At 64.4% G+C, this 114,486-nt stretch carries 101 protein-coding genes (2 of these 101 cut by a window edge); 57 read left to right on the forward strand and 44 right to left on the reverse strand.

Going from position 1 to position 114,486, the window contains the following annotated elements; genetic code table 11:
• On the forward strand, positions 1–528 hold the 3' portion of the coding sequence (locus AC1Q6X_RS12185) for an nSTAND1 domain-containing NTPase (protein WP_492497228.1). It extends 3,090 nt beyond the left edge of the window; 528 of the gene's 3,618 nt are visible here — the last part of the coding sequence; its start codon lies beyond the left edge, outside the window; it ends in the stop codon at positions 526–528.
• Between the two features lie 96 nt (positions 529–624).
• Here the strand turns inward: AC1Q6X_RS12185 and AC1Q6X_RS12190 are convergent, their stop codons facing one another.
• Positions 625–1,548, reverse strand: a complete 924-nt coding sequence (locus AC1Q6X_RS12190) for a LysR family transcriptional regulator (RefSeq protein WP_492497230.1) — start codon at positions 1,546–1,548, stop codon at positions 625–627.
• A gap of 120 nt (positions 1,549–1,668) precedes the next feature.
• On the opposite strand from AC1Q6X_RS12190, the gene AC1Q6X_RS12195 reads away from it, so the two are divergent.
• Positions 1,669–2,883 (forward strand): MFS transporter, encoded by a 1,215-nt coding sequence (locus AC1Q6X_RS12195; protein ID WP_492497232.1) that lies wholly within the window; start codon positions 1,669–1,671, stop codon positions 2,881–2,883.
• A gap of 159 nt (positions 2,884–3,042) precedes the next feature.
• On the opposite strand, the gene AC1Q6X_RS12200 is transcribed toward AC1Q6X_RS12195, so the two are convergent.
• Positions 3,043–3,999 (reverse strand): hypothetical protein, encoded by a 957-nt coding sequence (locus AC1Q6X_RS12200; RefSeq protein WP_492497234.1) that lies wholly within the window; start codon positions 3,997–3,999, stop codon positions 3,043–3,045.
• 334 nt (positions 4,000–4,333) lie between these two features.
• Entirely contained in the window at positions 4,334–5,017 is a 684-nt protein-coding gene (locus AC1Q6X_RS12205) for a pentapeptide repeat-containing protein (RefSeq protein WP_492497236.1), read from the reverse strand.
• Between the two features lie 308 nt (positions 5,018–5,325).
• On the opposite strand from AC1Q6X_RS12205, the gene alaC reads away from it, so the two are divergent.
• The 10 genes from alaC to AC1Q6X_RS12255 all read left to right on the forward strand — a co-directional run bounded on the left by alaC (position 5,326) and on the right by AC1Q6X_RS12255 (position 16,554).
• Positions 5,326–6,543, forward strand: a complete 1,218-nt coding sequence (gene alaC, locus AC1Q6X_RS12210) for an alanine transaminase (RefSeq protein ID WP_083287373.1) — start codon at positions 5,326–5,328, stop codon at positions 6,541–6,543.
• A 363-nt stretch (positions 6,544–6,906) separates the two neighbouring features.
• Complete coding sequence (gene metE / locus AC1Q6X_RS12215; RefSeq protein ID WP_492497238.1) at positions 6,907–9,195, forward strand: 5-methyltetrahydropteroyltriglutamate--homocysteine S-methyltransferase; 2,289 nt, start codon at positions 6,907–6,909, stop codon at positions 9,193–9,195.
• A 238-nt stretch (positions 9,196–9,433) separates the two neighbouring features.
• The gene (locus tag AC1Q6X_RS12220) at positions 9,434–9,928 is read left to right on the forward strand and encodes a hypothetical protein (RefSeq protein WP_230504964.1); all 495 of its coding nucleotides are present in this window, start codon (positions 9,434–9,436) and stop codon (positions 9,926–9,928) included.
• 243 nt (positions 9,929–10,171) lie between these two features.
• On the forward strand, positions 10,172–11,761 hold the full coding sequence (locus tag AC1Q6X_RS12225) for an aspartate:alanine exchanger family transporter (RefSeq protein WP_492497240.1): 1,590 nt from the start codon (positions 10,172–10,174) through the stop codon (positions 11,759–11,761).
• A 650-nt stretch (positions 11,762–12,411) separates the two neighbouring features.
• Positions 12,412–12,624, forward strand: coding sequence for a hypothetical protein (locus AC1Q6X_RS12230; protein ID WP_230504833.1), 213 nt, complete (start codon positions 12,412–12,414; stop codon positions 12,622–12,624).
• Between the two features lie 110 nt (positions 12,625–12,734).
• Positions 12,735–13,085, forward strand: a complete 351-nt coding sequence (locus AC1Q6X_RS12235) for a VOC family protein (protein ID WP_070222911.1) — start codon at positions 12,735–12,737, stop codon at positions 13,083–13,085.
• 183 nt (positions 13,086–13,268) lie between these two features.
• Positions 13,269–14,459, forward strand: coding sequence for an acyl-CoA dehydrogenase family protein (locus tag AC1Q6X_RS12240; RefSeq protein ID WP_492497243.1), 1,191 nt, complete (start codon positions 13,269–13,271; stop codon positions 14,457–14,459).
• 16 nt (positions 14,460–14,475) lie between these two features.
• Positions 14,476–15,621: an acyl-CoA dehydrogenase family protein gene (locus tag AC1Q6X_RS12245; RefSeq protein ID WP_492497245.1), complete on the forward strand. Its 1,146-nt coding sequence runs from the start codon at positions 14,476–14,478 to the stop codon at positions 15,619–15,621.
• Positions 15,618–16,106 carry a MaoC family dehydratase gene (locus AC1Q6X_RS12250; protein WP_492497247.1) on the forward strand — a complete coding sequence of 163 codons (489 nt, stop codon included), beginning with the start codon at positions 15,618–15,620 and terminating at the stop codon, positions 16,104–16,106. Before AC1Q6X_RS12245 ends, AC1Q6X_RS12250 begins: the two co-directional genes overlap by 4 nt.
• Positions 16,099–16,554 carry a MaoC family dehydratase gene (locus tag AC1Q6X_RS12255; protein ID WP_492497249.1) on the forward strand — a complete coding sequence of 152 codons (456 nt, stop codon included), beginning with the start codon at positions 16,099–16,101 and terminating at the stop codon, positions 16,552–16,554. The genes AC1Q6X_RS12250 and AC1Q6X_RS12255 overlap by 8 nt, the downstream gene beginning before the upstream one ends.
• A gap of 360 nt (positions 16,555–16,914) precedes the next feature.
• Here AC1Q6X_RS12255 and AC1Q6X_RS12260 read toward each other — a convergent pair whose 3' ends face one another.
• From AC1Q6X_RS12260 to AC1Q6X_RS12340, 17 genes are all read right to left on the reverse strand, one after another.
• The gene (locus AC1Q6X_RS12260) at positions 16,915–17,838 is read right to left on the reverse strand and encodes a diguanylate cyclase domain-containing protein (protein WP_230504841.1); all 924 of its coding nucleotides are present in this window, start codon (positions 17,836–17,838) and stop codon (positions 16,915–16,917) included.
• On the reverse strand, positions 17,835–22,319 hold the full coding sequence (locus AC1Q6X_RS12265; RefSeq protein WP_492497251.1) for a PAS domain-containing protein: 4,485 nt from the start codon (positions 22,317–22,319) through the stop codon (positions 17,835–17,837). Before AC1Q6X_RS12265 ends, AC1Q6X_RS12260 begins: the two co-directional genes overlap by 4 nt.
• A gap of 233 nt (positions 22,320–22,552) precedes the next feature.
• Positions 22,553–22,915, reverse strand: coding sequence for a YgiW/YdeI family stress tolerance OB fold protein (locus tag AC1Q6X_RS12270; RefSeq protein WP_492497253.1), 363 nt, complete (start codon positions 22,913–22,915; stop codon positions 22,553–22,555).
• 27 nt (positions 22,916–22,942) lie between these two features.
• On the reverse strand, positions 22,943–23,515 hold the full coding sequence (locus tag AC1Q6X_RS12275; protein ID WP_070291219.1) for a prepilin-type N-terminal cleavage/methylation domain-containing protein: 573 nt from the start codon (positions 23,513–23,515) through the stop codon (positions 22,943–22,945).
• Positions 23,516–23,603: 88 nt separating this feature from the next.
• Complete coding sequence (locus AC1Q6X_RS12280) at positions 23,604–24,323, reverse strand: hypothetical protein (protein WP_492497255.1); 720 nt, start codon at positions 24,321–24,323, stop codon at positions 23,604–23,606.
• Positions 24,323–25,102 carry an ABC transporter permease subunit gene (locus tag AC1Q6X_RS12285; RefSeq protein ID WP_492497257.1) on the reverse strand — a complete coding sequence of 260 codons (780 nt, stop codon included), beginning with the start codon at positions 25,100–25,102 and terminating at the stop codon, positions 24,323–24,325. Before AC1Q6X_RS12285 ends, AC1Q6X_RS12280 begins: the two co-directional genes overlap by 1 nt.
• A complete protein-coding gene (locus AC1Q6X_RS12290) occupies positions 25,102–25,812 on the reverse strand; it encodes a type II secretion system protein (RefSeq protein ID WP_121669847.1) in 711 nt (236 codons plus the stop codon). Before AC1Q6X_RS12290 ends, AC1Q6X_RS12285 begins: the two co-directional genes overlap by 1 nt.
• A complete protein-coding gene (locus AC1Q6X_RS12295; RefSeq protein WP_492497259.1) occupies positions 25,809–26,543 on the reverse strand; it encodes a hypothetical protein in 735 nt (244 codons plus the stop codon). The genes AC1Q6X_RS12290 and AC1Q6X_RS12295 overlap by 4 nt, the downstream gene beginning before the upstream one ends.
• Positions 26,540–27,001, reverse strand: a complete 462-nt coding sequence (locus AC1Q6X_RS12300) for a hypothetical protein (RefSeq protein ID WP_492497261.1) — start codon at positions 26,999–27,001, stop codon at positions 26,540–26,542. The genes AC1Q6X_RS12295 and AC1Q6X_RS12300 overlap by 4 nt, the downstream gene beginning before the upstream one ends.
• Positions 26,998–27,681 carry a hypothetical protein gene (locus AC1Q6X_RS12305; RefSeq protein WP_492497263.1) on the reverse strand — a complete coding sequence of 228 codons (684 nt, stop codon included), beginning with the start codon at positions 27,679–27,681 and terminating at the stop codon, positions 26,998–27,000. Before AC1Q6X_RS12305 ends, AC1Q6X_RS12300 begins: the two co-directional genes overlap by 4 nt.
• Entirely contained in the window at positions 27,678–29,243 is a 1,566-nt protein-coding gene (locus tag AC1Q6X_RS12310) for a hypothetical protein (RefSeq protein ID WP_492497265.1), read from the reverse strand. The genes AC1Q6X_RS12305 and AC1Q6X_RS12310 overlap by 4 nt, the downstream gene beginning before the upstream one ends.
• 21 nt (positions 29,244–29,264) lie before the next feature.
• The gene (locus AC1Q6X_RS12315) at positions 29,265–30,470 is read right to left on the reverse strand and encodes a type II secretion system F family protein (protein WP_070224564.1); all 1,206 of its coding nucleotides are present in this window, start codon (positions 30,468–30,470) and stop codon (positions 29,265–29,267) included.
• Positions 30,470–32,173, reverse strand: coding sequence for a GspE/PulE family protein (locus tag AC1Q6X_RS12320; protein WP_070224563.1), 1,704 nt, complete (start codon positions 32,171–32,173; stop codon positions 30,470–30,472). Before AC1Q6X_RS12320 ends, AC1Q6X_RS12315 begins: the two co-directional genes overlap by 1 nt.
• A 7-nt stretch (positions 32,174–32,180) precedes the next feature.
• Complete coding sequence (locus AC1Q6X_RS12325) at positions 32,181–33,599, reverse strand: tetratricopeptide repeat protein (RefSeq protein WP_492497268.1); 1,419 nt, start codon at positions 33,597–33,599, stop codon at positions 32,181–32,183.
• A complete protein-coding gene (locus AC1Q6X_RS12330; protein WP_492497270.1) occupies positions 33,596–35,548 on the reverse strand; it encodes a secretin GspD/PilQ domain-containing protein in 1,953 nt (650 codons plus the stop codon). Before AC1Q6X_RS12330 ends, AC1Q6X_RS12325 begins: the two co-directional genes overlap by 4 nt.
• 107 nt (positions 35,549–35,655) lie before the next feature.
• The gene (locus AC1Q6X_RS12335; RefSeq protein ID WP_492497273.1) at positions 35,656–37,041 is read right to left on the reverse strand and encodes an ExeA family protein; all 1,386 of its coding nucleotides are present in this window, start codon (positions 37,039–37,041) and stop codon (positions 35,656–35,658) included.
• Complete coding sequence (locus AC1Q6X_RS12340) at positions 37,038–37,766, reverse strand: ABC transporter ATP-binding protein (protein WP_492497275.1); 729 nt, start codon at positions 37,764–37,766, stop codon at positions 37,038–37,040. Before AC1Q6X_RS12340 ends, AC1Q6X_RS12335 begins: the two co-directional genes overlap by 4 nt.
• A 213-nt stretch (positions 37,767–37,979) precedes the next feature.
• Here AC1Q6X_RS12340 and AC1Q6X_RS12345 point away from each other — a divergent pair, with 213 nt between their 5' ends.
• The 19 genes from AC1Q6X_RS12345 (at position 37,980) to AC1Q6X_RS12435 (ending at position 54,712) form a co-directional block, all read left to right on the forward strand.
• A complete protein-coding gene (locus AC1Q6X_RS12345; RefSeq protein ID WP_070291524.1) occupies positions 37,980–39,683 on the forward strand; it encodes a GspE/PulE family protein in 1,704 nt (567 codons plus the stop codon).
• A gap of 1 nt (position 39,684) precedes the next feature.
• The gene (locus AC1Q6X_RS12350; protein WP_070291525.1) at positions 39,685–40,920 is read left to right on the forward strand and encodes a type II secretion system F family protein; all 1,236 of its coding nucleotides are present in this window, start codon (positions 39,685–39,687) and stop codon (positions 40,918–40,920) included.
• Positions 40,920–41,405 carry a type II secretion system protein gene (locus AC1Q6X_RS12355; RefSeq protein WP_492497278.1) on the forward strand — a complete coding sequence of 162 codons (486 nt, stop codon included), beginning with the start codon at positions 40,920–40,922 and terminating at the stop codon, positions 41,403–41,405. The genes AC1Q6X_RS12350 and AC1Q6X_RS12355 overlap by 1 nt, the downstream gene beginning before the upstream one ends.
• An 85-nt stretch (positions 41,406–41,490) precedes the next feature.
• Positions 41,491–41,994, forward strand: coding sequence for a type II secretion system protein (locus AC1Q6X_RS12360; protein ID WP_492402790.1), 504 nt, complete (start codon positions 41,491–41,493; stop codon positions 41,992–41,994).
• 138 nt (positions 41,995–42,132) lie between these two features.
• Positions 42,133–42,669 (forward strand): pilus assembly FimT family protein, encoded by a 537-nt coding sequence (locus AC1Q6X_RS12365; protein ID WP_070220266.1) that lies wholly within the window; start codon positions 42,133–42,135, stop codon positions 42,667–42,669.
• Entirely contained in the window at positions 42,656–43,222 is a 567-nt protein-coding gene (locus AC1Q6X_RS12370) for a type IV pilus modification PilV family protein (protein WP_121669838.1), read from the forward strand. Before AC1Q6X_RS12365 ends, AC1Q6X_RS12370 begins: the two co-directional genes overlap by 14 nt.
• The gene (locus AC1Q6X_RS12375; RefSeq protein ID WP_492497281.1) at positions 43,219–44,139 is read left to right on the forward strand and encodes a prepilin-type N-terminal cleavage/methylation domain-containing protein; all 921 of its coding nucleotides are present in this window, start codon (positions 43,219–43,221) and stop codon (positions 44,137–44,139) included. Before AC1Q6X_RS12370 ends, AC1Q6X_RS12375 begins: the two co-directional genes overlap by 4 nt.
• 5 nt (positions 44,140–44,144) lie before the next feature.
• Positions 44,145–44,579, forward strand: coding sequence for an agglutinin biogenesis protein MshP (locus AC1Q6X_RS12380; RefSeq protein ID WP_492497283.1), 435 nt, complete (start codon positions 44,145–44,147; stop codon positions 44,577–44,579).
• A gap of 130 nt (positions 44,580–44,709) precedes the next feature.
• Entirely contained in the window at positions 44,710–45,669 is a 960-nt protein-coding gene (locus AC1Q6X_RS12385; RefSeq protein ID WP_492497285.1) for an agglutinin biogenesis protein MshI, read from the forward strand.
• On the forward strand, positions 45,666–46,325 hold the full coding sequence (locus AC1Q6X_RS12390; RefSeq protein ID WP_492497287.1) for an MSHA biogenesis protein MshA: 660 nt from the start codon (positions 45,666–45,668) through the stop codon (positions 46,323–46,325). Before AC1Q6X_RS12385 ends, AC1Q6X_RS12390 begins: the two co-directional genes overlap by 4 nt.
• Positions 46,325–47,008: a hypothetical protein gene (locus tag AC1Q6X_RS12395; RefSeq protein ID WP_492497289.1), complete on the forward strand. Its 684-nt coding sequence runs from the start codon at positions 46,325–46,327 to the stop codon at positions 47,006–47,008. The genes AC1Q6X_RS12390 and AC1Q6X_RS12395 overlap by 1 nt, the downstream gene beginning before the upstream one ends.
• On the forward strand, positions 46,993–47,388 hold the full coding sequence (locus AC1Q6X_RS12400) for an MSHA biogenesis protein MshK (RefSeq protein ID WP_121669835.1): 396 nt from the start codon (positions 46,993–46,995) through the stop codon (positions 47,386–47,388). The genes AC1Q6X_RS12395 and AC1Q6X_RS12400 overlap by 16 nt, the downstream gene beginning before the upstream one ends.
• 38 nt (positions 47,389–47,426) lie before the next feature.
• A complete protein-coding gene (gene mshL / locus AC1Q6X_RS12405) occupies positions 47,427–49,205 on the forward strand; it encodes a pilus (MSHA type) biogenesis protein MshL (protein WP_492497455.1) in 1,779 nt (592 codons plus the stop codon).
• Positions 49,206–50,108: an ExeA family protein gene (locus AC1Q6X_RS12410; RefSeq protein ID WP_070291534.1), complete on the forward strand. Its 903-nt coding sequence runs from the start codon at positions 49,206–49,208 to the stop codon at positions 50,106–50,108. It begins immediately after the preceding gene.
• Between the two features lie 17 nt (positions 50,109–50,125).
• A complete protein-coding gene (locus tag AC1Q6X_RS12415) occupies positions 50,126–51,196 on the forward strand; it encodes a tetratricopeptide repeat protein (RefSeq protein ID WP_070291535.1) in 1,071 nt (356 codons plus the stop codon).
• 644 nt (positions 51,197–51,840) lie between these two features.
• Complete coding sequence (locus AC1Q6X_RS12420) at positions 51,841–52,257, forward strand: hypothetical protein (RefSeq protein ID WP_492497292.1); 417 nt, start codon at positions 51,841–51,843, stop codon at positions 52,255–52,257.
• 103 nt (positions 52,258–52,360) lie between these two features.
• Entirely contained in the window at positions 52,361–53,263 is a 903-nt protein-coding gene (locus AC1Q6X_RS12425; protein WP_070220242.1) for an alpha/beta hydrolase, read from the forward strand.
• A gap of 88 nt (positions 53,264–53,351) precedes the next feature.
• Entirely contained in the window at positions 53,352–54,011 is a 660-nt protein-coding gene (locus tag AC1Q6X_RS12430; RefSeq protein WP_492497294.1) for a DUF2625 family protein, read from the forward strand.
• A gap of 236 nt (positions 54,012–54,247) precedes the next feature.
• A complete protein-coding gene (locus tag AC1Q6X_RS12435; protein WP_492497296.1) occupies positions 54,248–54,712 on the forward strand; it encodes a nuclear transport factor 2 family protein in 465 nt (154 codons plus the stop codon).
• A gap of 38 nt (positions 54,713–54,750) precedes the next feature.
• Here AC1Q6X_RS12435 and AC1Q6X_RS12440 read toward each other — a convergent pair whose 3' ends face one another.
• The 3 genes from AC1Q6X_RS12440 to AC1Q6X_RS12450 form a co-directional block, all read right to left on the reverse strand.
• Entirely contained in the window at positions 54,751–55,854 is a 1,104-nt protein-coding gene (locus AC1Q6X_RS12440) for an HD-GYP domain-containing protein (RefSeq protein ID WP_492497298.1), read from the reverse strand.
• A 41-nt stretch (positions 55,855–55,895) separates the two neighbouring features.
• Complete coding sequence (locus tag AC1Q6X_RS12445) at positions 55,896–57,074, reverse strand: pyridoxal phosphate-dependent aminotransferase (RefSeq protein WP_492497300.1); 1,179 nt, start codon at positions 57,072–57,074, stop codon at positions 55,896–55,898.
• An 83-nt stretch (positions 57,075–57,157) separates the two neighbouring features.
• On the reverse strand, positions 57,158–57,592 hold the full coding sequence (locus AC1Q6X_RS12450; protein ID WP_034755336.1) for a putative toxin-antitoxin system toxin component, PIN family: 435 nt from the start codon (positions 57,590–57,592) through the stop codon (positions 57,158–57,160).
• Positions 57,593–57,622: 30 nt separating this feature from the next.
• On the opposite strand from AC1Q6X_RS12450, the gene yaaA reads away from it, so the two are divergent.
• Positions 57,623–58,393 carry a peroxide stress protein YaaA gene (yaaA, locus tag AC1Q6X_RS12455; RefSeq protein WP_070220229.1) on the forward strand — a complete coding sequence of 257 codons (771 nt, stop codon included), beginning with the start codon at positions 57,623–57,625 and terminating at the stop codon, positions 58,391–58,393.
• A gap of 35 nt (positions 58,394–58,428) precedes the next feature.
• Here the strand turns inward: yaaA and AC1Q6X_RS12460 are convergent, their stop codons facing one another.
• Positions 58,429–59,232: an outer membrane protein assembly factor BamD gene (locus AC1Q6X_RS12460; RefSeq protein ID WP_070220227.1), complete on the reverse strand. Its 804-nt coding sequence runs from the start codon at positions 59,230–59,232 to the stop codon at positions 58,429–58,431.
• An 89-nt stretch (positions 59,233–59,321) separates the two neighbouring features.
• Between AC1Q6X_RS12460 and AC1Q6X_RS12465 the strand changes: the two genes are divergently transcribed.
• Together AC1Q6X_RS12465 and pgeF are read left to right on the forward strand one after the other, a co-directional pair.
• A complete protein-coding gene (locus AC1Q6X_RS12465; RefSeq protein ID WP_070220225.1) occupies positions 59,322–60,347 on the forward strand; it encodes an RluA family pseudouridine synthase in 1,026 nt (341 codons plus the stop codon).
• Positions 60,347–61,129 (forward strand): peptidoglycan editing factor PgeF, encoded by a 783-nt coding sequence (gene pgeF / locus AC1Q6X_RS12470; RefSeq protein ID WP_492497303.1) that lies wholly within the window; start codon positions 60,347–60,349, stop codon positions 61,127–61,129. Before AC1Q6X_RS12465 ends, pgeF begins: the two co-directional genes overlap by 1 nt.
• A gap of 16 nt (positions 61,130–61,145) precedes the next feature.
• Here the strand turns inward: pgeF and AC1Q6X_RS12475 are convergent, their stop codons facing one another.
• The gene (locus tag AC1Q6X_RS12475) at positions 61,146–61,379 is read right to left on the reverse strand and encodes a hypothetical protein (RefSeq protein ID WP_227741988.1); all 234 of its coding nucleotides are present in this window, start codon (positions 61,377–61,379) and stop codon (positions 61,146–61,148) included.
• Positions 61,380–61,596: 217 nt separating this feature from the next.
• Here AC1Q6X_RS12475 and phaC point away from each other — a divergent pair, with 217 nt between their 5' ends.
• Entirely contained in the window at positions 61,597–63,342 is a 1,746-nt protein-coding gene (gene phaC, locus AC1Q6X_RS12480) for a class I poly(R)-hydroxyalkanoic acid synthase (RefSeq protein ID WP_070291543.1), read from the forward strand.
• A 224-nt stretch (positions 63,343–63,566) separates the two neighbouring features.
• Positions 63,567–64,130 (forward strand): polyhydroxyalkanoate synthesis repressor PhaR, encoded by a 564-nt coding sequence (phaR, locus tag AC1Q6X_RS12485; RefSeq protein ID WP_010399000.1) that lies wholly within the window; start codon positions 63,567–63,569, stop codon positions 64,128–64,130.
• A 91-nt stretch (positions 64,131–64,221) separates the two neighbouring features.
• Here phaR and AC1Q6X_RS12490 read toward each other — a convergent pair whose 3' ends face one another.
• On the reverse strand, positions 64,222–65,817 hold the full coding sequence (locus AC1Q6X_RS12490) for a hypothetical protein (RefSeq protein WP_492497306.1): 1,596 nt from the start codon (positions 65,815–65,817) through the stop codon (positions 64,222–64,224).
• 307 nt (positions 65,818–66,124) lie between these two features.
• On the opposite strand from AC1Q6X_RS12490, the gene rimO reads away from it, so the two are divergent.
• Positions 66,125–67,480 (forward strand): 30S ribosomal protein S12 methylthiotransferase RimO, encoded by a 1,356-nt coding sequence (gene rimO, locus AC1Q6X_RS12495; RefSeq protein WP_170846336.1) that lies wholly within the window; start codon positions 66,125–66,127, stop codon positions 67,478–67,480.
• 188 nt (positions 67,481–67,668) lie between these two features.
• On the forward strand, positions 67,669–68,835 hold the full coding sequence (locus tag AC1Q6X_RS12500; protein ID WP_492497308.1) for a cystathionine beta-lyase: 1,167 nt from the start codon (positions 67,669–67,671) through the stop codon (positions 68,833–68,835).
• A 37-nt stretch (positions 68,836–68,872) separates the two neighbouring features.
• Here the strand turns inward: AC1Q6X_RS12500 and AC1Q6X_RS12505 are convergent, their stop codons facing one another.
• The gene (locus AC1Q6X_RS12505) at positions 68,873–69,235 is read right to left on the reverse strand and encodes a DUF4870 family protein (RefSeq protein ID WP_070220215.1); all 363 of its coding nucleotides are present in this window, start codon (positions 69,233–69,235) and stop codon (positions 68,873–68,875) included.
• A gap of 86 nt (positions 69,236–69,321) precedes the next feature.
• Between AC1Q6X_RS12505 and AC1Q6X_RS12510 the strand changes: the two genes are divergently transcribed.
• Positions 69,322–71,187: a serine hydrolase domain-containing protein gene (locus AC1Q6X_RS12510; protein ID WP_492497311.1), complete on the forward strand. Its 1,866-nt coding sequence runs from the start codon at positions 69,322–69,324 to the stop codon at positions 71,185–71,187.
• A gap of 4 nt (positions 71,188–71,191) precedes the next feature.
• On the opposite strand, the gene AC1Q6X_RS12515 is transcribed toward AC1Q6X_RS12510, so the two are convergent.
• From AC1Q6X_RS12515 to AC1Q6X_RS12545, 7 genes are all read right to left on the reverse strand, one after another.
• Entirely contained in the window at positions 71,192–71,449 is a 258-nt protein-coding gene (locus AC1Q6X_RS12515) for a hypothetical protein (RefSeq protein WP_492497313.1), read from the reverse strand.
• Entirely contained in the window at positions 71,446–72,300 is an 855-nt protein-coding gene (locus AC1Q6X_RS12520) for an MbnB/TglH/ChrH family RiPP precursor modification enzyme (protein ID WP_492497315.1), read from the reverse strand. The genes AC1Q6X_RS12515 and AC1Q6X_RS12520 overlap by 4 nt, the downstream gene beginning before the upstream one ends.
• Positions 72,290–73,216, reverse strand: coding sequence for a TIGR04222 domain-containing membrane protein (locus AC1Q6X_RS12525; RefSeq protein ID WP_070291551.1), 927 nt, complete (start codon positions 73,214–73,216; stop codon positions 72,290–72,292). Before AC1Q6X_RS12525 ends, AC1Q6X_RS12520 begins: the two co-directional genes overlap by 11 nt.
• Positions 73,213–73,941: a hypothetical protein gene (locus tag AC1Q6X_RS12530; protein WP_492497317.1), complete on the reverse strand. Its 729-nt coding sequence runs from the start codon at positions 73,939–73,941 to the stop codon at positions 73,213–73,215. Before AC1Q6X_RS12530 ends, AC1Q6X_RS12525 begins: the two co-directional genes overlap by 4 nt.
• A 105-nt stretch (positions 73,942–74,046) precedes the next feature.
• Positions 74,047–74,889: a phosphoserine phosphatase SerB gene (gene serB, locus AC1Q6X_RS12535; protein ID WP_492497457.1), complete on the reverse strand. Its 843-nt coding sequence runs from the start codon at positions 74,887–74,889 to the stop codon at positions 74,047–74,049.
• 55 nt (positions 74,890–74,944) lie between these two features.
• Positions 74,945–78,388, reverse strand: coding sequence for a transcription-repair coupling factor (mfd, locus tag AC1Q6X_RS12540; protein ID WP_121669820.1), 3,444 nt, complete (start codon positions 78,386–78,388; stop codon positions 74,945–74,947).
• 218 nt (positions 78,389–78,606) lie between these two features.
• The gene (locus tag AC1Q6X_RS12545; protein WP_121669819.1) at positions 78,607–79,542 is read right to left on the reverse strand and encodes a 5'-nucleotidase; all 936 of its coding nucleotides are present in this window, start codon (positions 79,540–79,542) and stop codon (positions 78,607–78,609) included.
• Between the two features lie 340 nt (positions 79,543–79,882).
• Here AC1Q6X_RS12545 and AC1Q6X_RS12550 point away from each other — a divergent pair, with 340 nt between their 5' ends.
• The 4 genes from AC1Q6X_RS12550 (at position 79,883) to AC1Q6X_RS12565 (ending at position 87,499) form a co-directional block, all read left to right on the forward strand.
• Positions 79,883–81,658 (forward strand): methyl-accepting chemotaxis protein, encoded by a 1,776-nt coding sequence (locus AC1Q6X_RS12550; protein ID WP_492497320.1) that lies wholly within the window; start codon positions 79,883–79,885, stop codon positions 81,656–81,658.
• Positions 81,659–82,011: 353 nt separating this feature from the next.
• Complete coding sequence (locus tag AC1Q6X_RS12555; RefSeq protein ID WP_492497322.1) at positions 82,012–83,613, forward strand: methyl-accepting chemotaxis protein; 1,602 nt, start codon at positions 82,012–82,014, stop codon at positions 83,611–83,613.
• Positions 83,613–84,659: a putative bifunctional diguanylate cyclase/phosphodiesterase gene (locus AC1Q6X_RS12560; RefSeq protein WP_070219917.1), complete on the forward strand. Its 1,047-nt coding sequence runs from the start codon at positions 83,613–83,615 to the stop codon at positions 84,657–84,659. The genes AC1Q6X_RS12555 and AC1Q6X_RS12560 overlap by 1 nt, the downstream gene beginning before the upstream one ends.
• A gap of 98 nt (positions 84,660–84,757) precedes the next feature.
• Complete coding sequence (locus AC1Q6X_RS12565) at positions 84,758–87,499, forward strand: ATP-binding protein (RefSeq protein ID WP_492497325.1); 2,742 nt, start codon at positions 84,758–84,760, stop codon at positions 87,497–87,499.
• Between the two features lie 3 nt (positions 87,500–87,502).
• On the opposite strand, the gene AC1Q6X_RS12570 is transcribed toward AC1Q6X_RS12565, so the two are convergent.
• On the reverse strand, positions 87,503–88,429 hold the full coding sequence (locus tag AC1Q6X_RS12570) for a lipase secretion chaperone (RefSeq protein WP_492497327.1): 927 nt from the start codon (positions 88,427–88,429) through the stop codon (positions 87,503–87,505).
• A 10-nt stretch (positions 88,430–88,439) separates the two neighbouring features.
• Complete coding sequence (locus AC1Q6X_RS12575) at positions 88,440–89,354, reverse strand: lipase family alpha/beta hydrolase (protein WP_070312038.1); 915 nt, start codon at positions 89,352–89,354, stop codon at positions 88,440–88,442.
• Between the two features lie 357 nt (positions 89,355–89,711).
• On the opposite strand from AC1Q6X_RS12575, the gene AC1Q6X_RS12580 reads away from it, so the two are divergent.
• Positions 89,712–90,365: a TetR/AcrR family transcriptional regulator gene (locus tag AC1Q6X_RS12580; protein ID WP_070291641.1), complete on the forward strand. Its 654-nt coding sequence runs from the start codon at positions 89,712–89,714 to the stop codon at positions 90,363–90,365.
• Positions 90,366–90,538: 173 nt separating this feature from the next.
• Here the strand turns inward: AC1Q6X_RS12580 and AC1Q6X_RS12585 are convergent, their stop codons facing one another.
• On the reverse strand, positions 90,539–92,866 hold the full coding sequence (locus AC1Q6X_RS12585; protein WP_492497329.1) for a penicillin-binding protein 1A: 2,328 nt from the start codon (positions 92,864–92,866) through the stop codon (positions 90,539–90,541).
• A gap of 199 nt (positions 92,867–93,065) precedes the next feature.
• Between AC1Q6X_RS12585 and AC1Q6X_RS12590 the strand changes: the two genes are divergently transcribed.
• Positions 93,066–95,333, forward strand: coding sequence for an OPT family oligopeptide transporter (locus AC1Q6X_RS12590; RefSeq protein WP_492497331.1), 2,268 nt, complete (start codon positions 93,066–93,068; stop codon positions 95,331–95,333).
• 55 nt (positions 95,334–95,388) lie between these two features.
• Here the strand turns inward: AC1Q6X_RS12590 and AC1Q6X_RS12595 are convergent, their stop codons facing one another.
• Positions 95,389–96,318: an AAC(3) family N-acetyltransferase gene (locus tag AC1Q6X_RS12595; RefSeq protein ID WP_492497333.1), complete on the reverse strand. Its 930-nt coding sequence runs from the start codon at positions 96,316–96,318 to the stop codon at positions 95,389–95,391.
• Positions 96,311–97,504 carry a prenyltransferase/squalene oxidase repeat-containing protein gene (locus AC1Q6X_RS12600; RefSeq protein WP_492497335.1) on the reverse strand — a complete coding sequence of 398 codons (1,194 nt, stop codon included), beginning with the start codon at positions 97,502–97,504 and terminating at the stop codon, positions 96,311–96,313. Before AC1Q6X_RS12600 ends, AC1Q6X_RS12595 begins: the two co-directional genes overlap by 8 nt.
• 144 nt (positions 97,505–97,648) lie before the next feature.
• On the opposite strand from AC1Q6X_RS12600, the gene AC1Q6X_RS12605 reads away from it, so the two are divergent.
• Positions 97,649–97,876, forward strand: a complete 228-nt coding sequence (locus AC1Q6X_RS12605; protein ID WP_070291560.1) for a hypothetical protein — start codon at positions 97,649–97,651, stop codon at positions 97,874–97,876.
• A gap of 9 nt (positions 97,877–97,885) precedes the next feature.
• On the opposite strand, the gene AC1Q6X_RS12610 is transcribed toward AC1Q6X_RS12605, so the two are convergent.
• The 4 genes from AC1Q6X_RS12610 to AC1Q6X_RS12625 all read right to left on the reverse strand — a co-directional run bounded on the left by AC1Q6X_RS12610 (position 97,886) and on the right by AC1Q6X_RS12625 (position 102,310).
• Entirely contained in the window at positions 97,886–98,266 is a 381-nt protein-coding gene (locus tag AC1Q6X_RS12610; protein WP_492497338.1) for a hypothetical protein, read from the reverse strand.
• Between the two features lie 13 nt (positions 98,267–98,279).
• Positions 98,280–99,983 carry a hypothetical protein gene (locus AC1Q6X_RS12615; protein ID WP_492497340.1) on the reverse strand — a complete coding sequence of 568 codons (1,704 nt, stop codon included), beginning with the start codon at positions 99,981–99,983 and terminating at the stop codon, positions 98,280–98,282.
• Positions 99,984–99,995: 12 nt separating this feature from the next.
• Positions 99,996–100,673 (reverse strand): UPF0149 family protein, encoded by a 678-nt coding sequence (locus tag AC1Q6X_RS12620; protein WP_492497342.1) that lies wholly within the window; start codon positions 100,671–100,673, stop codon positions 99,996–99,998.
• Positions 100,674–100,804: 131 nt separating this feature from the next.
• Positions 100,805–102,310 (reverse strand): peptide MFS transporter, encoded by a 1,506-nt coding sequence (locus AC1Q6X_RS12625; RefSeq protein WP_070219941.1) that lies wholly within the window; start codon positions 102,308–102,310, stop codon positions 100,805–100,807.
• Between the two features lie 310 nt (positions 102,311–102,620).
• Between AC1Q6X_RS12625 and ppnN the strand changes: the two genes are divergently transcribed.
• From ppnN to AC1Q6X_RS12680, 11 genes are all read left to right on the forward strand, one after another.
• Positions 102,621–103,991, forward strand: coding sequence for a nucleotide 5'-monophosphate nucleosidase PpnN (gene ppnN, locus AC1Q6X_RS12630; protein ID WP_070219944.1), 1,371 nt, complete (start codon positions 102,621–102,623; stop codon positions 103,989–103,991).
• A 204-nt stretch (positions 103,992–104,195) separates the two neighbouring features.
• The gene (locus tag AC1Q6X_RS12635; RefSeq protein ID WP_492497345.1) at positions 104,196–105,266 is read left to right on the forward strand and encodes a LacI family DNA-binding transcriptional regulator; all 1,071 of its coding nucleotides are present in this window, start codon (positions 104,196–104,198) and stop codon (positions 105,264–105,266) included.
• Between the two features lie 215 nt (positions 105,267–105,481).
• Entirely contained in the window at positions 105,482–106,288 is an 807-nt protein-coding gene (locus AC1Q6X_RS12640) for a transporter substrate-binding domain-containing protein (protein WP_070219948.1), read from the forward strand.
• Positions 106,289–106,378: 90 nt separating this feature from the next.
• The gene (locus AC1Q6X_RS12645) at positions 106,379–107,071 is read left to right on the forward strand and encodes an amino acid ABC transporter permease (protein WP_492497347.1); all 693 of its coding nucleotides are present in this window, start codon (positions 106,379–106,381) and stop codon (positions 107,069–107,071) included.
• A gap of 1 nt (position 107,072) precedes the next feature.
• A complete protein-coding gene (locus AC1Q6X_RS12650) occupies positions 107,073–107,723 on the forward strand; it encodes an amino acid ABC transporter permease (RefSeq protein ID WP_070219952.1) in 651 nt (216 codons plus the stop codon).
• Complete coding sequence (locus tag AC1Q6X_RS12655; RefSeq protein WP_034755389.1) at positions 107,710–108,444, forward strand: amino acid ABC transporter ATP-binding protein; 735 nt, start codon at positions 107,710–107,712, stop codon at positions 108,442–108,444. Before AC1Q6X_RS12650 ends, AC1Q6X_RS12655 begins: the two co-directional genes overlap by 14 nt.
• Entirely contained in the window at positions 108,441–109,187 is a 747-nt protein-coding gene (locus AC1Q6X_RS12660) for a sugar phosphate isomerase/epimerase family protein (RefSeq protein WP_070219954.1), read from the forward strand. Before AC1Q6X_RS12655 ends, AC1Q6X_RS12660 begins: the two co-directional genes overlap by 4 nt.
• Complete coding sequence (locus AC1Q6X_RS12665) at positions 109,184–110,158, forward strand: sugar kinase (RefSeq protein ID WP_230504936.1); 975 nt, start codon at positions 109,184–109,186, stop codon at positions 110,156–110,158. Before AC1Q6X_RS12660 ends, AC1Q6X_RS12665 begins: the two co-directional genes overlap by 4 nt.
• A 19-nt stretch (positions 110,159–110,177) precedes the next feature.
• Complete coding sequence (locus AC1Q6X_RS12670; protein ID WP_492497351.1) at positions 110,178–111,137, forward strand: 2-hydroxyacid dehydrogenase; 960 nt, start codon at positions 110,178–110,180, stop codon at positions 111,135–111,137.
• A gap of 35 nt (positions 111,138–111,172) precedes the next feature.
• Complete coding sequence (locus tag AC1Q6X_RS12675) at positions 111,173–112,195, forward strand: porin (RefSeq protein WP_492497353.1); 1,023 nt, start codon at positions 111,173–111,175, stop codon at positions 112,193–112,195.
• Positions 112,196–112,207: 12 nt separating this feature from the next.
• Positions 112,208–113,209 carry a Gfo/Idh/MocA family protein gene (locus AC1Q6X_RS12680; RefSeq protein WP_492497355.1) on the forward strand — a complete coding sequence of 334 codons (1,002 nt, stop codon included), beginning with the start codon at positions 112,208–112,210 and terminating at the stop codon, positions 113,207–113,209.
• 192 nt (positions 113,210–113,401) lie between these two features.
• On the opposite strand, the gene lysS is transcribed toward AC1Q6X_RS12680, so the two are convergent.
• Positions 113,402–114,486 carry the 3' portion of a lysine--tRNA ligase gene (lysS, locus tag AC1Q6X_RS12685; protein ID WP_492497459.1) on the reverse strand. It continues 445 nt past the right edge of the window, so only the last 1,085 of its 1,530 coding nucleotides appear in the window; its start codon lies off the right edge, out of view — the gene reads right to left on this strand; it ends in the stop codon at positions 113,402–113,404.

Consider the following 114,486-nt stretch of genomic DNA (forward strand, 5'->3'; position numbering starts at 1 on the left):
AGCGGAAGGCAATCTGCAGCGGCGCAGATATTGATCGCTATCGCCAGGACGCATCCCCAGGAGGTGCTGAGTCGGCAATCTACAGTTGACAAAGCAGTACTCGAGCAAAAGTTCGACCGTTCGGTTCGTCTTCAGGTTCTTGCTGCCTTCGGCCGGGCAGATGCCGCCACCGGTAGCAATGCAGAGCGCTTGGAGCGATGCAAGGCCCAGCTCGTATCGGGGGATAAGGCGGATGTTTGGCGAAGAGGCGCCTTTTGCGCGTTCTTCATTGCCCTCGATCATCCGACGGTGCGCACACAATTGAATACTTATCTTGTGGGTATGTCCAAAGGCGGTGTCGGCGAACGCATGGCGGCGCGGATGGCGCTGGAGATGCTGGCCACTGCGCAGCGCGTCACAGAGGCAAAGAACAATCCAGCCCTTTTGCCTATGACGCGGGCAAGGCTACGATACGACCTGGACGATCAGGAGGCGCATGTGGCAATCGCGGCGCGGTCAGGCTTGATTGCGCTCGATGGCACTCTTTAGGTACCTGTTCATCATTGGTGATCATTTTGAGATCAGCACACAGGCGAAATGCCGTCGTTTTGCCCTCGATTCGGCTGGCATGTATCGAGCAGGCTTTTATACCCGGCCTGCCGCTTGCACATCCGTATTTTCCGCCAGCAGGGCCGTGATCCAGCCAGCAAATGCCTGCAGCTTGGGCGTGGCCAGGCGGCCTTGCGGCGTCAGCAGCGACATCGGCATGGGCGTGGGCGGATGATCGGCCAGCACGGCCACCAGGGCGCCGCTGTCGAGATGCTGGCGTACCTGGTACACGGCCGCCTGCGCCAGTCCCAGGCCTTGCAGCGCGCAATCGACGCTGGCGTCCGCATCGTTGACGGCGATGGGGCCGGCCATCTGTACGCGCAGCACTTCCTTGCCTTGCTGGAAATCCCAGTCGAAGGCGCGGCCCGTGCGGCCTGAGTAATGCATGATGCCCTGGTGCGTGGCCAGGTCGGCCAGGGTCTGCGGCGTGCCGTGCCGCGCCAGGTAGCCGGGCGCGGCGCACGTGACGAAGCGCATCAGGCCGACCTGCTTGCCGATGAAGGCGGAATCCTGCAAGGTGCCCACGCGCAAGGCGCAATCGATGCCTTCCTGCGTCAGGTCGACCAGGCGATCCGTCAGGCTCAGCTGCAATTGCACATCCGGCCAGGCGGCGTGGAAGTGCGCGATATGCGGCACGACCAACCTGCGGCCCACCGTATTGGGCAGGTTGATGCGCAGCAAGCCGCGCGGTTTTTTCGCGTCGGGACCGCGAAATGCCAGTTCCGCCGTGTCGACGGCTTTCAAAATATCAATGCAATGGCGAAAGTACTCAGCCCCTTCCGGCGTCAGCGACAAGCGGCGCGTGGTTCGCTGCAGCAATTGCGTGCCCAGGTAGGCTTCCAGCTTTTGCAGGGTGGCCGTCAGCGCGGCACGGGGCAAATTCAGGGTTTCGGCCGCCTTGGAAAAGCTGTTGGCTTCGACGATGCGCACGAAGGTCTGCATGGCCTTGATTTTGTCCATTGGATAGCTTCCATTCTCATTGTTCATTTTATGTGAAAAGTATAAGTGGATTATGCCCTGATTATCTTTGCCATAGTTTTCCCTAGAATGGCGACATCCCTATCGAACCGAGGAAACAACATGAACAAGGCCTCATCTTCCACTCCCCACGACATTGCACCGGCCATGGTGCTGTTGCTGGCCATCGCTTCCGGCCTCATCGTCGCCAATCTGTATTACGCGCAAACCCTCGTCGGCCCCATCAGCGCCTCGACGGGCCTGTCGGCCAAGGCGGCCGGGCTGATCGTCACGCTGACCCAAGTGGGCTATACCCTGGGCCTGCTGTTTGTCGTGCCCCTGGGCGACTTGCTGGAAAACCGCCGCCTGATCGTCACGGCCTTGCTGGTGACGGCCACGGCCCTCGTGGTGGCGGCCCTCTCCACGGGCGCCATCGTCTTCCTCGCCGCCGCCCTGGCCATCGGCCTCGGTTCCGTGGCGGCGCAAGTGATCGTGCCGTTTGCCGCCCACCTGTCGCAGGAAGCGACGCGGGGGCAAACCGTGGGCAAGGTGGTCAGCGGCTTGTTGCTGGGCATCATGCTGGCCCGCCCCGTGGCGTCATTGGTGGCCGCGCACGCCAGCTGGCACGTGGTGTTCGGCGGCGCCGCCGTGCTGATGGTATTGCTGGCGCTGGTGCTGCGCCGTGCCTTGCCCGTGCGTCAGCCCGTGTCGAGCATGAAATATCCAGCCCTGATGGCCTCGCTGTGGCATTTGCTGCTGGGTACACCCGTGCTGCGCCGCCGCGCCGCCTATCACGCGGGTTTGTTTGGCGCCTTCAGCCTGTTCTGGACCGTCACGCCGCTGGTGCTGGCCAGCCCCGCGTTCGGCCTGTCGCAAACGGGCATCGCCATCTTTGCCCTCGTGGGCATGGCGGGCGCCGTCGCCTCGCCCATCGCCGGCCGCCTGGCCGATGCTGGCCACACTTTGCCGGCCACGGCCGCCGCGCTGGCGCTGGGCATCGCCGCGTTTGCCTTGCCCATGTTCGCCCCGGAATCGACACATGTGGCGCTGGGCTTGCTGGTGGTGGCATCCATCGTGCTCGACATGGGCGTGGCGGCGAACCTGGTATTGGGCCAGCGCGCCATCTTCAGCCTGGGCGCGGAAGTGCGGGGCCGTTTGAACGGCCTGTATTTCGCGCTGTTCTTCGCCGGCGGCGCGGCCGGCTCGGCCGTCGGCGCCTGGGTGTATGCCAGCTACGGCTGGCAGGCAACCTTGCTGACCGGCATGGCGTTTCCGGGCCTGGCCCTGCTGGTGTGGCTGGCAGAATTTTTACCCTTGGGCACGCGTCGCACGGCTTGAAACCCTGATGGCATCTCATTATCACTGATGGATATTTCTATCATCATGAATATAAAGTGGCGTGATATGCCGCGATGCCGCAAGATGCACTTGTCTCCTCTATCTCCTCCAAGGAAATAGATTCAGCCCGCTTCCATAGCGGGCTTTTTTTTTGCCTCTTTATTTGCGCTGTTTGCCATCGGCATCACAATAGCCATAACGTTGGGGACTGCCGCACCAGCCAGCTTCCTTTTGTGCTTCGGCTAGCTGGTTGCAATGCACGGTGCGGAAATGTGTCGGCAGATAGCTTTTTAATGTGGCATCAGAGATATTTCGAGGGGAAATTTTTTCGCCTTGCGGGGGCGGCGGGAAAGTCGCTGCAATCGCGCGATCCGCTACATTGTCAATGAAGAGGACAGTTTCGCCCTCCTGCACCTGGCACATATGATTGGTAGTGAAGTCATACCGTTCAGCGGCCTTGATCATGAACAGTGGCCCCTTGTTTGAGATGCCCTGGATCATGGCCTGGGCCGCCGAATAACTTCCGATAAAGCCAGCAATGGAGATTGCAAAGAGGAAGTAAGTGGTTTTTTTATTGGTCTTGAAATCGAAAATAAACAAGAACAACAGGAAAATGACCTCAAAAATGATTGCCAGCACAGCATAGGCAAAGGCGCTGAACGAGAAGGCAAATATCAGGGTGGCGAGGCCAAACGAAAAGGGCAGGTAGGACGGCGGAAAAGGAAAATTGGCCGCAAAAAAATCGACAGCGCTCAGGCGCGAAAAAATCACGCAGGCAGACACCGCCAGGGAAACCCCCACTTTTGCCAGCAGGCTTGCAAAAACGGAATTCAGCGAAAAGAGTACCCATGCAATGCCTGACACCCCAACGACGAGAATGCCTGTCAGCGCCACCTGTTCGAGGATGTAATTTACATAATCCTCTGTTTCCTGGATATGCAGGTGCGAGATCAGGAGGATCAGGCCGCCTATCGTGGCAATGGAAAAAATAACAAGTGAAAGAATGGTCTTGGGATCGTTATATCTTTCGATCAGCGCAGGGATGATTTTTTCGGTGTCGGGAGATATCTTGACGATGAATCTTCTGATGCTCTCCTTGTTTTCACGCAGCGCCATGAAACTAAAGATTATTCCGGCTGGCGGAATAGTGATGGATGTCAGGATGCACAGCAGTATGAATAAGATTATTTTTATTATCTTCATCATTGTTATTGGGCAGTATCGTCGGCGGATGTTTAAATGGAAACCTGCGTGCGGAATATAGCACGCATTATTTGGCATGGACTGCGGTGAATCGCGTGGCGTGAGAAATTGTGTGGGCCTGAAAAACCACTGGCGAGCGACGCAGCGTGGGCGATGGACATGGAAAATGCCACCAGCCCTGAACCCTTGGTTGCGGCAACCCGCTTTTACCGCAAGCTTGCTGTCAATAACGGCTGTGGGGCAAGGCTTACATCACCACCAGGTCCAGCGCCCGCATGAAGTTGGCCGCCTGCGCATGCGTGATGACAGCGCCTTTCAGCAGCGCAGCTTCGCTCAACTTGAAACCGTCGATATCGGCGCCGCGCAAGTCCGCGCCCTGGAACTTCGCCAGTTTGATGGTGGCGTTGCGCAAGCTGCCCCCTTCGAAAACGGCATCGCGGAAGTCGCAGCCGGCCAGGTAGGCGTCGGAAAAATCGAGCTGTTTGAGTATTGCCTTGCGGAACGAAAAGCCGCGCAGGTCGGCGCCCACCAGCAGGCTGTCTTCGAAGGTCAAGCCCAGGTGGGCCGCTTCCTCGAACGAGGCGCCCGTCAGCTTGCAGCCGCGGTAGGTGACCGAGGCCAGTTTGGCGCGCCGCCATTTCGTGTTGTTCAGGTCGCTGCCTTCGAAATTCGCGTCGACGGCGTCGACGGATTCGAAATCGGCGCTGCCGGCGCGGCAGCGGCGCCAGGTGCTGCGCGCGAGCTTGCTGGCGAACAAGCTGGTGTCGGCAAAGGTGCAGCGTTCAAACGTACAGCCCTGCAAGTCGAGGCGCGACAGGTCTTCGCCATCGAAGGCGCAATCGATGAAGTGGCGCACCGGCAGGGCCAGTTGCTGCTCGATGCCGGCGCGGTCCAGGGTCATGCCAGTTACTGCGGTGTCGTGTGTTGCCATCCGTTTTATATTCCTAATCAAAGCAGGGGAGGGATGGCGCGGCGGGAAAATGCACGAACCAGAACACCTCCCCGGCTGGTGTAACAGCCAAGGGTCAGCGCCGTGGGTCCGCGTGGGCGGGAGCATGCCGGACTGTGCCGGGCACTTACCGGGTTACCAACCGGTGCGCTCATTTTCGATCAGCCTGCATTGTAACGACTCTGCAGCACCCTTGCCAGTGCTGGATAAACCGGGTTAGTATCGTTGCAGGCGCACTCATTGCGCCAACGTCGCTCGGACGGATCCGGGCGCTTACGTATAGAGATACCATGACAGACAGCCAAGCTCCGCGCAGCTTTTCGCGCATCAATCGTCTTCCCCCCTACGTTTTCAACATCACCGCCGAACTCAAGATGGCCGCGCGCCGCCGTGGCGAGGACATCATCGACATGTCGATGGGTAATCCCGATGGCGCCACGCCGGCCCACATCGTGGACAAGCTGGTCGAAACGGTGAAACGCCCCGACACGCATGGCTATTCCGCGTCCAAGGGCATTCCGCGGCTGCGCCGCGCGATTGCACACTGGTACAAGAAGCGCTACGAGGTCGACATCGACCCGGACAGCGAAGCCATCGTCACCATCGGCTCGAAAGAGGGCCTGGCCCATTTGATGCTGGCGACCCTGGACCGGGGCGACACGGTGCTGGTGCCGAACCCCAGCTACCCGATCCACATCTGGGGCGCCGTCATCGCGGGCGCCGATATCCGCTCCGTGCGCATGGGGCCGGGCGTGGATTTCTTTGCCGAACTGGAACGCGCGATCCGCGAAAGCTACCCGAAGCCTAAGATGATGGTGCTGGGTTTCCCGTCCAACCCCACGGCGCAATGCGTGGAACTGGAGTTTTTCGAGCGCGTCGTCGCGCTGGCGAAGCAGCACAATATCCTGGTGGTGCACGACCTGGCGTATGCCGACATCACCTTCGATGGCTGGAAGGCGCCGTCCATCATGCAGGTACCCGGTGCGCGCGACGTGGCCGTCGAGTTCTTCACCATGTCGAAAAGCTACAACATGGCGGGCTGGCGCATCGGCTTCATGGTGGGCAATGCGGAACTGGTGGCGGCCCTGGCGCGCATCAAGAGTTACCACGACTATGGCAGTTTTACGCCCGTGCAAGTGGCGGCCATTGCCGCGCTGGAAGGCGATCAAAGCTGCGTGACGGAAATCTGCGCGCAGTACCAGCGCCGCCGCGACGTGCTGGTGAAAGGTTTGCATGAAGCAGGCTGGATGGTGGAAAAGCCGAAGGCGTCGATGTATATCTGGGCGCATATCCCGGAAGCCTACCGTCACCTGGGCTCGCTGGAATTTGCCAAGCTGCTGTTGCAAAAGGCCAAGGTGAGCGTGTCGCCCGGCATCGGCTTCGGCGAGTACGGCGATGAATACGTGCGCTTTGCCCTGATCGAAAACGAGGCCCGCGTGCGGCAAGCCTTGCGCGGCATCAAGAATATGTTGCGTTCCGGCGACGGAAAGACGGAAGCGGCAGCATAAAAGTTGCCCTGTGGAATTGTCTGTTGCCCCTAATATCACTGCTGCGTATTTCTGACATCACGAATATAAAGTGGTTTTATATGCTGCAACGCGGCATCATTCATCTGTCTCCTCTATCTTCCTCCAAGGAAATAGATTCAGCCCGCTCCCGCAGCGGGCTTTTTTTTTGCCTGTCGTTTTGGTCCTGGGCACAGGCCGGCACGCGCGGCGAACGAGGCGCCCGCCCCCGCGCGGCGCGGTCTCGTGAATACGTTCAGCCTGCTCATACATGAATATTAATAATGGATGTATGAAGTTTTACCATTATTTTTCATGGATGAAAGCCTCTATGATGACCCCACACTTCACTGGGAGGCAACCGCCATGACCGTCACGACACACAATTTGGGCTACCCGCGCATCGGCGCCAAACGCGAACTGAAATTCGCCCTGGAAGACTACTGGAAGGGCCACAGCAGCCTGGACGCGCTGGAAGGTCAGGGCGCCGAGTTGCGCCAGCGTCACTGGCAAGACCAGCGCGCGCTGGACTTCGTGCCCGTGGGCGACTTTTCCTTCTATGACCAGGTGCTGGACCTGAGTTTTACGCTGGGCAACCTGCCGCAGCGCGTGCGCGGCCTGGAAGGCGCCGCGCTCGACAACTATTTCCGCGTGGCCCGAGGCCGCTCGGCCAGCGACAGCGATTGCAGCTGCGTCCACGCTGGTGAAATGACGAAATGGTTCGACACCAACTATCACTACATCGTGCCGGAATTTTCGGCCGAGACGCAATTCAAGCTCGACAGCAGCCGTCTGTTGCGGCAACTGGCGCAAGCGCGCCAGCTCGGCGTGAAAGCCAAGCCCGTGCTGATCGGCCCCGTCACCTATTTGTGGCTGGGCAAGGCCAAGGATGATTCCGACAAGCTGGCGCTGCTGCAAGGCTTGCTGCCCGTCTACGTGCAATTGCTACAGGAACTGGCCGCGCAAGGCGTGGAATGGGTGCAGATCGATGAGCCGATACTCGTCACGGAACTCGACGGCGCGTGGCAGCAGGCCCTCGTGACGGCCTATGATGCCTTGAGCAAGGTCAAGCACGTCAAACTGTTGCTGGCCACGTATTTCGGCAAGCTGCAAGACAATTTGCCGCTGGCGTGCAAGCTGCCCGTGCAAGGCTTGCACCTCGATGCCGTCAACGCCCGCGATGAAGTGGAGCAAGTGATCGCCCAATTGCCCGCCACCAGCGTGCTGTCGCTGGGCGTGGTGAATGGCCGCAATATCTGGAAGACGGATTTGACGCAAGTGCTGGCGTGGCTGGAACCCGTGCACGCCAGCCTGCAATCGCGCCTGTGGATAGCCCCGTCGTGCTCGCTGCTGCACGTGCCTGTCGACCTGGACAGCGAGCAAAAGCTCGATGACGATATCCGGTCCTGGCTGGCCTTTGCCCGCCAGAAGCTCGATGAAGTGCACACCATCGCCGGCGCCCTGAACCAGGGCCGCGCCTCCGTGCAGGCGGCACTCGATGCCAATCTTGCGGCCGTGCAAGCGCGCCGCCAGTCGACCCGCGTGCACAATCCGCACGTGAAAGCGGCCCTGGCGCGCATCGATGCGACGTTGGGCCAGCGACTGAGCGGCTATGCCGAGCGTGCCGTCAAGCAAGCTGCGCTGCTGCAACTGCCGCTGTATCCGACGACGACCATCGGCTCCTTCCCGCAGACGGCGGAAATCCGCCAGGCGCGCAGCCAGTTCCGCAACGGCCAGCTGGACGAAGCCAGCTACAAAAAGCTGATGCAGGGGGAAATCGCCCGTTGCGTCAGGGAACAGGAAACCCTGGGCCTGGACGTGTTCGTGCACGGCGAAGCGGAACGCAATGACATGGTGGAATACTTTGGCGAACAGCTCGACGGCTATGCCTTCAGCCAGTTCGGCTGGGTGCAATCGTATGGTTCGCGCTGCGTCAAACCGCCCATCTTGTTTGGCGACATCAGCCGCCCCCGCGCCATGACGGTCGAGTGGAGCACCTACGCCCAGTCGCTGACGGACAAGCCGATGAAAGGCATGCTGACGGGGCCCGTCACCATCCTGAACTGGTCCTTCGTGCGCGACGACCAGCCCCGTTCCGTCTCGTGCCACCAGCTGGCGCTGGCCATGCGTGCCGAAGTGCAGGACCTGGAGCGGGCCGGCATCCGCGTGATCCAGATCGACGAGGCGGCCTTGCGCGAAGGTTTGCCACTGCGCAAGTCGCACTGGGCCGAGTATCTACGCTGGGCCGTGGAATCGTTCCGCATCACGGCCAATGGCGTGACCGATGAAACGCAGATCCACACGCATATGTGCTATTCGGAATTCAACGACATCATCGCGCAGATCGCCGACATGGATGCAGACGTCATCACGATCGAAACTTCGCGCTCCGACATGGAATTGCTCGACGCCTTCGACGAGTTCAATTATCCGAACGACATCGGCCCCGGCGTCTACGACATCCACTCGCCCAATATTCCGAGTCAGGAACAGATGGTGAATCTGATGCGCAAGGCGGCCGAGCGCATTCCCGCGCAGCGCCTGTGGGTCAACCCCGATTGCGGCCTCAAAACGCGCGGCTGGAAAGAGGTGATTCCCGCGCTGGCCAACATGGTGGCGGCCGCGAAAACCTTGCGTGCCGATAACGTCGCCTGAGGACGGCAGGGGAGAGGGCAGATATAGGGAATAGCTATTTCTGTCATCACAACATGCAATTGGATTTATATGTTGCGACGCGGCATCATGCACCTGTCTCCTCTACTTCCTCACAGGAATTAGATTCAGCCCGCTCCCGCAGCGGGCTTTTTTTTTGCCGTTGCACCTTATCGCGCGGGTCGCCACGGCTGCATCGCTTAAGATACCCTTGCTAAACCATGCACAAGGAGACAAGTTGATGACACCTTTGTTTTACGCAGCCGGCATGCTGGCGCTGATGGCGCTCGGCGCATGCTCGGAGGAGCGGCATCCGCTTGATCGCCACTTGGGCCAGTTGCGTCCGGAGACGGTCGCCGCGCTGCCCGATATGGGGTGGCCGCCCGGCACGCTGCTGTGCCCGCTGACCATGTATCAGAGCGAGCTGCCCGGTTCGGCGCCTCCTGCGGACAGGGTCAACGCCTTCCTGAAACAAAAGCAATTCCTGGGGGATGAAGGCCTTTGGTCGCTCATCGTTGTCAAACCGATGCCCGAAGGGGACGCCGGCATCGAACAGTTGCTTTTCAAGCGCGCGGACTATGACGTGTTCAATGAGCCGGAAATGCTCAAGCGCGATGGAGGGACATTGCCGACGGGGTTTGTGCCGCAGACTTGCGTATCGGTGGAACGCGCCCGCGTGCTGGTCACTCGCCCGCAAAGATCGGATCGAACGCTGATCGTTTTTGGCACGGCCTGAACGAGATATTGATAAAGCATATTTCTATCATCACAACATGCAATTGGATTTATATGTTGCGACGCGGCATCATTGCACCTGTCTCCTCTACTTCCTCACAGGAATTAGATTCAGCCCGCTTCCGCAGCGGGCTTTTTTTTGCCCGTTTTTAAGGCGTAAACCTGCGCACGCTTGCTTGTCATCATCGCCATCGTGTTGCTTTTGTGCATGCTAAACTGGGCCTTCCCCAGACCAAGGTTCCTGATGCTTCAATTATTTCGCCACACGCTGGAGTCCACGCCCATCCTCGCCCTGTTTCTCGTCATCGGCGCCGGTTATGCGCTGGGGCGCATCAGCGTGTTCGGCTTTTCGCTGGGCGTGGGCGGCGTGCTGTTCGCGGGGCTGGCGCTGGGCGCATTTGCTCCCGGTTCCGTGCCGCCGCCCATGGTCGGCTCGATCGGCCTGCTGCTGTTTCTGTATGGCATAGGCGTGCAGTACGGCGTGCAGTTTTTCGCCGGCTTGCGCGGGGCGGGGCAAAAACACAATCTGATCGCTTTTTCCGCCGTCATGGGCGGCCTGGCCGTGTCCGTCTGGGGCGGGCAGTGGATCGATATCTCGCTGCGCATGGCCAGCGGCGTATTTGCCGGCGCCATGACCAGCACGGCCGCCTTGCAGGCGGCGCTCGAAGCGTCGCACGGCAATGGCGACGCGGCCGTCGGCTATGCGGTCGCGTATCCGTTCGGCGTCGTCGGCCCCATGCTGGGCCTGTACCTGGCCGGGCGCATATTAAAACCCGTGCTGACGCCGCCGCCGGCGCCCATCGTCGTGTCCGAAATTACCATCGACGAAGCGAAACTGGCGGGCGCAGCCCTGTCCGAACTGGCCGACGGTCCGCTGGCTGGCGTGCAAGTGATCGGCGTGCGCCAGGGTCACCAGAACCGCTTGCCCGATCCCTCGCTGGTGCTCGGCGTGGGCGACGCGCTGATGGTGTCGGGCACGGTGGCGGGCGTGGAAGCGGCGCGCACGGCGCTGGGCCACCTGGACCCGGGCCGTCTGATGAAGGACCGCAGCGCGTTCGACGGCACGGAAGTGTTCGTGTCGGACGCGGAAATCGTCGGCGTGCCCTTGGGCGAGCTGAACCTGGCAAAAGACTTCCCGCTGCAGATCGCCTTCATCCGGCGTGGCGACGCCATGATTTTGCCCCATCCCTTCCTGACCCTGGAATTTGGCGACAGGGTGATGGCCATTGCGCCGGCCAAACATGCGGCCGACGTGCGCAAGCTGTTCGGCAATTCCATCACGGCCACGGCCGAGTTCAGCTATGTCTCGTTGGGCATGGGCATGGTGCTGGGTGTGCTGCTGGGTCTGGTGCCCATCCCGTTGCCGTGGATAGGCTCGTTCAGCCTGGGCCTGGCGGGCGGTCCGCTGGTGATGGCGCTGATCCTGGGACGTCTGGGCAGGGTGGGCAAGATCAGCTGGCGCTTGCCGCTGTCGGCCAACTTGGTCATGCGCAACTATGGCTTGACGATTTTCCTCGCCTCCGTCGGCATGGCCTCCGGCTTGCCGTTCGTGCAGCAGGTGGGCGCCGACGGCTTGCCCATGCTGGCGCTCGGTGCCGTGACGGTGCTGGTGGTGGTGGCCCTCGTGGTGATTTTGGGCAAGGTCTTCCTGCGCCTGCCGTTTCCCGAGTTGCTCGGTATCGCGGCCGGCGCCACGGGCAACCCGGCCGTGCTGGTGTTCGCCAACCGCCTCGCCAAGTCGGACCGCCCGAACCTCGGCTACGCGATGATTTTCCCCAGCATGACCATCGTCAAGATCGTTGCCGTGCAGGTGCTGCTGCATTTGTACGGCTGATGGCGGCCATCGGTTGACATTTGCGTCAATGTGACAATGTGAGGGTCTTTCTTCCTGGTAATTCGTTAAGCTTTGGGGCCGCATTCTGCGGGAACCGCTCAAGCAGCTGGACGGGCTGCTGGTGTCACTGATAGAGGAAAGAAATTGATGAGGAATAATGTATGCCTGGCAACCGCAGTTTTAGTATCGTTTATTTCAGGCTGCACTGAATCCTCGCCTGGGAAGACCCCGGAAGAAATTGAAAAAATTGCGTTTGATTGCGGCGCGACCAAGGCTCAAACTGAGACATGGTTTGCAACGCATAAAACCGGTTGGGCGGAGCACGTCGCCGAGGGCGTCAAGTGCATTCAGGAGCACCCGTAGGCAGCGCGATCAACTTCCCAGCGCACTCATGCTGGCCATGATTTTTTCGCTCATCGTTGAACAATCAAGCCAGGTAACGGCAAAGAAATACTGAGACAGCAGGAGTTATGTGCCAATCAAGGCGAGTCCCTTTGGCTTCCAGGAGCAATTCGACTGGGGTGCAGACATACATTCCGTAGCCTACGATGGCAGCTTGTTAATACGCGCCCTTCGAAACCGCAACAAAAACAGCGGGATCGAGGTTACATTTTCTCAAGTTGACGGTTTCAGGCTTTCTGGACGAAGTCTTGCTGGCGCACTACTGGGCCGCCGAAGACTTTCCTTCGGGTTATCCGGTCCTTGAGGTCTTCGATGGCGGCTGGGCGAAGGAAGAAGACGAGCGTCTAGGCTATACCCGGCAGCAGCGGGAGTGGATCATTGTGACGGCTGCTACCTGCGTCAGTGTTTTCTCGACGCACGAACCAGAGATTCGTGATGCCGTCTGGCCTGCCAAGGCTTAGCCATTGAGTGAAACTGAACGAATTGAGCCGCCAAGGATTCGGTCATCGCGTCCTACATCCGCTGTGCAGGCGAATCCTGTCTGCGACTATCTTGGGTATTGAGGAAAAATATGCAAGTCAAGCGTATCGTTGCCAATGTCCCCGTGTCGGATCCGGGCCTGGCGCGGAGGTTTTACGAGGAGGTGCTGGGCCTGAGCCTGCTGATGGACCACGGCTGGATCATGACGTATGGTGCGCAAACCGAGATGAGTGTTCAAGTGAGCTTCGCCACGCAAGGCGGCTCGAATACGGCCGTGCCAGACCTGTCGATTGAAGTCGATGACGTCGATACCGCATTTGCACGCATGGTTGCCGCAGGGTTTGCCATCGAGTATGGGCTGAGCGATGAGCCCTGGGGCGTCAGGCGCTTTTTCGTGCGCGACCCTTTTGGCAAGCTCATCAATATTCTGTCGCACACATAGACGCGATGCCAACGGCGGCTGCGGGCCGCCAGCCGGCCAATGCCACCCGGCGCCGGCCTGTGTAAAAGCCCTGGCGCCGCTCCCAATCTGTTGTACAATCCTTGAGAACGGTCGTGCTTTTTTGTGCGCTGAGCTTCCTTGCGTGCAGGCATCACGGCAACTCATAAGAACAAGGAGACAGACATGGACCTGCATTACACGGCCGGGGAGACGGCGTTCCGCGACACGGTGCGCGCCTTCCTCGACACCCATCTGCCGGCGGACTTGCAGCGCAAGGTGCGCCAGCATCTGCGTCTGGCCAAGGACGACTATGTGCGCTGGCACAAGATTGTCGCGCAACAAGGCTGGGCCGCGCCGGCCTGGCCCGTCGAATACGGCGGCACGGGCTGGACGTCCGTGCAGCGCCATATCTGGGAAGACGAGTGCGCGCGCGCCGCCACGCCGCCGATTTTGCCCTTCGGCGTCAATATGGTGGCGCCCGTCATCATGGCCTTCGCCAACGCCGAACAAAAGGCATATTACTTACCGCGTATCCTCAACTGCGACGACTGGTGGTGCCAGGGCTATTCTGAGCCGGGCGCAGGTTCCGACCTGGCCTCGCTGAAAACCACGGCCCAGCGCGACGGTGACCATTACATCGTCAACGGCCAGAAAACCTGGACCACCCTGGGCCAGCACGCGGACATGATCTTTTGCCTGGTGCGCACGGACAGCACGGTGCGCAAGCAGGAAGGCATCAGTTTCTTGCTGATCGACATGAAAACGCCGGGCATCACCGTGCGCCCCATCATCATGCTCGACGAAGAACACGAAGTGAACGAAGTCTTTTTTGACAATGTGCGCGTGCCCGTCAGCAATCTGGTCGGCCAGGAAAACAAGGGCTGGACCTACGCCAAGTACCTGCTGGGCCACGAGCGCACGGGCATCGCCGCCGTGGGCCGCTCGAAGCGCGAATTGACTTTCCTCAAGCAGCTGGCCATGCAGCAGACCAAGCGCGGCGCGCCGCTGCTGCACGACCCCGCGTTTGCCGCCAAGGTGGCCCACCTGGAAATCGAATTGATGGCGCTGGAAATGACGGTCTTGCGCGTCATCAGCGACGAGGGCAAGGGGCCGGGGCCGCAGGCGTCCATGCTGAAGGTGCGCGGCTCGGAACTGCAGCAGCAACTGACGGAACTGATGGTGGAAGCCATCGGCCCGCAAGCCTTGCCATTCGACCCGGCATTTCTTGACGGCAGCGCGCCGCACAGCAGCGCTGGCGACGACCTGGCCGCGCCGCTGGCCGCGTACTACTTCAATTACCGCAAGACATCGATCTATGGCGGCTCGAATGAAATCCAGAAAAACATCATCACGCAGATGATCCTGGGCCTGTAAGCCAGAAGGAGACGACATGGACTTCCATTTTAATCAGGAACAGCAGCAATTCGCCGACGCGCTCCGGCGCTGGGTCGACAAGGATTACCCGTTTGAGACGCGGCAAACCATCATCCATTCCGCCACGGGTACGTCCGATGCCGCCTGGGCCACCCTGGCCGAGCTGGGCATGACGGCCTTGCCGCTGCCGGCCGCCGCGGGCGGTTTCGACGGCACGGCCGTCGACATGCTGCTGGTGATGCAGGAACTGGGGCGTGGCCTCGTGGTCGAACCGTATTTCGCCACCGTGCTCGGCGCGCGCTTCTTGACCCTGGCGGGCGGCCATGATGCGGTGCTGGAACAGGTGGCCAGCGGCAGCCTGAAACTGGCTTGCGCGCTCGGCGAGCGGCAGTCGCGCCACGACCTGCACGATATCGCCACGACGGCCACGGCCAGCGGCGACGGTTTCGTGCTCGACGGCGAGAAAACCGTCGTCATTCATGGCGCCCAGGCGGATTCTCTGATTGTGTCGGCGCGCAGCGGCGGCGGCCAGGATGAGACGGAGGGCATTTCGCTATTCCTCGTGCCCGTCGACGCGCCCGGTGTTTCCGTGCGCGACTACCGCACCATCGACGGCCAGCGCGCCGCCACCGTGACCCTCGTGCAAGTGGTGCTGGGGCATGAGGCACTGGTCGGACAAAAGGGGCAGGGCTGGCCTGTGCTCGATGCCGCACTCGACTATGGCGCCGCCCTGCTGTGCGCGGAAGCCGTGGGCGCCATGGACGCCATCTTTGCCGCCACGCTCGACTACTTGAAGACGCGCCAGCAGTTCGGCGCGCCGATCGGCAAGTTCCAGGCCCTGCAGCACCGCATGGCCGACATGTTCATCCACCTGGAGCAAGCCCGTTCGATGGCCATGCTGGCCGCCGCCAAGGCCGATAGCGACGACGCGTTTGATCGCCGCCGTACCGTGTCCGCCGCCAAGGCGCGGGTGGGCCTGGCCGCCACCTTTGTCGGCCAGCAAGCCGTGCAATTGCATGGCGGTATGGGCGTGACGGACGAATTGCCCGCCGCCCATCATTTCAAGCGCCTCTCCATGATCGCCCTGACCCTGGGCGACGTGGACCATCACATCGAGCGCTTTATCGCCCAGCCGGGCTTCTTGCCGACGGAGACCGCATGACCGCATCGACCGCTATCGCCCCGAAACACTGGTATTTCGAAGACTTTACGCTAGGCCTGGAAATCGACCTGGGCCAGCGCCACGTGACAGAAAAGGAAATCATCGCCTTCGCCACGGATTTCGACCCGCAGCCGTTTCACGTCGACCATGCTGCGGCGGAAAAAACCATCTTCAAGGGCGTCATCGCCAGCGGCTGGCATACCTGCGGCATGATGATGCGCCTGGTGGTCGATAACCTGCTCAAGCATTCGTCCAGCATGGGTTCGCCCGGCCTGGACAGCATCCGCTGGCTCAAACCCGTGCGCGCAGGCGACACCCTGCAGCTGACCTACCAGGTCAAGGAAGTGCGCCCGTCGACGTCGAAGCCGGACCGCGGCTTCGTCATTTCCGTGTGGAGCGTGCGCAACCAGCATGGCGAAGTGGTGACCACCGTCGAAGGCATGGGCATGTTCGGCCGCCGCCCGGCCGGAGAGCACCATGCGTGATATCGCCGGCATCGCCGGTTTCCAGGCCTTGTCGGGACAGCACGTGGCCGTCTCCGACTGGCTCACCATCACGCAGCAGCGCATCGATACCTTTGCCGACGCCACGGACGACCATCAGTGGATCCATGTGGACGCCGAGCGCTGCGCGCGCGAGTCGCCGTACGGCTGCACCGTGGCGCACGGTTTCCTGACCTTGTCCCTGTTGCCGGCCATGCTACAGGGTGCGCTGCACATGGCCGGCATCCGCATGGCCATCAACTATGGCCTGAACAAAGTGCGCTTCCCCGCGCCCGTGCCCGTCGGCAGCCGCCTGCGCGCGCGGCTCGACATCCTCTCCGTCGAGGACGTGCCGGAAGGGGCGCAAGTGAACTGGGCCGTCACGATGGAGAGGGAAGGCGACGCGAAACCCGTGTGCGTGGCGGAATTTTTGATGCGCTGCTATCCCTGAGCGGCAAGCTGAGCCCACATCGCAGGTCGGCGTAGGTCGGCGTAGGTCGGCTTAGCCCGCAGGGCGTAAGCCGACATGTGGCGGCATCGTGCGGCAGTCCGACAGGCAGCCGTGCGCTCCTGCGCGTGCGCCGGATGTACGCTGGTGGCGCGCCGGCGCTTTCCGGCGAAGGAGTGAATGATGTCTAACAATGCAAGCAGCGGAAACAGCGGCGCTGGCAAGGGCGCCGCCAAGGGTAGCAGCGCTACGGGCAGAGGTCGCGGTCCCGGCAATGCGGGTGGCTGGCCCAGCACGACGGGACGGCCATCCGGCGGCAAGCGGTCCAACGGCCCGCCCGCAAAGGGCCGATAGTCTGCCTGATTACTCCCCCTCCGACGCGCAATACCTGTCCCGCCCCGTCTGCTTGGCGCGGTACAGCAGGGCGTCGGCGGCGCGGATCAGGGCGCTGGGGTCCATGCCTTCCGTGGGCATGACGCTGGCCATGCCCAGGCTGACGGTGACGTGCGGGCCGGCGCTCGATCTGGCGTGGGCAATTTGCAGCGCGCGCACTTCGTCGAGGATGCGCTGGGCCACCACTTCGGCGCCGTCGCGCGTTTCCTGCGGCAGCAGGATGATGAATTCCTCGCCGCCGTAGCGCGCCAGCAGGTCGGGCGGGCGCACGGCGCAGCGGCGCAGGGCGTCGCTCACCTGCTGCAGGCACAGGTCGCCCGCCTGGTGGCCATACGTGTCGTTGTAATCCTTGAAGTGGTCGATATCAGCCATGATGAGGGCCATCGGCACGCCGTCGCGCGCGCAGCGCCGCCATTCGCTGTCCATCGTGTCATTGAAGCTGCGCCGGTTGGCCACGCCCGTCAGCGTATCCGTCAGCGACAGCTCGCGCATGGCGTCGGCCTGCCGCTTGATGGTCAGCTGGCTGCGCACGCGGGCCCGCACGACGGCTGCGTTGAACGGTTTCGTGATGAAATCGACGGCGCCCGCTTCCAGCGCCCGCGTCTCGTCCTCGGGCTGGTTCAGGGCCGTGACGAAAATGACGGGAATGGCGCTCAGGATGGCCGATTCGCGCAGCGCATTGCAGACGGCGTAGCCATCCATGCCGGGCATGACGGCGTCGAGCAGGATCAGGTCCGGCAGTTGATTATGCGCAATCTCCAGCGCCTTCTCTCCGCTCAGGGCGAACAGCACCTCGTGTTCCTCGCGCAGCAACTGGTGCAGGATCTGGATGTTTTCCATGGCGTCATCGACGATGAGGATGCGCCCGTTCATGGCAAGGTTGGTCCAGCTCACTTGTTTTCCTCTCGTTTCAGCTGATCGAGCACGAGTTTTTCCGCTTCGGAAAAATTCAGGGTTTCGATCGCGTTGGCCAGCGCCAGGGCCGCTTCCCGGTCTGATTGTTGCAGGGCGGGGTGCAGCGCGTGGAATTGGGCCAGCGCCTTCAGGTTATTGTTGCGGATCAGGACAAGCAAGTCGGCCAGGCCGGCGCGCAGGTCGGGCGGCGCGCTGCCGGGTGCGGCGGGTGCACCCTGCCCGCGCCGCAGGGGCGAGGGCAGGGTGCGCGCCGCCTCGATGACTTCGGCCATCGCCAGTTCCAGCTGCCCCAGCAAGGCGGGTGTCGCGTGCGATTGCGCCGTTTTCAGCGTTTTTTCCGCCTCGCCTGCCAGGCTGGCGACGTGGGCGGCGCCCAGGTTGGCCGCCACGCCGCACACGCGGTGCAGCAGCTGCGCCGCCTGCCGCGTCTGGCCGGCGGCCAGCAGGCGCCGCGTGTCCTCGACGGCGTCGCCTTGCGAATTTTCAAAGCGCTTGAGCAGGGCCAGGAAGGCGCCGTAGTCGCCGCCGAAGCAGTGCAGGGCAGCCGCCAGGTCGATGCCGGGCACCGTGGCCGGCACATCGGCCATCCACGCGACGGCATTCGCGGCCGGCATGGCGCTGCCGCCAGTGCCCGCACCCGGCGGCGCCGGCACCAGCCGGGTCAGGGTCTCGATCATGTCGTCGACATCGATGGGCTTGGCCACATGCGCATTCATGCCGCTGGCGATGGCGCGCAGACGGTCCTCGTCCATGGCATTGGCCGTCATGGCGACGATGGGCAGGTCCGGCAAGCCCAGCGCGCGGATGGCCAGGGTGGCGTCGTAGCCGTTCATGACGGGCATCTGCAAATCCATCAGCACCACGTCCCAGGCGTCCGGTGTGCTCGTGAGCAAGTCGACGGCCAGCCGGCCGTTGGCGGCCACGGCCACGCGCGCGCCCGAGTGCAGCAGGATGTACTGCGCCACTTCCTGGTTGATTTCATTGTCTTCCACCAGCAGGACGCGCATGCCTTCCAGCAAGCCCGACAGGGGCGTGGACACGGGCAGCGCGGAAGGCGCGCTGCGGCCTTCGCGCACGGCCGTCACGGCCGCCAGCAGGCGTGCCGGGGTGGCCGGTTTCGAGACGATGCCGGCCAGCATCAGGCTGTCGGCCAGGCGTTCGAGATTTTCGCTGTCCTGGTCGGCCACCAGCATGATCACGGGCGGCAGCGCCAAGAGCGCATCGGCGCGCGCCTCGGTGAGCATGGAAATGCCATCCATGCCTGGCATGGCCGCGTCGAGCAGCACCAGGTCTGCCGGCGGCAAGCCGTCCGGGCCACCGGCCTGGCGCAGCAAGGCCAGGCCGGCCGCGCCGCTGTCGGCGCTGCGGCTGTGCCAGCCCTGCGCCGCGCACCAGTCTTCCAGCATGGCGCGCACGCTGGCGTTGTCGTCGATGATCAGCAACGACAGATCCCTGGGCGCGCCCTTGCGGCGCGGCTCGGGCGGCGCCGCCGCCTTGCCGAAGCGGCAGCGGAAGCGGAAGTCGGAACCCTGGCCCAGCGCGCTTTTCACGCTGAGGGTGCCGCCCATCAATTCCACCATGCGCCGGCAGATGGCCAGCCCCAATCCCGTGCCGCCGTATTTGCGGCTGGTGCCGCTGTCGCCCTGGGAAAACGCGTCGAAGATGCGTTCCTGCTCGGCCGAGCCGATGCCGATGCCCGTGTCGCGCACGGAAAACTCCAGGGTCACGCTGGCCGCATCCTCGGCCGCCATGCCGATGGCCAGCACCACTTCGCCATGCGAAGTGAATTTGACGGCGTTGCCCACCAGGTTGATCAGGATCTGTTCCACGCGCAGGGCGTCGCCGATCAGTTCATCGGGCACGCCGGGGGCCAGCACGAACACGGGCTCCACGCCGCGCGCCCAGGCGCTGCTGGCCAGCAGCACGCCGACGCTGTCGAGCATGCGTTCGAGCTGGAAGCGGCGCTGTTCCAGCACCATCTGTCCTGCCTCGATCTTGGAAAAATCGAGCACGTCGTTGACGATATGGAGCAGCGACTGCGTGGCCATCTGGATCTTGCCGACGTAGCTGCGCTCGCGCCGTTCCAGCGGCGACTCTTCCAGGAGGCGCGCCAGGCCGATGATGGCGTTCATCGGCGTGCGGATTTCATGGCTCATGTTGGCGACGAATTCGCTCTTCGCCGTGCTGGCCGCCTCGGCCTTGTCGCGCGCGCGCACCATCTGCTCGTTGAGTTCGTGCAGGCGCAATTCCGTGCGCTTGAGTTCAGAGACGTCCGAGGCCAGCACGAAGAAGCCGCGCACGCCGCCGCTGTCGTCGACGTCGGGGATGTAATTGGTCCACGTATGGCATACCTGTCCCGTGGGGTCGAGCAGGTCGCGCTCGAAGCTTTGCGGCCGGCCCGCCAGCACGCCCTCGACGTGGGGCGCATACACGTCGAACAGTTCCTGCCCCAGCAATTCGCTCATGTGGATGCCGGCCAGCTCGGCGCTGCTGCGGCCAAACCATTCGTTATAGAAATTATTTGCGAAGCGGCAACGCAGATCGGCGCCCCAGTACGACACCATGCCGGGCAGGTTGTCGGTGACGGTGCGGATGAAGCGCTCGCTCTGTTCCAGGCGCAAGGTGGTGGCGTGCAGCACCTCGGTGGCGCGCTTGCGCTCCGTGATGTCGATCGATACCCCCAGCACGTGGCTGGCGCGCCCCGCGTCGTCGCGCAGCACCACCTTGCGCGTGGTGAAGTGGCGCGTGGTGCCGTCGGCCGTGTTGATCGGCTCCTGTTCGATTTCCACCATCTGCCCCGTGGCCAGCAGCTTGCGGTCGGCGCTGACGAAGGCGGCCGCCTGCTGCGGCGGGAAGAAGTCGTGGTCGGTCTTGCCCAGCAATTGCTCGCGCGAGCGTCCCAGGGTCAGTTCCGCGTGGCGGTTGACCATTTCAAAGCTCAGCTTGTCGGCACGCTTGACGAAGACCATGGCCGGGATGTTTTCGATGATGGTGCCGAACAGGTGCTTCGAGCGGCGAAATTCCGCTTCGCTGCGCTTGCGCTCGCTAATGTCGAGCCACAGGCCCGACACGCCCAGCAACTGCTGCTCTGGGCCGAAAATCGGGTGATACGAGACGATCCAGTGACTGAGCTGCTCGCGCTGCCGCCCGCCATGGCCCTGCAATTCGAGGTCGACGATGGGCGATCCCGTCTCGAGCACCTGGCGCACGCAGCGTTCCACCTCCATGCGCACGGCGTCGTCGAACAGCATGGCGCCCACGGGACGGCCCAGATGCTGCGCCACGCTGGCCCCGTGGATGGCGGCCAGGTACTGGTTGATCATGACGACGCGCAAGTCCAGTCCCACGAACAGCATGCCGATGGGCGCCGTCGCGTAGACGGTTTCGAGCAGGCGCGTGGATTTTTCCAGGGCCAGGGTGCGCTCGCTCACCAGGCTTTCGAGCTGTGTGCGGTGGCGCCGCAAGTCGCGTTCCAGCGCGCCCAGCGCGGCTGCCATGTCGGCCGATTCGCGGTCCGTGTGCCGGTGCGAGAGCAGGGGCTTGCCTTGCGCCAGCGCATGGATTTGCACGGTCAGTTCCTGCAGGGTGCTGGCCAGGCGGCCGCCCACACGCCAGGCCAGGGCAAAGCCGGCGCCCAGCAGCAGGGCCAGGATGAGGGAGCCGGTGACGACGGAGCGCAGCAGGGCTTCGGCCACCGTGCTGGTGCGGATGGTGACGGCCACCGTCCAGGCGTCGTCCGGCGCGCGGCGAAAGCCCGTATACACGTCGATGCCTTCCAGGGTGGCGTGGCGCAGCACGCCTTCGCGCTGCTGGCGTATCTGCTCCAGCAAGGGGGCCGGGCTGCGCTGGCCCACATAGCGCTGGGGCGCCAGGGTGCGCGCCACGTTGATGCCGTCGGCGTTGACGATGGCCGCGCCCAGGTAGGCCGGCAGGTGCAGCTCGCGCAGCAGCAAGGGCAGGTAGTCGGGCGGGTACAGCGCCGTCAGCACATAGGCGGGCCCCTTGTTACGCGGCAAACGTTGGTTCAGGGCCAGCCGCGGCACCTCGTCCGGCGACGTCAGCAAACTGGTCAGCCGTGGCTTGCCGTAGTCGCGCGCGCGGTCCATGCTGGCGGCCCATTTTTGCGGCAAAGGGGGCGGTGTCTGGCCGGCGGGCAGCGATGTATTGATGAGCTGGCGTCCCTTGGCGTCGGAGACGATGAAGGCGCTGACGGCCAGGCCCGGCTGCAGCAGGCTGCCGGCCAGGGCGCGCAGGGCGTCGATATCGTCGTCTTGCAGGGCGGGCGAGTCGGCCAGGAGGCGCGCGGCCATCTGGGCGCCGCTCAAGTCGCGTTCGATGGCGGCGGAGACGGCGCGCGCCGCCTGCGCCGTTTCGCTGACGACATGGTCGCGTTCGCGCGTGTAGCTTTGCGCCACGAGCAGGAGAAACACGAGGGCCGTCGGAATGACCCAGGCGAACACCAGCCATGAAATTCTTGAGCGTATCGAAGGCAAATCTTGCACCCGGAAAGCTCCCAGAATGGATGAGTCGACAGGCAGGCTCACGCTGGCGCTGGCTGACCTTGAATGAAAAGATGCTAGACGAAATTGATTGTTCTGACAAGCCTAGTTTCTTGGATGGAAAAAAGGTTGCGCAAGGCATACAGAAGGGAGGTGACGCCCCTCCCGCCGTGGCGGCGGGAGGGCAGGGAAACTTAGGGGACCACGGTCAGCACGTCGACATCGATTTCCGGGCTTTCCATGAAATCCTTTTCCACTTCGCCGCGGATTTCCACGCGGGTCCTGGCGTCGATCTGGCGGTTCATGAAGACCTTGTCGTCGATGTCCACGCGGATTTCCGCCGTGCCGTCGGAAAACGTGTATTTCTCGTTGCCCACTTTGCGCAGCAGGTGGCCGCGCAGCACGACGGCCTGGTCGTCGACGGGATTTTTCAGGATGGCGGCCACATTGCCGGGCGCGGCGGGGCCGGTCGTCGGCCCCACGTATTGGGCGTGCGCGCCGCCGGCCAGCAAGGCGCAGGCGGCCAGGGAGACGATGAGTGTGCGGTGCAGGGACATGGTATTCCTTCGATAGTGAGTGGCGGCTCAGAAAAAGACGGCGGTGCGGGGGATGATAGCACCGGTATTGCCATAGGGCATGTTCGCCCGGACGCTGCCCGTGCTGGCCACGCCATCGTCGAGTTTGCTGTCGATCTGCTCGGCGTAGCCTTCGGGCAGGTTGTCGAAACGAATGCCGTTGCCGGCCCGACCGCCCACTTCATCGTTGTACAGGTAGACGGCGCCGCCCTGGGCGCTGGTCATGAATTGCGAGGTGCCGTTGAACGAGCCGGTAATGAAGCCGCCCAGTGCCAGGTGCTGCGGCGCCAGCGTGAATTCGCGCGGCTGGCCGTCGCCGATCTGGCCGTCGCCATTGCCGTTGCCGGCCGAATTGGGCACGTGCACGGTGCCCTGGATATCGTCGCCGGGCAGGGCGCGGAATTTGTCCTGGTAGGCGTTGACGGCGGCCGTCAGCGCATTCGACTGCTGGATGATGTTCTTCACCTTGGCGCTGTCGATCAAGCCTTGTCCCTTGAGCACGCCGCCGAGCAGCAAGCCGATGATGACCAGGACGATGGCGATTTCTACGAGCGTAAAGCCGTGCTGGCGGCGTGGGAGCATGGGGATTTCCTTGGAAAAAAGTGCTGGGGACTGATATGGCAGTTTACTGCAATTGGCGCCGCGCGCGCACGGCATGTCGGACGGTGGCTCATGGCGCCGCCTTTTTCTTGTCGGCCAGTGCATCGAGCTTTCGCGCGAGGAAAGCGAGTTCGTGCGGGTCGCTGATCTGGCCGCTGGCGATCAGGCCGCCGATCACCAGGCGTGCGCTGTCGAGCTGGTCCATGTCTTCCAGGATGAACGCTTCCATCTCGCGCACCCAGGCTGGCACTTGCGGCCCCGTCGCCAGCCGGCGCAGGTCGCGTGCATAGGCGAGCGCCAGCGGCAGGTCGTGCAACTGGTGTTTGGCCACCAGCGCCGCCTGCGCCATGGCGGGCCAGCGGTGCTGCGGGTCGGCGGCGAAGCTGGCGGCGACGAAGGCCAGCATGCGCCGCGCGCGCTGCGGATCGGCCACGCCCGCGTACACTTCGCTGGCGGCCACCAGCGCGTAGCGGCTGCGTGGGTCGAGCGTTTGCGCCGTCTCCAGCCAGCCGGCCAGGCGGTCATAGTCGAGCTTGCGCCACGGCAGGCTGACGCCGGGCTGGTCTTCGAACGATTGCAGGTACAGCAGCATGGCCTTGGCCATGGCCAGCGGCTCGCCCAGGCTGGCCAGGCGCGCCACGGCTGCCGGCGGCGCGGCGGGCAGGGGCCGCGCCTGCGCCGGTGCGTGCTGCTGCGCCAGGCGCCAGCCCAGCTGCAGCAGCAGGCAGGCCGCCAGCAGCCAGCACAGGGGGCGCGGCACGCTCGACCAGGGACGCTGGGCGGCGGCCATCAGATGTTCCTGCGGTAAAAGTCGCACAGCGCGCAGCTGGCCAGCAAGGCCACATAGATGGCCGTTTGCGCCGCGACGCCGGCCAGGGCTTGCCAGTCGCCGGTCGCGTACAGCAGCCACTCCGTGCGCGCAAAGGCGTCGAGGCGGGGCAAGAGCAGGGCCAGCACGTCGATGGCGCCTGCCGTGGCCCGTTGCACCAGGGAGTCGCCCGCCTGCGGGCCGTGCGCAAGTAGCTGCAGGCTGCCCAGCATGCGCGCCAGCACATAAAAGCCGCTAGTGGCGGCCAGCGCGGGCAAGGCCTGCTGCAGGCTGGCCGCGCACAGCAGGCTGAAGGCGGCGACGATCCACAATTCTCCCAGCAAGGACAGCGCCCACAGCGCGCTTTGCGCGGGCGCGGCGAACAGCGCCATCAGCAGGCCGAACAGCACGGCGGGCACGGCCGCCAACGCCCCGTAGCCCAGCAATTTGCCCAGCAGGTAGGCTGCGCGCGGCATGGGCAAGGCCAGCAGCAGCTCGAGGCCCCGGTCGGCCGCTTCGCGCGCCATGCTGGTGATGATGAACGTGGCCAGCAGGAAGACGCCGGCCAGGCGCAAGGCGGCCGCCAGCAGCGCCGCCTGCACGGCGCCGCTTTCCGTCAGCGCCAGTTGCTGCAGGAAGCCGGCCAGGCCGGCGGCGGCGCAGGCGGCCAGCACGAACAGCCACGGCAGGCGGCTGCGCAGCGCTTCGAGCAGCGTGTAGCGGGCGATGGTGAGGGCGGGCCGGAGCATGGATGCGTGCATCAGCGGGGCAGCCTTTGCGCCGCCACCATGCGGTTGAACAGGATGTTCGGCGACAGCCAGACGACGATATCGTCGAACTCGCCGCCGGGCTGCTGCGGGCCGCTGGCGGCGCGGCTGATGACAGTGGTGGCGTTCGATGCATTGTTGCGCTCGTCGACATTGTTGCCGAAAGGCACAGCCTGGCGCTGGCCCTGCACGCCTGTGGCGCCAAAGCCGTTCTTGCCATGGGACATGATCATGGCGGGGATGTCCCTTAACGCCGTCGCCTGCAACAGTGCGCCGCCATTGCGCGTGACGATGCTGATGTCGCGCGGCGTGCCCAGGTTGAATTGCTGCTCGCTGTCGCTGAAGGCGGGCGTCACGCTGTAGCGGAACAGATTGTTCCAGCTGTCGCCCTGGCGCAGCCCCAGGGTGGCCCAGGGCAGGAAGCCCGCACGTTTTTCGCCCGTGCAGCGGGCGCCGCGCCGGTCTTCCAGGCCATTGCCGGCGGAGATGGCGGGGCACGGCAGGTAGCCGTAGCGCAGCGCAAAGCCCGTCAGCGCTTCCTTCGCTTCATTGAGCGCCTGTTGCGTCTCGGCCACCTTGCGCTGTTCCAGCTGCACCGTCAACGGCGTGACCAGGCCGCCGATCATCAGGCCCACGATGACGAGCACGATGGCGATCTCGATCAGGGAAAAGCCGCCCTGGCGGCGCGCATGGAGGGCGCTCATGGCAGGTTGCGCGCGGCGCGCATGCGTTGATACAGGGTGGGCAAGGTAATCCAGGTGAGCATGTCGTCAAAGGTGCCACCGGGCGGCGTGGCAAGCTCGGTGGCGGGGCGGTTAATGAAGCGGCGGCTGGCGCTGTCGTTGGCGGCTTCGTCGATATTGCCGCGCGCCGTGTTGATCTGCGCCACGCCGCTGGCGGCCGTGCCGTAGTGATCCTTGCCTTGCGAGAACAGCACGGCGGGCAGGCATTGGGCGCTGACGTCGCACTGGTCCTGTCCCGCCACGTAGGCGAGTTCACCGCGGCCGTCGCGCGTGAGCACGACTCTGTTGGCGACAGCGGAAAACGAGACGATGGGCGCGCGCGCCATTTCCGGCGTGACGCTGTAGCGCAGCAGCTTGCCCCAGGCGTCGACGCCGTCCACGCCCAGCGCCACCCACGGCAAGAAGCCGCTGCACTCGGCGTCGCCGGCGCAGTCGGCGGGACGTTCGCGCCCGTCGAGGGCGGACGCGGCCGGACGGGGCAGGCGGCCATTGGTCGCCGCAAAGCCCAGCAAGGCGTCGCGCGCCTGCGCCAGGGTGGCCAGGGTGCGCTGCTGGCGTTCGGCTTCGCCGGTGTTGCGCCCGAAGGCGCCGATCAGCAGGCTGGCCGTGCCCAGGCCCAGCACGGCCACCAGCAGCAACAGGGCGGCGCCGCGCTGGCAACGGGGTTGGCGATGCGCCTGGCGCGGCGTCATGGCGGCGCCTCGGTGACCGTGCCGCTGGCCGGGTCGTAGCGCTGGCCGGGCTTCAGGAGCACCACCTGGCCGTTCGACAGGCGCAAGGTCAGGGCGCCGGGCGTGCCGGACTTGTCGCGCGCAAGGCGGTTGTGCGGTTCGTTTTGCGTTTCCTGGTTCAGCCAGACGGTAGAGCGGCCGCTGCTGCGCTGCACCACGCCATTCAGTTCCACGGGCGGGGCAGGCGGCGGTGGCGGCGGCGGGGCCGGGGGCGCCGCCAGGGCAGGATCGGGCGCCGGCGGGCCGTAGCGCTGCGCGTCGAGCTGGGCGCGCTGGTCGGGCGACAGGAACAAACGGCCCAGTTGCGGCGACTGTGCCTGGGCCGTGAGCGCGGCGCTGGCCAGCAGCACGCCCAGGACGAGAGGGCGCAGGACGGGGAGGCGCAGGAGGGGGAGGCGAAGGACGGGGGTGCCGCTCATGGCCGCCCCGGCACGGGCGCGCTGCCCAGGGTCAGCCACAGCAGCTCGCATTCGGCACCCACGGTGGGCGCAGCTCCGCTGCCTGGACCGGCCCCGGCCGCAGCGTGGCGCTTGAGCGTGCAATCCTGCACGGCGAAATAGCCGGCCTGGCGCAAATCGTCCAGCAGGTTCAGCAAATCCATCTCGTGCAGCAAATCCATCTGCAGGCGCATGCGGCTGCCGCGCAGCTGATATTGTCCCATCACCATGGGCAACGGTACTTGCAGCCCTTGCTGCGGGCTGATGTCATAGCTGATCGGCAGCAGTTTGCGCTGTTCCTGGCTGCGGCGGATGGCGTCGATCCAGGCCAGGCGGTTTTCCTCGCCGATCAGGCCGCGCTGGCGCAGGGCCAGGAATTGCGGTTCGTAGGCGCGGATTTCCTGCTTTTCCGCCTCCGCATGGTTGAACAGGAGGGCGGCCGCCGAACGCGTGCGCTGGGCCAGGTCCAGCTGCTGTGCTTGACGCGCCCGGTAGGCGGCACTCAGGCTCAGCAGCACCACGCTGGCCAGCAAGGTCAGCGCGAAGCATAGCAGGGCGCGGCGTATCAGATGCAGTTCGCCCAGCCAGGCCGGCAGCGCGCGCGCGGGCGTGCCGCTCCGTTGCATGCCGGGCAGGGGCGGCTGTTTGACGGGGCCGCTCATGGCTGCCACGCGAGCAAGAGGGTGAAGCGGGCCTGGCTGGCCGGCGCCGGCACGGCGCTCTTGCCGGACAGGGCCGCGCTGGGGCGCAGGTCGAGCGGCGTTTCCTCGATCGTCACCTGCATGCCCGGCTGGCGCGCCAGGGTTTGCGCGAAGGCCGTGATGGCCGCCAGGGCCGCACGGTAATCGTTGTTCGGCATGGCCACGTCCGCTTCCAGGCGCAAGGCCTGCGGCGGCGCGACGGGAATGCCGGCCAGGGCGCTGCCGGCCGGTGCGCCCGTACTTTGCTGCTGTGGTGGCGTCTGATTGCTCGCCACGCGCGCGGTCGCCTGGCCCGCATGCCAGTGCAGCTGGCCGAGCGCGACTTGCGGCGCCTGGTCCAGTGCGGCGCTCAGCATGCCCAGCAGCCGGCCCGGCTCCGGCGCCTGGCTGGCGATCATGTGGCCCAGGGTCACGGCCACTTTCATGTTCTGCGTCTTGGCCGGCGCCGGCGGCTGGGTCGACATGACGCTGCGGTAGCGCTCCTGATAGGACGCCGTTTCCTGCGCCAGGCGTTCGATGGCGGCCCCGTCGGCTATGCCGCCGAGCAAGTTAATCGCGCACCACAGGGCCGCCGATGCGCCGATCAGCGTGCTGGCGCCATACAGCGTCTTGCGCGCGCGCTGGAAATGGTAGTAGCGGGCCAGCGCGCCGGGCGGATAGTGGCTGGACGGCGGATGCTTGCCCAACAAAGTCAGCAGCAATTCGTCGGCCAGCGCCGGCGTGCGGCGCAAGCCCACCCGTTCGCCCGCCAGCTGCAGGTCGATGAAGTGGTAAGCTACTTCGACGCCGTTGTCGCACAGCAGTTCGAGCTTGGCGATTTGCGCGGCCGGCGCCAGGATGACGGTATTCAAGACGTCGCCGCGCGCCAGCATGCGCGTGCTGGTGAGAAATTGCCGCGTTTTTTCCGTTTCCAGCGCAATATTCACGGCCACGCCGTCGAGCGCGATGGTGGCCGTCTGGCGCGAAAAGCGCAGCTGGCCCTTTTCATAGTAGCTTTGCCGCAAGCCGCCCGACTGCTGCGTCACCAGCAGCAAGTGTTCGTGCGCGATCGACAGCTTTTTGACCAGCGCGATACTGAGCAGGCTGGTCGAATAAATGCCGGCCACGGGCACGCGCAGGTGCTCGAGCGCCTCCGTCCATGGCTGCAGCAAGGACGGGTTGGTCAGCGCAAAGAACAGCACCTGGTCGTCGTGGCGGCCCGTGCTTTCGCGGCCCAGCAGGGTGCTGCCCCGGTAGGGCGTGTCGCGGTGTAATTGCTGCTTGCGCCGCTCCAGCAGGGCCCGGCCGGCCTTGCCGCGCACGTGGGGCAGCAGCTGGCGCTGGAAATCTTCCTCGATCAAGTCCGTCAGCAGGTAGGCGGGCACGTCCAGCCGTTGCCCCTGCGGATCTTCCAGCCACGCGGCGAAACCGTCCAGCCCGGCCGCGCTGGCGGGGAAGGCCTGGCCCTGGCCCAGCACGCCGTGGTCCCAGTCGTAGGCGCACAGGGCGTCGCTGGTGATGTAGAGTAATTGTTTGCGGAACACGGCGGTCTCAGGTCTCGGGTCTCAAGTTTTCATCGTGCTGATGGTGTCGTAGATCGGCCCCAGCACTGACAGCATGATCCAGCCCAGCAGCAGGCCCAGGATGACCGTCATGGCCGGCTCGATCATGGCTTGCACTTTTTCAATCAATTCCTTCACTTCGCGGTTGTAAAAGTAACTGACATTGCGCAAGGCCGTGTCCAGCGAGCCCGTGGCCTCGCCCACCTTGAGCATGCGGATCACCAGCGGCGGGAAGATGCCCGTATGCTGGAAGGCGGCGGTCACGCCATGGCCTTCGCTGATCAGCTGGGCGGCGCGGCGCAGGCCGGCCGCCACCACCTGGTTGCCGGCGATGCCTTCGGACAGGCGGATGCATTCGAGTATCGTGATGCCGGAAGCATACATCAGGGCAAAAAACGTGGCGAAGCGGGCCAGGATGATCTTGTGCAGTACGGGGCCGACCAGCCACAGCCGCAGCTTCAAGCCATCCCACGCGTAGCGGGCCGCCTCGCTGCGGCGGATCAGCGCGCGCAGGCCGAAAAACAGCAGCACGGGCAAGGCCAGCAGCACATACCAGTAATCGATGAACACATTCGATACAAAGATCAACACGCGCGTGTGCAGCGGCAGCTCGCCGCCCATGTTGCGGATGAAGGCCGTCAGCTGGGGTACCAGATAAATCATCAGGAAAAACGTCACGCCCGCCACCACCAGCGCGACGATGACCGGGTACATGACGATCTTGCGCGTTTGCGAGGCCAGCTCGTCCTGCCACTTCAGGCTTTCCGACAGATTCTTGAACACTTCGGCGATCTTGCCGCTCTGTTCGCCCGCCAGGATCAGGCTGGTAAACGTGGCGTCGAAGATGTCGCCATGCTGGGCCAGCGCGCCCGACAGCGGCAAGCCGCCTTCGATGCTTTCGATCAGATCCGTGACGACTTCGCGCAGGCGCGGGTGGTCCGTGCTTTCGCGCAAGTCGTTCAAGCCTTCCAGGATGGGCACGCCCGCACCCGTCAATTGTTCCATGTGGAAGCAGAAGTTGATCAGGTCGCGGCGGTGGATGACCCGCTTGCCCAGCAGCACAAGATACTGGCCCGTGATCTTGCAGTCGATCAAGTCCAGCTGCATGCGGTGCAGGCGCGCTTCCAGGTCCGGCACGTTGGCCGCCTCCATGCTGCCGGGAATCAATGCGCCGGCGGCATCCATGGCGCGGTAGACATATTGCGCCATCAGGCCAGCCTTTCCGTCAAGTCGACCACGCGGCCCACTTCTTCCAGCGTGGTCACGCCTTCGAGCACGCGGCGCACGCCGTCGTCGACGATGCCCTTGAAGCCGGCCGCGCGCGCCGCGTTCTTCAATTCGCGCGAACTGGCGCGGCGCGCCGTCAATTCATCGAGTTCAGCCGTCATCTTGAGGATTTCCATGATGGCCAGGCGGCCCTTGTAGCCCTGGTGCGCGCAGCGCTCGCAGCCGACGGCGCGGCAGATGGAGGCGGGCGCATCGCTTGTTGCCAGGCCCAGCAGGCGGCGCTCGACGTCGTCGGCGATCACGGTTTCCTTGCAATGCGGACACAAGCGGCGCACCAGGCGCTGCGCCACGATGCCGATGATGTTGCCGGCCATGATGTCGGGCAGGATGCCGATGTCGAGCAGGCGCGCCACGGAACCGATGGCCGAGCTCGTATGCAAAGTGGAATACACCTGGTGGCCCGTCATGGCGGCGGCAAAGGCCATTTCCGCCGTTTCGCGGTCGCGGATCTCGCCCACGAGGATGATGTCCGGGTCTTGCCGCATCATCGAGCGGATGCCGTCGGCAAAGCCCAGCTTGACCGATTCGTTGACGGAGGTCTGGCGTATCATGTTCATCGGATACTCGACCGGGTCCTCCAGGGTCATGATGTTGACGCTTTCCGTATTGATATGGTTGAGTATCGAATACAGGGTGGTGGTCTTGCCGCTGCCCGTCGGGCCCGTCACGAGGATCACGCCGTCGGGACGGGCGATCATCAGTTTGAGCAAGTTCAGTTCCGCTTCGGCCAGGCCCAGCCCGTCCAGCGGGACGATGCCCTTTTGCCGGTCCAGCACGCGCAGCACGACGTTTTCGCCATGCGTGGTGGGTTGCGCGGACGCGCGGAAGTCGATTTGCCGACCGGAAAACTTGATGCTGATGCGCCCATCCTGCGGCGCGCGCGCTTCGGCGATATTCATGTTCGACATCACCTTCAGGCGCACGGCCATGGCCGGCCAGTACGATTTGTGCAGGCTGCGGATTTGCCGCAGGATGCCGTCGATGCGGTAGCGGATGCGCAGGAACGACTGTTCCGGCTCGAAATGGATGTCCGAGGCGCCGTTCTGCACGGCGTCGGCCAGCAGCGCGTCGATCAGGCGCACCATGGGCTGGCTGTACTCGTCCGACGGCGACGCCATGCTTTGATAGCTGACTTCGCCCGTTTCGATTTCGTGCAGGATGCCGTCGATCGACAATTCAAAACCATAGTACTGGTCGATGGCGCGCGAAATGTCCGATTCGTTGACGAGCACGGTGGAAATCGTGATGCCCTTGACCAGCATGGCGCTGATCTGGTCGAGCGCGACGATGTTGCTGGTGTCGGCCATGGCCAGGATCAGATTGTCCGCCTGCCGCTCGTAGACGATGGGAAAGACACGGTAGCGCTTGGCCACGTCCTTCGGAATCAGCTTCAGGGCGATGGCGTCGACAACCAGGCTCGACAGGTCCGCGCTGACCTGTTTCAGGTTTTCGCTGAGGGCCTCGCGCACAGTGGCTTCCGTGACGAAGCCCAGGGTGATCAGCAGCTTGCCCAGCGGTTCGCTGCTGCGCCGCTGCTCGATCAGGGCGATGCGCAACTGGTCTTCGCTGATCACCCCTTTCTGGATCAGCAATTTGCCCAGCGGAAGTTTTGCCTGTTCTGCCATGTAGTGCTTATTCCTGACGGGGTGTGATGGTGGCCGGCTCGGCAGGGGCCGGTGCTGCCGGTGCGGGGGCCGCCAGTTCGCGCAAACGCGTTTGCACGACGGCCTGGTCGAAGGCGGCGGGCGTCGTTTGCGCCAGGGTCAAGGCGCGCTGGTAATACGTGGCGGCCAGCTTGGGCTGGTTCAACCGGTCCAGGCCCACGGCCAGGTTGAAGGCATAGTCGGGATTGCCGGGCGCGGCGCCGTAGGCGCGGAAAAACTGCTGCTGCGCTTCGTTCCAGCGGCGCTGCTTGGCATACACATTACCCAGGGCAAACAGCACGGGGCCGCTGTCGGGGGTACGGGCCAGGAGTGCTTTCAGCCTGGCTTCGCTCTGCACGACGTCGCCCTGGCGCAGGCCGATCAGGCCGGCCAGTGCGACGCCATCGTCCGGGTTTATCTCGAGCAAGCGCACGTACAGCGACGCCGCCTGCGCGCCCTGGTTCTCGCGCAGGGCCACGGCCGCCAGGCCCAGCAGCGCGTCGCGGTTGTTGGCATCCTGCCGCAGCACGCTTTCATATTGCTGGCGAGCAAGGCCCAGCTGGCCCCCGTTGAAGGCTTGGTAGGCTTGCTGCACGCCTGGGTTGATTTGCGGCGCCGTATCGTTGCGCAGCACCTGGATCTGGCTATTGTCGGGCGCGGCCACCGGTGGCAGGCTGGGCTGCGCAGGCGGCGGCAGTTGCGCCAGCTGGGCGGCCACGGCCGCTTGCGCGGCGGCCTGGATCATCGCCTGCTGTTCCGCCGCGCCGGCTGGCGGGCGCTGTTCGCGCGGCGCGTCTTGCGGCAGCGGGGCGGGCGCCGGGGCGTCCGGCAGAACGCCGCCGGCCCCGGGCAGCACCACGATGGGGCCGGCAACGCCGGCCGTGCCCGGGGCGTCCGTCAGCGGCATGGGTACGCCGGGCAGGTTGGCGCCCGCGCCGGGGCTGCTGCTGGCGCGCCAGTACCAGTACGCCATCGATCCCGCCACCAGCAGCAGGATCGCCAGCAGCACGGCCAGGCGCACGGTGGCCGGGTCGACGCTGATGGGGCCGGTGGGGCCTTTCGGCGGCGGATTGCTGCGGCTGGCGCGTGGCTTGGCGGGCGGCGGTTCCGGACGGGCGCGCGGCGGCTCGGGGGGCGGGCCAGGTTGCGTGCCTTGCTGTGAACCGGGCTGCGCGCCGCTGGACTCGGGCTGCGGCGCGGGAGCGTCCTGCAGCGGTTCCAGGCGCAAGCTGCTTGCCGGCTGCGCGGGCGGTGGCGCGGCAGGCGCTGGGCGGGGCGGCAGGGCGTCGGCCGGCGCCAGTTCCAGCACCTGGTCGTAGGCTTCGGACGGCTTTTCCAGTTCTTCGTCGGAAAGGCTGTTCTGCTTGGCGCGCTCGGCTTTCTTGAGCGCCTGCATCAACAAGCTCATGGGACGTCTCCCTGCAGGCGTGCCTGCGGCTGGACGGCTGGCGCCGGCGGGCCATCCGTGTACGGCTGGCTGTTGAGCGGCGCCTGGCCGGGCAGCAGGTAACGGTAGTCGCGGTAATCGCCTTCGATGCTGGCATCCTTGACCACGACGGGGCGCATGAAGATCACCAGCTCCGTCTTGCTGCTTGCCTCATTACGATAGGTAAACAAATTGCCCACGACGGGCAGGCTGGACAGGCCGGGCACGCCATCCTTGGCATTGTCGATGGAATCCTGCATCAGGCCGCCCATCACGGCGATCTGGCCATTGCCCACTTTCATGATCGATTCCAGCTCGCGCGCCTGGATCACGGGCACGCGGCTGATCACGCTGGCCGTGGCCAGGGCCGGATTCGGGTCTTGCACATAACCCACGATGCGCGTAATGGTGGGGCGCACATTGAGCGTCACTTCGTCGCTGTCGGAAATCTGCGGCGTGACGCTCATGACGAAGCCGACGGGCACCGTTTCCAGTTTCGACTCATAGGTGGCGGGCGTGGTGATGGTGCCCGTCGAACTGATCACGGCGGGCGTCACCTTGATGGTAAAGAAGACATTGTTGTCGACCACCTTCAGCATGGCCGTTTGATTGTTGAGCACGCTGATCTTCGGGCTGGACAGCACTTTCACCTTGCCGAACGATTCGAGCAGCTGGATGGTGGTCCTGAAACTATCCTTCATGTAGTTGAGCACGAAGATGCCGGGCGACGTACCCGGCAGCACGCCGCTGGGCAGGGGCAGGGTGCCGACACGGCCCTGGTTCAGGCTCAGGCTGCCCGTCAGGCGCGACCAGTTGATGCCTTGCTGATATTCATTGCTCAGGCGCACCTCGATGATGGTCGCCTCGATCAGCACTTGCCGCTTGGCGCTGTGCAACACGGCGTCGAGGAATTCGGCGATCTTTTCGTGCTGGCGACCCGTGGCGCGCACGGCGATCAAGCCGCCTTCCACGTTGACGACGACGGACGAGGGGCTGCCCTTGTTGGCCAGTTTTAATAGAGGCAGGCCGTTCGCGTCGAGCTGCTGGCCAGGATTCGCATTCTGGTTGGGTGCCTGCTGGCCTGGCGCATACTGGCCGCCAGTCTGCATCGGCGCCTGGCTGCCGTATTGGTTGCCGCCCTGATTCTGCTGCTGGCCCGGTTGGCCTGGCTGACCCGCTTGTCCCTGCTGGCCTGGCGTATTGCCCTGTGCGGCCGTCAATTGCTGGTTCAGCTGCGCCAGCGGGTCGACCTGCACGTCGTTCAGCGTGGTGTCGCGCAGCAGGTCGCGGATATTTTTTTCCAGGCTGTACCAGAAGTTATTTTCCGAACGATTCACGACCAGGGTGGTCGAATTGTTATTGCCGTTGCCGCCGCTGCCTTGCGTGCTGCCAACGGGATTGCTGGCGTTGTTCGACCCGCCGCCCGCCGTGGAAATTTGCGTAGCGATATTCACGCTGCTGTTGGTGCTGCGCGCGATGTTGACGTAATCGATCTTGTAATTGCGCCATACGGGGGCGTCGGGCAGCACCGTCAGGTTCTTGCCATCGATTTCGTAGCGCATATCGACTTGCTTGCCGATACGTGCCAGCAATTGCTGCAGGGTCTGGTTCAGCGCATTCAGGGTGACGCTGCCTTCGATCTGCGGGTGGATGTCGATATTCATGCCCGCGTCGCGCGCCAGCGCAAACAGCAGCGATTGCACGGGCACCTTGTGCACGGTGACGCTGTAGGTTTCCACTTTGGGCGCGGGCAAGGGCGCGGCCAGCGCGCTGCTTTGCTGCACCGGTTCGGGAATGGCGCCGCCGGCGACGGGCGCGGTATTGAGGTGGGCAGGCGACAGCGGCATTTGATGCGTGGCGCAGCCGGACAGCACGGTGCCGCAGGCGAGGGCGACCCAGGAGGCCAGCACAGGAATAGGGTGTTGATTCATGAAAAGTTCGCCCTTGGAGTCGTGTTGTGCCTTTGCAATTTTACCCAGCATGATCGCCTAAAATCAATCGGCTGTGCGGGCTCCGGAGGCAATATACCGAAATAAAGTCAGGGGCTACCACGCGTCGCTGGTGCCGGTGTCGCGGCTTTCATTTCCGTACGGATACTATCTATGTCGTTCAGCAATATTTTCTGTGGCGACGAGGGGGCCAGCCTCGCCCAAACGGCTTCGGCGCTGGCCCGGTCGGCGAAGCTGCCGTAGACGATGTCCAGGCGCGCGATGGCGTTTGCGGGCGCTGCGCCAGGCAGGCGAAACACGTGAAGATCGCGCAGGCCGATCGCTTGCTGCGCCTGCTGCAGGAAAGTTTCCGCCGCGGCCGTTTCGGTGGCGGGCAGGCTGGCGATTTGCAGCACCAGTTGCTGCGGCCTTTGCCGTGTCAGCCAGTCGCGCGATTCGGCCAGCTTGCTGTCGAGCAGCGTCGACGGCGCCGGCAGCGGTGCGCGTGGGACGGCAGCCGGGGCCGAGATAGCCGCTGTTTGGCCCGGCACCAGCCATTGCCACAGCAGGGCCGCGGCCAGCAACAGCATCAGCGCGCTCAAGACGCCCGCCAGCAGCTTGCCCGCATGCCAGGGCGGGCGGTGGAAGGGGCTGTCGGCAATGGCCAGGCGCACGTGGCGCGCGCTGATTTCCTGCGCATCGTCCGCAAACGCGGCCAGCAAGGCCTTGTCGGCCAGGATATTGACCCTGCGTACGATGCCCTGCGCCGCGCGCGCCAGCCGGCGCAACGCGGCAGGCGTAAAAACGAGCGGCGCCATGCGGCCGGCGGCGGCCAGGCGGCACGCCAGATAATCGTTCAGCAAGGCTTGCGGCAGGCGCGGCACGGTGAAACTGTGGGTGATGCGTTCCTTCAATTGGCGGAACTGGGGCAAGTCCAGGGTGTGCTGCAATTCCGGCTGGCCGAACAGCACGATTTGCAGCAGCTTGTGGCTGGCCGTTTCCAGGTTCGTCAGCAGGCGCAGCGCTTCCAGGGTGGCGCCCGGCATGGCTTGCGCCTCTTCGGCCAGCAGCACCACCTGGCGCCCGGCCGCATGCCTGGCGATCAGCTCGCCGTGCAGGGCGCGCAGCGCGGCATCGGCGCGGCATCCGTCCAGTTCCAGGCCCAGTTCGGCAGCGATGGCGTGCAGGACTTCGTCCGGCTCCAGGCAGGGATTGAGCAGGTACAGCACGTCGACCTGGGGCGGCAGGCGTTCGGCCAGCATGCGGCACAGCATGGTCTTGCCGCTGCCCACTTCTCCCGTCAGCTTGATGATGCCTTCGCCTTGCGTGACGGCATACAGCAGCGCATCGAGCAGTTCGCCCCGCGTATTGCCGGGATAGAAAAAGGCGGGGTCCGGCGTGATACCGAACGGCGCCGTGCGCAAGCCGAAATGGCGCAGATACATGCCGTGCGGCGAGGGCGCGTAGTGGCTGGAAACCTGCGTGTTGGTGTTCATGCCGCGATGCAATTGAGAAAAGCCTGCTCCAGGCTGGCGTCTTCCGTGCCGCCATGGCGGGCGCGGCATTCGGCGGGCGTGCCCGTAAATACGATGCGGCCCGCATGCAGGATGGCCATGCGGTCGCACAATTCTTCCACATCGGCCAGCGCATGCGAGGTGAGCAGGGCGCCGCGGCCCTGCGCATGCGCTTGCCGCAGCACCTGCTTGAATTGCGCGCGCGCCTTCGGGTCGAGTCCGCTCATCGGTTCATCCAGCACCAGTTGCGGCTTGCCCGACAGCAGGCAGGCGACCAGCCCCAGTTTCTGCATCATGCCTTTCGAATAGGCGCGCGCGGGACGCAGCAAGGCGTCCGGCGCCAGGTCCAGCGCGTCCAGGGCTTGCTGCACGGCGTGCGCATCGGGCCGCACATCGTGCAGGCGCGACAGGTAGCGCAGGAAGTCGCCGCCCGTCAGGTAATAAGGCGCCTGGAAACGTTCCGGCAGAAACGACAGGGGCTGGCGCGCCGCGCCATGCCGGTGCGGCCGGCCGAAAATGGCGATCTCGCCCCGCTCGGGCGTGCAAAAGTCGAGCAGGCATTTCAGCAGGGAAGTCTTGCCCGCGCCATTTACGCCGACCAGGCCGAACAGTTCACCCGCGCGCACCTGCAGGTCGACGCCGCGCAGCACGGCGCTGCCTGCCAGCTGCAGATGTACGTTGTGGAACTCGATGGCGCAGGCGTTCATAGGGGCAATGGTCGGCAGGGAAGACGGTGAACGACCGCCATTATTGCCATGGGCGCAGGCGGGCGGCAAGTGTTTCCTTGCATCGTGTTCAAATTCGCAAAAATCAAATGATGGAATGTATTTTCTTTAAGAAACAACAGGTTCTGGAATAAAATGCCTGTGCGCGCCGCAGGCGTGTATCTTCTGTGAAATTTGTTTGTCGAGGAGTAAGCAATGGCAAGGCCAGAGAAAGTCCGGCTCGGTGAAATTTTGGTGCAGCAGAAGTTGCTGACGGAAGAACAGTTGGGCCAGGCCTTGACGGAACAGAAGCGTTCGGGACGCAAGCTGGGCCGCGTTTTTGTCGAGCACGGCTTCGTCACGGAAGAGCAGATTTCGGGCGCGCTGGCGCGCCAGCTCGACATTCCCTACATCAATCTGAAGTTTTTCAACATCAATCCCGAACTGGTGCGGCTGCTGCCGGAAACCCAGGCGCGCCGCTTCCGCGCGCTGGTGCTGGAAGACCGCCGCGAGGGCTTGCTGGTCGGCATGTCCGATCCCACCGACCTGTTCGCGTACGATGAAATCTCGCGCCTGGTCAAGCGCCAGATCGAGCTGGCCGTGGTCAATGAAACGGAAGTGCTGGCCGCCATCGACCGCATCTACCGCCGCACGGAAGACATCTCGACCCTGACGCGCGAGCTGGAGCAGGATCTGGGCGACGTGTCCGTCGACTTCGGCGCGCTGGCCGCCAACCCGGGCCTGGAAGAGGCGCCCATCGTCAAGCTGCTGCAATCGGTGTTCGAGGATGCCACGCAGGTGCGCGCCTCCGACATCCACATCGAGCCGCAGGAAGGCCGGCTGCAGATCCGCTTCCGCATTGACGGCGTGCTGCACCTGCAGACGGAAGCGGACAGCAAGATCGCCAGTTCGCTGGCGCTGCGCCTGAAACTGATGTCGGACCTCGATATTTCCGAGAAGCGCCTGCCGCAGGACGGCCGTTTCGCCATCCGCGTGAAAAACCAGCGCATCGATGTGCGTATTTCCACCATGCCGACGCAGTACGGCGAATCGGTGGTGATGCGTCTGCTGAACCAGGGCGGCACGACCTTGCGCCTGGACGCGATCGGCATGCCGCCCAAGCTGGTGCAGCAGTTCCGCGCCATCGTCAGCCGCCCGAACGGCCTCGTGCTGGTGACGGGGCCGACCGGCAGCGGCAAGACGACGACCCTGTACTGCGCCTTGTCCGAACTCAATTCCGTGGAAAAAAAGCTCATCACGGTGGAGGACCCCGTCGAGTACCGTTTGCCCGGCATTAACCAGGTGCAAGTGAACGACAAGATCGAACTGAACTTTGCCAGAGTGCTGCGTTCGGCCCTGCGGCAAGATCCCGACATCGTGCTCGTCGGCGAGATGCGCGACCAGGAAACGGCGCAAATCGGCTTGCGCGCCGCCATGACGGGTCACCTGGTGCTGTCGACCCTGCATACGAACGACGCCATCAGCACGCCGCTGCGCCTGATGGACATGGGCGTGCCCCGCTACATGGTGGGCAGCTCGCTGCAAGCCGTGCTGGCGCAGCGTCTGGTGCGCGTGATCTGCGAAAGCTGCAGCACGCCGTACCAGCCCACGCCGAACGAATACGAATGGCTGCGCCTGGAATTGGGCGAGCTGGTCGAGCGCAACCAGTATTTCCACGGCAAAGGCTGTTCGCATTGCAATGGCATGGGTTACCGGGGCCGCACGGGCGTGTACGAATTGCTGGAAATTACGCGCGCCGTGGCCGATGCCGCCAACCATGCCGATCCATCGCACTTCATGAAGGTGGCGACGGCGCAGATGGCCGGCGACACCTTGCGCCGCCACGCCGTGCAGCTGGTGGTGCAAGGCCGCACGACGGTGATGGAAGCGATGCGCATCAGCAACCAGAGCGAGGATTGACGTGGCGTTTTTTGCTTACAAGGCGCGCAATGCCAACGGCGAACTGCTGACGGGCGTGATGGAGGGCGCCGACAGCGGCGCCGTGGCCGATCAGTTGATGGCGGGCGGCAGCACGCCCGTCGACATCAGCGCCACCAAACAGACGGTGGCGGGCGCCGGCGCCAGCAAATTGGGCTGGTGGGACAAGCTGACCGAGAAAAAAGTCACGCCCATGGACGTGCAGCTGTTCAGCCGCCAGCTGTACACCCTGCTCAAGGCGGGCGTGCCCATCATGCGGGGACTGGCCGGCCTGCAGGAATCCGCCATCAGCCCGGCGTTCGGGCGCATCATCAAGGACGTGCGCGAGTCGCTGGATGCGGGGCGCGAGTTGTCGGCCGCCATGGCGCGCCATCCCGCCATCTTCACGCCGTTTTATCTGTCGATGGTGCGCGTGGGCGAAATGACGGGGCGCCTCGACGAAGTGTTCCTGCGCCTGTTCGATCACCTGGAATTCGACCGCGACATGCGCGCGCGCGTCAAGTCGGCCACGCGCTACCCGAGCTTCGTCGTCTTCGCCATGGTCGCCGCGATGATCGTGGTGAATATCTTCGTCATTCCCCAGTTCGAAAAAGTGTTCGCCAGCTTCCACGCGGAACTGCCCCTGATGACGCGCTTCCTGATCGGCACCTCGCGCTTCACGGTGACCTACTGGCCCATCCTGCTGATGCTGGGCGTGGGCGGCTTTTTCGGCTGGCGCGCCTGGCTGCGCACGAAAGAAGGCCTGTATAAATGGGACCGCGCCAAGCTGCGCCTGCCGATTGCCGGCAAGATCATCCTGAAGGGCACGATGGCCCGCTTCGCCCGCAGCTTCGCCCTGTCGAGCACCAGCGGCGTGCCCATCGTGCAGGCGCTGACGGTGGTGGCGCAAACGGTGGACAACACCTACCTGAGCGCGCGCGTGGAGCAGATGCGCGACGGCGTGGAGCGGGGCGAAAGCATTCTGCGCACCTCGGTGGCGGCCGGCGTGTTTACGCCCGTGGTGCTGCAGATGATCGCCGTGGGCGAGGAGTCCGGTTCGCTCGACGACCTGATGGACGAGATCGCGGACATGTACGAGCGCGAAGTCGATTACGAGCTGAAAACCCTGTCGGCGCAGATCGAGCCGATCCTGATCGTCTTCCTCGGCGCCATGGTGCTGGTGCTGGCGCTGGGCATCTTCCTGCCGATCTGGGACCTGGGCCGCGCGGCCCTGCACTGATGGCGCTGCCTGCCCGCCAGCGCGGTTTCACGCTGTTCGAACTGGCCGTCGTGGCAAGCGTGTTCGCCATCCTGGTGGGCGTGTTCCTGAACCGGGCCGGCTACTACCAGCAGCAGGCGCAGCAGCTGGCTATGGCGCAGACGCTGGGGGCCTTGCGCACCGGCTTGCGGGTGCAGGTGCTGCAGCTGTACCTGGCGGACGGGCGCGCGCGCATACCGGCGCTGGCGCGGCAAAACCCGTTCGACTGGCTGGCCGACAAGCCGGCCAACTACCTGGGCGAATTCGATGCTCCCGTGTTCGATGAATTACCCGGCGGGAATTGGTTGTACGACAGAAAAGAACAAAAAATCATCTATTTGTTTAGTAATGGCAATATTTTTCCCGGTTCAGAGCTTGATGCAGTGAAATTTAAGGTAATCTTGCCAGGTGCAGACGCCGATATTGACAAGCTCGTCCAGGAACCCGATATTGTGGTGTGGAAATAGCCTGACGCGCTGCAACGGAGTGCCGTGCAGCGCACGTTTCATGGCGTTGGTTTTGATGTTTTTATTTGATTTTGGAGAAGCTGGTATGAAGAAATCCTTACGTAGTATGAAAAGCGGCGCCCAGGCGGGTTTTACCCTGATTGAACTGGTCGTCGTCATCGTGATCCTGGGTATCCTGGCAGCGACGGCCATTCCTAAATTCGTCGACATGTCGACCGATGCGCGCATCGCCAAGATGCAGGCGGCAGCGGGCGCCTTGAAATCCGGCTCGGCCCTGTTCCACGCACAATGGCTGGTCAAGGGTTCGCCTGCCGACGCCGTTGCCGTCAACATGGAAGGCACGGACATCAAGGGCATCAGCGGCTACCCCGGCATCGCATCGCCTGGCATCGCCTCGGCGGCAGGCGGTCTGGTTGACTACGATACGACCACCGTTGCGGCGACGGGAACCGTGCTGACGGTGTTGCCTGATAACAAGCATACAAGTTGCAAGGTGACCTATACGACTGCCGTGGCTGCGTCAGGCACCACGCCAGTCCTGCCGGCGGTGGTTGACGCGACGGCCCTGACCTCGGCCAACTGCAGCTAATCCGGGCGTGCAGCTGCCATGCCGGCAAGCCGGCATGGCCACGCCATGTTTTCCGCCCGCCCAACGCCAGGCCATGCCGGTTGGGCTTTTTTACGGGTATTGCCATTGTCCCTGCCATCGACCACCTTGCCGCAACGTATGACGCTCTCGCGGCCCAGGCTGCGGCGCCGCGCGCGCGGCTTCACGCTGATCGAACTGGTCGCGGTGCTGGTGATCGCCGGCCTGCTGGCCACGTTTGCCGTTTCGCGGTTTTTCCAGCGCGATGCCTTTGATGCGCGCAGTACCAGCGATCAGGTGGCGAGTATCGTGCGCTATGGACAAAAGCTTGCGGTGGCGCAAAACCGTCCCGTGTTTGTGCGCATCGACGGCAAAAGCGTGGCGCTGTGCTTCGATGCCGCTTGCAGCGATGAGCAGAAGGTGGTGCCACCCGCCGGCACGAACAGCGGCAGCAAGGAAACACTGCTCGCTTGCAGCGACAGGAGCAACTGGCTGTGCGAAGGATGGCCTGCGGCCGTTACGCTGACGGGCGGCGCGGGGTTTTACTTTGACCCGCTGGGGCGCCCGTATTACGCGGCGTACGGCGATTTTTCCACTATCCTGGTGCTGACCGTGGTTGCGGGCGGGCAGCAATACCAGGTCAACGTCGCACCGGAGACCGGCTATGTGTACCGCTAGGCGCCGTGCCGCCAGGCGCGGCCAGGCCGGCGTGACCCTGATCGAACTGGTGCTCTTCATCGTCATCGTGGGCGTGGCGGTGACGGCCATCCTTGGCGTGATGAGCTTGACGACGCGCAATAGCGTCGACCCGCAGCTGCGCAAGCAGGCGCTGGCCATTGCGCAAGGCATGCTCGACGAAATCGAGGGCGCGCGCTTCACTTATTGCGCAGTGGACGACCCGGCAGCCGAGACGGCGACCGGCGAGGCCGGTTGCGCCACGAAGGAAGCGTTTGGCATACAGGGCGCCACCACGCAGCGGCCTTACGACAACGTCAATGATTACGTGGCCAGCGACGGCGGAACCTCGACATACACCACGGATGTGGCCGGCAACCCGTTCTCAGCGCTTGCCGGCCAGTATGCGGCGACGGTGAGCATCAATACCGTTGCGCTGAACGGCATCGCGGCGCCCAAGGTGCTGCATATCCAGGTCAGCGTCGCCTATGGCGACAAGCAGCAGGTCGTGCTCGACGGCTATCGCACGCGCTACGCGCCGAACAGCATCCCATGAATACCTCTTCTTTCCGGCGCCGCGCGCGCGGCTTTACCCTGGTGGAGATGATCATCGTGATCGTCATCACGGGCATCATCGGCGGCATGGTGGCCATGTTCATCCGCCTGCCCGTGCAAGGTTATATCGATGCCAATGCCCGCGCCGATCTGGCCGACCTGGCCGATACCGCCACGCGGCGCATCGCGCGCGACGTGCGTCTTGCCCTGCCGAACAGCGTGCGCGTCAGCGCGGACGGGAAATACCTGGAGTTGCTGTTGACGAAATCGGGCGGCCGCTACCTGTCCGAGGACGATGCACCGGGTCTCGGAGCCGTGCTGGCCTTCAATCCCGTCGCCGCCGGCGCGAACGCCAATCAATTTACCGTCGTCGGGAGCGCGCCGGAGATCGCGCCCGGCGACTTTATCGCCGTCTACAATATGGGCGACAACCTGCCGGATGCCTACGGCTGTGCGGTCAACGCCGGCATTTGCAATCTGGCGCAGGTCGATGCCGTCAGCGGCACGCTGGTGACCCTGAAGAGCAATCCCTTCCTCGCGCAGGCGCCGCTGAAGTTCCCCTCGCCATCGCACCGTTTTCAGGTGGTGACGACGCCTGTCAGCTATGTTTGCGATCCGCAGGCCGGTACCCTGATGCGTTATTCCGGCTATGTCATCCAGGCGGCGCAGCCGCTCGATGCGGCGGCGGCGCCTTTGTCAACGGCCCCCGTGCGCGCACTGCTGGCGCAAAAAATCCTGAAAAACACGGTGACGCAGTCTGGTCAAACAGAGGCTCCCCCCGAAGGCTGTTTTACCTATGGGGTGTTGAAGAACGGGCCGCGCGGCCTGCTCAGCATCGTCCTGAGCCTCGGCGCGGAAAACAGCAATACCGGCACGCTGCGCCTGGTGCAGCAGGTACAGGTCAGTAACACACCATGAGCGCCATGAGAATATTTCCCTCCCGCCGCATGCGCGGCTTCAGCCTGGTGACGGCCATCTTCCTGCTGGTGGTGCTGGCGGGGCTGGGCGCCGTGATGGTGAACGTGTTTACCCTGCAGCAAGTTGAATCGGCGATGGACGTGCAGGGCGTGCGCGCCGAGCAGGCCGCGCGCGCCGGCATCGAGTGGGGCGTGTACAGCCAGCTGATCGATGGAAACTGCGCTCCTTCCGTGTCGTTTGCCTTGCCGGCAGGCACATCGCTGTCCTCCTTTTCTGTCAGCGTACAGTGCGTCAAGGCCACGGGTCCGGGCGCACTGAGCAGCTGGACCATCACGGCCACGTCCTGCAACCAGCCGGCCGCGGCCGAGCCGTTATGTCCGCACGCAGGCAACAACCCCGATTACGTCCAGCGCCGCCTGCAGGCCGTGCTGTCGCAGTAAGGTCAACTGCTTGAAAAAAAGATCGCTAATTTATTGTTTTTACACAACAAAATTGGTTTCATGAATTAGAATTGGCTTGATGCATTATCTGCGCGACAAGTCGGGCAGGCACTTACACTGGATAGTTCGCATGGGTTTATTCGCAAGAGCAAGAAAATACGATGGCTGGCTGGCGACGGCGTTTGGCCGCGAAGGTGTCAGCGCCGTCGTTGTCGAGCGTCCCGCCGACGGCCTGCCGCGCGTGCTGTGCGCCAGTTACCAGGCGGCGGAACGGCCCGCGTCGGCCGAAGTGCTGGAAAAGCTGGGCAAGGAAGTGCAGGCCGCGGCGCGCCACTGCAGTACCGTGCTGGCCGGCGGCGAGTACCAGCTGCTGTCGCTGGAAGCGCCGGCTGTGCCGCGCGAGGAATTGAAGACGGCCGTGGGCTGGCGCCTGAAGGACATGCTGGACTTTCCCCTGGCCGAGGCCACCATCGACGTGTTCGACATCCCCGGCGACCCGAACGGCACCCAGCGCGGCAGCAGCGTGTTTGCCGTCGCCGCGCGCAACAGCGCCGTGTCGCGGCGCCAGGGACTATATGGCGTATGCAAGATCGGCCTGTCCGTGATCGATATCCCGGAAATGGCGCAGCGCAATATCGCCACCCTGCTGGAAACGCCGGGGCGCGGCATCGCCGTGCTGTCCTTCGATGGCGACGGCGGCTTGCTGACCATGAGTTTCAATGGCGAGCTGTACCAGGCGCGCCGCATCGATGTGACCTTGCCGCAATTGCACTCGCCCGACGCCAGCCAGTATTACGATCGTGTCACCCTGGAGCTGCAGCGCTCGTTCGACCACTTCGACCGCCAGTTCCACTTCATTTCGCTCTCGCGCCTGATGCTGATGACGGGCGCCAGCGATGGCTTGCACGGCTATCTGGCCGATAATCTGTACATGCCGGTCGAACGGCTGGACCTGAATCAGGTGTTCGACTTTTCCCGGGTTGCCGCCTTGCGCGAGCCGGACATGCAGGCGCGCTACTTCCTGGCGCTGGGCGCGGCCTTGCGCGAGGGGGGCATGCTCCCGGGCAAGAGCGAAGGGAAGGGCGCATGAGCCAGCAGATCAATCTGTTCAACCCCCAGTTCGAACAGACGACCCACCAGATGTCGGCGCGCACCGCCGGCGCCTGCCTCGGTGCGCTGGCGCTGGGCTTGCTGCTGCTGTGCGTGCTGGGCCAGCGCTCGCTGACGGAACTGCAGCGCCAGGACGCGGATGTCCAGGCGGCGCTGGCAAAAGAAGAGGCCAGGCGCGACCAGGCCTTGCGTGATTTTCCGCCACGCAAGAAAGATCCGGCGCTGGCGCAGGAAGTCGCGGCAGCCGAGGCGCAGCGCCAGTTGCTGCTGGATGCGTCGGCCGTGCTGGCCAGTGGCGAACTGGGCAATACCCAGGGCTTTGCCGGCTATTTCCGCGCGCTGGCGCAGGCCAAGGTGGAAGGCGTATGGTTGACGAACATCAATATCGCCGGTGCCGGCAGTGAACTCGGCTTGCAGGGCCGCGCCTTGCGCGCGTCGCTGCTGCCCGCGTATATCACGCGTTTGGGCCAGCAGGATATGCTGGCAGGCAAGAGCTTCGCCAGCCTCGACATCGGCCAGCCGCCGGTGCCGGCGGTCACCGAAGGCAAGGCACCGGCGGTGCCGTATGTGACTTTCAGCTTGCAATCATCAAGCCAGCTTGCGGCGTCCGCCGCGGCAGCGGGAGGAAAACACTGATGCAGCCCTTGCTGAAAAAATGGGCCGCTGCCTTCGACGCCCTCAGCCGGCGCGAGCGGCTGATGCTGTTCGGCGCGGGCGTGGCCGCGCTCCTGTTCGTCTTCTATTTTTTGTTCTTTAATCCGCTGTTCGCGAAACGGGCGGCGCTGCATGCGAGCATTGCGCAAAAGCAAAACCAGAAGGCAGCGATCGCCAAGGAAATCGAACTGACCATGCTGGCGCACGCAGTGGACCCGGACCAGAATGCGCGCGCGCGTCTGGCGGCCCTGCTGGCGGAAGGGGCGAGAATGAAAGAGCAGCTGCGCCAGAAGCAGCACGGCCTGGTGGCGCCCGAACGCATGGTCGCGCTGCTGGAACAGTTGCTGCGCCGGCATGCCGGCCTGCGCGTGGTCGCGCTGAAAACCTTGTCTGGAGGTGGCGTGGGCGCTTCCCCGGCAGCCGCAGCGTCCAGCGACGGCGCCGCCAAGGCAAGCGCCCCGGCGCCCCTGCTGCACCGGCATGGCGTGGAAGTGGTGCTGCAGGGCAGTTATGCCGACATGCTGCAGTACATGCAGGCGCTGCAGGCGATGCCGACGCGGGTCTTCTGGGGCCAGGCCCGCCTGGAGGCCGAAATCTACCCGCAAGCGACGCTGACCCTGACTTTATATACCCTCAGCATGGATGACACATGGATCGCACTGTGACCGCCGGCCGCGCGCCGCGCCGCTGGGCGCCGCTCCTGGCGCTGTGCCTGGCCTGCAGCGGCGTGCAGGCGCAGGCGCTGGACGACCCCACGCGCCCGCCTGCGGCCCTGTGGGCGCCCGCCAGCGCCGCTCCCGTCGCGCCCGCGCAGCCGCGCCTGCAATCGGTGCTCATCTCCACCCAGCCGGGCGGCCGCCGCCTCGCCGTCATCGATGGCCAGACAGTCAAGGTCGGCAGCAAGGTGGGCGACGCCGTGGTGACGGAGATCCGCGACACGGCCGTATTATTGCGGCGTGGCAAAACACTGGAAACCTTCAAGCTGTACCCGGGCAGCAAGATACCGCCTCAGACCGACAGCAAGACCGACCGCAAGCAGGAGTAGAAGAAGTGGCCAAGCAATTCAATCAACACAAGGCGAGCATGTTCAAGATCAGCACGATGGCGGCGCTTGTCAGCGTCAGCCTGGGCCTGGGCGGCTGCAATGTCGCGCCCGTCAAGCGCGATACCTATAATGCGATTAGCGACGCCGTCAAGGGCGCGGCGGCCACCACCACGCCGGCAGCCCAGCCCGATGCCGTGGAAGCGGCGCTGCTGCCGCCCGTGGCGGCCCTGGCCCAGCAATTGCCGAAGGCCCGCGCCGCGCTCGACGAGCGCTTCAACGTGGCCTTCAACAATGTGCCGGCGCGCCAGTTCTTCACCTCCATCGTGGCCGGCACGCGCTACAACATGCTGGTCCATCCCGATATCGGCGGCACGATTTCGGCCAACCTGAAGGACGTGACCCTGTTCCAGGCGCTCGACGCCGTGCGCGAGCTGTACGGCTACGACTACAAGGTCGAAGGCACGCAGATCTACATCAAGCCGCTAACCATGCAGACGCGCTTGTTCCATGTCAATTACCTGACGGGCGCGCGCAGGGGCAGTTCCAACCTGCGCGTGTCGTCGACCTCGGTGGGCTCGGTCGGTTCGACCAGTTCGGGCGGTTCGGGCGGCAATGGCAACCAGGGCAACAACCAGAATAGCGAGCAGAACCAGCAGACGAATGGCGGCCAGGGCGGCCGCACCCTGGACAGCAGCAACCTCACCACCTCGTCGACGGCAGACTTCTGGCCGGAATTGAAGGCGGCGCTGGAAGCCATCGTCGGCAGCACCGAGGGCGGCCGGCAAGTGGTGCTGAGCCCGCAGTCGGGCGTGATCGTCATCCGCGCCATGCCGGAAGAGCTGCGCAACGTCGACATGTATCTGAAGGCCACGCAGCTGTCCGTCGACCGCCAGGTGATCCTCGAAGCGAAAATCCTCGAAGTCGAGCTCAACGACAACACGCAGACGGGCATCAACTGGGCCTCGTTCGCCTCGATCAAGAGCGGCCACACGAACCGCATCTCGACGGGCTTCATCCAGCCGGGCGGCAGCCTGGCGCCGCTGCCGTTCAACGGCGGCCAGCCGCCCAACATGACGAATGGCAGCGGCCTGACGGCCAGCAGCGGCTTCGGCCTCAGTTCGGCGGCGACGGCGGCCGGCTCCATGTTCGGTCTGGCGTTCCAGACGGCCAACTTTGCCGCCATGATTTCCTTCCTGGAATCGCAAGGCTCCGTGCACGTGCTGTCGAGTCCGCGCATCGCCACCATGAACAACCAGAAGGCCGTGCTGAAGATAGGCACGGACGAGTTTTACGTGACGGGCGTGTCCACCACCACGAATACGACGGCCAGCGGCGCCACCACCAGCCCCAACGTGACCTTGCAGCCGTTCTTTTCCGGCGTGGTGCTGGACGTGACGCCGCAGATCGATGCGGATGGCAACATCATCCTGCACGTGCACCCGTCCGTCAGCCAGGTGTCGACCATCAGCAAGGAAATCGACCTGGGCAGCGCCGGCTCGCTGAAACTGCCGCTGGCCGCCTCCAGCACGTCCGAGATGGACAGCATGGTGCGCAGCCAGGATGGGCGCATCGTCGCCATCGGCGGCCTGATGCGCCAAGCCACGACCTCGGACCGCTCGCAGGTGCCGGGCGCGGGCGATATTCCCGTGCTGGGCGCGCTGTTCCGCAACACGGGACAGGTGATCCAGAAGCGCGAACTGGTGGTGCTGATCAAGCCCACCATCGTCGAAGGCGCCAACAGCTGGAACGAGGACTTGCTCGATTCGGGCAAGCGCATCGAGGCGCTCGACCCGCGCCGGCCGTCGGAGCGGCGCTAAATGTACCAGGCCCATTTCGGCTTGCGCGAGGCGCCGTTCGGCCTCACGCCCGATACCAGTTTCTTTTTCAACGGCCCGCAGTCGCAAAAGGCGCTCAACACCTTGCTGGTGGCGGCGCGCAATGGCGAGGGCTTCATCAAGATCACTGGCGAAGTGGGCACTGGTAAAACCTTTTTGTGCCGCAAGTTCATGCAATCGCTGGGGCCGGATTTCGTCACGGCCTATATCCCGAATCCTAACCTGCCGCCCCGATCGCTGATCCTGGCGCTGGCGGACGACCTCGATGTATTGCTGGAGAAAGATGCGGATCAGCACCAGCTACTCAAATCCCTCAACTTGCGCCTGCTCAACCTGGCGGCACAAGGCAAGCGCGTGCTGCTGTGTCTGGATGAAGCGCAGGCGATTCCCGTCGACAGCCTCGAAGCGCTGCGCCTGCTGACGAACCTGGAAACGGAAAAACGCAAGCTGCTGCAAATCGTGCTGTTCGGCCAGCCCGAACTCGACGTCAAGCTGGCCCTGCCGGAAATCCGCCAGCTGGCGCAGCGCATCACCTTTCACTACCACCTGGGACCGTTGTCGCGCGACGACGTGGATTTCTATGTGGCGCACCGTCTGCGCGTGGCCGGTTTCGATGGCGCGCGTCTGTTCAGCCGGGGCGGCGTGCGCAAGCTGTACCAGGCTTCCGGCGGCATCCCGCGCCTGATCAACATCATGGCGCACAAGGCGCTGATGGTGGCGTATGGCGAAGGGCGGCAGCAGGTCAGCGGGCGCCACGTGGCGCTGGCCGCCAGCGATACCCTGGCCAGCAAGCCGCGCTTGTGGCGGAAGCCTTGGCCATGGCTGGCTGGCGCCGGCGTGCTGGCCGCCGCCTGCGCCGTGAGCTGGACTTTATTGAACCGATGACGAAGATGAGCCTGTAGATGAGCCTGATTAACAAGATGTTGCAAGACCTCGATGCGCGCGGCACTCCCGATGGACGCGGCGACGCGGCCGGCATCCGCTCCGTGCCCGAACGCGAGCGGGGCTTGCCGCGCGCGCTGATCTTCGGCGGCGCTGCCGGCCTGACGGCGGCGGCCATCGCCCTGGGCTGGGTCTACCTGAAGCGCCCGCCCGTGCCGCCCGTGCTGGTGAATGTGGCCAGCAACCCGCTTCCGGCGCCTGTCCCGGTACCCGTTCCAGTGCCCGTTCCTGTGCCTGTCGCCGTAGCGCCTGCGCCGGTGGTGTCCGCCCCGGCGGTTGAGCCCGAACCCGTGTCCCAGGCCGAGGAAGCTTCCCCGGCGCCCGCCAGGGCGCGGCCCGCCGAAATGCGGCGCGTCACGGAAAAACCCGCCAAGCCTGCCGCTGCGCCCGTTGTAAGGACGGCAGCGCCCGCCGCCAGCGAACGCCTCATCGACGGCAAGCAAGTGACTGCGCAGCAGCGCGTGGAGAATGCATACCGGCGCGCGCTGGCCCAGTTGCAGGATGGCCGCGTCTCCGAAGCGTTGCCCGGTTTGCAGCAGACCCTGCAGCTGGACCCGCGCCACCAGGGCGCGCGCGAAACCCTGGTGCGCCTGCTGCTCGAAGCCCAGCGTCCCGACGAGGCGGCCCGCCAGCTGCAGCTGAGCCTGGCACTGGACCCGAAACAGCCGGCGCAAGCGATGATGCTGGCCCGTCTGCAGCTGGACAAGACCAACGGCGGAGCGGCCGCGCTCGACACCCTGATGCGCAGCTTGCCGTACGCCGCCGACAGCGGCGAATACCACGCCTTCCTGGCCGGCGTGCTGCAGCGCGAGCAGCGCTACCGCGAAGCGTCCGAGCACTACCAGCTGGCCCTGCAGGCGGCGCCCGACAACGGCGTCTGGTGGATGGGTCTTGGCATCGCCTTGCAAGCGGACAACCATCCGGCCCAGGCGCGCCAGGCGTTCGAGCGCGCCAAGGGCTTGCAAACCCTGTCGCCGCAGCTGCAGGCGTTTGTCGAGCGCAAGCTGGTGCAGTTGACGGCGGCCAAGTAAGTGCGGCCGATTGCGGCGCCGCCGTTGGCAAGCGGGGCGGGCACGATACGTACGCTTCTCCTGTCGGCAGCGTTGCTGGCGCTATCCACAGCCGCCGCCACGGCAATTGCCTGGAACGGATGAATCCGTGGACAAGACAAGATGAGCGCTGCCTGGAAATTCCCCGATGCCCCGAATACCGCCTGCTTCACGACCACGGAGGTCTTGAACGGCGCTCCCATCGTGCTGGTGTCCCCGAAGGGGATTGGCAATTTCACGCGGCCTCAACTGAAACGATGTTGAGTTCAGTCAAGATTGTCTGTCTGACAGACATGATACGAAGAGATGACTTGCTGGCAGAGTTGCATGACTTGCCCTGTGGCTGGGGCGCGCAGCGGGATGACGGGGCGGGACACTGGGAGCGTTTCAAGGACAAGCCGTTTCCCGCGTTTGCCGAACAGGGCTATTACCTGGAAGACGCCGTCTGGCTTTCCCGCTATTTGACGGATATCGAGCCGCCCCCGGCCGCGGTACGCGATGCGCTGCTACAGCGGCACCATCGCGAACCATCCGCAGCATGCGGTGGCCAGCTATGGCGACCTGCTCGCGTTCCACCCCCTGCATGTGGCGGATATTGCTAGTGAACAAGATTGAAAGGACGCGCCATGCGCAATGAACGCGAGGGGGCTAAAGAGGCGCGCCGGGAAATCAGGCGCTACCAGGAACATATCAATTCGCCGCGCCTTTGTCCGGACCAGTGTTACCGCATGGCCAGCCCGACGTATGCGCTGGTGTGCCATGTCAACCAGGTGACGGGCCTTTTCCTGAGCAAGAACTATTACGTGATCCCTATTTTCCTCCAGCGCGCCCATGCAACGCTGCTGGAGTTGAAGGCAGAACTTGTCAGCGAGCCGTATCGCAAACTGGTCGAGCAGTATCTGAGCCATATCGCGCATTTCATCGTCGATTTTCAATGTCTGGCGGAAGACGAGCGGCAAGCCGTGCAATATATCCCGCCAGCGCTGCTGGCCCTCATGCCAGAGACCTTGCCGGAAGACTTGCTCATGGAGGGCGAGTTTTGATATTGTAGTGCGGATGTATTTTTGGCATGATTGGAACAGTGTCATTTCTTTTTCAGATTGTTGATATCATCGCGCCATCACTGACTACGTCAAGGAACCCCGTTTGAAATCCCTCAGCCTGCTGCTCGCACTCTGCTGCCTGCTCAACAATGCCCATGCCGCCCCCGCCACCGCCCCTGCCAGTTACGTTTTGGAGAATACGGAAGTGCGCGACATCCATGCGCAAACCTTGAAGCGCGACTACCAGGTGTATGTGGCCTTGCCCGACTCCTATCGGCAGGGGAATAAACGCTACCCGGTGCTGTTCGTCGTCGATGCCAATTATGCGTTTCCCGTCGTGCGCAATATCGCGCAGCGCCTGAACAAGCATGCCGGGATGGAAGAAGTGGTGGTGATCGGCCTGTCGTACGCCAACGGCGACGGTGGGGTGTACAGCCGCCGCCGCGACTACACGCCGACCACGCCGCGCAAGCACGATTACCGCTCGGACATGCCGGGGCGGCAGCCGGCGTTCGGCGAAGCGAAGGCGTATGGCCAGTTCATCGCGGGCGAGGTGTTTCCCTTTATCGCCAGTAACTATCGCGTGAATATGCAGCGCAAGGTGTTTATCGGCCATTCCTACGGCAGTCTGCTGGGCCTGCAATTTTTGCTGACGGAACCGCGCACCTTCGAGCACTACATCCTTGGCAGTCCGTCGCTGTGGTACGACGCTGGCGTGATGTTCGACCGCGAGCAGGCGTATGCCGCCAGCCACAAGGACTTGCCAGCTTCCGTGTTCTTCGGCATCGGCGGCCTGGAAAAGCTAGCGGCAGGCAAGAAACGTTCGCGCTCCGAGGAAGACGCCGACATGGTGGCCGACGTGCGCGAATTCGACGGCAAGCTGAAATCGCGCAAGTTTCCGAATCTGAAAACGCGTTTGCGCGTGTTCGAGGACGAAGACCATGCGAGCGTGTTTCCTTTTGTGCTCACGCATGGTTTGCGGGCGTATCTGACGTCCGCAAAATGAACGGTGCCGGGTCCCGCCCGCCAGACAGTGCCTGCGTCGCCGTGCACATTCCGACCGCCGGAAGCGGTCATCGATAAGGTCAGATTACATGCGTACATTGAATGAATTACTCGATAGCGAAGACCCGGCGTTTCCGCTGATCAAACAATGGGCCAGCGAGGCCGACTTGCCGGTGGAATTGCTGCCGCCCGCGGCCGGCAGGGAGGATGTGCTGCTGAGCCTGCAGGTCACCACGCGTTCTCCCCTGGGGGCGATAGCCTATGAAACGGGGGGCATCCTGGTGGATGACGGCTGGCTGCGCATACTGGGGTCGGGACATGCCAGGCTGGGCCGGGATATCGCTGCCTGGAACAAAGGAAAGGCCGACGGTTTTCTGCTGGTCGCCGACGACGTGCTGGGCGGATTTTTTGCCATCAATGGCGGCGCACTCGGGGAGGACCAGGGCAATATGTATTACCTGGCTCCCGAGACGCTGGAGTGGGAAGCGCTGGAGATCGGCTTCACGACGTTTGTACAATGGGCCTTTACGCGCCAGTTACGGCAGTTTTACGGCCGCCAGCCTGGCGACGCGGAGGACTTTGACGAATTGCCCGAATTGCCCTTGCCCGGCGAGCTATGCCTGAATTTTTATCCATTTCTGTGGACGCAAGAGGGCTCGCTCAAGACCAGTTCGCGGCGCGTCATTGCCGTGGAAGAGCAGTGGGCGCTCAACCTTGATCTGCAACAGAAGTTGCCCGACGCGCGCTGAGGCAGGGCTTGCGGGCATATCTGAAAGCATCGCCATGCGCATCCCGAGGCGGTGGAATGGCGTTTCAATCCCCGGATCCAGCAGTTTGTCGCAATGGCATGGGCGAGAAAATGGCAAGGCGATAGCATGTGATGGGTTTCCTCATGATGGGCTGCCCGCAAGCGAGTGTTCGATGCTGACGGTAGCGCCGTCATCAACGGATGCTTCCCAATGACCTCGATCAGGATGACATACGCATGAAATTACCCCTTTCATATCTTCTTTCCACCTGCCTGCTGGGCGCCTTGGGCGCGATGGGTGGTGCGCAGGGGGCTCCCGCCGATGCGGAACTGCTGGCCCTGGTGCAGCGCCATGCGCAGGCCCAGAGCAGCTTCGATCAAGCCGCGTTGAAAGCCGTCACGGCCGAGAATTATGTGGAAATATCGCCGGTCGGCGAGGTGGACGGGCGTGAAAAAATGCTGTCCTTCTATGCGCCCGAGCAGAAGCGGCCGAGTCCGGAAGTCCAGGTCGATGAACCGGCGGTGCGCCTCTTTGGCGATACGGCGCTCATCTCGGCCCGGTTGTCCTACCGCGTCAATCAGGAAGGGGTTGCCCGCAACTTCGCCATGCGCGCAGGGTACGTCGCCCGGCTAGTCGACAAGCAATGGCTGCTCGTCAGCGCACAGTACACAGGCATCCGTCCGCCGAAAACCGCGAAATAACATTTGGTGGCGCTGTCCGCCGGCGTTGCCCGGCCAGACTACAGCCGCGCTTCATCGCCCCACACATGGCGCATGCTGAAGTGCACGCCCGCATCGTCTTCATGCAGCGACGAGACGATGGCGAACTGGCTGTCGCCCGTGTCGCGCGGCGTCATCTGCGCCAGCTGGGCGGCGGCCAGCGGCGCGCCCAGCGGGTCGCTGAGCGGATGCACGAGGGCGGCGCCCCGCTGCGTGACGACGCCCAGTTCGCCGCTGCGCAGGCGCACCAGGGTACCGGGCGGATACTTGCCCAGCAGATTGACGAACCGTTCCCCCAGCAGCGGATCAATGGGCACGCCCTGGTCGAGGAAGATGTGCTGCAGCGCCTGGTCGGGCACGATGGAGCGGCGGTAGTTGCGCGCCGAGACGCGCGCGCAATAGCGGTCGGCCAGGCCGATCAGCTTGGCGTTTTGCAGGATTTCGTCGGCCGTGCGCCCCTGCGGGTAGCCGCTGCCGTCGTCGTTTTCATGGTGCAGCAGCACGCAACTGAGCCATTCCTCGTCGTCGACGCCGGCGCAGCGCAACAGTTCCGTGCTTTCCTGCGGATGCTGGCGCACGATACGCATTTCTTCGTCGTTCAGGGGGCCGCGCCGGTCCTGGAAGCTGTCGTGGTGGCGCAGCATGCCCACGTTCATCGTCAGCGCGGCCGCGCCGATCAATAAGAGTTCATCGTGGGACTTGTGCATGCTGCGGCCCACCAGCATGGCCAGCAAGGCCGTTTCGATGCAGTGGCGCACGGCGTAGCTGCCGGCGATCTGGTTGAGCAGGATGCTGGCCAGGGCGATGTCGGCATCGTGTTCGAGTGCGCGCAGCAGTTCGCGGGCGATGTCGCGCACGTCGCGCTCGGCATTGCTTTCGCTGCGCAAGGCCAGCAGCAGGCGCTCCAGGCGCTGCGCCGCTTCATTGAGCAAGCGCAACACGGACGGCTGCTCCGGCGTGCCCACGTACAGGCCCAATTGCATGAGCCGTCCCAGCTGCGCACCGTCCGTGATGATCTGCCCCTTGCGCAGTTGCGGGCCGGCGCTGTGGTCAGCCAGAAACAGATCCCAGGGCAGGGGTTCGCCGGGAATCAGGTCGGCCGGGCCGATGCGACGCTGTACCATGCTGTCATCCTTTACTCCGCCGTGGCGGAGAAATACTGTCGTTAAATGCTGCGCAGGCGCTCCAGCGCCAGGCGCAAGGTCTCGTCCTGCTTGGCAAAGCAGAAGCGCACGATGCCCGACTCCTTGCCCTGCGCGTAAAACGCGGAGACGGGAATGGCGGCCACCTTGATTTCCGCCGTCAGCCATTCGGCGAACTGCGCTTCAGTCTCTTGCGAAATGGCATCGTAGCGCACGCACTGGAAATACGTGCCGTCGGCCGGCAGCAGGGTAAAGCGGCTGCCCGCCAGGCCGTCGCGGAACAAATCGCGCTTGCGCTGGTAAAACGCGGGCAAGTCCAGGTAGGGCTGCGGGTCGGCCATGTAGCCGGCAATGCCGTGCTGCATGGGCGTGTTGACGGTAAACACGTTGTACTGGTGCACCTTGCGAAATTCCGCCGTCAGGGCCGCGGGCGCCGCCACGTAGCCGACTTTCCAGCCCGTCACGTGATACGTCTTGCCGAAGCTGGACACGATGAAGCTGCGCGCCGCCAGTTCAGGGTGGCGCGCGAGCGACTCATGGCGCACGCCGTCGTACACCATGTGCTCGTAGACTTCGTCCGATAAAATCAGGATTTGCGTGCCGCGCACGATGTCGGCCAGCGCGGCCACGTCGGCCGGGCGCAAAATCGTGCCCGTCGGGTTATGCGGCGTATTGATGATGATCAAGCGCGTCTTGGGGCTGACGGCGGCAGCGAGCTTGTCCCACGGCACGCTGTAACCTTGTTCACCCACTTGCATGGCCACCAGCACGGGCACGCCGCCGGCCAGCGCGATGGCGGGCAGGTAGCTGTCGTAGGCCGGTTCGATGACGATGACTTCGTCGCCCGGATGCACGCAGCATAAAATCGCCGTGGTCAGCGCCTGCGTGGCGCCGGCCGTGACGGTGATTTCCGTGCCCGCATCGTAGGCGTGGCCGTACAGGCTGGCGATCTTCGCGGCAATCGCCTCGCGCAGGGGCGCGGCGCCCGTCATCATCGGATACTGGTTGTGGCCGGCGCGCATGGCGTCGCTGACCCGTTCGACCAGTGCCGGGTCGCAATCGAAGTCCGGAAAGCCCTGGCCCAGGTTGACGGCGCCATGCTGGGCCGCCAGGCTGGACATGCGGGTAAACACGGTGGTGCCCACCAGAGGCAAGCGGGTGGTCAGGGTGGGAGTCAGGTGGGGCAGGGACGGGCTGTTCATGAACGGTAGGGTCGCGGTGCGGAAAGTGGAATCGTTTCCCATTCTAGCGCAGCGCGCCCCGTCGCGTGCGGGGCTTTGGCTGCTCAGCCCGGCAATGCCCAGCCTTCCGGCACCATGATCTTGAACATGCCGGCCTTGGCCGTCTTGCGGGCCAGTTTCAGCAGCGCCTTGTCCTTGGTGATGAGGATGTCGGCGTTGGCGTCGCGCGCCAGTTCGAGGAATTTCTGGTCATCCTTGTCCGTGCAGACGGGCAGGCGCACGCCGGAGACGGGCGGCGCCACCACCGTGATGTGGGCGTCGAAGCGGGCGGCGGCGACGGCGCGGCTGGCTTCATCGAGCGGCAAATGCTTGTAATGCAGCACGACCAGATATTCCGCGCGGCAATCTTCGCGCGTGATGGCGTGCACGGCGCCGCTTTCCATGGCCGCCAGCAGGCCCGCCCAGCGCGGGTCGTTGAAGACGAACAGGTCGAGGCAAACGTTGGTGTCGAGGACGAGTTTTTGTGGAGCAGGTATCATGTCGGCAATTCTATTCTGTAGTGATAATTTATGTTGATCGTGCTTTCGCCCGCCAAGAGTCTCGACCTGGAGACGCCGCCAACAACCTCGTTGCACAGCACCCCCGATTTTCTCGACCATTCTGCCCAGCTCATAGCCCGCATGCGCCAGTTCTCGCCCGCCGAAGTGGGCAGCCTGATGGGCATTTCCGACGCCTTGTCGGCCCTCAACGTGGCCCGCTACGCGTCCTGGACGCCGCAACTGGAGGACGCGCGCCAGGCCATCATGGCTTTCAATGGCGACGTGTATGCCGGTTTCGAGGCGCGCAGCCTGCAGCCGGCCCAGCTCGACTATGCCCAGTCGCGCGTGCGCATTTTATCTGGCCTGTACGGCTTGCTGCGCCCGCTGGACCTGATCCACCCGCACCGCCTGGAAATGGGCACGCGGCTGTCCACCACGCGCGGCAAGGATTTGTATGCGTTCTGGGGCGACACCATCACCAACGGCCTGAACCGCACAGCGAAGGAGCAGGGCGCGCAAGTGCTGGTCAATCTTGCTTCCGAAGAATATTTCAAATCCGTCAAGCCGCGCCAGCTGGACGTGCCCGTCATCGCGCCCGTGTTCGAGGACTGGAAGAACGGCAAATATAAAATCATCTCGTTCTACGCCAAGCGCGCGCGCGGCATGCTGGCCCGCTATGCGGCCGTCCACAATATCCGCGATCCGCAGCAGCTCAAGCAGTTCGACGTGGACGGCTACGGTTTCGTGCCGGAAGCGTCGAACGACACCAGCTGGGTGTTCCGGCGCAAGGTCGGCGAATAAGTAAAAAAACCGGGCTAGCCCGGTTTTTTCTTATTTTACTGCCAGAATTTCCACCACTTGCGTTCCTTGTTCACCCCTTCCGGGCTGAGGAATGCCGTGTTCGGGTAGTTCTTGGTCAGCACGCGCAAGGTATCGTCGCGCAGGTCGGTCAAGCCCAGCTTGTCGTACGAGCGGTACATGATGAACAGCGCTTCTTCGATGGCGGGCGAGGCGGCAAAGTCCTTGACCGTCGTTTGCGCGCGGTTGGCGGCGGCCAGGTAGGCGCCGCGGCGGTAGTAATAGCGCGCCACGTGCACTTCGTATTTCGCCATGGCATCGATCAAATAGTTCATGCGGGCCAGCGAATCGGGCGCGTATTTGCTATTTGGGAACTTGTCGACCAGTTGCTTGAAGGCCGCAAACGCTTCGCGCGTGGCTTTCGGATCGCGCTCGGTCGGATCTTGCTCGTACAGGAAGTTCAGGAAGCTGATCTGGTCGTTAAAGCTGATCAGGCCGCGCAAGTAGTACATATAGTCTACATTGGCGTGGTTCGGATGCAACTTGATGAAGCGTTCGACGGCAGCCAATGCCTGCGCCTGGTCTCCCGACTTATAATACGCGTAAGCGATCTCCATCTGCGCTTGCAGAGCATAGTTGCCGAAAGGATAGTTAGCCTCCAGCTTCTGGAACAGGCCGATTGCAGCTTCATAGTGCTGCCCGGCCATTTCTTCACGCGCCTCCGAGTATAATTTCGTAACGGACCAGTTTTTGGTCTCATCCACTTTTTCAGGCAACAAGCTGCAAGCGGACATGCCGAGCAGAACGACTGAAGCGACTACCAACGATAATTTTTTTTGCATGACGTTTTGCAAGAAGGTTTTAACCAAGATTTTACAATAGGCTGATTATAGCCGATGGGAATGCTGTGATATTAACTCCGAAGCCTAATTTGGCTGACCCCGCGTTTGACTCCCTTTCTGACCATGCCGCCGAAGAGGCGTTTGACGGCGATTTTGCCGCCGACGACGTCTTCGAGGAAATGGCCCCGATTACATTGGAACTGACGCCGGACGCCTGCGGCCACCGCCTCGATAAAGTCATCGCCCAGCTGGTGCCGCAATACTCGCGCAGCCGCTTGCAATTGTGGCTGGAAGCCGGTTTCGTGACCGTCGATGGAAAAGTTGCCAAACGCAACATGACCGCCTATGGCGACGAGAAGATCGTCATTCTGCCGCAAAGCGCGCCGGAAGACGAGGCTTTTAAGCCGGAAGCGATGGAATTGAACATCGTGCACGAAGATGAGCATATCATCGTCATCAACAAACCGGCCGGACTGGTCGTGCATCCGGGCCCCGGCAACTGGTCGGGCACCCTGCTCAACGGCTTGCTGCACCACTGCCCGCAACTGGCCGGCGTGCCGCGCGCCGGCATCGTGCACCGCCTGGACAAGGATACGAGCGGCCTGATGGTGGTCGGCAAGACGCTGGCTTCGCAAACGGACCTGGTGCGCCAGTTGCAGGCGCGCACCGTCAAGCGCGAATATTTCGCGCTGGTGTGGGGCACGCCGAAAATGGCAGGCACCATCGATGCGTCCATCGCGCGCCACCCGCGCGACCGGGTCAAGATGGCCGTGTCGGAGAATTTCACCGCCAAGCCCGCCATCACGCACTATGAATTGATCGGCAGCGGCGAACTCGACCGCCGTCCCGTGAGCCTGATGCAATGCCGTCTGGAAACAGGCCGCACGCACCAGATCCGCGTGCACATGCAGCACCTGGGCTTTGCGCTGGTCGGTGATTCCGTGTACGGCAAGCAGCACCTGGTGTCCGTGTTCTCGCGCCAGGCGCTGCAGGCGCGCCGCCTGGGCCTCGTGCATCCGGGCACCCTGGAAGCGTGCGAATGGATCGTGCCGCTGGCCGATGATTTCGCGCAATTGATCGCCACGGCCGGCATTCCCGAGCCGGAACAGGTCTGATGACGTCGCCGTTGCCTTGCATTGTTCCCCATTGGCCCGGCCTGCCCGCCAACGTGGGCGCGCTGGCGACCGTGCGCGCGGGCGGCGTCAGCCAGGGGCCATATGGTGACGGGCAGGGCGGCGGCTTGAACCTGGGCACGCACGTGGGCGATGACCCTGACCATGTGGCGGCCAACCGCGCGCGGCTGGCAGCCATCCTGCCTGCCGAGCCGGCCTGGCTGTCGCAGGTGCATGGCGTGGCCGTTGCCGATGCTGGCAAGCTGGACGGCCACGTGCCCGACGCCGACGCCAGCATCGCCACGCAGGCGGGCGCCGTGTGCGTGGTAATGACGGCCGATTGCCTGCCCGTGCTGTTCAGTTCGACCGATGGCCTGGTCGTCGGCGCGGCCCACGCGGGCTGGCGCGGCCTGGCCAACGGCGTCTTGCAGCGCACGGTGGACAGCATGCGCGCGCAGGGCGCGACGGAGATCCTCGCCTGGCTGGGGCCAGCCATTGGTCCGCAGCAATTCGAAGTGGGGCAGGACGTGCTGCAGGCGTTCCGCGACGGCGCGCGCGATGACGTCGAGCGGCAAGTGTTGTCGGATGCGTTCGCCGCCATCGCCGGCAAGCCGGGCAAGTATCTGGCGAATATTTATGCGCTGGCGCGTACCATGCTGCTGCGCGATGGCGTGGCGCAAGTGGCGGGCGGGGAATATTGCACCGTCAGCGATGCGGCGCAGTTTTACTCGTACCGGCGCGACGGCGTCACGGGAAGACAGGCCAGTTTGATCTGGCGCAAATAATCTGCACGGCAGACACTTATGTGTCTGCCGTTTTTGTTTTATCGTCTGCTGAGGCGAGCGCGCGGGCGTTCAGTTCAGCGATACGCGCCGCCTTGCGTTTGCGTCGCCGCGAGCCCGTCAGATAGAATAGGATGGACAGCGGGATGACGCAGTACAGCACGAAGGTCATCACCCCGGCGACGATGGACGGTTCCGTCAGCGCCATGAGGCCGACGACATAGATCCAGGCAACAGCGGTCATGAGCATCATTGGTATTGGCAATTAGTAAGAGTTTGCATGCAGTTGATATTAAAGTTTTCTATTTTTCGACTACGTTTCGACGCCGCGCAAAACCGTAGCGAGCGGAAGGGAGAGGTGGCTAAGAAGCGCAACCGTACGAAGGTACGGTGAGCATCGCAGGCCGCCTATACCGACGCGCAGTAGGTTTTGTTCGGCGTCCCCAATTCTTGAATGGACTTATATAGCTATGAACATGCCCGATCCTCAAATGATGACCAAGGAATGGATGGCGCAGATCAGCAATCCTGAGCAGTGGAAGACGTGGTTCAACATGGTACCGCAGCCCCAGGGCAATCCGATTGCCGGCATTTTGCAGGATGCGGGCGCCAGCATCAAGCCGGAAGCGATCGAGCAACTGAAAAATGCCTACGTGGCCAAGCTGACGGGCTTATGGGCTGACTTTATGGCTGGCAAGGCGCCGGAGCTGAAAGACCGCCGCTTTGCCGCGCCCGCCTGGCACGCCAGCCCCCTGTCGGCCTTCAATGCGGCCGCCTACCTGCTCAATGCGGAATTTCTCAGCGCCATGGCCGATGCCGTGGAAGCGACGCCGCACCAGAAGCAAAAGATTGCCTTTGCGGTACAGCAAATCGTCGACGCCATGTCGCCCGCCAACTTTCTGGCCACCAATCCCGACGCCCAGCAAACCCTGATCGAGACCAAGGGCGAGAGCCTGGCCAAGGGCTTGAGCAATATGCTGGCCGACATGCAGAAGGGCCGCATCTCGCAATCGGACGAATCGGCCTTTGAAGTGGGCCGCAACGTGGCCACCACGCCGGGCACGGTGGTGTTTGAAAATGCCTTGTTCCAGCTGATCCAGTACACGCCAAGCACCCCCACGGTACACCAGCGGCCCCTGCTGATGGTGCCGCCGTGCATCAATAAATTCTATATCCTTGACTTGCAGCCAGAAAACTCGCTCGTGCGCTATGCGGTGGAGCAGGGCAATACCGTGTTCCTGATGTCCTGGCGCAATCCGGACATGAGTATGCAGCACCTGACGTGGGACGATTACGTGGAGCAGGGCGTGATCGAAGCCATCCGGGTGACGCAGGACATTTCCGGCCAGGACAAGCTCAATATGTTCGGCTTTTGCGTGGGCGGCACCATCGTTTCGACGGCGCTGGCCGTGCTCAAGGCGCGCGGCGAGAATCCGGCCGCCAGCCTGACCCTGCTGACCACCTTCCTCGACTTTTGCGACGCGGGCGCGCTCGACGTCTTCATCGACGAGCCGCAAGTGGCGCTGCGCGAGCAAACCCTGGCCAAGGGCGGCCTGATGTCGGGCCGCGACCTGGGCAGCACTTTCTCGAGCCTGCGGCCGAACGACCTCGTGTGGAACTACGTGCAGTCGAATTACCTGAAGGGCAAGGAGCCGCCCGCGTTCGACTTGCTGTACTGGAATGGCGACGGCACGGGCTTGCCGGGCCCCATGTTCTGCTGGTATCTGCGCAATACTTACCTGGAAAACAGCCTGAAAGTGCCGGGCAAGCTGACGGTGGCCGGGGAAAAAGTCGACCTGAGCAGCATCGACGCGCCCGCTTTCATCTACGGTTCGCGCGAAGACCATATCGTGCCCTGGGGCGCGGCCTACGCCAGCACGGCCTTGCTGAACCCGAAAAAGCCGAAAGCCAACCGTTTTATCCTCGGGGCTTCGGGCCATATCGCCGGCGTGATCAACCCGGCGTCGAAGAAAAAGCGCAGCTACTGGAGCAACGACGCAGGCAAAGGCGCCCGCACAGCGAAAGCCAAACCCTTGAGTGCCGAGCAATGGATGGAAGGCGCGACCGAGCACGTAGGCAGCTGGTGGCCCGAATGGGCGGCCTTCCTGGCCGAACACGGCGGCGCCCAGGTGAAGGCCCCAGCCAAGCCGGGCAACAAGCGCCACGCGGCAATCGAGCCGGCGCCGGGGCGGTATGTTAAAGTCAGGGCGGATTAATTCACAAAGCGATTTGCCAGGCAAGGCCGGCGTAATCTCCGGTCTTGTCAATAATCTACTTTTAGTTGCGTTGCAATAAATGCGGGAATCTACTACCCTGATGTGCAATGGAGCCGTTTTCCACTCTATAATGGAAAACGTAGGCAGGTGCGAAAGCGGACCCACGTTCGCTTTTTTTTCGGATTAACTCAGTATGCGCTGCGGCGCAATAAGTGGAACTTGTGATGAGTAGTGCAAAAAAAAGTATAGACCGCCTGATTAAAAAATATCCCAACCGCCGTCTGTACGACACGCAAACCAGTTCCTACATCACCTTGACGGACGTCAAGCAGCTGGTGTTGGACAATGAAGTGTTTACCGTCGTCGATGCCAAATCCAATGAAGATTTGACGCGCAGCATCTTGCTGCAAATCATTTTGGAAGAGGAAGCGAACGGCGCGCCCATGTTCTCGAGCAGCGTGTTGTCGCAGATCATCCGCTACTATGGCCACGCCATGCAGGGCATGATGGGATCCTACCTGGAAAAGAACGTGCAAGCGTTCACCGATATCCAGCACAAATTCACGGGCACGTCGGCCGGCAGTTTCGAAGGCAAGCCTTTCAGCCCGGAAATGTGGACCCAGTTCATGAATGTCCAGGGTCCGATGATGCAAGGCATGATGAACAACTACATCGACCAGAGCAAGAGCCTGTTCGTGCAGATGCAGGAACAGATGCAGAGCCAGAGCAAGAATCTGTTCGGCACGTTCCCGTTTGTTCCGCCGGTGCCTCCAACGGACAAAAAGTAGGCCGCAACCGATGCGGATCACGCAACGGCACAGGAATTCCTGTGCCGTTGTGCTTTGCGGGTGTCTTGCCGCCGGCTGCCGATGCTGAATGCTATTGCTTCAGTTGTTGCAAGGTGGAAAGTAGATCCTGGTTTGAATGCTCGAGCTTCCATTTCCTGGCATTGTCCATGGAGCTGTAAATGCTGACGTTACCCTTGAAATCTTCCTGGATGCTGAGAGCGAGGCCGGAGGGGAAAATCAATGGTGCGTGGCGCAGTGTGTATGGCGCATACGGCCCCCAGGTTTTGCCTTCGTCGCTGCTGACCAGCAGTGCGCCCTCGTTATACATGCCGGCCTCCATCAGCAATCTGCCGTCATTGAGGGGCGCCACGGGCGACATCAGGACTTTGAATGGCGACACGATAGTCGTCCAGTTCTGGCCCCGATCCCGTGAAACATAGGCGTCGGGAAATCTTCCTGCCAGGCCGGCCGCTACCAGGACGCTTTCTGTGCCATTGGCTTGATGGGTAAATTCCGTCAGGTTTTTCTTGTGCGGACTAAAGCGTTCGGTCAACTTGCCCGTGCGGTAATCGAACTCGCCGATCAAGCCGCTTTCCAGCGCATAGCCGATCCGACCCGCGTCTTGCCATGTCCACAACAAGCCTGGGCCATGCAGCCACGATCCGGGCACGGTGGTATGGTACACAGATCGCCAGTCGCCAGCGTCCAGTTGATTCGCATGAAAAATGTTTAACTCATCTCCCTTGCGATGCATCACGTACCAGCCATCGTTGGAGTTGCCACCGATGCGCAGCAGATTGCCGGGCGGCAGGTTGCCTGCATCGATAGGAAGCAGCTTGTCACTGTCACGCGCTTTGCGTAGCAGGGAGCCGGATTCGCCTACCGCGATCAACTCGGCATTGGGCAGGTCCACAGGAAAGACGCAAGACAGCGACTCCACCGATGGCGCATTGATGATCTTCCATTGACCTTGCGTCGAGCGTATCAGCACGGCGCCCATGCGGCTGGCGGCGGCCACCCGGCCATCGGGCATTTCGGTGACGCACTCGGCCCCGGCCGGGTGGGCGCGAGCAAATTGCTCGACATCGTCCCGCGCGTGGCGTGGGGTGCTCCAGCCAAGGCTGGCAGCGGCGCCAAACATGGCGCTGTAGTCGGGGGCAAAGCGCCGGATCAATTCCGCATTGGATGCTACCTGTGCACTGCGGCCGTACTGCACGCCGAAATTGCCGCGTGTCACAATCAGTCGGCCCAGATCCGCCGATTTGCCCGCTTCGATCTGGAAGCTTCCCACGATGGTCGAATACACACGCAAGAGCTTGTTGGCCCGGGTGTCGATCAACTCGATGAATTCATACTCGCCAGGCGGTAGTGCGCCAATGAACAGGGAAGTATCGCCTGCCATCGCGCTCTCGACTTTTTTCATCACCAGGTTTTCGGACACCAGCTTGAAATCACTGCGCTGCTCACCCGCCACCACGCGGCGCAGCTTGATCGTGTTGAAACCGTAAATGTCCTTGGTATTCGACGTGATGCTGAGCACCACCGGGCTATCTCCCGATTGCGCGCTCATTTTCAGTGGATCGACCACCGAGGTGTTGACGGCGCAGCCGCTCAGCAGCAATACGCTCAGACCGCAAGCCGCGACAGCCGAGCGTCGCGCTTTCAGATTGGAAAAGGAAAAAGACATGGGATTGATTTAGTTTTTTAAAAAACAATTATATGTCAGTCATTAGTTTCTTTGTGGCATTATTTTTTAATTTCTTGATACCGGTGATGCGGGGCGGGATCCGATTCGCGCACTGCCATAACGGCAGTGGCCGGAACAAAGTTGCGGTTGTAGCGTTGCAGATGCGCCAGCAAAAGGAACCCGCGCTGACAGCAAGGGGCGGCTCGGGGTACAATAGCCGATTCGCCTCACCATTTTCTCGCTGCCAACTATGTCTGAAATTCACCGTATTCCCGTTCCTTCCGCCCAGCCCGAGGCCATGCTGGCCATGCCAGGTGCGGCGCCGAAAGTGGGCTTTGTCTCGCTCGGCTGCCCGAAAGCGCTGGTCGACTCCGAACAAATCCTGACCCAGCTGCGCGCCGAAGGCTACGAAACGGCGAAATCCTACGCTGGCGCCGATCTGGTGATCGTCAATACCTGCGGTTTTATCGATGCCGCCGTGCAAGAGTCGCTCGACGCCATCGGCGAAGCGCTGGCTGAAAACGGCAAGGTCATCGTCACCGGCTGCCTGGGCGCCAAGAAAGACGCTGCCGGCGACGACATCATCATGAAGGTGCACCCGAAAGTGCTGTCCGTCACGGGGCCGCACGCGCTGGCCGAAGTGATGGATTCCGTCCATTTCCACTTGCCGAAACCGCATGCACCCTTCCTCGACCTGGTGCCGCCGCAAGGCGTCAAGCTGACGCCGAAGCATTATGCCTACCTGAAGATTTCCGAAGGCTGCAACCACCGCTGCAGCTTCTGCATCATCCCGTCGATGCGCGGCGACCTCGTCTCGCGCCCGATCGGCGAACTGATGATCGAAGCGGAAAACCTGTTCAAGGCCGGCGTCAAGGAATTGCTGGTCATTTCGCAAGACACCTCGGCCTACGGCGTGGACGTGAAATTCCGTTCCGGCTTCTGGAATGGCCGTCCCGTCAAGACGCACATGACGCAGCTGACGGAAGCGCTGGGCGAACTGGCCAAGTCCTACGGCGCCTGGGTGCGCCTGCACTATGTGTACCCGTACCCGCACGTGGACCAGATCATCCCGATGATGAGCGGCGGCCATATCCTGCCTTACCTCGATATTCCGATGCAGCATGCGCATCCTGACGTGTTGAAACGCATGAAGCGCCCGGCCAGCGGCGAGAAAAACCTCGATCGCATCCAGGCCTGGCGCGCCATCAACCCGGACCTCACCATCCGTTCGACCTTCATCGCCGGTTTCCCTGGCGAAACGGAAGCGGAATTCGAGTATCTGCTCGACTTCCTCAAGGAAGCGCAGATCGACCGCCTCGGCTGCTTCGCCTATTCGCCCGTCGAAGGCGCAACGGCCAATGCCATCGCCAACCCCGTGCCGGAAGAGCTGCGCGAAGAGCGCCGCGGCCGCGTGATGCTGCTGCAGGAAGAAATTTCCAAGAAACGCCTGCAAGCCAAGGTCGGCAAGACCGTGCGCGTGCTCATCGATGAAGTCACCCGCTCCGGCGGCGTGGGCCGTTCGTCCGCCGACGCGCCGGAAATCGACGGCGTCGTGTATGTGAAGCCGCCGTTCGAGCCGCACCGCAAGCTGGCCGTGGGCCAGTTCGTTGACGTGACCATCACCTCGGCCGACGCGCATGACCTGTGGGGCGCCGCCGAGTAAAAAACGTCCATGCCGGCGTTGTGCTGCCTTGCCGTACAGTAAAGTACTGTCTTCGGCAGCGCGCCTTGGCCTGAAGGTTTTTTATGCAGGTGTAACACTCTGTCATACGTACGGCAGGCAAGGGCATAAGCCCTTACAATCAAGGCGGACCAGCACAGGCTGATCCGCCTTTTTTTATTCCTGACGCCATGACCACACCCAAATCTCCGCAAACCGCGCTGATCCACAGCGATTACCAGGCGCCGCAAGGCTTTGCCGCGTTTCCCAACGCCATCCATCACGCATCGACCGTGCTGTTCAAGGACGTGGCGGCCATGCGCTCGGGCGACTGGAAAGAAAAGAACGCCTATACCTACGGCTTGCACGGCACGCCCACCACGTTCACCCTGGAAGCGCGGCTGGCCGAGATCGAAGGGGGCACGCACTGCCTGCTGGCGCCGTCGGGACTGGCGGCCATCGCGATGGCGGACTTTGCCTTGCTGAAGACGGGCGACGACGTACTATTGCCGGAAAATATCTACAACCCGAACCGCGAACTGGGACGCTGGCTGGCGCAGGATTTCGGCATCACGGCCCGTTATTACGATCCGCTCATCGGCGCCGGCATCGCGGCCTTGATCCAGAAGAATACCAAGCTCATCTGGACGGAAGCACCGGGCTCCGTGACGATGGAAGTGCCGGACTTGCCCGCCATCTGCGCGGCCGCCCACGCGCGCGGCGTGCTCGTCGCTTTGGACAATACCTGGTCGGCGGGCCTGGCCCTGCGCGGCTTCGACCTGGGCGTGGACATCATCATGCAGGCGCTGACGAAATACCAGTCGGGCGGTTCCGACGTGCTGATGGGCGCCCTGATCACGCGCGAGCGGGCGCTGCACGACCGCCTGGCGCAGGCGCACATGCGTCTGGGCATGGGCGTGGGGGCGGACGACGCCTACCTGGTGCTGCGCGGCTTGCCGACCATGAAGCTGCGCTTCGACGCCCACGACAGGGGCGCGCGCACGGTGGCCGCCTGGCTCAAGGGCAGGAGCGAGATCGCCACGGTGCTGCATCCGGCTTTCGCCGATTGCCCGGGCCACGCCATCTGGCAGCGCGATTTCACGGGCGCGGGCGGCCTGTTTTCCGTGCTGTTCGACGCGCGCTACACGGAGGCGCAGACGGACCGTTTCGTCGATGCCTTGCAGTTGTTCAAGATTGGCTACAGCTGGGGCGGCGCGAACAGCCTGGTGATGCCGTACCGCATCGCCGCCATGCGCAAGGGCTGGCAGTTGCCGGGCCAGTTGGTGCGCCTGAATGTGGGGCTGGAAGATCCGCAGGATCTGATCGCCGATATCGAACGGGCGTTCGCGGCGATGTAGCGGTATGGGGCAAGCATGTGGGCTTGCCCGCAAGCGCCTACATGGGCACGGGTTTGTTGTTGTTCAGGTCGAGGAAGCCGCGCAGCAGGCGGTAGGCTTTCCACAGCCAGGCCACGCCCCACACGATGATGGCCAGCGGAATGCCGATCAGCGTGATCCACAGGATGGCGCCGACGACGATCCAGGCCGCATACCACCAGAAGGAACGGATCATCCAGCTGTGATGGCTGTACACGAAGGTCCCGGCCGCCTCATCCCGCTTCACATAATTGATGATGAGCGGAATGAAGGAAAACGCGCCCAGCGAAAACACGAAGCTGGCGCCATGTATCAGGTACAACCACCAGGCCAGATTCTTGGTCTGCTGGAGTTGGGTATCCAAAATAATATCTTGTGACATGAAAGCTCCCGTCGTTGCGCAATTTTTAATTGTAACAAGCAAAGCGGCGAGGCAGCGCAGTCCATGGAAAAAGGCAGAATACATTGTTGAAGCGAAATCAATATTCCACCCTGGCCGCGCGCGCCGGGTCCTGGCTGCGGCGCGCCGTGCCGGCCTTGCTGCTGTGCGCCACTGTCGCCCATGCCGCCGGCCCCACCCTGGAGGCGGAATTTGCCGCCGGCTTGAAGGAAGAGGGACTGGCGGGCGCCGTCTGGAGCGAAGTCTTGCCCGACGGCACAGTCAAAGTCGGCGCATCCGGCTTGCGCGACGCCGCCAGGCAAGTACCGATGCAGGCCGATACGCGCATGCAGGTGGGCTCCGTGGGCAAGGTGGCGCTGGCGCTGGGCGTCTTGCGCCTGATCAGCGAAGACAAGCTCACGCTCGACACGCCCCTGCAGCAAGTGCTGCCCGAACTGGCGCTGAGAAACCCGTGGCTGGCCAGCGATCCCGTGCGCATCCGCCACCTGCTGGCGCATACGTCCGGCCTCGATAATGTGCGCTTCTGGCAGGCCTTCAGCCTGCAACCGGCGCCGGACACGCCGTTGGCCGCCGCTTTTGACGGCGGCGGCAATCTGCTGCGCGTGCGCACGCGGCCCGGCAGCCGCTACGCCTACTCGAACATGGGCTATGGCTTGCTGGGCATGGTGATCGAGCGAGTCACGGGCCAGCCGTATGAACGCTACCTCGATGCGCAGCTGCTGCAGCCGCTGGGCCTGGCGGACAGCACGTTTGCTTTTGTCAGCCAGGCAGGCCCGCATGCAGACCCGCGCCTGGCCATGGGGTATTTCGAGCATGGCGTGGCGCAGCCAGCCGTGCCCCAGTACCTGCGTCCTGCCGCACAATTTACCACCACGGCGGCCGACATGGGCAAGCTGGCGCAGTTCCTGATGGGCGACGGCAAGCTGCAGGGTACGCAGTTCATCGACCTGGCCCTGATGGGCGCCTTGTCCGAACCGGCCGGCACGGATGCGGCGCAGGCGGGCCTGGCGACGGGCCACGGCCTGGCGCTGGCCGTGCGCGACCGCCACAATGTCGTGGGCGCCTGCCACCCTGGCACGGCCGTGGGTTTCCGCGCCATGCTGTGCATCTATCCGGAGCAGGACAGCGCCTTCTTCGTGGCCTTCAACACGGATGCGGAGCGGGCCGACTATGAACGCTTCAACCGCCTGCTGCTGCGCGACCTGGAACTGCCCCTGCGCGCGCCGGCCCCGCAGGGCACGCCCGCACCGACGGTGGAAAACTGGCAGGGCGTCTACGTGCCGTCGCCCAGCGCCATGGCCAGCATGGCCTGGGTCGATGCCGTCTTCGGCTTTACGCGCCTCAAATGGGATGGCGAATCGCTGTTCCTGATCCCGTTCCAGGGCGAGCCGAAGGAGCTGGAACCGGTGGGCGGCTTGCTGTTCCGCGCCAGCGACCGCAGCACCGCGTCGCATGTGCTGATGCAGGAAGATGGCAAGCATGTGCTCAGCGACGGCTTGCGCAGCTACGAGCGCGCGTCGATGCTGCGCATGCTGGTGCTGTGGGGCAGCCTGGCCCTGGGGGCTGCCGGCTTGCTGTACGTGCTGGTGGTGGGCGTCTGGCGCGCCGCGCTGCGCAGCCTGGGACGGGGCGACCATCTGTTCGCGCCCCTGTTGTCGCTGCTGGCGCTGCTCTTGCCGCTGCCGTTTTTCTATTTCCAGTCCTATCTGCGCCTGGGCGACGTCACCGTGGCCAGCGTGCTGCTGACATTGGCGACGGGCGCGCTGCCGCTGGCCACGGCGTTCGGCCTGGCCCGCTGCTGGCGCAGCCGCGGTACGGCGGCCGAGGCGGGCTCATGGGCGAAATGGGATTGGGTGGCCTTGCTGGCGGCCTTGCAACTGCTGCTGGTGCTGGCCTGGTGGGGCTTGCTGCCGCTGCGTCTGTGGCAGCTGTAGGCGGTCAGGTCCAGGCGGCCAGCAGCCGGCGCCACCAGGGGTGCGCCGGCGTGGCCCTGCTGCCGTGCCCGGCCCGCTTGGCGCGATAACTGGCCGCCGCCATCTGCAGGCCGACGCGGTCCATCGCCGCCATCGCGTCCGCTTCCTGCGGCGACAAACCGTGCAGCAAGGCTTGCGCGCGCGGCGCGAGCAGGAAGGCATCAAGCACGGCGTCGTCCGTGTACAGCCTGGCCAGATAGGTTTCCAGTGCGGGAGAGCTCATGCGCCGCGCCCCGCGCGCAAGGCCGCGCGCGCCAGCTCCAGCTGGCCCAGCACATGCCCGAACGACGGGTAATTGCCGTCGCGTTCGACGATCACCGTCAACGGTTGCGGCGCATGGCGCGCCAGCAGGGTCAATAAAGCGAAGACTTCAGGCGGCACGTCGTGCAGGTGGTCGTCCAGCAGCCGCTGGCCGCCGCCAGGCGCAGCGATCCAGTGGCCGCCGCTCAGGTGCACGGCGCCGACCCTGTCCAGCGGCAGGCGCAGCAGCAGTTGTTCCGGCCGCTCGCCAATATTGACGGCGTTCGCAAACAGGTTGTGCAGGTCGAGCAGCAGCGGCACTTGCGCGCCGTGGATAATCTGCGTCAGCCACTCGGCTTCGTCCATGGTGCTGGCCGGCGGGGCGACGAGGGTGGCGATGTTTTCCATCAGCGGCGCGCTGCCGACGATGCGCGTGGCCAGCGCGATATTGGCGATGGCGCCGGCGGCGCTGTGCGGCGTGCGCGGCGGCGCCGCCAGATGGCCGATTTCGATGCCGCCGGCGCGCACAAAGCTCAGGTGTTCGGACCACGATTCCGCCTGCACCTCCTTCATCAGGCGCGCCATCGCCTGCAGCCGGCGCGGGTCGGCGGGTATCGTCGAGGCCAGCCCCATGCCCACGCCGTGCAGGCTGACGGGCACCTGGCGCGCCAGGCGGCGCAGGGCGGCGATGCCGGCGCGCGGGGCATGGTAGTAATCGTCGGCGATCACTTCCAGCACGTCGATCCGCGCCAGGTGGGACAGGATGCCGGCGGCCAGTTCGCCGCGCCAGCCCAGGCCGACGCGGTCGCGTGCGCTTGCCTGGCTAACTGCCACAGCCGCCGCCACCGCCGCACCCGCCGCAGCCGCTGCCGCCGCCATCACCGCCGCCGTCGCCGCCCGATGAAGAGCCGCCCGAGTCGCCCGTGCCGCCGGACGACGAGTCGCCGCCCGAACTGTGCCGGGGCGCCGGGTACAGCTCGGCGACATACGCGTACACGGACAAGGGCAGGGCGCCGATGCCGAAGATGGCGGCCAGCAGTGCCATGTCCGCGCTGCTGCTGCCTGCCTGCAGGCGCGCCGAGCGCATGTTCAGGCGGCCAAACAGCATGCGCAAGTCGGTCAGCAGCCGCTGCGCGCTCCAGCTGGTCGCCTGGGTGCGCAGGCCGCGCAGCATGAGGAGAAAAATCGCCAGCAGGACTGCCAGGAACAGCAGGTTGTAGTGCTGGCGGCTGATGGCGATGACGGCCTTGACGCCGGCCACCGTCACCAGCAGCCAGTGCGCGGCCCAGGTGATGCGTTCGCGCCGGCGCAGCAGCGGCGGGCCGACCAGCAATTCCTGCTGCGTCAAGGTCTCCTGGTAGGCGCGGCACGATGGCAGCATCCCGGCCTGCACGGCCAGTTCCTTGCTATGGCCCTGGCGGCCCAGGTACAGCCGCAGCACGTCGCGTTCGATGTCGTGGCTGGCGAAGCGCAGGCTGTCGGCGCTGGCCGTTTCCAGCAGCGGGCCGTCGGCGCGCAGCAAGCCGCGGTCGACCAGCACGATGGCGGCGATCTTCACGGCTTCGAGGGCGCCGCCGCGCAAGAAGGCGATGCGGTAGGGATCGTCGGCGAGTGTCAGCTGGGCGTGCGGATTGCGCAATTCCTGGCGGATCAGCAGCTCGCGCACGCCGTAGTACACGAGCAGGCCGAAGATCAGATAGGCCAGCAGGAACCACGGTCCGCTCCAGTCAAAGGGATTGAGACCGTTCACCGCATCTGCTCCGCGTGCTCGCGCAGGCGTTCGGTAATCGTCATCAGGCTGGTGAAGGCGGGCAGGGCTTGCCCCGGCGCCAGGCGCGCCGTTTCGCGCGCCGCCGACATCGCTTGCAAGGCGGCGTGCAGCGACGGTTCGCCCAGCTGGTCGACAAACGCTTCGAGCGCCTGCTTGCCGGACAGCGCAGACTTGCCCTCCAGCTGCGCCAGCGAGGCGGCGGCCGAGCGCAAGGGACCGGCGGCGTCGGCGATGGCGCCGGCCAGCTGTTCTTCATTCAGGCTCAATAGCATATAGCGTTCGCGCATGCGCACCTGCTGGTTCAGCAGCACTTGCCGCAGCCGGCGCAGCACGGCGTCGCGGCTGGTGTGCAGGCTGGCGAAAGGATCATTGCCCAGCAGGACGCGGTGGCGCGCGATGATGTCGGCGAACTTGACGGCGAAGGCGTCGGCAGCCTGCGTCAATTCGCTTTCGAGCAGGAACATCACCTGCAAGTCGATGGCGGCGTGCGCCAGGCGCAAGGGAGCGCGCAGCGCATCGGCCGCCTGCGGCGTAAAGCGCTTGAGCAGCAACAGCAGGTTGACGTCGGACGTGGCGCGCAACTGGCCGTCGGCGGCCGAGCCAAACAGCACGGCGGCGGCCAGGTCGGCGCCGAAGGCCGTTTGCGCGGCGGCGACGAACACATCCAGGTGGAGTTGTATTTCTTCTGGCAGCGGTGGCGGCATGCGGTGTTCTTTCACGGTGGGCTGGCGGGGTGAATATAAGTTTGCAATATAGCAAACTTATGCAACCGTGCGCGCACCCTCCGGCGCCGCGAACTTGGCCCCGGCTCAGCTCAACACGTTGAGCAAGCCATCGAGTCCCACAAAGTTCAGCGCCACATCGGCCTGCGAGCGCACCACGGGCTTGGCGCGGAAGGCCACGGACAGGCCGGCGATGCCCATCATTTTCAAGTCGTTGGCGCCGTCGCCCATGACGATGGCCTGCGATGGGGAAATGCCCATCTCCGCGCACACGCGCTCCACCGTGCGCTGCTTTTCCTCGGCGTCGACGATGCCCCCTAAGACTTTACCCGTCAGCTTGCCGTCAACGATTTCCAGTTCGTTCGCGTGCGTGTAGTCGAGGCCGAGGCGCTCTTTCAGGCGCTCGGTGAAGAAGGTAAAGCCGCCCGAGACCAGCAGGGTTTTCAGGCCGGCCGCCTGCACGGCCGCCAGCATCTTCTCGGCGCCCAGCGACAGCTTCAGGCGCTCGTCGTAGACGCGCTGCAGGGCCGATGCATCGAGGCCTTCGAGCAGGGCCACGCGCTGTTTCAGGCTGGCCGCGAAATCGAGTTCGCCGCGCATGGCCGCTTCCGTGATGGCCGCCACTTGCGGTTTGAGGCCCTGCATGTCGGCGATTTCATCGATGCACTCGATGGTGATCAGGGTCGAATCCATGTCCATCGCCACCAGCTTGAACTCACTGAGTTCGCGCTGGCCCATCATGTAGGTGGCGTCCAGCTGCGCCGCATGGGCCGCCACTTCGATGGTGGGGCGCAGCGCTGGCGAATAGGCGATCTGCTCGCAGCGCACGGCATTCGGACCGAGGCGCGTGACGGACGTGGGTGCGGCCAGCGCGGCGATGCGTTCGAGGCGCGCGCTATCGCCGTCGAGACCCTGCAGGATCAGGTTCATGGTGATGGTTGTGGTATTGGTCATGGGTCAGGCCTGCATAAATGGTCGAAATGGTCTACACCGTCAATTGCTTGATGGTGGTCTTGATCTGCGTCACGCGCGCGGCCAGGTCCGGCATGGCGGCCGTGATTTTCAGCTTGTCCTGGCCATGCAGCTTGATATGGCGGTTCTTCTGGATCAGGCCGATGATGCGCATCGGGTCGATGGGCGGCTTGGCCATGAATTGCAGGGTGGCCGCCTCGCCATGCACGTCGATCTTGACGATGCCCACGGTTTTCGCCGCGATGCGCAATCGGTGCGTCTCGACCAGGGCCTTGACGGCGTCGGGCAGCTTGCCGAAGCGGTCGATCAGCTCTTCCTGGATATCGTCGATCTTCTCTTGCGTGGCGCAGTTGGCCAGGCGCTTGTAGATCGACAGGCGCTCGTGCACGTCGCCGCAGAAGTCCGCCGGCAGCAGGGCCGGCACGTGCAGGTTGATCTCGGTGGTCGAGGCCAGCGGCGCGGCCAGGTCCGGCTCCTTGCCCGCTTTCAGCGAGCGCACGGCTTCGTTGAGCATGTCCGAATACAGCTGGAAGCCGATTTCCGTCATCTCGCCCGACTGGCTCTCGCCCAGCACCTCGCCGGCGCCGCGGATTTCCAGGTCGTGCATGGCCAGGTAAAAGCCGCTGCCCAGCTCTTCCATCTGCTGAATGGCGTCCAGGCGGCGCTGCGCCAGTTTCGTCAGGCCCTGCACGTCGTGCACCAGCAAGTAGGCGTAGGCCTGGTGATGCGAGCGGCCAACGCGGCCGCGCAACTGGTGCAGCTGCGCCAGGCCGAACTTGTCGGCGCGGTGCATGATGATGGTGTTCGCCGTCGGCACGTCGATACCCGTCTCGATGATCGTCGTGCACAGCAAAATATTGAAGCGCTGGGCGACGAAGTCGCGCATGACCTTTTCCAGGTCGCGCTCGTGCATCTGGCCGTGCGCCACGGCGATGCGCGCCTCGGGCAGCAGTTCCGTCAGCATGGCCAGGCGGTTCTGGATGGTTTCCACCTCGTTGTGCAGGAAGTAGATCTGGCCGCCGCGTTTGAGTTCGCGCAAGCACGCTTCGCGGATGATGGCTTCGCCCTCGCTGCGGACAAACGTCTTGATGGCCAGGCGCTTTTGCGGCGCCGTGGCGATGATGGAAAAGTCGCGCAAGCCTTCCAGCGCCATGCCCAGGGTGCGCGGGATCGGCGTGGCCGTCAGGGTCAGCACGTCCACTTCCGCGCGCAAGGCCTTTAATGCTTCCTTCTGGCGCACGCCGAACCGGTGTTCCTCGTCGATGATGACGAGGCCCAGACGGGTAAACTTCACGTCATCGGACAGCAGTTTATGTGTGCCGATGACGATGTCGATGGTGCCATCGGCCATGCCCTTGAACGCCTGCGTGATTTCCTTGCCGGTGCGGAAGCGCGACAATTCCGCGATGCGCACGGGCCAGTCGGCGAAGCGGTCGGCGAAGGTTTGCGCGTGTTGTTCGGCCAGCAGGGTGGTGGGCGCCAGTATCGCCACCTGCTTGCCGCCCATGACGGCGATGAAGGCGGCGCGCAGCGCCACTTCCGTCTTGCCGAAGCCGACGTCGCCGCACACGAGGCGGTCCATCGGTTTACCGGACGTCATGTCCTTGATGACGTTGTGGATCGCCTCGGCCTGGTCCGGCGTCTCGTCGAAGCCGAAGCTGTCGGCGAAGCGCTGGTAGTCGTGCGACGAGAATTCGAACGAGTGGCCCTGGCGCAGCGCGCGGCGCGCGTACAGGTTGAGCAGTTCGGCGGCCGTGTCGCGCACCTGTTCGGCGGCGCGTTTCTTGGCCTTTTCCCACTGCCCCGAGCCGAGCGAATGCAGCGGCGCGTCTTCCGGCGAGGCGCCCGAATAGCGCGAGATCACATGCAGCTGCGACACGGGCACGTACAGCTTGGTGTCCTTCGCGTATTCGAGGTGCAGGAATTCCGTCTCGCCTTCGCCCAGGTCCATGCTGGTCAGGCCCATGTAGCGCCCGATGCCGTGGTTGATGTGCACGACGGGGTCGCCGATTTTCAGCTCGGACAGGTCGCGCACCATCGACTCGACCTGCGTCACGCCTTCCTGTTTCTTGCTGCCGACCCGGCGGCCGGAACCGGCATACAGCTCCGTCTCGGTGATGAAGGATAGATTTCCTTCCGGCGTAAACAGCTCGAAACCCGCGTGCAGCGGCGCCACGCCCAGCATCAGCTTGGCGTCGGACTGCAGAAAACCGTCGCTGCCTTCCACCGGTGTCAGGTGCAGGTCGTATTCGCTGAAGTACTGCTGCAGGGTTTCGCGGCGGCCGTTCGATTCGGCGCAGATCATCACGCGGCGGCCCGCTTGCAGCAGATAGCTGCGCAGGTTGGCCAGCGGGTCGTCGGCGCGGCGGTTGACGGCGATGTTCGGAATCGGCGCCGACAGTTCGGACGCCAGCGCATCGTTCGATTTGGCGATCGCCAGGCGCGGGTAGGGCTTGGCCAGGCCAAAGAACTGCTCGTCGGACAGGAACAGCGATTCGGGCGGCAGGATCGGCCGCTCGCGGTCCGCCTTCAGGAAGCGGTAGCGCGACTGCGTGTCGGTCCAAAAGCGGCCGATGGCGGCGTCGATCTCGCCCACCAGGGCCAGCGAGGCGTCGGGCGGCAGGTAGTCGAACAGGGTGGCCGTCTGTTCGAAGAACAGGGGCAGATAGTATTCGATACCGGCCGAGGCGATGCCGCTGCTGATGTCCTTGTAGACCACCGAGCGCGATGGGTCGCCCTCGAACTGCTCGCGCCAGCGGTTGCGGAAGGTGGTGCGCGCCGCTTCGTCCATGGGAAATTCGCGGCCCGGCAGCAGCCGCACTTCGTGCACGGGGTAGAGCGAGCGCTGGGTGTCGGCGTCGAAGGTACGGATGGTCTCGATGGTGTCGCCGAACAGGTCCAGCCGGTAGGGCAGGGCCGACCCCATGGGGAACAGATCGAGCAGGCCGCCGCGCACCGAGTATTCGCCCGGTGACATCACTTGCGACACATGGCTGTAGCCGGCCAGGGTCAGCTGCGACTTCAGGCGCGCCTCGTCCAGGGTTTCACCCTTCTTGAAGAAGAAGGTGTAGGCGGCCAGGAAGGACGGCGGCGCCAGGCGCACCAGCGCCGTGGTGGCCGGCACGATCAGCACGTCGCACTGGCGCGTCTGGATTTCGTGCAGGGTGGCCAGGCGCTCGGAGACCAGATCCTGGTGCGGCGAAAAGGCGTCGTAGGGCAGGGTTTCCCAGTCCGGCAGCAGATGGCAGCGCAGTTCCTTGCCGCCAAACCACGGGATTTCATCGAGCAGGCGCTGGCCGTCGCTGGCCTGCGCCACTACCACGGCCAGCATCTGGCCCCGCGCTTTCAATTCCAGTGCGGCCAGCGCCAGGGCATAGGCGTCGGATGAACCATACAGGGCGGGCAGCGCGTAGCGGTTGCCGGGCTTGGGGAGGGCTTTCGTTAAGTCTAAGGACATGCAGGCGATGACACTAGTGGCAGAGGCAGTTGAGTGGAACAGCTGTGATGCGCGCCGCGCCGCCAGTGACGGCGCTGACAGGCAGGATTATAGACCATCGCCCGCACCTCCGCGCTTGAGAAAACCGTCGCGAGCGGCAGCGATTTGTGGTCAAGAAGCGCAGCCGTACGTTAGTACGGTGAGCATCGCAGGCCGCAAGGCGCGACGTGCAGCAGGTTTTATCCTGCGCGGACATTGGCGATGCCGAATGGGACATGCACCATGGGTATCGTGCCGCCCGCCGATTTCAGGTGGCTCAACTGGTCGTCGAAGAAGATATGCGGCTTGAACACGGACAGCACGCGCGATTTGTCCATGCCGCCGAGGAAAAACGTCTCGTCGGCCGCCACACCCCAGCTTTTCAGGGTCGTCACGACGCGCTCGTGCGAGGGCGCGTTGCGCGCCGTGATGATAGCGATGCGCAGGATCTTTTTGTAGCCGGGGTCGCGCCGCTGCGCCTTTTCTTCCAGGCGCTGCATGGTGGCCAGCTTCTGGAACAGGTCGGCCAGCGGGCCGGGGCGGTGCGGCGTGCCCACGTTCAGGGTTTCATGGGCGTGGAATTCATCGACGTCATTGTTGCGCTTGAACACGGTTTCCGCCTCGTCGTCGGCGATCACGCCGTCGAAATCGAAGGCCACGCGCAGTTCCTCGTCGTTTTCGTCGTCTTCCGTGCGCGATGGCAGCACCAGGCCAGCCGGATAGTCGCACGCCAGCGCGCTGCGCACGTCGTCCTCGTTCGCGCTGAGGAAGAGCGAGGCGTTGAAGGCGGGCAGGTAAGGATAGGGCGACTTGCCCGTCATGAAGGCGGCGCGCGAGATATCGAGGCCGTAGTGGGCGATCGAATGCATGACGCGCAAGCCCGTTTCCGGCGAATTGCGCGAAAACAGCACCACTTCCACGGGCGACTGGCGCGGGTAGTGCTTGTTGATGTTCAGAAAGCGGCGAATGAAGGGGAAGGCCACGCCGCGCGGCAGGACCGTGTCGATATGCGCTTCCTGGTACTTGCGGTATTCCTCGGGGCCGCTGTCGAGGTAGACCTGGTGCGATTCTGCCAGGTCGAACAGGGCGCTGGAAGCGACCCCGATCACCAGTTTGTGTTCGATAGGATAAGCCATGGTCTGCCTGTTGTTTGCTTGTTGCTCATCTTATACGACTATCAACTGCGTAGCCAATAGTGGCGTATCGGGATTTTTTGCACCAAAACGGGGCGCCAGGCCGTTTTTTCTGTCCCCTGTGCAATATGCGCCACAGTAAAGAAAGAAATCTTGTTTTGTATCAAGTATGTAGCAGCCAGCGAGCGTATTTTCCACTATGCTTTCACTTATGAAATCTCGCCAATTGTAACGAAGCGTACGCCCTATCCCCGCCACCTTTATACAAGTGTCAGCTGTTTTACTCGAACATGCCAGCCCCAACTTCGCCAGCAGTCGTCGTGACTTTATAAAGGACCTAGCCATGTTTAAGAATTTACTGATCAAATGGAAGCTGGCGACGCTCGTTGCCGTGATGATGGTGGCCTTGCTGGTGGTGGGCATCAGCGGCTACACGGGCATCGCCACCGTGGGGACCGCCGTCAATGAGATCGGCGTGGTGCGCCTGCCGTCGATCCAGGGCCTGATGATGATGAACGAGGGCCAGACGGCCGTCGCCGCCGCCACCCTGACGGCCGCCATCTATGAAAACAATTACCAGGCACAGGACAAGTTCGCGGAAGCGCTGCAGCTGCGCACCAAGGCCTGGAGCAATATCGAGGCAGGCCGCAAGCTGTACGAGCCGCTGCCGCAAACCCCCGAGGAAGCCGTGCTGTGGAAGCGCTTCCTGGACGAATGGGCGGCCTGGAAGGGCGATGACGACAAGGTGCGCGCCATCCTGCGCCAGCTGGCCGACAACCGCGACGAGCCGCGGCAGAAAGAGCTGTTCGTGGCGTTTTACAAGCAGTACCAGGATTCGCGCAGCCTGTTCAGCAAGGCCGAAGCCACGCTCAACGAGATCATCAAGCTCAATAACGGCGTGGCCGATGCCAGCGTCAAGGAAGGCAGCGCGGCCGTGATCCGCTCGGAAAGCCTGATGGTGATCCTCGGCTTGCTGGCTTCCGCGCTGGGCATCGGCTGCGCCGCCTACATCACGCGGGCCATCACGCAGCCGATCAATTCGGCCGTGAAAGTGGCGCAAACGGTGGCCTCGGGCGACCTGACCAGCCACATCGAAGTGCACACGACGGAAGAAACGGGCCAGCTGCTGCAGGCGCTGAAAGACATGAACACCAGCCTCGTGAACATCGTCGGCCAGGTGCGCAGCGGCACGGAGACGATTGCCACGGCGTCGTCGGAAATTGCCAGCGGCAACCTGGACCTGTCCTCGCGCACGGAAGAGCAGGCCAGTTCGCTGGAAGAGACGGCATCGTCGATGGAAGAGCTGACGTCCACCGTGCGGCAGAACGCCGACAACGCCCAGCAAGCGAATCAGCTGGCGCTCTCCGCCTCGGGCGTGGCCGTAAAGGGCGGCGCCGTGGTGGGCAAGGTGGTCGAAACCATGGACGCCATCAACGACTCGTCGCGCAAGATCGTCGACATCATTTCCGTCATCGACGGCATCGCCTTCCAGACGAATATCCTGGCCCTGAATGCGGCCGTGGAAGCGGCGCGCGCGGGCGAGCAGGGACGCGGCTTTGCCGTGGTGGCCACCGAGGTGCGCAATCTGGCGCAACGCTCGGCGGCGGCCGCCAAGGAAATCAAGACCCTGATCGGCGACTCCGTCGTGGCCGTCGACACGGGCAGCAAGCTGGTGGCCGAGGCGGGCAGCACGATGGCCGAAATCGTCTCCAGCGTGCAGCGCGTGACGGACATCATGGCGGAGATCAGCCTGGCGACGCAGGAGCAAAGCTCGGGCATCGACCAGATCAACCAGGCCATCGGCCAGATGGACCAGGTGACGCAGCAAAACGCGGCCCTGGTGGAAGAGGCGGCCGCCGCGGCCGAATCGCTGCAGGAGCAATCGGGCCAGCTGGCCCAGGTGGTCAGCGTCTTCAAGCTCGATGGCGCACAGGCGCCAGCCGCGCGCGCGAAGCCTGCCACGCCGCGCGCCGCAGTGGCCAGTGCCGCGCCCAGGCGTCCCGCACCGGGTCCGGCATCGCCTCCCGCATCACGCCCCGCTGCAGGCCGCCCGGCCTTGCGCGCCGTGCCGTCCCAGCGCCAGAGCGCATCGCGCGACGACGAGTGGGAAGTGTTTTGACGGATTGACGGATTGACGGCGCCAGCAGGCGCTGACCGGACGGCCGCCCTGTGCGGCCGTTTTTGCATGTGCGCCCAAGCCCGCACTGCGGTTACTACTTACTAAAAAAACAGCGTTATAAAAATAGCTGTTTTGTCATCTAAGCAAATCTTTTCAAAACTTAACGCGACATTGCTTGTGAGATAACTCACACTGCCTGCCGTACCACCCTTGTTCCCGCCTCGGCCACATCCCGGCTGACCCCTCCGCCTGCTGCGTCCAGCCATTCGTGGCAGGCGGCAGCCATTGCCGTCAGCCTTGCATGCGAGCCCGGCGCGGTGACCGATGATGCACCACATTGAAGGATGCGAATAATGATGGCAAATATGAAAATCGGCACGCGCCTGCGCTGCTCTTTTGCGTTGTTGACCTTGCTGCTGCTGGCGACTGCCGCGCTGGGCATGTTGCACCTGTCCAGCCTGGAGCTGCGCATGCGCGACGTGATCGATGACAAGTATCCGAAAACCGTGCTGGCCAACGACATCATCAAGAATGTCAACATCATCGCGCGCTCCTCGCGCAACCTGCTGCTGATGACGGAGCCGCAGCAGCTGGCGCAGGAGCGCGCGAGCATCGCCAGGGCGGGCGCGGACACGGAGCAGCGCCTGGCGCAGCTCGAACGCATCGTGCTGTCGGAGCAGGGACGCGCGCTGATGGCGGCCGTGACGCAGGCGCGCGCCACCTTCAACGAGGGCCGCGACAAGGTGCTGGCCCTGCTCGAGGCCGATGCGCGCGACGAGGCGGCGGAGCTGCTGCTCGGTACCGTGCGCAACGACCAGCTGCGCTACATGGCGGCGCTGGAAAGCCTCATCACGCACCAGCACGACCGCATGGAAGAGGCGGGCGCCCAGGTGCACGCAGAATATCTGTCGGCGCGCACCATGATGCTGGCGCTTAGCGCCCTGGCCATCGGTTTCTCGCTGGTGACGGCATGGCTGGTCACGCGCAGCATCGTCCATCCGCTGCGCCATGCCTTGACCGTCGCGCAGACCGTGGCCGCCGGCGACCTGACATCGACCTTCGGCCGCCACGGCGGCGATGAAACGGGCAAGCTGCTCGACGCGCTGTGCATCATGAACGGCAACCTGCTCGAGATCGTGCAGCGGGTACGCAGCGGCACCGACACCATCGCCACGGCCTCGTCGCAGATCGCGGCCGGCAATAGTGACCTGTCGTCGCGCACCGAGGAGCAGGCCAGTTCGCTCGAACAGACCGCATCGGCCATGGAGGAGCTCAGCTCCACCGTGCAGCAGAACGCGGACAATGCCCGCCATGCCAGCATCCTGGCCGTCGAGGCGGCAAACATCGCCGGCGCCGGCGGGCAAGCCGTGGGCCAGGTGATCCACACCATGGACGCCATCAGCGCGTCATCGGCGCAGATTGCCGACATCATCGGCGTGATCGACATGCTGGCCTTCCAGACGAATATCCTGGCCTTGAACGCGGCCGTGGAAGCGGCGCGCGCGGGCGAGCAGGGGCGCGGCTTTGCCGTCGTGGCAACGGAAGTGCGCAGCCTGGCGCAGCGCAGTGCCGCGGCGGCGCGCGATATCCGCGCCCTGATCGCCAATTCCACCCAGCAGGTCGACGCGGGCGCGGCCCTGGTCGCACAGGCCGGCGCCACCATGCAGGAAGTGGTGGCGGCCGTGGGGCGCGTGAGCCAGATGGTGGCCGACATCACGGCTGCCAGCGCCGAGCAAAGCACGGGCATCGGCCAGGTCAGCCAGGCCGTCGTGCAGATGGACGAGGTGACGCAGCAGAACGCCGCCCTGGTGGAGGAGGCTGCGGCCGCGTCGCAATCGCTGGAAGGCGAGGCGGCGAACCTGCTGCAGGTGGTCAGCGTGTTTCGCCTGCAGCAGGGGCCGGCGCACGCCTTGCCGCGCCGGAGCGCGCCGGCCGTGCCGCGCCTGCTGGCCTAGTGGCGCGCCTGGCAAGGTTCTGGCACGGCCCGCGCGCGCGGTCGCTGCTGTGCGCTGCGCTGGCCGTCTGCCTGCCGTTGGGCATCTGGCTGGACGATGCGCAGCCGCGTCACGTGGCGCTGGCGGGACTGGCGGCGCTGGCGCCGGGTTGCGCCATGCTGTGGCGGGCGCTGAATGGGCGCGGCGGCACGCGCATGGCGTCGGCGCGCAGCCGGGAGCTGCAGGCGCGCCTGGACAGCGCCATCGGCGACGGCGAATTCTGTTTTCACTACCAGGGCAAGTTTGATACGGCGCAACTGCGCCTGGTGGGCCTGGAAGCGCTGCTGCGCTGGGACCACCCGCGCCACGGCCTGATCTACCCGAATGCATTCATCGGCCTGGCCGAGCAGACCGACGCCATCGTCGCGCTGGGCAACTGGGGTATCGATGCCGCCTGCCGCCAGCTGGCGCAGTGGCGCGCGGCGGGCCTGCCCTTGGTGCCTGTCGCGGTGAATGTCTCGGCGCGCCAGCTGTGCCAGCCGCACTTGCCGGACTTCGTGCTGCGCTGCCTGCGGCGGCACGCCATCGTGCCTGGCCTGCTGGAGCTGGAAGTGACGGAAAGCTGCTGCATCGACGACATGGCGCAGGCGACGCAGGTCTTGCGCCGGCTGCGCGCGCTGGGCCTGGCCATTTCGCTCGATGACTATGGCACCGGTCATTCGGGGCTCAGCCATGTCAGGATGCTGCCGATTCACACCATCAAGATCGACCGCTGCTTCATCCGCGACCTGGGCAGCGCAGGCAGCGCAGATAGTGACACTGTGATCGTCGCCTCGACCATTGCGCTGGCGCGCGGCCTGGGCTTGCAGGTGCTGGCCGAAGGCGTGGAAAACGGCGAGCAGCTGGCGCGGCTGCGGCGGCTGGGCTGCCCCCAGGTGCAGGGCTTTTACCTGCACCGCCCGGCGTCCGCGGCCGACGTGGCCGCACTGCTGGCCGACGGTGCGCCGGCCGGCCTTGTAACAGTGCCGAAACATGGCGCCATGCGGCCTGGCGTGGATGCTCAGTAAAATATGGCCACTGCAAGCCGCATGCTTTAACACTTCTCCCCCACGCAAGAATGATAAACAGTCCCGTCCCGGCCTATGTCTTCGGCCCGTTTCGCCTTTTGCCGCTAGAACGCGTGCTGTTCGAGGGCGATCGCGCGCTGCGCCTGGGCAGCCGGGCCATGGACTTGCTGCTGGCCCTGCTGGAGCGCGCAGGCGACATCGTCGACAAGCATGAACTGGTGGCCATTGTCTGGCCCAATGCCGTGGTCGACGACGCGACCTTGCGCGTGCACCTGGCGGCGCTGCGCAAGGCGCTCGGCGATGGCCGCGATGGCCAGCGCTACATCACCACCGTTCCCGGGCGCGGCTATGGCTTCCTGGCGCCGCTGGCGCACACGGGCCAGCCGGCGCCCGGAACGGCCGGCGTCGAGCCGCGGCACAACCTGCCCGTCATGCTGACGCGCATGCTGGGCCGCGCCGAGGCGCTGCAAACGATGGCCAACCAGCTGCTGCAATTGCGCCTGCTGTGCATTGCCGGTCCGGGCGGTATCGGCAAGACCACGCTGGCTGTCGTCCTGGCCACGCGCGTGCTGCGCCGCTATGCCGATGGCGTGTGTTTCGTCGACCTGGCGCCGCTGGACGAGGCCCGCCTGGTGCCGCTGGCGCTGGCCACGGCGCTGGGGGTGGCGGTGCCGGCCGGCGACGCCATGCCGGTCCTGCTGGCCTACCTGCGCCCGCGCCACATGCTGATCGTGCTCGATAACTGCGAGCACGTGATCGGCGCGGCCGCCATGCTGGCCGACGCATTGCTCAAGGGCGCGCCGTTGCTGCACGTGCTGGCCACCAGCCGCGAGCCGCTGCGCATCACCAGCGAGCAGCTGCAGCGCCTGCCCGCGCTGGAATTGCCGCCGGCCGATGCCGTGCCCGATGCGGCGGCAGCCCGGCATTTCGCCGCGGTGCAGCTGTTTTGCGAACGCTGCGCGGCCGTCGACGATGCTTTCGTGCTGGCCGACGCCGATGTGCCCGTGGTGGTGGACATTTGCCGGCGGCTCGACGGTATCCCGCTGGCGCTGGAGCTGGCGGCCGGGCGCATCGGCCATTTCGGCTTGCATGAATTGCGCCGCCAGCTCGACGACCGCTTTCGCCTGCTCACGCGCGGGGCGCGCAACATGCCCTTGCGGCACCAGACCCTGCGCGCCACCCTGGACTGGAGCTACTGCCTGCTCGACGCGCAAGAGCGCCAGGTGCTGCAGGCGCTGAGCGTGTTCAAGAGCCGCTTCCGCCTGGAGTCGGCCAGCGCCGTGGCGGGTTGCGACGTGTTCGACACGCTGGCCGATCTGGCGGCCAAGTCCCTCGTCAGCATCGAATTTTGCTGCCAGCACGTGTATTACCGCCTGCTCGACACCACGCGCGCGTATGCTAGCGCGCAGCTGGCGGCGGGCGGGGACGCCAGCGCCGTGCTGCGGCGCCATGCGCGCCATTGCCTTGGCCTGGCCGGACGCATCGCCGCCGACTGGGAGAGCATGCCGCCGGCGCACTGGAGCGCGCGCTACGGCCGCCATGTGGATGACCTGCGGGCCGCCATCGACTGGACCTTCGGCGAGGAGGGCGACGTGGCGCTGGGCGTGGCCCTGACTCTGGCCGCGCAACCCCTGTTCTATCAGCTGTCGCTGATGGATGAATACCGCGTGCGCGTCGCGCGGGCGCTCGAGTGCATGGCCGCGCAGGCAGTGGATGACCCCGACAGCGAGATGCAGCTGCATGCCTCGCAGGCACACCTGCTGCTGCATACGCAGGGCGTCACCGGCACCATGCTGCGTTCGTTCCAGCGCGGCTATGCGCTGGCCATGCGCACGGACGATGACAGCCGCCGTGCGGAAGCGATTTGCGGCATGTGGATCTGCAGCCTGCAGCTCGCCGATTTCCAGCGCGCCGACAGTTACGTGGCCCAGCTGGCCCTCCTGTGCGAAGCGCGCGACGACACGGCGATGCGGCTGGTGCTGGCGCGCATGCGCTCGGCGGGCGAGTACTTGCGCGGACGCTACGCGGAGTCGGCGGCGCTGGCGCGCATGGTGCTCGCGCATCCCGAGGGCGCCGGGCAGCTTGGCTTCAACAACGCCTTGCTGGCCGATCACCAGGTTTGCCTGCGCGGCACGCTGGCGCGCTGCCTGTGGATGCAGGGCCGCGCCGACGACGCACTGGCGCTGGCGCGCGAGGCGGTGACGGTGGGCTTCGAGCACAATGGCGTCACGCTGTGCGTGGCGCTGGCCATCAATGCCATTCCCGTCGCCCTGTGGTGCGGGCAGCGGGGACTGGCGCATGCCTGGACTTGCCTGCTGTGCGAGCACGCGGCCCGCTATGGCTTGCTGTACTGGAGCGCCTGGGGCGCCGCCTACCAGCGGCTGCTCGACGCGGGCGATACGCTGACGGAATTTCCCTGGCCTGCCGTGCGCAGCTGGCCGATACAGATCGATTTGATGGCCACGCTGCACGACGCGGCCGCCGATAGCCAGGCGCTGCGGCGCGCACGCACGGGACTGGCGCCATGGAGCGCGCCGGAAGTGCTGCGCCGCGACGCGCACCACCGCTGGCGGGCGCTGGCGCAAGACGATGCGGCCGGCCTGGAAGCGGTGCGCGTGCAGCTGGAAGAAGCGCTGCAGCTTGCCCGGGGCCAGCAGGCGCCGGGCTGGGAGCTGCGCTGCGCCACCAGCCTGGCGGCCGTGATGCAGGCGCAAGGCTACGGCGCCGCCGCGCATGCCATGCTGGCCCCGGTCCATGCCGGCTACCGGCAGGGGCGCGACACCACGGACGTGATGGCGGCAGCAGCTTTGCTGGCGCGGTTGCTGGCGCAGCTGGCTTGATGGCTATTCGTAGGCACCCAGCCGGCGCTGTTCGTCCGGCGTGAAACTGGCGTCGCGCAGCTGCTGCAGCGCTGCAGCATCCTGTGCGCCGCCGGGCAGGATGGCCTGCTGCGCCTTCTGCGCCTGATACGCGATGATGCGCTGCTGCCACTGCGATTCCTCGCGGTCCAGTTCCGCCAGGCGCGCCGCCGCCGCCGGCGTGAAGGTGCTGGCACGCAGGCGGTAGACTTCATTCTCGCCGCCGCCCTGGGCCCGCAACGCCTTCACCGAGGCGTCCAGCTGCGCCACCCTGACGGGTGCGTCGCGCGCATCGCGCTGGGCGGGCGACATTTTCTGGTCCAGCACGGCCAGTTGCGCCTGGCGCTGCGCCTCGTCGAGCGAGGTGTCGCCGAGGATAGCCATGCGCGCCACGGCATCGTCGTCATATGCGTCGCTGGCGCCGAACAGGCCTGCGCTTTCCTCGGGCGTAAAATAATTGCCGCGCAGGGCGCGCATCGCTTGCAGGCGCGCGCGCGCCGCCACGGCGGGATCGGCCTGCGCCGGCAAGGCCTGTTCCGCGCCGGCCAGCGCCTGCTTGTATGCCAGGTAAGCGCCCAGCAGGCGCTTGGCTTCGCGGGCGGGGACGGGCGCGAGGCGCCGGTCCAGTTCCGCCTCGATCTGGCTGCGGATGGCGGCCAGCGGTTTTTCACCGAGGCCCGCCAGGTAGTAGTCGAACAGATGGCCCAGTTCCGCGTCGACCACCAGCTTGTCGCCGGCGGCCACCGTCACGTTGCCGTCGGGCCGCGTGCCTTCCATCGAGCGCACGAACGCGAACAGGTCCGGTTCCGCCTTCTCCGGCGGCGGAGCGGGCGGCTCCCCCGGCCGCAATGCCAGGTACAGGACCAGGGCCGCCAGGCTGCCGCCGATGAGCCATCTCGCGTTCGTGTGCATCGCAGCCTCCTTACAGTCCCAGGCCTTGCAGGCGGTTGGCCTGCTGGCGGAAGACGGTGACGGGGTTCGTCTCGAACAGGTTGACGATGCCGACAAACTGGTTGACTTCATCGAGGTGGTTCATGGCGTAGTCGTCGCGGATCACCTTGCCCAGGTGGCTGGAGCAGCTGCTGACCAGACCATCGTTCTTCACGCCGCCGAAGGCCAGGCTGATGGCCGCCAGCGCCGGGTCGCCCACGTCGAGCACATTCGTGTACGGTTGCGCGCCGCTCCACGAAAAGTAGTGCACGCCCTGCACCTGGTAGGCCCCTTCGCCGCAGGAGGAGGTGGGCACGCCTTGCGGATGGCGGCTATTGAAGGCCAGCGAACCGGCCGTGGACAGCGAGGCGAGTGAGGCGCCCGCGTTTTGCGGCAAGCCCTTGTTGCCCGACAAGATGCCGATCAGGGAAGCGAGCGCATTGCCCAGCGCGCCGCTGGTGTTGGGAATGGCGCCGCTGAGGATATCGGCCACCTTGGAACCCTTGTTGACGCCGGCAACGCTGGTGACGGACGCCACCAGGTCGGGCCGCACGGAGGCGACATAGCGGGCCGTGGGGCCGCCGTGGCTGTGGCCGATCAAGTTGACCTTGGCCGCGCCGGTGGCGGCGAGGATTTGCCGCACCTGCGACAGCAGCTGCTCGCCGCGCACTTCCGTGCTGTTGGCGGCCGAGACGGTGGTCACATACACTTGCGCGCCGCCGCTGCGCAGGGCGTCGGACACGCCATAGAAATAGTCGACGGGTCCCAGCTTGTCGAAGCCGAACAGGCCGTGCACGAGCACGATCGGGTACTTCGTTTGCGTGTAGCCGGCGGCGCCGGCGCTGCCGGGCAGGATGGCGAGGGAAAACAGCAGGGTGGATAGCAGTTGCCAAAAGCGAGTCTTCATTTTGTCTCCGTTATTATTGAATAGTGGAAATGTCGATGCTGTAGCGATGAACCGTGCACTCCTTACATTCTCGATGCATTAAAAATAGCGAGCGCTCGGTTTTTTGAATGTAGCACCGCTGGATTTAAATTGCTGTGAATTGCATGATGCAGCGCAATAACTGTGCGCATTTGGCGTTGCGTATGGGTCCATTGCATAGTTGAAAGGTCAAATAGTTGTTTTCCTGAGCTATAATCGGCCCCGCATCCGCCGTCCCGCCGTCTTGCAGCGCCGCCCAGGTGCTGTCTTACATTGCTCATACACCGTTACTTGGGAATGCACTTGTCGACCCATTTTAATTTTGAACAGTTTCAGCAGATGACGCCTTTAAATGGCGAAAACATCTGGGAATATATTCTTGACCGCCACGCGGAGCGCATCGGCGTCAAACGTCGCAAGCCGGCGCTGGAAAATCTCGAACGCATCTTTGTCGCCACCTTTCGCCTGGCCAATGACGTGGGTTTCCGCGCCATGAGCTTGCGCGACCTGTGCCGCGAAACGGGGCTGTCGATGGGCGGCCTGTATGGCTACATCACCAGCAAGGATCAGCTGGCGGAAATGATCGAGGACGTGGTGCGCCACGCCACGCAAGCCTTGCCGCTGCTGTTCGTTGACGTGAAGTCGCCGCTGGACCGCCTGGAGGCGATGATACGCTCGTCGATCTACCTGTCCGAAGTGCTGCAGCCGTGGTTTTATTTCGTCTTCATGGATTCGCGCGTGCTGCAGGTGGAGCAGCGCAGCATGGCGAAAAATTCCGAGCTGTATGTGCAGACCCTGATCGCCGCCACCATCGCCGAAATCGAACCGAAGCCGCAGGGCGATCCCACCCTGCTGGCGGCGCACTGCCTGGCCCTGTTCCAGGACTGGTACGTGAAACGCTGGAAGTACCGCGCGGCGAAGGTCAATGTCGACGATTTTGCCGACAGCGTAGTCGGCACGGTGCGCGGATATTTGAGCATGGCCGCCGTGTAAACCGCTGCGGCACCTGTCGGGTTACGCCGTCCCGGCTAACCCGACCTACGACTGGTGATTGATGCGGTAAGAGGCAGGTCGGATTAGCGAAGCGTAATCCGACAAGATACTGGTGATTGATGCAGTAAGAGGCAGGTCGGATTAGCGAAGCGTCATCCGACAAGATAGCTGCGTCAGTTCGTGGTTTCCACCGGCAGCGTCTCCGGCAGTGCTGCCGGGTCCGTCGGCGTCTCCGCCTCCATATCCAGCGTCTTCACGCCATTCATGTCGATGAATTCATCGTACAGCCATTCGCCGTCGACCTGGCTCAGGCCCGCTGGCACGTCGCGCGTCACTTGCGGGCGCGTGGAAAGCGCCGTGCGCATGTAGTCGATCCAGATCGGCATGGCCAGGGTCGAACCGAATTCGCGTCCGCCCAGCGATTTGGGCTCGTCGTAGCCCATCCACGCCACCGCCACGATACCGCCGCTGTAGCCGGCGAACCAGCCGTCGACGGCGTCGCTGGTGGTACCCGTCTTGCCGGCGATGTCGCTGCGGCCCAGTTTTTTCGTCGCCGCCGCGCCCGTGCCCGTGCGGGCCACTTCGCGCAGCATGCTGTCCATCACGAAGGCGTTGCGCGGGTCCAGCGCCAGGGTCTTGTCGTCGTTCGGCGCGGGCGGCTTGGTCTGCATCAGGATGGTGCCCCTGGCGTCGACGATGCGGTCGATCAGGTATGGTTCCACCTGGTGGCCGCCATTGGCGAACAGGGCGTAGGCGCCCGCCATCTGCACGGGCGTGACGGAACCCGTGCCCAGCGCCATGGTCAGATTGCTGGGCTGGCGGGCCGGATCGAAGCCGAATTTTTCCAGGAAGTCGTGCGTGTACGACACGCCCAGCGCGCGCAGGATGCGCACCGAGGCCACGTTCTTCGACTGCGCCAGCGCGTAGCGCATGGTGATGGGGCCGTCGAACTTGAAGTCGTCATTCTGCGGCGCCCACACCTTGCCGCCCGCCTGCATTTCCAGGGGCACGTCGTTGATCAGGGTGGCCGGCGAAAAGCCTTTTTCCAGCGCCGCCGAATACACGAAGGGCTTCATGGCCGAACCGGGCTGGCGCCACGCCTGCGTGACGTGGTTGAACTTTTGCAGGTTGTAGTCGAAGCCGCCCACCATGGCGTGGTAGGCGCCCGTGTCCGCATCCAGCGAAACGAAGGCGGCGGCCACCAGCGGCACTTGCGTGATGGCCCAGTTACCCTTGGCGTCCTGGCTGATGCGGATCACGGCGCCCGGGCGCAGCTTGATGCCGGCGCTCGCCTTGGCGGACAGCGCCGGGGCGGCAAAGCGCAAGCCGTCGCCCGTGATGGCCTTGGCGTCGCCGTCGCCCGTGTCGGCCACCACCTTGCCGCTGGCGACTTCCGTGACGACGGCGGCGATCAGGCCGTCGCTGTCCGGACGTTTTTGCAGCGCAGCATCGATGGCGTCGTCGCGCTGCTCGGGATCGGCCGGCATGTCGATGAAGGTTTCCGGGCCGCGGTAGCCGTGGCGCTGGTCGTAGGCGATGACGTTGCGGCGCGTCGAGGCGTAGGCCGCGTCCTGATCCGCCTTCAGGATCGTCGTGTAGACGCTGATGCCCTTGATATAGCTGTCTTCCTTGAATTGCGCAAACACGGCCTGGCGCGCCAGTTCGGCCACGTATTCGGCGTGCGTGTCGAAACCCTGTTTGCCGCGGCTGTTGATATGCAGCGGCTGCGCCAGCGCCTGCCGGTACTGGCCTTCGCTGATGTAATCGAGTTCACGCATGCGTTTCAAGACCAGCTGCTGGCGCGCGTGCGCCTTTTTCGGGTTGCTGATCGGGTTGTGGCGCGACGGGTTTTGCGGCAAGCCGGCCAGCATGGCCATTTCCGCGATCGACAGTTCCGACAAGGGTTTGCCGAAATACGTCTGCGCCGCGCTGCCGAAGCCGAATGAGCGCTGGCCCAGGTACATCTGGTTCATGTACAGCTCGAGAATCTGCTCTTTCGACAGGGCCGCTTCGATTTTGAGGGCCAGCATGATTTCATTGAGCTTGCGCGAGGCGACTTTTTCGCGCGTCAGGAAGAAGTTGCGCGCCACCTGCATGGTGATGGTGGAGCCGCCGCCATGGCCGAAGCCGTGGCGCAGGTTCGACAGCACGGCGCCGCCGGCGCGCACGAAGTCGATGCCGTGGTGTTCGTAGAAGCGGCTGTCCTCGATGGCCAGCAGGGCTTTCTTCATCATTTCCGGCACTTGCGCAATCGGCACGAAGTCGCGGTGTTCTTCGCCGAATTCGCCGATCAGCACATTGTCGGCCGTGTACACGCGCAGCGGGATCTTCGGCTGGTAATCGGTGATGACGCCCAGCTCGGGCAGGCGCGGGCGCACGTACAGGAACAGGTAAGCGGCCAGCAGCACGGCGGCGGCCAGCGCGGCGCCGCCGGCGATGATGAAGCCGCGCGCGGCGGCGCGGCGGGAGGGCCAGGGGAATCCGGATCGTTTGGCAGTCAAGGCAGTCTCACATGAGCGTGCAGGGCACGGTGGCAGCGATTATAGACCAATGCGGCGGCGCTCCCCGTGCGGGCCGGGCGCCGGGGCCGGGAGCAAAAAACCTTTTCATCGAAACGCGGCTGTGCGATAGTCTCGGCTTCAAGCAAATAGCCCGGGCGTCAATCCGGGCTGTTTAATTTATACAATTAAGGATTTATTTATGGCAAAAGATGCAATGCCGAGCGCCGTGAAGCCGTACATCCCGGCCGATGCGAAGCTGCCCGAGATGACCTTCCGCGCGCTGTTCATGGGCGTCATCCTGGGGATGGTCTTTGGCGCCTCCTCGCTGTACCTGGTGCTGAAAGTGGGCCTGACCGTCAGCGCCTCGATTCCCGTCGCCGTGATCGCCATCACCCTGTTCGGCCTGGCCAAGAAGGTGGGAGGCAAGGATTCGTCGATCCTGGAAAACAGCATCACGCAGACGGCCGGTTCGGCCGGCGAATCGCTGGCCTTCGGCCTGGGCGTGACCATGCCCGCTATCCTGATCCTCGGCTTCGACCTGGAAATCTCGCGGGTCATGCTGGTCGGTATCCTCGGCGGCTTGCTGGGCATCCTGATGATGATTCCCATGCGCCGTACCATGATCGTCGACCAGCACAAGGAACTCAAATTCCCTGAAGGCACGGCCTGCGCGGAAGTGCTCAAGGCGGCCGCCACGGAAGAATCGCGCATCGCCGCCGGCGAAAGCATCGAGAAGGATTCGGCCGCCGCGCTGGACGCCAAGCGCCGCGCCAAGATCATCTTCGGCGGTTTTGCCGTCGGCTTGCTGTATAAGGTCTTCAATATCTCGTTCAAGGGCTGGAAGGACACGCCGGGCGTGGAATTTGCCGCGCCGCTCAAGGGCGGCTCCATCGGCGCCGAGATTTCCCCTGAATTGCTGGGCGTGGGCTACATCATCGGCCCGCGCATCGCCGCCACCATGGCGGCCGGCGGCGTGCTATCGTATTTGCTGTTGATCCCGATGATCAAGTTCTTCGGCGACAGCCTGACGACCGTGCTCTCGCCCGGCACCAAGTTGATCAGCGAAATGGGCGCGGACGACGTGCGCAGCGCCTACGTGCTGTACATCGGTGCTGGCGCCGTGGCCGCCGGCGGCCTGATTTCGCTGGTGCGCGCCATGCCCATGATCTGGCGCAGCCTGTCGGCCGGCCTGAAGGGCATCGGCAAGGGCATCAAGACCGATTCCACCTTGCGCACGGACCAGGACATCCCCCTGAAATGGGTCGTCATCGGCTGCCTGTCCATCATCGCCGTGATCACGTTCGCCACGCCGCTGCACATGAATTTTCTCGGCGCGCTGCTGATCCTCGTCTTCGGCTTCCTGTTCGCCACCGTGTCGTCGCGCCTGACGGGCGAAATCGGCTCCTCGTCGAACCCGATCTCCGGCATGGCCGTGGCCACCTTGCTGTTCACTTGCCTGATCTTCCTGATCATGGGCTGGACGGGCGGGCGTTACTATGTGACGGCCCTGTCGGTGGGCGCCATCGTCTGCATCGCCGCCAGCAATGCGGGCACGACGTCGCAAGACTTGAAGACGGGCTACCTGGTGGGCGCCACGCCGCGCCTGCAGCAGTACGCGATTTTGGCGGGCGCCTTGTCGTCCGCGCTGATCCTCGGTCCGATCCTGCTGAAACTGAACGAGGCGAGCACCGTCTACGTGCCGGCCGCGCAAGTGGCGCCCGGCCTGACGGTCGATGCATCGAAGCTGACGGTGACGGGCGAGCTGCATGGCCCGCAAGCCGAGAGCGACCACAACACGTACAAAGTCTGGCAAAAGACCGATACCGTGGGCGGCCCGGCCGGCAAATACTTCGTCAAGGAAGATGGTCAGCTCGCTTATCTGGTCGATCCGGGCATCAATGGCCACTACAGCAAGCGTCCGGACGGTTCGGAAGTAAAGAAATACGATGCGCCGAAGGCCGTGCTGATGTCCTACATCATCAAGGGCATCCTCGACCAGCAGCTGCCGTGGACCCTGGTGCTGTTCGGCGTGATGATCGCCGTGGTGCTGGAAATGGCCGGCATTCCATCGCTGGCGTTTTCGGTGGGCGTGTACCTGCCGCTGTCGTCGACCTTGCCGATCTTCGTCGGCGGCCTGGTGCGCTGGCTGGCGGACCGCCGCAACAACAAGCTGGAACACAACGCCAAGCTGAATGAAGAAGAGCGCCAGCTGGCGGGCGACCGCAGCTCTGGCGTGCTGCTGGCGTCCGGCTACATCGCCGGCGGCGCGCTGGCCGGCATCATCATTGCCATCACGGCCGGCGTGCTCACGCACTTCGACCAGATGATGGCCGACTGGGCCGAGCACGGCAACCCGTTCTACGCGGGCTTGAACTCGGATGCGCTGTCCCTGCTGCCGTATGCGGCCATCATCGTGCTGCTGTACTTCGTGGCGCGCGAGAAGAAAATGGACCGCCCGCAGGCTTGATTTTTTAAGCACGCTAATGAAAACCGCCCGGTGTCATGACGATCCGGGCGGTTTTTTATGCGCGCCCGACGGGCCGCGCCGCCAGTTCTGCCGCGCTCGCGTAGATCGTCACGTTTTCTGAGGCCAGCCGGCCCAGGTGGTCATAAAATGCCTGCGCCGGTATGCACCACGACGCCGCATCGCCCACGTGTCCGTTGACGCGCAGGCCGGCGGCGTCGAACTCCCGGTGAAAGTAGTCGCGCAGGTCGCCGCGCCCGGGATGGTCGATGCGGCGCTGCGCGATGGCCGGATCGAAGGGGCGCACGGGCACGTCCCAGCGCCGGCCGGCGTGGTCCAGGCAGGCCAGCAGCTTTGTATCGCCTGCCCACACGGGCACGGGAAAGGCCTCGCCCATGGCGTCTTCCAGCGCGTGATAGAACGTCACCGGTCCCATGGAAATGCCCAGGCCCAGCACCTTGGCCCGCTCGCAGCCGATGAAGCGCTGCCAGGGCGAATCCACGCCGAAAATCGATGGCGCGCGGTGATGCGCCTCGGTGAGCGCGGCGGCATGGCGGCCCCACGCGGACACGGAGTGGGTCGGGTGGATGCTGCGCCGGACACCGGCGCTGGCGAGGAACGCTTCGGGCAGGCGCCCCATGTGCGTGCCATGGCGGCGCGGATCGAACACATAGTCTTTCATGTCGCAGGTGGCGCGCACGGTGCCGCCCGGCAGATAGTAGGTGGGCAGCAGCAGGGTGCCTTGCGGGCCGACGGCGTCCTGCAGGGCGCCAATCACGGCCGCCGCGCCGCCTTCCACGTAGCCGAGGCTTTTCAGCGAAGAGTGCACGAACAGCGTGTCTCCATGCGCGATGCCCAGCCGCGCCAGATCGGCGGCCAATCCGGCGCGCGTCACGTGGCGCGCGCCGTGGCGCATGTTGCGGGCGCTGGCGGCGCGGCGCCACGCTTGCAGCGCGGCCCTGGCGGCGCGCCTGGCACCGTCAAGCATGGCCTGACTCCAATTCCAGCAGGTTGGCATCGATGCAGAACTTGGCGGCCCAGTTCAGGTAAGCCCAGGTGCCGTAGTCGCCATCGACGGGAAACGAGCCCTTGACGCCGCCGCGCGCGTGCGCGGGGCCGTCGATGCTGACCGCGCGCCGCACGTAACGATTCAGGCGGCGCGCCGCGTCGAGGTAGTGCCGCTCGCCCGTGAGCTGGTACAGCAGGAACAGACAATGCGCGTTTTGCGCGGAACCGGTAAGGCAAGCGTAGCCGGCCCCCGGCTGGAAGTCGGGTCCGAGACGGCCAGGCAGGTAGCCATCGGCCGCCACGGCCCTGGCGACGCTCGTGCCGGTGCGCGCGGCGGCCTCCAGCAGGTCGGCGCGCGCCGAAAAGCGGTGCGCTTCGAGCACGCCGCGCAAGGCGTAGCCGATGGTATGGGTCAGCGGCAGCAGCGGGTTGTCCAGGCAGTTCGAGGCGAACCAGCCATTGGGGCGCTGCTTCGTCAACGCCCAGTCGACCTGGCGCAGGCCCGCCGCGCCATAGCCGTGGCCCGGCGCGACGCGGTCCGCTTCGAACAAGCCCCACGCCACGTGCGTTTCATACGCCTTGTCGCCGGCGCTGGCGAACGGCGTCGGATGGCGGCGCCAGCAGCCGTCGGCATCCTGGCTGTCGCGCAGCCAGCGTGCCGCGCGGTGCATGGCGTCCTCGTAAGCCCCGCCGTACGCTGCCACGCCGGCCGCCAGGCCAAGCAGGATTTGGCCCGTGTTGAAGGTGACGGGCACGCGCGGCGTCGAATCGATCTTCCCGCCCTGGAAACCGCCTTCCGGGAACTGGATGGCCACGCACCAATCGAGCATGCGGCGCGCGCGCTCGTGCAGCGCATCATCCCCACCCTCGTCGCCCGTGCGCTGCGCCAGGGCGATCAGGGTGGGGATGATGTAGCCGGTGGTTTCGGGATAGGAGCTAGCCCAGCCCGTCAGCAGGCTGTAGTCGCGCGCGACGCCGCCGTCGTTGGAGCTGGAATGGTCTTGCGCCGCGCATAGCCAGGCCGTGCAGGCCTTGATGACGGCTTGCGGCCCGGGATCAAAGGCGGGCAGGCCGCGCCGGTCCGACGTCCGCTCCATGCGCGCCGCCGCCGGCAGGCCCGCCTGCGGCGCCAGAGTGTTCCTGATTTTCGCGAGCAAGGCGCGCATGGCATTCCATCCGGTGGTTGGCTCAGGCTACTGTAGCGCCGGCCATCGGCAGGGCTATTGACTTACCGCAAGGATTGGCCGCCGCGTCGCCGCCGCGGGAATTGACGCATAATGGCTGTATCACCATCGCCGACGAGGCCCGCCATGAACACCGTCACGCTTGAGTATTCGGTCGTCACCAATCCCGACTCGTTTGTCGGCTTCAAGTATTACGTCAAGGCGGGGCAGGCATTCGATGCCGACGATTTCGCCTATTCCTACAAGCTGAACCGGTCCGACCTGGACCCGGACAGCGTGCTGGCCACGCGCGAGGCGGCGGCGAATTTGCAGCCGGGCGAGTGGCTGACGGTGTCGCATTCGATTGCGGCGTAGCCGGCTGCCTTACGTTGGCGCAAACCAGTCCCGCAGTTCATCGACGGCCTTCTGCGCCGAGTCTTCGGTCAACGTGAGCACGATGATCTTTTCCTGTGCCGGGCGGTGCCCATCGCTGCCGGCCAGCTCGATGGCTTGTCCGAAGCTCGTGTAGCAGGGGCCGCACTCCTGCGGGCATTGCTGCACGATGCGCGCCGCCTTGCCGGCGTTGCGGTCCGCCAGGTTGACAATGGGATTGCCGTCATAAAATGGCTGGCCATTGGCAAATGCGGTGCGCAGATACGGCGCGCACTGGCCGTCGAGGAAGGCCAGGCGGGCCTTCCAGTAGGCCTCTGCCGCCGCGTACGCGGCCTGGTCCTCGAGAAAATCGGCAAACAGGAAGTCGTTCATATGGTCTCTTCGGCTAGATGCCGAACACTTTCAGGATCGCGTCCGTAAAACCCTCGAACCAGCTGCCCACCTTGCCCGGCTGCTTGCCGTGGCGCGGGGTTTCTTCGTACAGGTAGACGCCGTTGCCGCCGTCGAAGCGGTCGTTGAGCAGCGCCTGCTGGCCGCGCAGGTAGGGCAGGAAGGTTTCGCTGCGCATCGTCGAGTACAGCACGTCGGTGGTAAAGCCCAGGGTGGCGGACTGGCTGATGGAGCGGCCCTGGCCCGCCCGTTCCAGGCGCACGCCGCGGCAGCCGCGCACGATCAGGGTGACGGGGCCGCGAAAGACGATGAAGCGCAGCTGCAATGTGAGCCAGGCGTGCAGGCTGGCCAGGCGCCAGTGGCTCGATAGCGCCAGCGGCTGGCCCGCGTCACAGACCAGGCCCACGAGGCCCCGCGGCTGGAACACGAGCGCGCTGCCGGCTGGCAGGTGGACGACGGCCACTTCCAGCAGCGGGTCGTCGCTGGCGGATATCGTCACGGATGCGGTCACGTCGCTTTCCAGCCGCGTCAGCGCCGCCATGCCGGCGGCCAGGCTGGTGAACGGGAACCGCCAGTCCAGCAGCCACTGCGTGCGTTTATGCGTGCCGACGGGCGACGATTGCAGGTATGCGGGATGGATCAGCATCTGCTGGCCGGGTTTGAGCTGCAATGCCTGCGAGACGGCGGAGATGCGCGATTCGCCAAGCGGCGGCAGGGGGAGCGCAGTGGCCGTCACGCCCAGCGCGTGCGCGATGGACAAGGGCTTCAGGCGCGAAGCGACGGGCGCCAGCACGAAGTAAAAGAAGGCCTTGAGGGCGACGGGCAGCAGCATGGCCGACAGCACCAGCAGGGCGGCCGTGGGCGCCACGTCCAGCACGGGAGCGCGCCAGCGGGCGATCCAGTTGCGCGCCAGTTGTTCTTCGCCTGCCGCAATCGCCTTTTGTACGGGCGCCAGCGCGCCGGCCAGCGCCGCATTATCGACGGCGAATGGCGCGGGGCGGGTGATGTTGGTGGCGTTGCTGGTGCGCGCGCGCTGCGCCAGCCAGGCCTGATAGGCTTGCAGATTGGTGTCGCGCAAGCGCTGGCCCTCCGCGTCGAGCTGCGACAGCTGCGCGTAGGCGTCGCTGCCGGGCAGGCGCGCCGCCACGGGATGCTGCGCTTCCAGCTGCCGGCGCTGGCGCCCATTATTTTGCAGCGCGGCATACGCGCGCACATGGTCCGCATGCAGGCGCGCCAGCGTCTGGCGTGCATCTTCGCCGCCGATCGCCGCCTGCAGGGCGCTCAGGTAACGGGCTTCCTGCGCCAGCACTTCGATTTCCACGCGGCGCGTGGCTTCGTCTTGCGCATGCAAGGCCAGGGTGCTCGGGTCGGGCAGGGGAAGGGTGAACAGCGACGGTTGCCGCTGCGCGCGCAAGGCGGCCAGTTGCGCCTGCACTTGCTTCAGGCGTGCCGCGATGGCCGCGTGCGAGCCGTGCTGCAAGGCGTTGACGCGCAGCGTGGCCGCCTCGGCCAGGCTGGCACCATGGCTATCGGCGCTGCCGGAAGCCTGGCGCAGGGCGGCGACAGCCTCGCTGCCGGCGCTGTAGCTGCGCCATTCGGCCAGCAGCAATCGGCCGGCCAGCAGGATGACGATGAACAGGGCGAACTGCAGCGCGTGGCGCAGCAGGAAGCGCAGGATGGCCGTCAGCAGCTGGCGCAAGGAGATGCGTCCTTAGCCGGCCGCGCTATCGGCGTCGGCGCAGCATTTCTTGTATTTTTTGCCGCTGCCGCAGTGGCACGGGTCGTTGCGGCCCGTTTTCGGCAGTTCGCGCAGCACGGTGGCGCCGGGCTGGCTTTGTTTCAGGTGGCGCTGGCGCGCCCAGGCGGCGTTGATGGCGATCACGGCGGGAATCACGCCATCCATGGCCGTTTCGGCCGCGTCGTCATCGAGTTCGGTGGCCGTGGCCAGGTGCTGGAACGGCGCCAGGTACTCAGGATGGCTGACGGCCAGGGCCGCCCACTGGGGTTTGTCCAGGCTGGTGCCCAGCATAAAACCGGCGCACCAGGCGGGCACGCTCCATTCGGGGCCGCAGACGTAGATGGGTTCGAAGCTGTCCGGCTCCTTCGCCAGCCATTCGACCATGTAGGCGTGGTGGCGGCGGGCCAGGCTGGCCGCCCGTTCGCTGGCAGCATCCGCTGCGGGCGCGGCGCTGCCGGCCGCTTTGTCCCAGACCCATGGCAACCACTGCTCCTGCGCGATCTGTTTCGGGTTCAGGGCGACGGCTGTGAGAAAACCTTCGAGCATCGACACGTCCATGGCACGGCTTTCCAGCGCGGGCGCGGCCAGAAGGGTGTCGAGTTCGGCGTATTCGTCGTCGGAGAGGGGCGAGGTGGTGGAGATGCTGGACATAATATTCTTTGCTGATGTGGGGGGAGTGGCCGGTGGCCCTGGCTGTATTGTACCGCCCGCCAAGGCAACAACCGGCGCCGGAATGAAAAACGGCGGCCCGCGGGCCGCCGTTTTCAGCTAAGGCAGAACGCTTACTTCACGCCGTGCATCAGTTTGTTGATCAGCGGTGCGATCAGGAACAACACGACGCCGGCGCCCAGCAGGGACCAGAAGCCGAAGGTATAGCCGGACAGGGCCGACTGCACCGACATGCCGCTCGTGCCGCTGACGTGGCTGGCGAAGATGCCCGACAGGTTGTTGCCGATACCGGTCGACAGGAACCAGCCGCCCATGCCCAGGCCCACCAGGCGCACCGGCGCCAGCTTGGTGACCATGGACAGGCCGATAGGCGACAGGCACAGCTCGCCGATCGATTGCAGCACGTAGACGGTGGTCAGGGTCCAGAACGGGATCTTGTTATCGGCGCCAACCAGGCTCGACAGAGCGAAGATCAGCAGGCCGAAGGCCAGCGCATTGCCCAGCAAGCCCAGGCCGAATTTGCGCGGGATCGAAGGGTTGACGTTGTGGCGCGCCAGGAAGACCCAGACGGCGGCGATGATCGGCGCGAAGACGATGATGGCGACCGAATTGACGGTCTGGAAGTAGGCGGTCGGGAAGATCCAGAAGCCCAGGTCGCGGTTGACGATCTTGTCAGCCAGGAAAGTAAACGAGCTGCCAGCCTGTTCGAAGAACATCCAGAACAGGATGTTGAAGACGAAGATCAGCAGCATGGCGATGACGCGGTCGCGCGCCACTTTGCCGTTGCGGATGCCTTCGATCATCAGCATGACGGCCAGACCGACGAACAGCACGGTCAGGACGATTTGCAGCTTTTCAGCGCCGACGGTCAGCAGGAAATACATCAGCGGGATCACGCACAGGGAGCCGACGGCCACCCAGACGACGCGCATCGGGTTGCCGGAACCAGCTTCCGGAGCGCCGATGCCCTTCAGGGCGCGGCGGCCGATGAAGAACCATACCAGGCTGATCAGCATGCCGAAACCGGAGGCCATGAAGACCATCTTGTACGACGGCATGGCGCTGGTGCCGAAGATCGACTCGGCCAGCCATTGCGTGAAGACAGGCGCGACCATGGCGCCCATGTTGATGCCCATGTAGAAGATCGTGAAACCACTGTCGCGGCGCGGATCGGCGGTCGTGTACAGCTTGCCGACCATGGTCGAGATGTTCGGCTTGAACATGCCGTTACCGACGATCATCGTGGCCAGGCCCAGGTTGAAGATGTCCTGGTTCGGCACGGAGATGCAGAACAGGCCGGCAGCCATGAAGATGGCGCCCAGCAGGATGGAACGCTGGTAACCGATGACCCGGTCGGCGATGTAACCGCCGAACAGGGCGCCGGCGTACACCAGTGCGAGGAAGGAACCGTAGGTCAGGTTGGCCGCTGCCTGTCCCGAACCGTCGCCGCCGTGGAACTGGGCCACGATGTACAGTACCAGCGCCCAGCGAACTCCGTAGAACGCGAAGCGTTCCCAGAATTCAGTCATGAACAACATCCACAATGGGCTTGGATGGCCCATAATCTGCTTGAACTCGGGAATAACGGCTTCCTTGTTGGGCGTAGTCGCACCGCTCATGCGGTTCCTCCTGAAAAATTATTATAGTCAATCGATACAACGAACTTATGGAAGCCTGCGGGCGGCGGGGACTCTCATGAAGAACCGTACGCACGGGAATTCCAATAGGCTGGCATTCTAATCTACAAATTGCGCGGAGCGAAGGTTTCGATTCGCATTAGCAAGAATGACTGTTTCATATTAGTCAAACCGGTTTGCAGGCAAGAACGGCCCCGGCGATTTTGCGGCGGCACAGCACAACTTGCCTGACTTGTCGTATATTAAGGCTGCAAGACCTTCGAGCATCGATTTTTAAAGGATTTTTCGCATTATGGAACACGACGTTATCGATACTCTGGTTTCACCGGAAGGCCGCCTGGACGTGCTCTCCAAGACTGAAGTCAACAAACTGCTCGACACCAGCCAGGGCGGCCTGTACAACACTTTCCGCCGCTGCGCGCTGGCGGTCTTGAATTGCGGCAGCACCATCGACGATGGCCGCGCCCTGCTGGAGCGCTACCAGTCGTTTGAAATTTCCATCATCCAGCGCGAGCGCGGCATCAAGCTCGACATCAAGGGCGCGCCAGCCATCGCCTTCGTCGACGGCAAGATGATCAAGGGCATCCACGAGCACCTGTTTGCCGTGCTGCGCGACATCATCTTCGTCAGCGACGAAGTGACGGGCAACCCGAAATTCGACTTGCAGAGCACGGAAGGCGTGACGGACGCCGTCTTCCACATCCTGCGCAACGCCAACGTGCTGCAAACCCAGCTCAACCCGAACCTGGTCGTCTGCTGGGGCGGCCACTCGATCAACCGCGCCGAATACAATTATTCGAAGGAAGTGGGCTACCAGCTGGGCTTGCGCGGCCTCGACATCTGCACGGGCTGCGGCCCGGGCGCCATGAAGGGCCCCATGAAGGGCGCCACCATCGGCCACGCCAAGCAGCGTTTGCACAATGGCCGCTATCTCGGCATCACCGAGCCGGGCATCATCGCGGCCGAGTCGCCGAACCCCATCGTCAATGACCTGGTCATCATGCCGGACATCGAAAAGCGCCTGGAAGCGTTCGTGCGCGCCGGTCACGGCATCGTCGTCTTCCCCGGCGGCGCGGGCACGGCCGAAGAGATTCTGTACATCCTCGGCATCCTGCTGCACCCGGACAATGCGGAGATTCCGTTCCCGCTGATCTTCACGGGCCCGGAAACGTCGCGCGAGTACTTCGTGCAGATCAACCAGTTCATCCACGACACCCTGGGGCCGGAAGCGCAGCAGCGCTATAAAATCATCATCGACGACCCGGAACTGGTGGCGCGCGAAATGCTCGAAGGCATACGCCAGGTGCGCGAATTCCGCAAGGCGCACAGCGACGCGTATTACTTCAACTGGCTGCTGAAGATCGACCACGAGTTCCAGAAGCCGTTCCAGCCCACGCATGAAAACATGCGCAACCTGAGCCTGCACAAGAACCAGCCCACGCACTTGCTGGCGGCCCAGCTGCGCCGTGCGTTTTCGGGCGTGGTGGCGGGCAACGTCAAGGATGACGGCATCCGCTCGATCGAAAAGCATGGCAACTTCGAGATCCACGGCGACAAATCCATCGCCGGCCCCATGGATGCGCTGCTGGCCTCGTTCGTCGCGCAGCACCGCATGAAACTGGCGGGCACGGCCTACGTGCCGTGCTACACCGTGGTCCAGTAAGCCGTTTTCCAGCCAGCGCCGCCCGCCTCCTGCGTTTGCAAGGGGCGGGCGGCGTTTTTTCATCCGCGTTCCCATCCATGCACCCACCGTGTTCCTTCGCCGCCACAGGCAATCAAATCGCTTGCGTCATCGATGCGTGGGTGCTATCTTTGGAACCGGTTCCAAAATAAAAATATACAGATAAACAGGTAGTGGAGAGCACCCTTGGATTCAGTACGCGGCAGCAAAAAAACAATCTCCGGCGAACCGGCCCGGCCCGTGACCATCGCCCAAGTGGCGCGCGAGGCGGGCGTGTCGAAAACGAGCGTGTCGCGCTTTCTCGGCGGCGAACTCGATGCCCTGTCCGAAAATATCCGCCAGCAGATCGCCAGCACCATCGCGCGTCTCGGCTACCAGCCGAACCAGATGGCGCGCGGCCTCAAGCGGGGCCGCACCCGCCTGATCGGCATGGTCGTGGCCGACATGCTCAATCCCTACACGGTGGCCGTGCTGCAAGGCGTGGAAGCGGCTTGCCAGCAGCATGGCTATACCTTGATTCTGTGTAATACCGGCAATGACGAACAGCGCGAACGCCAGTCGCTGGCCGCGCTGCGCTCGTACAGTGTGGAAGGGCTGATCGTCAACACGCAGGGGCGCAACATTCAGTCGTCCGACTTGCAGCAGGCGGACATGCCCATCGTGCTGGTCGACCGCCGCATCGAGGGCGCCGATTTCGACCTCGTGGGCCTGGACAATGTGCAGGCGGGCCGGCTGGCCACCGCGCATCTGATCGAACAGGGTTTCGACGCCATCGCCTTCGTCGCGCCGCCATTGACGGGCGTCAGTTCGCGGCTGATGCGCGCCGAAGGGTTCCAGGCCGTGATGGCCGAGCATCCGGGCTGCGTGGGCGAAGTGCTGGCCGTGGACCTGGACGACCGGTCCGCCATCGACGCGCAGGTGCGTCTATGCCTGGCGCAGTGGCGCGGCCGCCGCGTGGCGCTGCTGGCCTCGAACGGCATGGTGGCGCTGGAACTGGCGCTGATGCTGCAGCGCCTTGCCTTGCGCATGCCGCAGGACGTGGGCTTGCTGGGCTTTGACGAGTTGCCGTGGTCGCCGCTGGCGGGCCTGAGCACGATCGAGCAGCAGACCTATGACATCGGCTTTTCGGCGATGACGTGCATGCTGTCGCGCCTGCAGGGCGATCAATGCCCGCCGCGCGAGGTGCTGTTGCCTGGCAAGTTGATTGTGCGCAATTCCACCCAGGGTAGCGAAGTACGCAAGGGCGGCGACGCTTGAGGAGGGGAAGAGGGCCTTGCCCTTTTTTTTGAGATAGTTATGGAACCGGTTTCATAAACTGTTTTTACGCTGGAAAGGGGCGTGGATAGTCAGGCAAGGCAATGTTGGGCATGAAGTTGATATGACACGGCAAGAGACGATCTGAATCGTCCATTTGACAACATTCCCGGAAGTGCCTCGACGAGGCCGGTACCGGGATCACAGGAGACTGAAGCATGAAGATGACTACATTGTTGTATTCGAAGATCGTGGCGTGCGCGCTCGCAGCAACGTTTGCCCTGGGTGCGGCGGCCGATGCCGGCGCCCAGACGCTTGGCGACCTGATCAAGAAAGGCAAGCTGACCATCGGCGTGGTCAGCGGCACGCCGCCGTTCGGCAGCATCGACGCCAAGGGCGCGCCCGTCGGCTATGACGTCGACGTCGCCAACCTGATCGGCAAATACATGAACCTGCCCGTGGAAATAGTCCCGTTGACGGCGCCGTCGCGCGTGCCGTCGCTGGAGTCGGGCAAGGTCGATTTCCTCGTGGCGACCCTGGCGCCCACGCCGGAACGGGCCAAGACCCTGATGTTCACCATGCCTTACAGCGCGTTCGAACTGGCCATCGTCGCGCCGGTGGGCGGCAAATTCAAGGCCCTGGCCGAGTTGAAGGGCAAGAAAGTGGGCGTGACGCGCGGCACCACCAACGACACGGCGCTGAGCCGCCTGGCGCCGGCCGGCACCAATATCGTGCGTTTCGAGGATGACGCCACCGTCACCCAGGCCTTGCTCAGCAAGCAGGTCGACGCCGTCTCGATTCCCAGCACGATGGCGCTCGACATCATCAAGACGCGCGGCGCGGGCAAGATCGAGGTCCGCTTCACCTATTCGCTGCAGCCGAACTCGATGGCGGTGCGCCGCGGCGACTTCGAGCTGCACCAGTGGCTCAACAACTTCATCTACTACGTCAAGCTGAACGGCGAACTCGACGCCATCGCGCGCAAGTGGAGCGGCGCGCCGCTGCCGGCGCTGCCGACCTTCTGATACCGCCAGCCGCATAGGAAAGTGCCCGTCCGCACGGCGCGCCGCCACGGTGGCGCGGCCGGGGATGCGCACGCAGACAAGGAGTTGAGTATGCCGTATGAATTTCATTTCGAACTCGTCATGCAATCGCTGGACCGCCTGTTGTGGGGCGCGGCGCTGACGATACGCCTGAGCGCCCTGGCGATGGTGCTGGGCCTGGCGGTGGGCGTGTGCGCCGCTGTCATCCTGAAGAATGGTTCCGCCTATGCCCGCGCCGTGGTGCGCGCGTATGTCGAGGTGATCCGCAGTACGCCGTTCCTGGTGCAGCTGTTCATCATCTACTTCGGCTTGCCGTCGCTGGGCCTGCAGCTCGACGCGAACGGCGCCGCGCTCGTCGCCATGACGGTCAACCTGGGCGCTTACGCGGCGGAAATCGTGCGTGCCGGCATCGGCGCCGTGCATCCCTCGCAGCTCGAGGCGGCGCAGGCGCTGGGCATGACGCGCTGGCAGGTGATGCGCCACGTGGTGCTGCTGCCGGCGCTGGAAAAGGTGTATCCGGCGCTGGCCAGCCAGTTCACCTTGATGATGCTGGCCTCGAGCGTCGTGTCGGCCATTTCCGCCGAAGAGCTGACCGCCGCGGCGCACCTGCTCGACGCGGAAACCTTCCGCAGCTTCGAGATCTACATCGTCGTGATGGTGCTGTACATCCTGCTGGCCCTGCTGTTCCGCTTCAGCTTCTGGGTGCTGGGCCAGATCGTCTTCAAACGCCGCCGCCGTCTGGGCGCGGCGCGCATGGGAGCTTGACATGATCAGTGACTTTTCCTGGGATAACCTGCAATTCCTGCTCGAGGCCACGCGCTGGACCATCGGCCTGTCGCTGATCGTCTTCATCACGGGCGGCATCGCCGGCTTCGCCGTGGCGCTGCTGCGCACGGCGCGCAGCCCGCTCCTGCGCTGTATCAGCGCCCTGTACATTCAGCTGGTCCAGGGCACGCCCGTGCTGATCGTGCTGTTTTTGACCTATTACGGCCTGGCCCTGTTCGGCTACAAGCTGTCGCCGGTCATCGCGGCCGGCGCGGCGATGACGATCTTTGCCAGCGCCTACCTGGGCGAGATCTGGCGCGGCTGCATCGAAGGCGTGCAGCGGCAGCAGTGGGAAGCGTCGGCCGCGCTGGCGCTGAACCGCTACCAGCAGCTGCGCTACGTCATCCTGCCGCAGGCGCTGCGCCATTCGCTGCCGCCGACCGTGGGCTTCATGGTGCAGATCATCAAGAACACTTCGATCACCTCGATCATCGGCGTGGTGGAATTGACGCGGGCAGGGCAACTGGTCAGCAATGCGACCTTCCTGCCTTTCATCGTCTTCCCCGTCGTCGCCCTGATCTACTTCGCGCTGTGCTATCCGCTGTCGCGCTACAGCCATTCACTGGAAAGGAAATTCCATGCCCATCGTTGAAATCGACAATATCAGCAAGAGCTTCGGCGCCAATCACGTGCTCAAGGGCGTTTCGTTCGCCGTCGAGCGGGGCCAGGTGATCGCCGTGATCGGCCGCAGCGGCTCCGGCAAGAGCACCATGCTGCGCTGTATCAACGGCCTGGAAACCATCGACAGCGGCAGCATCGTCGTCGCCGGCCACACGCTGACGGCGCGCCAGGAACACCTGCTCGACTTGCGCAAGGACGTCGGCATGGTCTTCCAGAGCTACAACCTGTTCCCCCACCTGACCGTGGAAGAAAACGTCATGCTGGCGCCGCGCATCGTCAAGAAGGTGCCCGACGCCCAGGGCCGCGCCACGGCGCTGCGCGTGCTCAAGCAGGTGGGCCTGGACCACAAGCGCGAAGCCTATCCCGAGCAGCTGTCGGGCGGCCAGCAGCAGCGCGTGGCGATCGCCCGTTCGCTGGCGATGGAGCCGCAGGTGATGCTGTTCGACGAAGTGACGTCGGCGCTCGACCCGGAACTGACGCAGGAAGTGCTGAAGGTGATGGAAGAGCTGGCGCAGGCGGGCATGACGATGCTGCTGGTGACGCACGAGATGGAGTTCGCGCGGCGCATGGCCGACGTCACCGTCTTCATGCACCAGGGATTGGTGTGGGAAAGCGGGCCGTCGGAAGCGTTTTTCAGCAATCCGCAAACGCCTGAAGCGCGCCAGTTCGTCGGCGCGGGAGCGATCAAATGAGCCCCGTCCTGGTAGCGGCGTCTGCTTATGGCGCAAGCAGGGTAAGGCAGCTGGGGCAAAGCCATTTCATCGACGTGGTGGCCGATGCGGGCGGGGCCGGCATCGAGATCCGCCGCGAACTGTTCACCTCCGACTTGCCGGACCTGGCGCGCATGGGCGCGGCGGTGGCTGCGCGCGGCCTGTACTGCGTGTATTCCACGCCCATCGAATTGTGGGACGCGGACGGGCTGCTGCGGCACGAGTTGCTGCAGCAGATGCTGGACGAGGCGGCGCACCTCGGGGCGCGCTACCTGAAGGTGTCGCTGGGCCATTACCCGGCCGCGCCGGACTTGCACGCCTTGAGCGCCCAGTTGGCGGCCGCGCCCGTGGCGCTGCTGGTGGAAAACGACCAGACGGCCCATGGCGGCAAGCTGGCGACGATGGCGCGCTTCCTGGCGGCGGCGCGCGACATCGGGCTGCCCGTGGGCCTGACCTTTGACATCGGCAACTGGCGCTGGGTGGGCGAGGATGCGCAGCAGGCGGCCCGCCTGCTGGCGCCGTACGTGCGCTATGTGCACTGCAAGGCCGTCCAGGATGACGGGGGCCGGCTGTCCGCCTGCGCCGTCTCCGCCGCCGATCCGGCCTGGCGCGCCGTCTTCGCGCACTTTGCGCCGGGCGTGCAGCGGGCCATCGAATTCCCGCTCGAGGCTACCGACCTGGTGGCCGAAACGGGCCGCTACATCCAGATGCTGGAGGCCGCATGACGGAACACGAAATAATGCATGGAGCGCATGCGCTCGACGTCGTCACCTACGGCGAAGCGATGGCGATGTTCGTTGCCGAGGAAACGGGCGACCTGGCGGCCGTGGCGCATTTCACGCGCCGCCTGGCCGGCGCCGAGACGAACGTCGCCATCGGCCTGGCGCGCCTGGGCTTGAAAGTCGGCTGGCTGAGCAGGGTGGGCGATGACTCGTTCGGCCGCTTCATCCGCGCCAGCGTGCAGGCCGAGGGCGTCGATTGCAGCCGGGTCGCGGCCGTCGCCGGCCAGTCCAGCGGCTTCCTGCTCAAGGAGAAGGCCGAGAACGGCGCCGATCCCCTGGTCGAATACTTCCGCAAGGGTTCCGCCGCCAGCCGGCTGGCGCCCGAGCACTTCGACCCCGCCTATTTCCTGTCCGCGCGCCACCTGCACGCCACGGGCGTGGCCGCCGCGCTGTCCGCCACCAGCCTGGCGTTCGCCGGCCAGGCCATCGACTTCATGCGCGAGCATGGCCGGACCGTGTCGTTCGATCCGAATCTGCGGCCTTCGCTGTGGCCGTCGCAAGCCGTCATGGTGGAACAGATCAACCGCCTTGCCGCCAGGGCCGACTGGGTGCTGCCCGGCCTGGGGGAGGGAAAAATCCTCACCGGTCATGACCTGCCGCACGACGTCGCCGGCTTTTATCTGCGGCAGGGCGCGCGGCTGGTGGTCATCAAGCTGGGCGCCGAGGGCGCCTACTACCGCACGGCCGACGGCGACAGCGGCATGGTGCCGGGCGAGCGCGTGGCCAACGTGGTCGACACGGTGGGCGCCGGCGACGGCTTCGCGGCCGGCCTGGTCAGCGCCTTGCTGGAAGGCTTGCCGCTGGCGCAGGCGGTACGGCGCGGCAACAGAGTCGGCGCCTTCGCCATCCAGGTGGCCGGCGACATGGAAGGCTTGCCGACCCGCGCCCAGCTCGACGCGCTGGGCCAATCTTGAACCGAACAGGGGAACACTCGTGAAAAAACATGTGCTTGTGTATAAAAAGCTGGCCGAACCGCTGCTGGCGCGCCTGCGCGCCGAATGCGATGTGACGTATTTCGAGGCGATCGACGCGGGCAACCGCGCCGCGTTCGCCGCCGCCATCCGTGGCGCGCATGGCTTGCTGGGCGCCAGCGTGCGCCTGGACCGCGAACTGCTGGACCCGGCCGAAGACCTGCGCATCATTTCCACCATTTCGGTGGGCGTCGACCAGTTCGACGTCGATTATCTGCGCGAACGGGGTATTTTGCTGGCCAATACGCCGGACGTGCTGACGGAAACGACGGCCGACACGATCTTCGCGCTGATCCTCGCCAGCGCGCGGAGGGTCGTCGAGCTGGCCGAATTCGTCAAGGCGGGACGCTGGACGCGCAGCGTGGGTGAAAGCCAGTACGGCGTCAACGTGCATGGCAAGACCATCGGCATGCTGGGCATGGGCCGCATCGGTCGCGCCGTCGCCCGCCGCGCCGCGCTGGGTTTTGGCATGCAGGTGCTGTACGTGAATGGCGAGGCGGTGCCCGAGGTGGAAGCGGCGCTGGGCGCGCGACAGGTGGCGCTCGACGAGCTGCTGGCCGGCTCCGATTTCGTCTGCGTGGTCCTGCCGCTGACGGCGCAGACGGAAGGCATGATGGGGCGGCGCGAATTCGCGCTGATGCGCCCCGGCGCCATCTTCATCAATGGTTCGCGCGGGCGCATCGTCGATGAGGCGGCGTTGATCGAGGCGCTGCAGCAGGGCACCATCCACGGCGCCGGCCTGGACGTGTTCGAGCGCGAACCGCTGGCGCCGGACAATCCGCTGCCGGGCATGGCCAACGTGGTGGCGCTGCCGCATATCGGCTCGGCCACGCATGAAACGCGCTACGCCATGGCGCAGCAGGCCGTGGACAACCTGCTGGCCGGCCTGCGCGGCGAGCGGCCGCGCCACCTGGTCAGCTAAGAACGGTATCCATAAAAAGACAGACAGGGAAAGAAATGAAGAACAAGGTAGCAAGGGCAATGATCATCGGCGCGGGCGCCTGCGGCGGCCTGTGCGCGGCGCAGTCGAACGTGGCCATGTACGGCATCGCGGACCTGGGCGTGGTGTCCGAGAGCGGCGGCCCCGGGGGCAGGGTGCTCAAGCTGACGAGCGGCATCGCCAACGGTTCGCGCCTGGGTTTCAAGGGCAGCGAAGACCTGGGCGGCGGCATGACGGCGATCTTTACGATGGATGCGGGCATCCTGGCCGACACGGGCGCTTCGGCCCAGGGCGGCCTGCTGTTCGGGCGCCAGGCCTTCGTCGGCCTCGCCGGCGCGGCGGGCACCTTGCGGCTGGGCCGCCAGTACACGTTCATCGATAGCAGCCTGGGCGTGCTGGACCCGTTTTACCTGGGTTTTGCGGGCAGGATGAGCAATGTCTTCACGGCCGGCTACATCAGCCGCGTCGACAACAGCATCACCTACAGCTCGCCCGTGCGCGGGGGACTCTCCGGCGAACTGGCATATGGCTTCGGCGAAGTGCCGGGCGACGCCTCGGCCAGGCGCTACATGGGCGCGGCGGCCACCTATGCCAGCGGGCCGCTGTACGTGCGCATGGCGCACCAGGACGCCAACACCCTGTCAAGCGCGCTGTTGACGGGCAGGGCGCGCAACACGGTGCTGGGCGCCACCTGGGACTTCGGCGTGCTCAAGGCGCATGGCGCCGTCGCCGTCAGCAAGAGCACGGCCGGTGCCGCCACCACAGTCGACAGCGCGGACCTGATGCTGGGCGCCACCGTGCCCGTGGGCCCGCACCGCATCCTGTTCTCGTACGTGCGGCGCGACGACCGGCGCGCCGCCAACGGCGACGCTAGCCAGCTCGGCATCGGCTACACGTACGCGCTGTCGAAACGCAGCACCTTGTACGCGGCCTACGCGCATATCGACAACCGCAACGGCGCCGCCTATGTGGTGGGCAATGCCACCGACAACGGCACCGGCAACCAGGCCTGGAACCTGGGCCTGCGCCACACTTTTTAACTGGAGAATCGAATGAAGAAAACCGGATGGATTTTGGTCGGCGCCAGCACCGTGGCGCGCGAATGGATGGTCGACGCGATCCGCCAGCAGGGCGACGCCGAGGTGCTGGCCGTGGTCAGCCGCGATGCTGTGCGCGGCGCCGCCTTTGCCGGGCAATTCGGCATCGCCGCCAGTTATACCGACCTCGATGCGGCGCTGGCCCATCCGGGCGCGGATGCCGTGTACATCAGCACCACCAATGAATGGCACATGGCGCAGACCTTGCAGGCGGCGCGCGCGGGCAAGCACGTGCTGTGCGAGAAGCCGCTGGCGCTGAACCTGGACGACGCCCGCCGCATGGTCGACGGCTGCGCCGAGGCGGGCGTGGTGCTGGGGATTAACCACCACCTGCGCAACGCGGCCAGCCACGGCAAGGTGCGCGAGCTGATACGCGCGGGCGAGATCGGCCAGCCCCTGTATGGCCGCGTACTGCACGCGAACAACCTGCCGCAGCACTTGCGCGGCTGGCGCCTGGATGCGCCGGAATCGGGCGGCGTCACGCTCGACATGTTCGTGCACGATGTCGACACCCTGCGCTTCCTGCTGGATTCGGAACCGCGCCACGTCACCGCCTGCGCCACCAGCGGCGGCATGACGGTGGCGGGGCTGGAAGAGGGCCTGATGGCCGTCATCGAGTTCGACAACGGGACTTTGGTACAGGTGCACGACGCGTTCAACGCGCCGTATTCGCTGTCCGGCGTGGAAATCATCGGCAGCAAGGGCACCATCTTCGCCACCGGCGTGATGACGCAGCGCCCCGTCGGCAGCATCAGCCTGACGCGCGACGGCGGCAGCGTCGACATCCCCGTCGAGCACGAGAACCTGTACGTGCGCTCGGTGCGTGCATTCCAGCGCGCCATGCGCGGCGAAGGGCAGCCGGCCGCCACGGGCGACGACGGCATGCGCGCGCTGGCGACGGCGCTGGCGGCGCAGCAGGCCAGCCGCAGCCACCAGCGCGTGACCCTGGCCGGCTGACGGCAGGCCGCATAAGTGAAAAAGCCGCCTGATTAAAAAATCAGGCGGCTTTTTTTTGCCTTGAAGCATCGAACGCCTGAAAAAATCGTAGCGAGCGGATGGGAGTTGCGGCTAAGAAGCGCAACTGTGCTATAGCACAGTGAGCATCGCAGGCCGCAAATCGCGACGCGCAGTAGATTTTTCAGGTGTTCATCACTCTTCGCGGCGCAGGTGAGGGAACAGCAGGACGTCGCGGATGTTCGGAGAATCCGTGATGATCATCATCAGGCGGTCGATGCCGATGCCGCAGCCGCCGGCTGGCGGCATGCCGTATTCCAGCGCGCGGATGTAGTCGGCGTCGTAGAACATCGCCTCTTCATCGCCGGCGTCCTTGGCGGCCACTTGCGCCAGGAAGCGGGCCGACTGGTCTTCCGCATCGTTCAACTCGGAGAAGCCGTTGGCGATCTCGCGGCCCACCATGAACAGCTCGAAGCGTTCGGTAATGCCGGCCACCGTGTCGGAAGCGCGCGCCAGTGGCGACACTTCAACAGGGTAGTCGATGATGTAGGTCGGTTCCCACAGCTGCGCTTCAGCCGTCTCTTCGAACAGCGCCAGTTGCAGCGCGCCCAGGCCGGCCGTGGCAAACGGCTTGACGCCGAATTTCTTCAGCTCTTCCTTGATGAAGTCCGCATCGTTCAACTGCTCCGGCGTGTAGCCCGGCGCGTACTTGTTGATCGCTTCGACGATGGTCAGGCGGTGGAACGGTTTTGCCAAATCGAGTTCGCGGCCGCCGTAGGTCAGGGTGGCGGTGCCGTGCGCGTCGATGGCGGCCTGGCGGATGACGGCTTCCGTGAAATCCATCAGCCATTTGTAGTCGGTGTAGGCCGCATAGAATTCCATCATCGTGAATTCCGGGTTGTGACGGATCGACACGCCTTCGTTGCGGAAGTTACGGTTGATCTCGAACACGCGGTCGAAGCCGCCCACGACCAGGCGCTTCAGGTACAGCTCGGGCGCGATGCGCAGGAACATCTGCATGTCGAGCGCATTGTGGTGCGTGATGAACGGCTTGGCCGCAGCGCCGCCGGGGATCGTGTGCAGCATCGGCGTTTCCACTTCCATGAACTCGTTCTTTTCCATGAAGCGGCGGATCGACGAGATGGCGGCGGTGCGGGCCTTGAAGGTGCGGCGCGTCTCTTCGTTCATGATCAGGTCGACGTAGCGCTGGCGGTACTTCGTTTCCTGGTCGGCCAGGCCGTGGAATTTGTCCGGCAGCGGGCGCAGCGACTTGGTGATCA

The sequence above is a fragment of the Janthinobacterium sp. GW823-FHT06H09 genome, assembly GCF_058794735.1.

Coding starts and splice junctions, on each gene's coding strand:
- AC1Q6X_RS12575 (WP_070312038.1), bottom strand. CDS start 89,354: ATGAAGACTCGCTTTTGGCAACTGCTATCCACCCTGCTGTTTTCCCTC.
- mshL (WP_492497455.1), top strand. CDS start 47,427: ATGTTCAAGATCAGCACGATGGCGGCGCTTGTCAGCGTCAGCCTGGGC.
- AC1Q6X_RS12370 (WP_121669838.1), top strand. CDS start 42,656: ATGTGTACCGCTAGGCGCCGTGCCGCCAGGCGCGGCCAGGCCGGCGTG.
- AC1Q6X_RS12385 (WP_492497285.1), top strand. CDS start 44,710: ATGGGTTTATTCGCAAGAGCAAGAAAATACGATGGCTGGCTGGCGACG.
- AC1Q6X_RS12500 (WP_492497308.1), top strand. CDS start 67,669: ATGACCACACCCAAATCTCCGCAAACCGCGCTGATCCACAGCGATTAC.
- AC1Q6X_RS12360 (WP_492402790.1), top strand. CDS start 41,491: ATGAAGAAATCCTTACGTAGTATGAAAAGCGGCGCCCAGGCGGGTTTT.
- AC1Q6X_RS12680 (WP_492497355.1), top strand. CDS start 112,208: ATGAAGAAAACCGGATGGATTTTGGTCGGCGCCAGCACCGTGGCGCGC.
- AC1Q6X_RS12315 (WP_070224564.1), bottom strand. CDS start 30,470: ATGGCGCAATATGTCTACCGCGCCATGGATGCCGCCGGCGCATTGATT.
- AC1Q6X_RS12445 (WP_492497300.1), bottom strand. CDS start 57,074: ATGAACAGCCCGTCCCTGCCCCACCTGACTCCCACCCTGACCACCCGC.
- AC1Q6X_RS12595 (WP_492497333.1), bottom strand. CDS start 96,318: ATGCTTGACGGTGCCAGGCGCGCCGCCAGGGCCGCGCTGCAAGCGTGG.
- AC1Q6X_RS12220 (WP_230504964.1), top strand. CDS start 9,434: ATGACACCTTTGTTTTACGCAGCCGGCATGCTGGCGCTGATGGCGCTC.
- AC1Q6X_RS12625 (WP_070219941.1), bottom strand. CDS start 102,310: ATGAGCGGTGCGACTACGCCCAACAAGGAAGCCGTTATTCCCGAGTTC.
- AC1Q6X_RS12400 (WP_121669835.1), top strand. CDS start 46,993: ATGGATCGCACTGTGACCGCCGGCCGCGCGCCGCGCCGCTGGGCGCCG.
- AC1Q6X_RS12440 (WP_492497298.1), bottom strand. CDS start 55,854: ATGGTACAGCGTCGCATCGGCCCGGCCGACCTGATTCCCGGCGAACCC.
- AC1Q6X_RS12620 (WP_492497342.1), bottom strand. CDS start 100,673: ATGTCCAGCATCTCCACCACCTCGCCCCTCTCCGACGACGAATACGCC.
- AC1Q6X_RS12655 (WP_034755389.1), top strand. CDS start 107,710: ATGCCCATCGTTGAAATCGACAATATCAGCAAGAGCTTCGGCGCCAAT.
- AC1Q6X_RS12325 (WP_492497268.1), bottom strand. CDS start 33,599: ATGAGCTTGTTGATGCAGGCGCTCAAGAAAGCCGAGCGCGCCAAGCAG.
- AC1Q6X_RS12665 (WP_230504936.1), top strand. CDS start 109,184: ATGACGGAACACGAAATAATGCATGGAGCGCATGCGCTCGACGTCGTC.
- AC1Q6X_RS12235 (WP_070222911.1), top strand. CDS start 12,735: ATGCAAGTCAAGCGTATCGTTGCCAATGTCCCCGTGTCGGATCCGGGC.
- AC1Q6X_RS12570 (WP_492497327.1), bottom strand. CDS start 88,429: ATGCACACGAACGCGAGATGGCTCATCGGCGGCAGCCTGGCGGCCCTG.
- AC1Q6X_RS12270 (WP_492497253.1), bottom strand. CDS start 22,915: ATGTCCCTGCACCGCACACTCATCGTCTCCCTGGCCGCCTGCGCCTTG.
- AC1Q6X_RS12300 (WP_492497261.1), bottom strand. CDS start 27,001: ATGAGCGGCACCCCCGTCCTTCGCCTCCCCCTCCTGCGCCTCCCCGTC.
- AC1Q6X_RS12605 (WP_070291560.1), top strand. CDS start 97,649: ATGAACACCGTCACGCTTGAGTATTCGGTCGTCACCAATCCCGACTCG.
- AC1Q6X_RS12255 (WP_492497249.1), top strand. CDS start 16,099: ATGCGTGATATCGCCGGCATCGCCGGTTTCCAGGCCTTGTCGGGACAG.
- AC1Q6X_RS12640 (WP_070219948.1), top strand. CDS start 105,482: ATGAAGATGACTACATTGTTGTATTCGAAGATCGTGGCGTGCGCGCTC.
- AC1Q6X_RS12195 (WP_492497232.1), top strand. CDS start 1,669: ATGAACAAGGCCTCATCTTCCACTCCCCACGACATTGCACCGGCCATG.
- AC1Q6X_RS12600 (WP_492497335.1), bottom strand. CDS start 97,504: ATGCGCGCCTTGCTCGCGAAAATCAGGAACACTCTGGCGCCGCAGGCG.
- AC1Q6X_RS12345 (WP_070291524.1), top strand. CDS start 37,980: ATGGCAAGGCCAGAGAAAGTCCGGCTCGGTGAAATTTTGGTGCAGCAG.
- rimO (WP_170846336.1), top strand. CDS start 66,125: ATGCCAGGTGCGGCGCCGAAAGTGGGCTTTGTCTCGCTCGGCTGCCCG.
- AC1Q6X_RS12490 (WP_492497306.1), bottom strand. CDS start 65,817: ATGTCTTTTTCCTTTTCCAATCTGAAAGCGCGACGCTCGGCTGTCGCG.
- AC1Q6X_RS12375 (WP_492497281.1), top strand. CDS start 43,219: ATGAATACCTCTTCTTTCCGGCGCCGCGCGCGCGGCTTTACCCTGGTG.
- pgeF (WP_492497303.1), top strand. CDS start 60,347: ATGACGTCGCCGTTGCCTTGCATTGTTCCCCATTGGCCCGGCCTGCCC.
- AC1Q6X_RS12280 (WP_492497255.1), bottom strand. CDS start 24,323: ATGGCCGCCGCCCAGCGTCCCTGGTCGAGCGTGCCGCGCCCCCTGTGC.
- AC1Q6X_RS12240 (WP_492497243.1), top strand. CDS start 13,269: ATGGACCTGCATTACACGGCCGGGGAGACGGCGTTCCGCGACACGGTG.
- AC1Q6X_RS12190 (WP_492497230.1), bottom strand. CDS start 1,548: ATGGACAAAATCAAGGCCATGCAGACCTTCGTGCGCATCGTCGAAGCC.
- AC1Q6X_RS12435 (WP_492497296.1), top strand. CDS start 54,248: ATGAAATTACCCCTTTCATATCTTCTTTCCACCTGCCTGCTGGGCGCC.
- AC1Q6X_RS12275 (WP_070291219.1), bottom strand. CDS start 23,515: ATGCTCCCACGCCGCCAGCACGGCTTTACGCTCGTAGAAATCGCCATC.
- AC1Q6X_RS12610 (WP_492497338.1), bottom strand. CDS start 98,266: ATGAACGACTTCCTGTTTGCCGATTTTCTCGAGGACCAGGCCGCGTAC.
- AC1Q6X_RS12365 (WP_070220266.1), top strand. CDS start 42,133: ATGACGCTCTCGCGGCCCAGGCTGCGGCGCCGCGCGCGCGGCTTCACG.
- AC1Q6X_RS12395 (WP_492497289.1), top strand. CDS start 46,325: ATGCAGCCCTTGCTGAAAAAATGGGCCGCTGCCTTCGACGCCCTCAGC.
- AC1Q6X_RS12380 (WP_492497283.1), top strand. CDS start 44,145: ATGAGAATATTTCCCTCCCGCCGCATGCGCGGCTTCAGCCTGGTGACG.
- AC1Q6X_RS12590 (WP_492497331.1), top strand. CDS start 93,066: ATGGCAAAAGATGCAATGCCGAGCGCCGTGAAGCCGTACATCCCGGCC.
- phaR (WP_010399000.1), top strand. CDS start 63,567: ATGAGTAGTGCAAAAAAAAGTATAGACCGCCTGATTAAAAAATATCCC.
- AC1Q6X_RS12340 (WP_492497275.1), bottom strand. CDS start 37,766: ATGAACGCCTGCGCCATCGAGTTCCACAACGTACATCTGCAGCTGGCA.
- AC1Q6X_RS12555 (WP_492497322.1), top strand. CDS start 82,012: ATGATGGCAAATATGAAAATCGGCACGCGCCTGCGCTGCTCTTTTGCG.
- AC1Q6X_RS12390 (WP_492497287.1), top strand. CDS start 45,666: ATGAGCCAGCAGATCAATCTGTTCAACCCCCAGTTCGAACAGACGACC.
- AC1Q6X_RS12415 (WP_070291535.1), top strand. CDS start 50,126: ATGAGCCTGATTAACAAGATGTTGCAAGACCTCGATGCGCGCGGCACT.
- AC1Q6X_RS12200 (WP_492497234.1), bottom strand. CDS start 3,999: ATGGCGCTGCGTGAAAACAAGGAGAGCATCAGAAGATTCATCGTCAAG.
- AC1Q6X_RS12420 (WP_492497292.1), top strand. CDS start 51,841: ATGCGCAATGAACGCGAGGGGGCTAAAGAGGCGCGCCGGGAAATCAGG.
- AC1Q6X_RS12515 (WP_492497313.1), bottom strand. CDS start 71,449: ATGAGCTCTCCCGCACTGGAAACCTATCTGGCCAGGCTGTACACGGAC.
- AC1Q6X_RS12475 (WP_227741988.1), bottom strand. CDS start 61,379: ATGATGCTCATGACCGCTGTTGCCTGGATCTATGTCGTCGGCCTCATG.
- AC1Q6X_RS12245 (WP_492497245.1), top strand. CDS start 14,476: ATGGACTTCCATTTTAATCAGGAACAGCAGCAATTCGCCGACGCGCTC.
- AC1Q6X_RS12305 (WP_492497263.1), bottom strand. CDS start 27,681: ATGAGCGGCCCCGTCAAACAGCCGCCCCTGCCCGGCATGCAACGGAGC.
- AC1Q6X_RS12450 (WP_034755336.1), bottom strand. CDS start 57,592: ATGATACCTGCTCCACAAAAACTCGTCCTCGACACCAACGTTTGCCTC.
- AC1Q6X_RS12545 (WP_121669819.1), bottom strand. CDS start 79,542: ATGGCTTATCCTATCGAACACAAACTGGTGATCGGGGTCGCTTCCAGC.
- AC1Q6X_RS12460 (WP_070220227.1), bottom strand. CDS start 59,232: ATGCAAAAAAAATTATCGTTGGTAGTCGCTTCAGTCGTTCTGCTCGGC.
- AC1Q6X_RS12290 (WP_121669847.1), bottom strand. CDS start 25,812: ATGAGCGCCCTCCATGCGCGCCGCCAGGGCGGCTTTTCCCTGATCGAG.
- phaC (WP_070291543.1), top strand. CDS start 61,597: ATGAACATGCCCGATCCTCAAATGATGACCAAGGAATGGATGGCGCAG.
- AC1Q6X_RS12675 (WP_492497353.1), top strand. CDS start 111,173: ATGAAGAACAAGGTAGCAAGGGCAATGATCATCGGCGCGGGCGCCTGC.
- AC1Q6X_RS12430 (WP_492497294.1), top strand. CDS start 53,352: ATGCGTACATTGAATGAATTACTCGATAGCGAAGACCCGGCGTTTCCG.
- yaaA (WP_070220229.1), top strand. CDS start 57,623: ATGTTGATCGTGCTTTCGCCCGCCAAGAGTCTCGACCTGGAGACGCCG.
- AC1Q6X_RS12330 (WP_492497270.1), bottom strand. CDS start 35,548: ATGAATCAACACCCTATTCCTGTGCTGGCCTCCTGGGTCGCCCTCGCC.
- AC1Q6X_RS12250 (WP_492497247.1), top strand. CDS start 15,618: ATGACCGCATCGACCGCTATCGCCCCGAAACACTGGTATTTCGAAGAC.
- AC1Q6X_RS12550 (WP_492497320.1), top strand. CDS start 79,883: ATGTTTAAGAATTTACTGATCAAATGGAAGCTGGCGACGCTCGTTGCC.
- AC1Q6X_RS12355 (WP_492497278.1), top strand. CDS start 40,920: ATGGCGCTGCCTGCCCGCCAGCGCGGTTTCACGCTGTTCGAACTGGCC.
- metE (WP_492497238.1), top strand. CDS start 6,907: ATGACCGTCACGACACACAATTTGGGCTACCCGCGCATCGGCGCCAAA.
- AC1Q6X_RS12320 (WP_070224563.1), bottom strand. CDS start 32,173: ATGGCAGAACAGGCAAAACTTCCGCTGGGCAAATTGCTGATCCAGAAA.
- AC1Q6X_RS12295 (WP_492497259.1), bottom strand. CDS start 26,543: ATGACGCCGCGCCAGGCGCATCGCCAACCCCGTTGCCAGCGCGGCGCC.
- AC1Q6X_RS12335 (WP_492497273.1), bottom strand. CDS start 37,041: ATGAACACCAACACGCAGGTTTCCAGCCACTACGCGCCCTCGCCGCAC.
- AC1Q6X_RS12205 (WP_492497236.1), bottom strand. CDS start 5,017: ATGGCAACACACGACACCGCAGTAACTGGCATGACCCTGGACCGCGCC.
- AC1Q6X_RS12410 (WP_070291534.1), top strand. CDS start 49,206: ATGTACCAGGCCCATTTCGGCTTGCGCGAGGCGCCGTTCGGCCTCACG.
- alaC (WP_083287373.1), top strand. CDS start 5,326: ATGACAGACAGCCAAGCTCCGCGCAGCTTTTCGCGCATCAATCGTCTT.
- mfd (WP_121669820.1), bottom strand. CDS start 78,388: ATGTCCTTAGACTTAACGAAAGCCCTCCCCAAGCCCGGCAACCGCTAC.
- AC1Q6X_RS12660 (WP_070219954.1), top strand. CDS start 108,441: ATGAGCCCCGTCCTGGTAGCGGCGTCTGCTTATGGCGCAAGCAGGGTA.
- ppnN (WP_070219944.1), top strand. CDS start 102,621: ATGGAACACGACGTTATCGATACTCTGGTTTCACCGGAAGGCCGCCTG.
- AC1Q6X_RS12285 (WP_492497257.1), bottom strand. CDS start 25,102: ATGCACGCATCCATGCTCCGGCCCGCCCTCACCATCGCCCGCTACACG.
- AC1Q6X_RS12530 (WP_492497317.1), bottom strand. CDS start 73,941: ATGCCGCCACCGCTGCCAGAAGAAATACAACTCCACCTGGATGTGTTC.
- AC1Q6X_RS12225 (WP_492497240.1), top strand. CDS start 10,172: ATGCTTCAATTATTTCGCCACACGCTGGAGTCCACGCCCATCCTCGCC.
- serB (WP_492497457.1), bottom strand. CDS start 74,889: ATGAACCTGATCCTGCAGGGTCTCGACGGCGATAGCGCGCGCCTCGAA.
- AC1Q6X_RS12580 (WP_070291641.1), top strand. CDS start 89,712: ATGACGCCTTTAAATGGCGAAAACATCTGGGAATATATTCTTGACCGC.
- AC1Q6X_RS12505 (WP_070220215.1), bottom strand. CDS start 69,235: ATGTCACAAGATATTATTTTGGATACCCAACTCCAGCAGACCAAGAAT.
- AC1Q6X_RS12645 (WP_492497347.1), top strand. CDS start 106,379: ATGCCGTATGAATTTCATTTCGAACTCGTCATGCAATCGCTGGACCGC.
- AC1Q6X_RS12650 (WP_070219952.1), top strand. CDS start 107,073: ATGATCAGTGACTTTTCCTGGGATAACCTGCAATTCCTGCTCGAGGCC.